Origin of the sequence: Grimontia sedimenti (assembly GCF_011045095.1) — a bacterium.
Taxonomy (GTDB): domain Bacteria; phylum Pseudomonadota; class Gammaproteobacteria; order Enterobacterales; family Vibrionaceae; genus Enterovibrio; species Enterovibrio sedimenti.
Map to the genome: position 1 here is coordinate 57,672 of NZ_JAALDL010000005.1, position 115,343 is coordinate 173,014.

A 115,343-nucleotide genomic window follows, 5' to 3' on the forward strand; every position below is an offset into this window, starting at 1 on the left:
AATTTGCTGCTGCACATCTGCGATGCGTTGAGGTAGGGAACGATCGTTCTTGTCTATCTCATGCATGGTTTTAAGGGCGTCGAGAATTTTCTGGTTCAAACAAACCAGCAGGGTTCCGCTATAAGGCAGGTTGTGTGCGTTACCGATCAGCTCTTCAGTGGCATCAATAACTGCAATATATTTAGCCATTTCTTGGCGCTTTGATGACTCTACGCGCTGGCGCTGTTGGGCCATGATGTTGTAGCCAACAATAAGACCAAGCAAAATGACGCAGAGGCCAACAATTAAGGCGATATTCATAAGTGAGCGTCGATAATCCCAGTTAAAACGATGACTGCCTAAGATACACGATCTGTAGATAGGGTCATAGTTTGTTAGTACTATTTTCGATCTTAGCTAAATTCTGACGTTGCGTAACCCTTTTCTCCAACTTACTGCGTTTGAACGCACGTTTATTCACAGCGCTATCATTAAGTTATTTCCCACATCCCATGTTTATAAAGCCTGAACGGGACAAGGTATTTTGGGCGCTGGATAAAGGTTACGTGCGATAAGGCTACGCCTCCGCTAATTTTAGCGCTATAACAGCATTAGTCCCATTTATTGCTTGCTGCAACATTATGAAATTACAACAACTAAAATATATCGTCGAAGTGGTTAACCACGACCTCAATGTTTCTTCTACCGCAGAAAGCCTCTATACCTCCCAGCCAGGCATCAGCAAGCAAATTCGTTCGCTAGAGGATGAACTGGGTGTGCAGATTTTTGGTCGCAGCGGGAAACACCTGACCAAATTGACGCCAGCAGGTAGCCAGATTGTCGAGATTGCGCGGGATATACTCTCCCGCGTCGACAGCATTAAATCTGTGGCGCAGGAATACACCAATCCAGAGCGTGGCCAACTGAATATTGCAACAACCCACACACAGGCACGATATGCCCTGCCTGACGTGATTTCACGATTCGTGAAGCGTTATCCGAAAGTGTCCCTACACATGCATCAAGCGCGCCGAGTCAAATTGCGGTTTTTGTTTTAAAAGGTGCTTCTGACTTTGCCATTGCGACGGAAGCATCACACCTTTATGAAGATCTATTGATGCTGCCTTGTTATCACTGGACGCGTTCATTGATTGTTCGAAAGGATCATCCACTGGCACAGCGTTCTTCCATCACCATTTACGATATTGCTCAGTACCCGCTGGTGACTTATGTGTTCGGTTTTACCGGTCGCTCCAGTCTGGATACTGCGTTTAATAAAGCCAAACTTAAGCCGAATATTGTGTTTACCGCCACCGATGCGGATGTGATTAAAACCTATGTGCGGTTGGGTGTCGGTATTGGTGTGATGGCGCGTATGGCCTATGACAATGAATTAGATAGGGATTTGGTGGCGATAGATGCCAGCCATATTTTTGATGCGAGCACGACACGTATTGGGTTTAGAAGGGGGACTGTCCTTCGCAGCTATATGTATGACTTTATCGAGAGTTTCGCACCACACCTGACACGGGAAACCATCGAAAAAGTGATGCAGATGAAAGACCCCAACGAGGTCGAGCGGTTCTTCGACCAGTTTGACCTCCCTGTGCGTTAGCCAGCTCTGCATCTTCAGTTTGTTTAGGTATATACTTCGCCTGTTTTTCCGGTGATCCCGCATGGCGGGTGGAGTACTTTCTTGTCGCTATCTCTCAATGTTCTCGCCGAACGTTTTACTCAGTTGGATGGTTTGCTCTCTTCGCATACCTCGTTTTGGCAAGGCGTACCATTTGACTGTCTCGATTTGCCATGGCGTGAGAGCCATCCAGAACTTTGCGAATGGTTAGATACACAATCTCTCGATGAATTGGAAAGCTGGAAAGCAGACCCCGCAGCGTTGTCCAAAGTGCTCAGCAAGTGGCTTCCAGATGCAGAAACCTTGGTTGGGTTATCGGCAGTAGCGACTCCGAAATCCAGTGATGCTCCCTGTGATGCCCATTGGTCGACTGGCGTTCCCGGTCGTAAATGGTCGCAAATCAGCACATTTACCTCGGCTGTAATTGGTGGAGAGGGGGAGCGTTGGCTGGAATGGTGCGCGGGGAAAGGATATCTCGGACGTATTCTCGCGGTGACGAAAAACGCCAGGGTTACCAGTCTGGAATGGCAACAGGCGCTTTGTGAAGATGGGCAGGCGTATGCCGACAAACATAAGTTGCTGATGCAGTTTGTTCAAGGCGACGCCTTTGCAAATGAAAGCCGACAATTGGTTGAAAGCTGTGATCATGCGGTGGCGTTGCACGCCTGCGGCGATTTACATGTGACACTGTTACGTCACGCAGTGGAAGCCAAACCGACTTCAGTGTCGGTTTCACCGTGTTGCTACCACCTGATCCAGAGCAAGCAGTATCAACCGTTGTCTTCGTTAGCAAAAGCATCCGAATTGTCGCTCACCAAACATGATTTAAAGCTTCCCTTGCAGGAAACCGTGACGGCTGGGCAAACCGTGAGGAACAAACGTTTTATCGAAGTCAGCTTTCGATTGGGCTTTGATGCCCTACAGAGGCGCCTATCTAAAACTGAGAAGTATCTTACGGTTCCTAATGTACAAAAGTCTTTGTTAAATGAGGGGTTTGAGGCATTCTGCTGTTGGGCATCTGAACAAAAAGGCATCACTTTGCCAAAAGATGTTCAGTTCGATGATTTCCTAAAAATCGGAGAAAGCCGGTTCCATACCGTAGAGAAAATGGAGACCGTTCGGACACTGTTCCGCCGTCCACTCGAAATTTGGCTGGTTCTCGACCGAGCCCTGTATCTGACGGAAAACGGCTACCACACTGACGTCTCGACATTTTGCTCTCGGGAACTGACACCGAGGAATTTGCTGATTCATGCCATAAGGAAAAAATAAATGGCACTGAGCATGGAAGAGCTCGTCTTAATAGTGCTGGCATTAAGTGCCGGCGCTTTTGTTCAGAGCCTGATTGGTTTCGGGCTTGCCATTGTTTCCGCCCCCATTCTTATGTTTATCGACCCCTCGTTGGTGCCAGCTGCCGTCACATTGGTGACCTTGGGGTTAGCGATAGTGAATACTTGGCAATATCGCAGCCAGCTATCACTCAAAGGGATTGGCTGGGCGTTCGTTGGGCGTATCCCCGGTACCTTTGTTGCTTCTGCTTTGCTTTTTTATCTCTCCGTGAATGCACTTGAGCTCCTGATGGGCATTGCAGTTCTCATTGCGGTTGTGGCTAGTATCTTCAAATTTGCGGTAGAACCGAACAATAGGAATATGTTCTGGGCGGGGTTTGCTGCAGCCATCATGGGAACGACAACTGGGATTGGCGGGCCACCCATGGCCTTGGTGCTTCAGAAGCTGGATGTCGTTAAACTCAGAGCAACGCTCGCGGGTTATTTCATTTTCAGCTGCGCGATTTCATTAGGCGCACAAGCGCTAGCGGGGTATTTCACCTTGTGGCATTTGAAAGTCAGCCTGATTTCACTGCCATTCGTTTTATTATCTTCGGTGTTGGCGCTCCGCCTTGCGCCTTTTGTCAGGGCTGAGTGGGTGAGATATGGGCTGCTGATCTTATGTGGCTTTGCCGGTATCGCACTTCTCAGCAAGGGGCTTGCTTAGCCGATTGAAACCAGCGGTGCTTTGTCAGTTTCACAGATGCAAAAAAGCCAGCGATAAGTCGCTGGCTTTTTGATGGCTCGAAGGCCTTTTAAAACTTCAGGCTGACCTGCATACCAATAAACTGGCTGTCATATGGAGCACCGGCATCTGCTGCGTAACGCGCTGCATCCTGGTTGTTAAACCAAGGGTCGTAGTTCATGCGCACTTCGGTGTCGCCCTGCCACAAGTTGGTCACCCAACCGTGAATATGACCCACAGGGTTTAGCAGGAACAGGCTGACGCCACCTAAGGTGTCTGAGCCCAGCACTTCACCACCGTCTGCGACGATGTTTTGCTCGGTCAGGTACATCCATTCACCCACTGCAGCACCGAACAGCGGTGTCACGATGATGTCCTGAATGGATGGCACTTCCGCGAAAGCTTCAACACCATACTCCCAGAAGAAGGTCGACATGGTGAACGAGTAGAGGAAAGACTCAAACTCAGTGAAACCAGAGTGACGGGCTGCGGTGTAGTAAACACCCCCAAAATAAGGGTGCATGACATAGTTCAGATAGTGGTCATCTTTGTCCCAAACAGGACCTTCTGACACGTTGTCCCACCACTTTTTACCGAGGTTAGAAAAGTCGCGGTCTTCCGGAGTCCAGTTGGTCACGCTCTCCGGCAGGAAAGTCATCAGGCCAACGGTAGCCACACTCAACCCTAAAATGGTGTAGGTCTGACCCATCAGATAATCCCAGTCTTTACCTGAAGAGGTTGACAGGTAACGAGGTAAGCCTTGTGAACGGTACTCATTGACATCGAAAGCGTAGCCAGTATCTACAGGCTGAGCATTGTCTAACGCGGGCAGCGAATAGGCGCTGGTCGTGTTGTAGTGATATGCCTGCTGTTCGAAGTTGATAGTGGACGCATCGAAAGCGGAAACAGAATGAGTTACAAATAAAGCGGCCGCGGCGATAGTAGAGCGAAAACGCACGTAGGATCTCCCACACAAACAAAATGCCAAACCTCATCACATCGTCAAGAGTGGGGGGCTTGGCATGAAAAAATGTCGAATTTAATGACGCTGAGTCATTCGGCACTATTCGGTACGTCCTTTAAGAAGAATGCCGAGACAATTGGTTACTACCCGATACCGTGTGCTAATTGTGAGGCAATCACGGAAAGGCCGCCAATCATAGCAATGGAAAGGGCTACTTTTCCACCGAAAACTTGATATTGGTCGCGATTTAAACCTAAACGGCGTACTTTTTGAGCCATCAAAACGGGGAGTACAACGGCCAGGATCACCAAAGCTATTGACGCAAAACCCAGCGCGGTAATGAATCCTTGCGGATAGAACAAAGCGACTAGCATGGGTGGAAGAAAAGTCACTAAACCTGTCTGAAAGCGGCCTCTTACCGAAGCCGGGCGCTTTAGCATGTCAGCGATGAAGTCGAAAAGCCCCAGACTGACACCAAGAAACGATGTTGCCAGTGCCAAATCCGCAAACAGTGAGATCGCATTGGCGATCCGAGTTGAATCTACCGCAACACTGATGGATTGAATAAACATCCCCAAGTTTGTGTTTTCAGCAAGCGTAGACGCACCCAACACGCCAAAACTTGCAGCTTGCCAGAGCACGTAAATAATCAGTGGCAGGGCGGAGCCAATCAACATCACTTTTCTTAGTGCGTGAATATTGAGCCCGGTGTAAGCCACCACTGACGGAATACTGCCGTGAAAGCCAAATGAGGTGAACATGACAGGAATCGCTGCAATCAATAGCCCTTCCTGCAGTGGCAAGGAAACCAGATTTTGGCTCTCTCCCAAGGGAAGAAGTAATGCCAGGGAAAGCCCAAGAAGCACGACTTTCAGCAGAAACAACCCTCGGTTAATCACATCAACTTTTTGAGTGCCCAACATCACCACGGTCGCCACCAGGCCGGTAAACAGAATGATACCTGCGCTTGGTGGTATCGACTCCGTCGCTGCAAATGCGGTCAGTTTATGGTGGAACTGGCCTCCGCCACCTGCAATGTAGGCAGCACAAAGCGCATACAACAGAAACAGAGTGGCAGCGCTCGCCACCCATTGGCCCTTTTTCCCGAGAAACTGTCTGGCGAGACTGTTTAAGGTTGCGTTAGCAGGTGCATGTTGGTGAACCTCAAGCATCAGTAAAGCGGTATAGCTCATGAGCATCCACATCGCGATCATCAGAATCAGCGAATGAGTAAATCCCAAGCCTGCAGATGCAAGGGGAAGGGCTAACATACCTGCACCAATCGTGGTGCCAGCGATGATCAAAGTGCTTCCTAAAAATTTATTGCGCATAATCGACTTCTTGTAATGATATGTTTACATTTTAAGTGTTGTATAGGGTGAATGCTGCTATAACCCTGCCAGAATATAGAATCCTGTTTTACTGTAAAGTCATATGTAAGAATTTAGGTACGATTGGTGTAATTTAATGTTTACGTCCGTGCTGGGGCATCTATTGCTGTGAAAGTGGGTTGAATTTGAATCGCATCTGGTGAGTATTTTTTGTGCTTGAACGGGCTTCCTGATAACGTTTGAGTATTAATACAGTCTGAACAAGGAGATATCGGTGGAACACAGCAAACTTCGAGTTGCAATGCTCAGCACGGGTGAGGAAGTGCTTCACGGAGACATCACCGATACCAATGCAGCTTGGCTGTCGAGACGTTGCTTTGAAGAAGGGTTCGCCATGCACCGTCGTGTGACGGTGGGGGATGCTCTGGATGACATCGCCATCGAACTCGTTAGGTGCAGTCAGGTGTCAGATGTGGTGATCGTCAATGGTGGTCTTGGGCCAACCACGGATGATTTGACCACAGAAGCCATGGCAATGGCGATGGATGTCGATCTGGAACTCAATAGCCATTGGTTGTCGGAGCTGAAAAGCCGTTTTGAAAAGAACGGTAAGACGATGCCCAAAAGTAACATCAAACAGGCGATGCTGCCGGAAGGCAGTGAGCTGGTGGACAACCCGGTTGGCAGCGCTTGTGGCTTTGCCGCCAAACTCAATGCCTGTTTGTTCTTCTTCACGCCAGGCGTGCCAAGTGAATTTAAGCAGATGTTCGATAATGAAATCCTGCCAAGGCTCCAAGAGCGCTTTCCGAACACTTACCGCCGGGAAATTAACCGTTTCTACACGTTTGGATTTTCAGAATCTCTTCTGAATGACAAATTTGAGTCTTTAGCGTTGCCAGAAGGTTTCGAGCTGGGATACCGCTCTTCCTTGCCTTTTATCGAGGTGAAAGTGTTCTCTCCTCGCCAACATTCTGAAATATCGCTGGTGGCAGACGGTATAAGGAACGTTCTTGGCGATTTGATGGTAGGGGATAACCTCCCCATGTTGGAGTCCGTCGGCGTATTGCTTGAAGAGTCGGGCCTCAAGCTTGCGGTTGCCGAGAAGTTTTCCGGTGGTTATCTCACGAATTGGCTGAACCAAGATGACGATACGCGCCAGGCACTTGTCCAGTCTTGGGTGTTGAGTGAATCTACACTGACTGCAGACGGGGATTACAATCCGCTGGCCGCTGTGCTCGCCATGGCAGCTGCTTCCCGCGAAAATGCAGGTGCCAATATTGGTCTTGCCTGCGGAAATCTCGAAGCAGGTAGAGTGGCGCTTGGTTTGTCGTCTCAGGAAGGTGATTGGGGAGTGATTGTGAAGCCGCGTCGCAACCAGACACCGGAGAACTTTCGGATTTACTGCAGTACCATGTTGCTCGACCTGTTGAGACGTTATCTAACCGGTCAAAACATGTTCCCAGAGATTGCCTCACTGGTGACGTTGGAGTCGCTTCATATTCCCGTCGAGGAAGCAGAAGACCCTGAGCAATGAAAAAATGGCCTGATAATCAGGCCATTTTTCTGCATACCTTTCAACGCTATCGGTAGATGTTTAGATTGAGTGCTTTCGCGAGTTCCGCAATCATCCTCTGCCCGCGCACACTGTTGCCGGATTCATCCAAGGGCGGAGAAAATGCGGCAATGCCACATTTCCCCGGCGCAACGGCAAGCAATCCGCCACCCACGCCACTTTTGCCGGGAAGGCCCACTTCAAACGCCCAGTCACCGGAGTAGTCATACAAACCTTCCATGGTCATCTCTGCGAGTAAAGGTGCCACATTGTCTCGAGACATAACCTGTTCGCCAGACACTGGGTTGACGCCTTTGTTCGCAAATGTGGCGGCTAGCACAGCCAGATCTTTACACGTGACGAGTGTGGAGCATTGTCTGGTGTATACCTCGCAAGCTTCCATCGGGTCGCAGAAACAGTTCCCTGCGGCGTAAAGCAGCCATGCAATGCCACGGTTATGGAAGTTTGTTGTCTGTTCTGACTGGTTGATTTCCTCTGACAGTGTGACGTTTCCCGCGGTGATTCGACGCTGCATGTCCAAAATGCGCTGCCACCTTTGTTCTGGATTGTCTGCTTTCAGCAGACTGACACTGGCCATTGCGCCCGCGTTGACCAACGGAGAGAGAGGCTTGTCTTGATGTTCACATAAAGCCAATACCGAATTGAATGGAAGGCCAGTAGGTTCCGCTCCAATCTTTTCACGAACCGTTTCGGTCCCGACATCTTCCATCAGCAAAGCCAGCGTCACCACTTTAGATATGGATTCAATGGCAAAGCCGAAGTCACTGTCGCCAGCTTGATAAACGTCACCATCAGCCGTGACCACGACTAATGCTGCCAATGCTGAAGGAACTGAAGCGAGACAAGGAATGTAACTGGCATTCTCACCACCTGGGAGATCGCGAAACTGATGGTAAGTATCGTTAACCAAAGCCTGAAGCTCGCTGGGAGAAGGGAGATGATTCATTGTGCGTCTCCTTTCCCTTCTCGATGCATTTCGGTGACAGATTCCGTGTGACGGTCAGAGTGGTTCTCCACACCAGGATGCACACCTTCTACCTGCCATGTAAATGGTGCAAAGTCAGAGTTTTCGCTCCGCCAGTGCGGTTTTCTCGCGGCATATATCAGAAAAGGAATAATGGCGAACACCAGACTGAGGCCAACAAGAATAGAGATAAAGGTTGTTGGGCTGCCTACGGCAATTTGACTGGGTGGGATAAAGCTAAAAGCAAAGGCAATCGCCGAGCTGGTAAAACCCACTCCGGCAAACACATACAAGCCTTTCTTTCCTCCCGGCACACGATATGGGCGTGGGCGATTGGGTTGACTGAAGCGGAGGTAAATCGCCGCTGAGAACATCAGCATATACAGAGTGAGGTAGATAACGGCAGCTAGCTGACTCAGGATTTGGTAAGCGGCTTCTACGGATGGTAACACCACGAAAGTAACGGCAAGGAAACTCACAATGATGCCTTGCACCAAGAGAATATGAGTTGCCATGCCGTTCTTGTTGGTGTGTTGCCAGAATCTGGGCATATAGCCCGCCTTGGCGACTTCAAGCAAACCAGTGGATGGGCCTGCTACCCAGGTGACGATACCAGCCAACACGCCGATGGCGAGGCAAATCGCCATAATCGGACCGAGGAAACCCAGTCCTGCCCATTTGAACATATCGAAGTAGGCCACCAACAGACTTTGGGTCAGGTTGATGTCTGCACTTGGGATCACAAAGGCGATGGCGAGAGTGCCAAGCACAAAGATTACCACAGTACCTAATGCCGCCATACCAATGGCAAGGGGATAAGAGCGGGTAGGGTTATCCAGATCTTTAACGTGGATGGCGTTCATCTCCATCCCGGCATAAAAAAGGAAAATACTGGCTGCCAGCACCACATTGTTGAAGTTGGAAAGGTCAGGTACTAAGTCTTTCCATGCCAGCTCAATCTGGATTTTTTCTCCGCTGAACAGAAAGGCAAAGCCAAGTAGTATCAGGATAATGGCGGGAATAATGGTACCGATGATACCACCCCATTTAGACAGCAAGGTAAAGGCCGCTACCCCGCGAAAAGCGACAAAGGTTGCGAACCAGTAAATCGCGAGCACGATAGCCAGTACGAAGAATTTGTTTTCTGATAGGGCGGCATCAAAGGTTTGATCTGGGCCGATAAAGGCCAGTGAAACCGCACCAAACGTCAATGCCGTGGGGAACCAAACGCAAACCTGAACGAAGAGCAAGAACATTGCCATAAAGGCGAGCTTTGGCCCAAAGGCTTCACCCACCCAGCGGAATATGCCGCCTTTTTCTGGCCAGCCAGTGGCAAGTTCAGCGGCGACCAATGAGACAGGCACCAGAAAGAATGCCGCAGCGAAGACATAGAAGAACACTGAGCTCAATCCATATTCGGCTTCGGCTGGCAGCCCTCTGAGACTGACTACGGCCACAATATTCATAATTGCGAAGGTAACGACGCTGATTTTTCCTACTTCTTTTGCGCCAACTGAAGATTCTTTTTTGTTATTCATTTGGATAGTCCTTTACCTGTCAGGCCGCCTCTGGCCTGACAGTGGGTGATGTAAAGCGCTGTGAGACAAAGATCAGCCGTGGTGGAAAGTAGAAGTCGCACCAGAGTGGACTTGTGGAAATTGCTTGAAGTATTCAACGCTGCGCTTCAGATCTTCCAGTAGCAAAGCAACCATGTCTTTGCTGACGCCATGTCGGATCATAATGCGTTGAATGACAGTGTCCTGACGATTGCCAGGAAGAGGATAAGAAGCAATTTGCCAGCCTCGCATTCGCATGCGATCAGAGAGGTCATAGAGGGTAAATCCCCAATCGCCTTCTTTTAGGCTGTAGCTTAGGGCTGGCAAACCTCCCCGTCCGTCGTAGAAAAGATCGAAGGGCCCAATCTTAGCGATTTCATCTGCGAGCCACTGAGCGGTATTCAGACACGTCGTCTGAATGCCCTTATAGCCATCAAAGCCAAGACGGAGGAAGTTGTAATATTGCGCCACGATTTGTCCACCAGGACGAGAGAAGTTAAGCGCGAAGGTCGGCATGTTCCCACCGAGGTAATCCACGTTGAACACCAAGTCTTCCGGAAGATGCTGTTTATCGCGCCATACTACCCAGCCAACGCCGAGGGGCGCGAGACCATATTTGTGACCAGAGCTGTTGATGGAAACCACGCGGGGCAACCTGAAATCCCATTTCAATTCAGGATTAACAAAAGGTGCAATAAATCCACCTGAAGCGCCGTCAACATGAATAGGAATGTCTAGACCGGTTTCCGCTTGGAGCTCATCCAGCTTTTTGGAAATGGTTTCTACTGGCTCGAATACACAGGTGTAGGTCACCCCAAGAGTCGGAACCACCCCGATGGTGTTTTCATCGACATATTCTGAAAGCTTGTCTGGGTTCATGCAGACTTCGTCACCATCAAGTGGAATTTCGCGCATTTCCACATCGAAGTAGCGGGCGAATTTGTGCCAACAAATTTGCACAGGTCCACAAACAATATTGGGTTTATCTGCGGGTTTTCCCTGAGCCTCGCGTTTCGCTCGCCAGTTCCATTTCATGGCGAGGCCGCCCAGCATGGCTGCTTCCGAAGAGCCAGTGGTTGAACAGCCGACCGTTGTGTCACTCTCCGGGCTGTTCCAAAGCTTGGCGAGGATATGAACACAGCGGGCTTCAATTTCTGCGGTTTGGGGATATTCATCTTTATCGATCATGTTTTTGTCGATACAGACATCCATCAAATCGTGAACACTGGGCTCCATCCAGGTCGAGCAGAACGTCGCCAAATTCTGGCGCGCGTTGCCATCCATCAACAACTCATCTTTCAACAGTTGGGCAATCAGCTCCGGTGATTGGCTTTTTGGGGAAGGGAATACTTGGGAAGCTGGGTTTGAGAGAGGGCCTCTTCGTAAATATCTTCTATTTCAGGGTATTGTTTGTTGGTGAAGTGCAATCCCATTGTCTGCTCCTTATAAGGGTTTTTATTGCAGTCCTGATTGAGTTTTCAACGGTATGGAAAATCGTAGTTGCGCCTTACACGTTGAGACCTGTTTCAGTATTGGATTGCATATTTCTATGAAGTGACTGAAATATGAGATAAGCCGGAGAGAAGTCCTGAAGGTGACATATCTGTGAGCAGAGAATAAAGTGCGCCTACTTTAAGGTAGCAAGGTTGTCTGATTTCACTAAGGTATATACCAACCAAGATTCGCTGCCTTCAGATATTGCTGTGTGTGATGTGAAATAGCATTCTGCGAGGCAGATATTCAGGTGGTTTGACTGTAAGAAGAAAAAGAAGGCCGCGACCGAGTCAGAGGTTCGCGGCTTTTTTTGCTACAAAAGAAACTTGGTAATCGAATTCCAATGAAACATCTTCACTGGGGGTAGAGCGGCATGTCAGGATTTCACCGGCGGCGAGGTATGCCATCGCGTCGTCCTGAGCAACATTGCCCTTGTCTAACTTGCAGCGACAGGCTCCACACACACCATTCCTGCATTGGAATTCTGGCTGCAGGCCTGCTTGCTCGAGTTGCTCAAGCAGAGGCTGGTGGGTATTGCCCACCAGCGTTTGTCCGTTCACTGTAATAGCGATTCGGCTCATAGTTCGAAATCACCCAGATCGTCGATATCAACGTCGTTGTCGATTTGGCCAACCAGGTAAGAACTGATTTCTGCTTCCTGTGGAGCAACCTGAACGTTGTCAGAAGACAGCCAAGCGTTGATCCAAGGAATAGGGTTTTGGCTCGCGCCTTGATAAGCTGGCTTAAGACCAACAGCCGCCATACGCAGATTGGTGATGTACTCCACGTACTGGCACAGAATGTCTTTGTTCAGGCCAATCATAGAACCGTCTTTGAATAGGTATTCCGCCCACTCTTTTTCTTGCTCAGCCGCATCTTTGAACAGGTCAAAACAAGTTTGCTCACATTCTTTAGCAATCTCGGCCATTTCTGGATCGTCGTCACCGGAACGCAGAATATTCAGCATATGCTGGGTACTGGTCAGGTGAAGCGCTTCATCGCGGGCAATCAGTTTAATGATCTTGGCGTTACCTTCCATCAGCTCACGCTCAGCAAACGCAAATGAACAGGCAAAGCTTACGTAGAAACGAATGGCTTCCAGTGCGTTAACAGACATCAGGCAAACATAGAGCTTTTTCTTCAGCTCGCGCAGAGACACAACAACGGTTTCACCGTTAACCGTGTGTTCACCCTCGCCTAAACGGTGGTAATCGCTGGTGGCTTTAATCAGGTCATCGTAGTAACCCGCGATGTCATTCGCTCGCTTGATGATGTGCTCGTTCACCACAATGTCATCAAACACCAGTGCCGGATTGGTTACGATGTTACGGATGATGTGGGTGTAAGAACGCGAGTGAATGGTCTCTGAGAAAGACCAGGTCTCAATCCAGGTTTCCAGTTCTGGAATAGAAACCAGCGGCAAAAGTGCCACATTCGGGCTGCGGCCTTGAATTGAATCCAGCAGCGTTTGGTATTTCAGGTTGCTGATGAAGATGTGTTTCTCATGCTCTGGCAGCTTGTTGTAGTCGATGCGGTCACTGGAGACATCGACTTCTTCGGGGCGCCAGAAGAAGGAAAGCTGCTTCTCAATCAGCTTCTCGAAAATTTCGTACTTTTGCTGGTCGTAGCGAGCAACGTTAACCGGCTGACCAAAGAACATTGGTTCTTTGAGTGCGTTATTGTTTTCTTTAGAAAAAGTGCTGTAAGCCATTGCCGTAAATTTACCAATCAGGTTGAAACTTCAAAGAGGGAGCTAATGCTCCCCCCAAATTCTTTACTTAGATTTTGCAAGCGCCGCCTGCGCAATCATCATCTTGTGCTGCGAGATCTTTCTGCGCATCGTCTGCACCGTCACGAGTGTTGTGATAGTACAGGGTTTTCACACCCAGCTTATAGGCAGAAAGCAAATCTTTGAGAAGCAGCTTCATTGGTACCTTGCCACCAGCCTGTTTGCTTGGGTCGTAGTTCGTGTTGGCAGAGATTGCCTGGTCTACGAACTTCTGCATCAGACCAACCAATTGCAGGTAACCGTCGTTTGATTCGATGTTCCAAAGCAGCTCGTAGTTGTCTTTGTACTTGTCGTACTCAGGAACCACCTGCTTGAGGATGCCATCTTTAGACGCCTTAATTGATACGAAGCCGCGTGGAGGTTCGATCCCGTTTGTGGCGTTAGAGATTTGCGAAGAAGTCTCTGAAGGCATCAGTGCAGAAAGCGTTGAGTTACGCAGACCATGCTCCATGATCTCTGAGCGAAGCGCATCCCAATCATAGTGCAATGGCTCATCGCAGATTGCATCTAGGTCGCGCTTGTAAGTATCGATTGGCAACAAGCCTTTCGCGTAGTTGGTTTCGTTAAATGAAGGACATGCGCCTTGCTCTTTCGCCAGACCAACAGACGCTTTCAACAGGTAGTACTGAATCGCTTCGAACGTGCGGTGAGTCAGGCCGTTTGCACTGCCGTCTGAGTAACGCACGCCATTTTTCGCCAGGTAGTAGGCAAAGTTGATCACGCCTACACCCAGTGTACGGCGGTTCATGGTCGCTTTACGCGCTGCTGGTAGCGGGTAATCCTGGTAATCCAGCAGGGAGTCCAGAGCACGGATAGTCAGGTCAGCCAACTCTTCCAGCTCGTCCAGCTCTTTAATCGCACCCAGGTTGAATGCAGACAGCGTACACAGTGCAATCTCGCCCTGATCGTCTTCAACGTTGGTCAGTGGTTTGGTTGGCAGCGCAATTTCCAGACACAGGTTAGACTGACGAATCGGTGCAACCTGAGGGTCAAACGGGCTGTGAGTATTACAGTGGTCCACGTTCTGAATGTAGATACGACCCGTTGAGGCACGCTCTTGCATCATCAGCGAGAACAGCTCTACCGCTTTACGGGTTTCACGCTTGATGGATGGGTCGTTCTCGTACTGAACGTACAGGCGCTCAAATTCTTCTTGGTCCGCAAAGAACGCGTCGTACAACCCCGGTACATCTGATGGTGAGAACAGAGAAATGCTCTCGCCCTTGATCAGGCGGGTGTACATCAGTTTGTTGATTTGAACACCGTAGTCCATGTGACGAACACGGTTCTCTTCAACGCCACGGTTATTCTTCAGAACCAGCAGGCTTTCTACTTCACGGTGCCACATTGGGTAGAACAGGGTCGCTGCACCACCACGCACACCACCTTGTGAACAACACTTCACCGCTGTCTGGAAGTATTTGTAGAAAGGAATACAACCAGTGTGGAAAGCCTCGCCACCGCGGATTGGGCTACCCAGTGCACGGATGCGACCAGCGTTGATGCCGATACCGGCACGCTGACTCACGTAGCGAACAATTGCACTCGCCGTTGCGTTGATAGAATCCAGGCTGTCATCACACTCAATCAGTACACAAGAGCTGAACTGACGGGTTGGTGTGCGCACACCAGACATAATGGGTGTTGGCAGAGAAATCTTGAACAGAGATACCGCGTCATAGAAGCGACGGATGTAGTCCAGACGGGTCTCTTTCGGGTGGTTAGCAAATAGACATGCTGCAACCATAATGTACAAAAACTGTGCACTTTCGTAGATTTCACCAGTAACACGGTTCTGTACCAAATATTTACCTTCCAACTGCTTCACTGCTGCGTATGAAAAATTCATATCTCGCCAGTGGTCAATGTAGGTATCAAGAATGTTCAATTCTTCAGCAGTATAGTCTTCAAGTAGATGCTTATCATACTTGCCCATATCAACCATTTTGTTGACGTGGTCGAAAAGCGTTGGTGGCTCAAATTGGCCGTAAGCCTTCTTGCGCAAGTGAAAAACGGCAAGGCGTGCAGCCAGATACTGATAATCCGGCGTCTCTTCAGAGATCAGATCGGCAGCCGCTTTGATGATAGTTTCGTGAATGTCTTCAGTTTTGATACCGTCGTAAAATTGAATGTGAGAACGGAGTTCGACTTGTGATACAGAGACATTGTCGAGGCCTTCAGCGGCCCAGGTGATGACGCGGTGGATTTTGTCGAGATCTATGTTTTCCTTAACACCACTGCGCTTTTGGACGGTAATTTGTTGGTTCATTTATCTTGTTCCCGGTATTTCCTTGCCTGAAGACCTGTTTTTGTAAAATTTCACAAATTGCAAGGATGATTTGTGATCAATATTAAACTTATGGCGTAGTCATCAAAACACTATATATAGGGTCTACGCTCGACTTGAGTAACAAGATAGTGGTGAGGCGGAGATAATGCAAGTTCCCCCTGAGACAGGTGTCTGTGGATATCTTGGGGATGGGAATTGTTATGTTAGTGCTTACTCACTGTTTTATCCCAAGTAAGGCAATGGTATAGAAAAAATCAACGATTTTTACGGTACGAAATGAAATAAAAAAAAATATTCTGCTTGCCTGATGACGCTTTCGGTGCATCCCGTTAAGCGTCTGAATAGTGGTTATTTTCTGTTCTGGACCAGTGTGATTGGGATCAGAATAATGACAGAATCTCTACAGGTTTATTAAAAATCTGATCGGCCTCCCATTCGGTTGGTCGATCGGTTTCACCGATATACCCCCATGACGCTACCGCAGACATCATGTTGGCCGCTTTGGCAGCCACAATGTCATTCTGTATATCCCCAACATATAGGCATTTTTCTGGTTCGATAGTCAGAATCGACGCACCGTGCAGTAACGGCGCGGGGTGGGGCTTCGCATGTGGTGTAGTGTCGGCACAGACAATGGTTCTGGCCTGTAAGAGCAAAGGGAAGTAGGGAAGGAGCATTCCAGTCAGAAACCCCGGCTTGTTGGTCACAATACCCCAGGGGATCTGTCTCTCGGTGAGTTGTTCCAGTAGTTCAACCACACCACTATATAGTGTGGTTGTAGTACAAATATTTTCTGCATAGTGCTCGAGAAAGGAAAGTCGCAGTTGGTCGAGGTCTTTTCCTTGCAGCGCATCGCCAAAGCCCGTGCGAAGTAGACCTCTGGCACCGTGACTGGTATTGGCCTGAATCTGGCTTTCAGAAAGAGGAGGGAGTCCGTGATCTTTCAAAACACAGTTTGCGGCGTTGGCCATATCGGGCGCGGTATCCAGTAAGGTGCCATCCAAATCAAACAGAACTGCTTCTACGTTTCCTTTCATTAATTTTCCTTGTTCAGGTTTTGGCGCTCAAAATAAAGCCCGGATTATTCCGGGCTTTGAGTATGTACGATGTAATTCACGTCCACATTACGCGGTGACAGCCAGTATCGATCCGTCAGCGGGTTGTAATGTAACCCTGTCATGTGCTGTTCCTGAAGTGGCGTATAGTCGATCATCTTCAGCAACTCAGAAGGGCGGATGAACTTGTTATGGTCATGCGTGCCTTTAGGCACAATCTTCATCACATGCTCTGCACCGACAATCGCAAACAACCAGGATTTAGTATTGCGGTTTAGAGTAGAGAAGAATACGTGACCGCCCGGTTTTACCATCTTCGCACAGGAAGCAATCACAGAAGCAGGATCGGGTACATGCTCTAGCATTTCCATACAGGTCACCACATCGTAATGGCCCTGATGTGCTTCAGCATGTTCTTCGGCGGTAGATTGTACGTAAGAGACTGTCGTACCTGTTTCCAGTGCATGCAAACGTGCCACCGTTAGCGGCTCTTTGCCCATATCCAGGCCAGTTACATCGGCACCTTCTCGTGCCATGCTTTCTGCCAGGATACCGCCACCACAACCCACATCGAGTACTTTCTTGCCAAAAATCCCTCCGCTTTTCTCAATCACATAGTTGAGGCGAAGGGGATTGATTCGGTGTAAAGGTTTGAACTCGCCTTCCAGATCCCACCAACGGGAAGCCATGTCTTCGAATTTTTGAATTTCCGCCGGATCGACGTTGAGTTGGGTTGTCATCTACATCTTATCCCTAAAAATTTTTTCCATTATACCCGTTTTGATTGCTATTGCAGGTGGAAGATTTGTTGCTAAACACAGCAAGGTTGAAGTCTTTATGCTTTGAATGTTACTACGGTTGATGGATAGATAGAGATTGAGCGAGGAGATCACAAAGCCGGAGGCAGACCCCCGGCGAGATTGGAAAAGTCGTGGTTATCGTGTTGGAGAAAAGTTAAGCGGCATTGGTTACTGCAACGGCAGCCAGAAGCCCTAACAAAGTGTATTTTCCAACAATGATGGCCATACCCACAGCATTGATAGCTTGATGTAACATAGCGCCCCCTGATTTTTCTTAGCGACACTTTTTTGTGTCATGGGCATTTTCCCCTACATAATTAGGGGATATTGAGACCAGGTTCCCATTGTACTTTTCCTTCCTTTATTACATCCGGATCCGTGAAGTGGGTAGTTTTCTCTTCTTACATGCGGTTTCACGACCTTTTGATATGAAAAAGACGCCTGAGCGTCTCTCAGGCTTTCTAGCAAAATTTGCTGGTTCCACCCTGTCATTGAGCGTTTTTTGGCCCTGTCGTGCGTTAGAGCGCCAAAATAAGAGTAATTCGTGATTTATCTCGGGTTTAGGCTGTGACTCTTTGCCCGCTTTTATGGTATTCTCACCTGTCTTGCACGTAGTCATTTTTGACATACTTACCTGAGGGATATTGGCTCCATGAGCGATCTTGCTAAAGAGATCACGCCCGTCAACATTGAAGAGGAGCTGAAAAGCTCATACCTCGACTACGCGATGTCAGTTATCGTGGGTCGTGCTCTTCCAGATGTGCGTGATGGTCTGAAGCCTGTACACCGCCGCGTTCTTTTCGCGATGAATGTACTTGGCAACGACTGGAACAAAGCATACAAAAAATCTGCGCGTGTTGTTGGCGATGTGATCGGTAAATACCACCCACACGGTGACAGCGCTGTTTACGACACCATTGTTCGTATGGCTCAGCCGTTCTCACTGCGTTACATGCTGGTCGATGGCCAGGGTAACTTCGGTTCGATCGACGGCGACTCAGCGGCAGCAATGCGTTATACCGAAGTTCGCATGGCGAAAATCGCCCACGAACTGCTGGCTGATCTGGATAAAGAAACTGTCGACTACGTTCCTAACTACGACGGTACTGAACAGATCCCAGAGGTAATGCCAACCCGAATTCCTAACCTGCTGGTGAACGGTTCTTCCGGTATCGCCGTAGGTATGGCGACCAATATTCCTCCGCACAACCTGACTGAAGTCGTTAACGGCTGTCTGGCGTACATCGAGAATGAAGACATCACTATCGAAGAGTTGATGACGCACATTCCGGGCCCAGACTTCCCAACAGCGGCAATGATCAATGGCCGTAAAGGCATTGAAGATGCGTACCGTACCGGTCGCGGTAAGATTTACCTGCGTTCGAAAGCCGATATCGAAGTCGATAAAAACGGCCGCGAGACCATCATCGTTTCTGAGATCCCTTATCAGGTCAACAAAGCACGTTTGATCGAGAAGATCGCCGAACTGGTGAAAGATAAGAAGATTGAAGGCATCAGTGCGCTGCGCGACGAGTCTGACAAAGACGGTATGCGCATCGTTATCGAATGTAAGCGTGACGCAGTGGGTGAGGTTATCCTCAACAACCTGTACGCACAGACGCAACTGCAAACCTCTTTCGGTATCAACATGGTGGCACTGGATAACAACCAGCCACGACTGTTCAACCTGAAAGACATGCTGAAGTGCTTCGTGAACCACCGCCGTGAAGTGGTGACACGTCGTACGATTTTCGAACTGCGCAAAGCACGTGACCGTGCACACATCCTTGAAGGCCTGGCGATTGCGCTGGCAAACATTGATGAAATCATTGAGCTGATCCGTAACGCTCAGACCCCAGCGATTGCACGCGAAGAGCTGCAAAACCGTGGCTGGGATCTGGGAACCGTTGCTGTGATGCTGGAAGCGACCGGTGTTGATGCGGCGCGTCCTGAGTGGCTGGAAGATGAGTTTGGCGTCCGTGACGGCAAATACTTCCTGACCGAGCAACAAGCGCAAGCAATTCTGGATCTGCGTCTGCACAAACTGACCGGTCTTGAGCACGAGAAGATCCTGGATGAATACAAAGAACTGCTGGCACTGATCGGCGAGCTGATGTTCATTCTGTCCAGCCCTGAGCGTCTGATGGAAGTGATCACCGAAGAGCTGACTGCTGTTCGTGATGGTTTCGGCGATGAGCGCCGCACTGAAATCACAGCTGCAAGTGCTGACATCGACATCGAAGACCTGATCAATCAGGAAGATGTTGTTGTGACCCTGTCGCACGAAGGTTACGTGAAGTATCAGCCTCTGACTGACTACGAAGCGCAGCGTCGTGGTGGTAAAGGTAAGTCAGCGACTCGCATGAAAGAAGAAGACTACATTGAGCGTCTTCTGGTGGCGAATACACACGATACTATTCTGTGTTTCTCAAGCCGCGGCCGTATGTACTGGCTGAAGGTTTACCAATTACCTCTGGCATCACGTACTGCTCGTGGTAAGCCGATTGTTAACCTATTGCCTCTGGAGCAGGACGAGCGCATTACTGCGATCCTTCCTGTTAAAGAGTACGAAGAAGACAAGTTCGTCTTCATGGCAACCGGTGACGGTACTGTGAAGAAGACGCCGCTGACTGATTTCAGCCGTCCTCGTAGCGCAGGTATCATCGCAGTGAATCTGCGTGAAAACGATTCTCTGATTGGTGTTGATATCACCACTGGTGATAACGACATCATGCTGTTCTCGAAGTCTGGTAAAGTTGTTCGCTTCAACGAAGGCCAGGTTCGTGGCATGGGCCGCACTGCGGCTGGTGTTCGTGGTATCAAACTGGCAGAGGGCGACAAAGTTGTTTCTCTGATTGTTCCTCACAACGACGGTGATGTTCTGACCGTAACTGAAAACGGTTACGGTAAGCGTACCGAGCTTGTTGAGTACCCAGCGAAGAGCCGTGCAACCCAAGGTGTGGTATCGATCAAGGTTTCTGAGCGTAACGGCTGTGTAGTCGGTGCCGTTCAGGTAGAAACCGGTGATGAGTTCATGATGATCACCAACGCAGGTACGCTGGTACGTACCCGTGTGGCAGAAGTCAGCCAGGTTGGCCGTAACACCCAGGGTGTGACGCTAATCCGTACCTCTGAAGACGAAAAAGTGGTTGGTCTTCAGCGCATCGATGAGCCTGATGAAGAGTTACTGCCATTGGATGAAGACGGTGACGTTGACGCAGAAGCGCAATCAACTGCCGACGCACCATCAGAAGACTCAACAGATGGAGAAGCGACCGAGGAGTAATTCCTGGCCTGCATTCATCAATCTGAAAAAAACGCAGCATTCGCTGCGTTTTTTTTTATTCCCTTTTTAATTGTGTCGTCATTAGATCAACACTTTCCGTTCCAATCGCCTGCGAAAGGTGATAAAACAAAACGAACAACAATTCATCACGGCTTCTCACTGCCCCCATTTGCGGGCGTTGTCGGGAATGAATTTCCTCAGTGACAAAATTAGAAAGCCATAAATAAGCGATTTAATGCAGGAGCATTCAAAAATCATGGAAAAGGTATATAACTTCTCTGCTGGCCCGGCGATGTTGCCGGAAGCGGTTCTGGAAAAAGTACAGGGTGAACTGACTAACTGGAACGGCTTGGGTACTTCCGTCATGGAGATTTCCCACCGCAGTAAGGAATTTCTGGCTGTTGTTGATGACGCCGAGAAAAACCTCCGTGAACTGCTGTCTATTCCTGATAACTACCATGTTCTATACGCACAAGGCGGTGCCCGTGCGCAGTTTGCTGCAGTGCCAATGAACCTTTTGGGCAGCAACACCATTGCTGACTATGTAGACGGCGGCTACTGGGCTGCAAGTGCAGTAAAAGAAGCCAAAAAATACTGCACACCTAACGTGGTAACAGTAAAAACGGAAATCGATGGCAAACGCGCGATCTTGCCTGCGAAAGACTGGAAGCTGAGCAACGATGCTGCGTTTGTTCACTTCTGTCCAAACGAAACCATCGATGGGATTGAAATCCGGGATTTGCCAGAAACAGACAAGCCAATCGTGGCAGATATGTCCTCAACGATTCTGTCTCGTCCTATCGATGTGTCTAAGTACGGTGTGATTTACGCGGGTGCGCAGAAAAATATCGGCCCTGCTGGTATTACGCTGGTGATTGTTCGCGACGATCTGCTGGGCAAAGCCAAAGATTTCCTGCCGAATGTATTGAACTACACCACGTTGGTAGATAAAGAGTCTATGTTCAATACGCCACCGACATTTGGTTGGTATTTGGCGGGTGAAGTATACAAATGGCTGAAAGAGCAGGGCGGTGTGGAAGCCATGCAGAAGAAGAATGAAGAGAAAGCTGCGTTGCTTTACGACTTCATTGATGGTTCTGACTTCTACGTGAACAACATCCATGCTGACAACCGTTCATTGATGAACGTGCCTTTCCAGTTGGTGAATCCTGAGCTTGACGCGAAATTCCTTGCTGAATCAGATGCGCTTGGTCTGAAAGCGCTGAAAGGCCACCGTGATGTGGGTGGTATGCGTGCATCTATCTACAATGCGATGTCTTTGGAAGGTGTTCAGGCATTGGTTGCCTTTATGAAAGACTTCGAAGCCAAAAACGCGTAATAAGCCAGGTTTGCGCTTACCACCGTGTTCTAGAAACCGCCGCTAATCGGCGGTTTTTTTACGCCGCTTTTTTGAAAATTGCACGCCTGACTTTCGCTTTCACCGAGCGCCAATGGGTGATCGGGCGGTTCGGTGAACGCGCTCTCAAATGAGCGATAACTTCTTCCGTCAATTCAATTTCACCGCCATGGGCAAGCCAGACGCCTCGAGGCTTTAGTTGTACGATTTTATCGACCGACGCTTTGTAGCGATTAGGGTAGAAGACGGGGAAAGGCGGAATGTAACGTCCTTTGACTGTGACCATTAAGTCGGCCACGTAAACGCGATGTGTCGGTGCATGGTAGAGAGACAAATCGCGATCGGTATGCCCTTGGGTAAAAAGTGCTTTCCACTCAGTAAAGCCGGGCAGTGGCTCTTCATCATTCAACATCACATCTGCTTTCAACTTTCTGTTGTACCAAATGTTTTTTGCTGGTTTGCCTTTCCGTTTGGCCACCCACTTTGCCAAAAGTAAGTCGCTCCAATGCATCAGCACACCATCCAGCCCTTGATACCAATCGCCTGGAACGTTGGCTGTTGCTATCTGACAGCCCGATAACTCTCGAAGTTTTACCGCACCACCTGCGTGGTCGGGGTGCATGTGAGTGACGACGATTAACTTCAGATCATTTAAAGAGCGGTTCAGCTCTTCGGTGATGAACTTGCAAACCTTATCAACGTCAGCCCTGCTGCACCCATCTAAGAGCAAGAGTCCATGATGATGCTCCGCAAGGTAAATGGATTGAATGTAGCCATCTAACTGGTGCAGTTTGATCAGTGTCGACACGTGGGACTCCTCTCTCATCAGACCAGTGAGAGTATACCCATTCGTATCAATTTTTCTGCACATTTGTAGTTGAAGTGTTAAATCAGAACAAAGCGTAAGCACTTGGCGCAAACGGTTTCCGCAACCGATTGCTTTTGGTTTTTTCCCGGATAGAATGGCGCGAAATTTCCTTCAGCCCAATCACTTAACTGATTGAATGCTCTGAGTAACAGCAATCACAGAGAGAAGCATTCCATCAACTGCTCTACCCATTCAGCGTATTGCAGCGAGTGAGTTTAAATAGGTATAACAATGAGCTCTCAGCGCCCATCAGAAAACGTTCGTCCATCGGAACTCGTCTATCGATTGGATGACAGACCACCCTTGCCACAAACACTATTCGCTGCTTTCCAACACCTTTTAGCTATGTTTGTCGCAGTCGTGACGCCCTCTTTAATCATCTGTCAGGCACTTGGGCTTCCTACGAGTGACACCAACACTATCGTGAGCATGTCACTGTTTGCGTCGGGTATTGCCTCGTTTATCCAAATCCGTACTTTTGGCCCATTAGGGTCAGGGTTGTTATCCATTCAAGGCACAAGCTTTAACTTTCTGGGGCCAATTATTGGCGCCGGTTTGGCGATGAAGGCAGGCGGTACGCCAACGGAAACCATGATGGCCGCGATCTTCGGTACCATTATGGTCGCTTCCCTAACAGAAGTTTTTCTTTCCCGCGTGCTGGAACATGCGCAGCGTATTATTACGCCGCTTGTATCCGGTATCGTCGTTACCCTGATTGGCTTGACGCTGATTCAGGTAGGATTAACCTCAATGGGTGGTGGTTATGCCGCGATAGAAAACGGCACCTTCGGTGATTTGAAAAACCTGTTGCTGGCGGGTTCAGTACTGGCTGTGATCGTCTTTTTGAATCGTATCGATAACCCTTATTTGCGTGTATCGTCGATTGTGATCGCAATGACAGTCGGCACAATCATCGCCTATGCCTTGGGTATGGTGAACAGCGCACCAACAGAAGATGTCGCCTTCTTTGCCATCCCAAAACCGATGCAGTACGGCATTTCATTCGACTTTGCGTTGCTAATTCCACTGATCATCGTCTTCTTGGTGACCTCGTTGGAGGCAATTGGTGACATTACAGCAACATCGGAAACATCCGAGCAGCCCGTGTCAGGGCCGATTTACATGAAACGAATTAAAGGCGGTGTATTGGCGGATGGCGTTAACTCGGCATTGGCAGCGGTATTGAATAGTTTCCCTAACTCTACGTTTAGCCAGAACAATGGCATTATCCAGTTAACAGGTGTTGCAAGCCGTTATATCGGTTACTTTGTAGCGGGTATGCTGGTGATTTTGGGCCTGTTACCGGGAGTAGCAACGCTGGTACAACTCATTCCAGAACCTGTCCTCGGCGGCGCAACCATTGTGATGTTCGGCACCATTGCGGCCTCGGGTATCCGTATCATTTCCCGATGTGAGCTTAACCGTCGCGCGATTCTCATCATGGCGCTTTCATTCTCAATGGGATTAGGTATCGCTCAGAAGCCAGAAATCCTTCAGTTTATGCCTGAGTGGATTAAAAACATTCTCTCGTCGGGCATGGCGGCAGGTGGTTTGACAGCGATTATCCTGAATTTGGTGTTGCCACCGGACAGCGAGCCTAAGGAAAGTTAACGCACTTTGCTATAAGGGTAGCGGTAGCAATACTTAACGCCGCTATCCTTCTCTAATCTCTAATCTCTAATCTCTAATCTCTGACCTCAGATCGTTTTCTTGTTTTTTCTGGCTTGTCTCTATACTGAGAAAGTGGAGGTGCAGTTATGTCGAATCGTTCTGAATCACTTGACCTGAAAGGTGCAGACATGGAGTCGCAGATAGAAGGTACGCAGGGAAGTGAAAAGGAAAGTCACGCCGGCCATACTACCGACAATCCAGAGCAAGAAGTCATGACATGCCAATATCAGGATCCTGATGGCGAGGCTCATTGCTGTCATGAGCCCGCAGGAGAATCGGGTTTTTGTTTCTGGCACGATGAAAATGCGCCGAAAGACCAGCCGGATGTGAAACAGAGGCTAGAAGAGTTCGCCAAGCAGGGTGGGCAGCTTAGAGGTATTGTGTGTAAACGTGCCAACCTCGTGGATGTGAATTTGGTCAAGCATGGTCCGGGTGGCGGTTATGACCTCAGCTACGCGAACTTTTATCGCTCGAATATGACTAACGCTCACCTGTTCAACGCCAAATTTGATAACGGCAGTTTGATGAAAGCAGACTTGCATGACGCTAATATTCACTGTGCCAGCTTTCTAAAGTGCAACTTGCTTGGTGTGAAACTCACTGACACCAAGATTGATAACATCAAGATTGGTGACACCTTACAGCAAGAAGTGGAAGGGCGGGTCGCAGAGAAAAAAGGCGATATGGAAAAAGCGCTCGATCTCTATGAGCAGTCTGAAGAAATTTACCGGGATTTGCGCAAAGCTTCAGAAGCTCAGGGGATCTTTACCATGGCGGGACATTTCCTGCAAAAAGAGCTGACGATGCGCCGTTATCAAATGCCGCTTTTTTCCACGCAGCGCGCCATGTCGAAAACTGTCGATCTGTTTTGTGGCTACGGGGAAAGCCCCATCCGGGTCGTGTTTTTCTCGCTCGCGCTAATTTTACTGTGTGCCATGATTTACTTCTTTACGGGAATCCAGTTCTCCGGAGAATATGTCGGCTTTCAGCAGTCTCAAACATTTGAAGGCAATCTGATAGCGTTTTTTGACTGTCTTTATTACAGCGTGGTGACCTTTACGACACTCGGCTATGGCGACTTTATACCGATTGGAATGTCGCGGTTGGTCGCTGCATCAGAAGCATTCACTGGAAGCTTTACGATCGCCTTGTTCGTTGTGGTTTTTGTGAAGAAAATGACCCGTTAGACTCCAAAAGACCAATTGATCTTTAAAAGCAGCAAAGGGTAGCCCCGGCGCTGCTTTTTCGTTACTCTCGAGGTACGAAAAATTAAGGATTTATTTTGTTCAGATGGAGCAGTTGACGTTACAACCCATTTCTAAAATTAACGGTGAAGTGAATCTTCCCGGTTCTAAAAGTGTTTCTAACCGTGCGCTTTTACTTGCCGCGCTGGCTAAAGGCACAACCCGCCTGACCAACCTGCTGGATAGTGATGATATTCGCCACATGCTCAATGCACTGAGCAAGCTGGGGGTGACTTATCGTCTTTCAGCCGATAAAACCGAATGTGAAGTTGAAGGTCTGGGCGGTGCATTTAAAACGTCTGAACCCCTCGAACTATTTCTAGGTAATGCAGGTACTGCGATGCGCCCGCTGGCGGCGGCGCTTTGTCTTGGCGAAGGTGAATATGTACTGACGGGCGAGCCGCGCATGAAGGAACGTCCTATCGGACACCTGATTGATGCGATGCGCACTGTTGGTGCAGACGTGACTTATCTGGAAAATGAAAACTATCCACCATTGAAAATCATCAGTCAGGATATCCAGGGTGGTGATGTAGAAATTGATGGGACGATTTCAAGCCAATTCCTAACAGCGCTTTTAATGACGGCTCCGCTTTTCAGTGGCGATACCAATATTCGTATCAAAGGCGATCTGGTTTCCAAGCCTTACATCGACATTACTCTGCACATAATGGCGCAGTTTGGTGTTGAGGTCGCAAATAGCGATTACCAGACTTTCCATGTGAAGGGTAACCAATCTTATACCGCGCCGGGTGATTTCCTGGTCGAGGGCGATGCTTCATCTGCTTCCTACTTCTTGGCTGCTGCGGCAATCAAAGGCGGTGAAGTTAAAGTTACGGGAATTGGTAAAAAGAGTGTTCAAGGTGATGTGAAGTTTGCTGATGCGCTAGCTGCCATGGGTGCTGACATTGAGTGGGGTGATGACTACGTGATTGCCCGCCGCGGTGAGTTGAAAGCAGTGGATTTGGATTTTAACCATATTCCGGATGCAGCGATGACGATTGCCACTGCAGCGCTGTTTGCGGAAGGGACGACCTCAATCCGCAACGTATATAACTGGCGCGTTAAAGAAACGGATCGCTTGTCTGCGATGGCGACTGAACTGCGAAAAGTCGGTGCAGAAGTGGAAGAAGGGGAAGATTATATCACCATCACCCCAACACCAAACCTGCAGCATGCCGCGATTGACACTTACGATGATCACCGTATGGCAATGTGTTTCTCTCTGGTGGCATTGAGTGATACGCCAGTGACCATTAATGATCCGAAATGTACCTCTAAAACCTTCCCTGACTACTTCGACAAGTTGGCATCATTGTCGGAAAGTTAAAGAAACAGGTTGGAATGAACAGACAACAGGTCAGCGATTCGCTGGCCTGTTTTTTTTGCCCAGACTTCCCTATAATACGCCACCGATTCTATGGAGTAACTCGCAGTGAGCTGATGAGTATTTATCAACTAAGTTGCTCTGTTTTAAAACGATCTGGAGAATTCTATGTCTACCCACGCCCCCGTAATTACTGTTGATGGCCCAAGCGGTGCCGGAAAAGGTACCCTTTGCATGCTGTTAGCGGAGAAGCTGGGCTGGCATTTGCTCGATTCAGGCGCAATTTATCGCGTACTTGCGCTGGCTGCGATTCATCATGGCGTTAACCCAGATTCGGAAGATGCTTTGGTTCCTTTGGCTGCCCATTTAGACGTACAGTTCAAGGCGGAAGGTGAGTTGGTAAAAGTGATCCTCGAAGGTGAGGACGTGTCCAGCGAACTGCGCAAAGAAGAAACGGGCATGGCGGCATCTAAAGTGGCGGCTTTACCGCGCGTTCGCGAAGCTTTGCTCCGTCGTCAACGTGCATTTGCCGAAGCCCCCGGATTGGTGGCTGATGGTCGTGATATGGGCACGGTTGTTTTCCCGAAAGCGGAAGTGAAAATCTTCTTGGACGCAAGCGCTGAAGAGCGCGCCCAGCGCCGCATGAATCAGTTGCAACTAAAGGGGTTAGATGTTAACTTTGACCGCCTTTTGAGCGAAATTCAGGAACGTGATGACCGTGACCGCAACCGAGCAGTCGCACCATTGCGTCCCGCGGACGATGCTTTAGTTTTGGATTCCACCTCTCTCAACATTGAGCAGGTGCTAGAGCAAGCATTGTCCTATATTGAAAGTAAACTTACCGTTGCTTCTTAAAAGCAGCGGCTTTAACCGTTGGTCGCAAGGATGATGACTGACATTACTATCAACCCCATGTGGTAGGACACCCGTGGTAGTTTAAATATTGAAGATTAAATTAATGACTGAATCTTTTGCTTCACTCTTTGAAGAATCTCTTAAAGAGCTAGAAACCCGCCCAGGTGCGATCGTTAAAGGTACTGTAGTTGCTATCGAGAACGGTTACGTTCTGGTTGACGCAGGCCTGAAATCTGAATCTTCTATCCCAGCTGAGCAATTCAAAAACGCTGCTGGCGAGCTGGAAATCGAAGTTGGTGCTGAAGTAGACGTAGCACTGGACGCGATTGAAGATGGTTTCGGTGAGACTCAACTGTCTCGCGAAAAAGCGAAGCGCCACGAAGCTTGGATCCAACTGGAGAAAGCTTACGAAGAAGCTGAAACTGTTATCGGTGTTATCAACGGTAAAGTTAAAGGCGGTTTCACTGTTGAGCTGAACGGCATCCGTGCGTTCCTGCCAGGTTCACTGGTTGACGTACGTCCAGTACGTGACACTGCTCACCTTGAAGGCAAAGAGCTGGAGTTCAAAGTTATCAAGCTGGACCAGAAGCGCAACAACGTTGTTGTTTCTCGTCGCGCAGTTATCGAATCTGAAAACAGCGTTGAGCGTGATGAACTGCTGGCTTCTCTGCAAGAAGGCATGGAAGTTAAAGGTATCGTTAAGAACCTGACCGACTACGGTGCATTCGTAGATCTGGGCGGTGTTGACGGCCTGCTGCACATCACTGACATGGCTTGGAAACGCGTTAAGCACCCATCAGAAATCGTTAACGTAGGTGACGAGATTCTGGTTAAAGTTCTGAAGTTCGACCGTGACCGCACTCGCGTATCACTGGGTCTGAAGCAACTGGGTGAAGATCCATGGGTAGCAATCGCTAACCGTTACCCAGAAGGTCACAAACTGACTGGTCGTGTAACCAACCTGACTGACTACGGCTGCTTCGTTGAAATCGAAGAAGGCGTTGAAGGTCTGGTACACGTTTCTGAAATGGACTGGACTAACAAGAACATTCACCCATCTAAAGTTGTTAACGTGGGTGACGAAGTTGAAGTTATGGTCCTGGACATCGACGAAGAGCGTCGTCGCATCAGCCTGGGTCTGAAGCAATGTAAAGCTAACCCATGGCAGTCGTTTGCAGAAATGCAAAACAAAGGCGATCGCGTAACTGGTAAGATCAAGTCAATCACTGACTTCGGTATCTTCATCGGTCTGGACGGCGGTATCGACGGTCTGGTTCACCTGTCTGACATTTCTTGGAATGTTGCTGGTGAAGAAGCAGTTCGCGACTTCAAGAAAGGCGACGAAATCTCTGCAGTTGTTCTGCAAGTAGATGCTGAGCGTGAGCGTATCTCTCTGGGCATCAAGCAGATGGAAGAAGACCCATTCAACAACTACCTTGCTGACAACAAGAAAGGTGCGATTGTTAAGGGTAAAGTAACTGCAGTTGACGCTAAAGGCGCAACCGTTGAGCTGATCGAAGGCGTTGAAGGTTACCTGCGTGCTTCTGAAGCATCACGTGACCGCGTTGAAGATGCAACTCTGGTTCTGGCTGTTGGCGACGAAGTTGAAGCGAAGTTCACCGGTGTTGACCGTAAGAACCGCGTAATCAACCTGTCTGTTCGCGCGAAAGACGAAGCTGAAGAGCAAGAAGCAATGGCAACTCTGAACAAAGCTGATGAAGCTTCGTTCGGTAATGCAATGGCTGACGCGTTCAAAGCTGCGAAAAGCGAATAATTAATGTGAAGTGAGGGGGAAAAATTCCCCCTCTACAGTTATACTGTTGAGAAACATACTAAAAGCGGGGTGATCATGACCAAGTCTGAGTTGATCGAAAGACTATGTAGTCAACAAACCCATCTTTCTGCCAAACAGGTAGAAGATGCCATCAAGGAAATCCTTGAACACATGGCCACTACACTCGAGGAAGGTGACCGAATCGAGATTCGTGGTTTTGGTAGTTTCTCTTTGCATTATCGCGCTCCTCGCGTTGGACGCAATCCAAAAACGGGTGACAAAGTTGAGCTCGACGGCAAGTACGTCCCTCACTTCAAACCGGGCAAGGAGCTTCGCGACCGAGTCAACATTAGCTGATTCGATTCCGAATAAAAAAACGGCATGCTATTCGTATGCCGTTTTTTTTATGTCTATTGCAATGGTCTGACAAGCCAAATTGCTGCATAATCACATATATACCCAAACAACTTGAAGATACGCGCATTCAGAGGTCATCAATGCGTTCAATTCAAGGCAAATTTGGCGAGGAATAGTGATTCTATTTCCGCCGAATTTAACGAAGAAGTGAGCGCATTGATGGCCTCCCTTCGGGCGAGTTGACTGACGTCGTGCTCTTTGTTGTTCCTTTTTGATGGAGGTGCCTACACCTACAAAGGAACGCCGCGATCACAACGCCAGTCAATCTCGCTGAATCCTGTATCTTCAGGTTATTTGGGTATATACCCAAGCCCCTTCTCCTGCAGTGTAAGAAAGGTGAGGTGGTTTAGGTATAAGATTCTGGTAAGTGTTTGATGCAACATGTTGAGCATCTTGAACCGGAGAGAATAATGAGGGAGTGACTGTGAAGATTATTGGTATCGTATTACTCGTCCTGTGTTTTCTTATCACACTCGCCCTTGGTGCACAGAATCAGGAAGTTGTGAACTTCAATTATCTGGTGGCACAGGGAGAGTTTCGATTATCTCTACTTTTGGGCGTAGTCTTTGGCACTGGTTTTGCGCTTGGCTGGTTGATCTGCGGCATGCTTTACCTAAAAGCACGTATGTCTGCAGCCATGCTGAAAAAGCAGGTAAACAAGCAGCGCCAGGAATTGGACAAACTGCGTACGGACCCTGTTAAGGAATAAGCGTAAATGCTAGAGCTGCTGTTTCTGTTGCTGCCAATTGCTGCCGGTTACGGTTGGTATATGGGCAATAGGAATGCTCGTCATCGTCGACAGGATCAGTCGCATCATCTATCAAGACAGTATGTCGCAGGTCTTAACCTACTTTTGTCAGACCAATCTGACAAAGCGGTGGACCTTTTTATAGAACTGCTCCAAGTCGATAACGAGACGATAGACACCCACCTTGCTCTCGGTAACCTTTTCCGCTCCCGCGGAGAGGTAGACCGTGCTATTCGCATTCACCAAAATCTGATTGCCCGTCCCAACCTCACGCTTGACCAGCGCAATCTTGCTCTTCAACAGCTTGCCAAAGATTACATGGTCGCGGGCTTTTTCGACCGCGCAGAAAAAATATTTCATCAGTTAGTCGATGAGCCAGACTACAAAGAGTTTGCGTTGCAGCAGCTTCTCGCTATTTACCAGCAAACCCGCGAATGGGAAAAGGCGATCGATATTGCCAGCAAGCTGGTTAAAGGCGGTAAGAGTAAACTCAAGCGCGATATCTCCCACTTTTACTGCGAGTTGGCAATGCAGTCGATGGGTGATAATGATGAGAAAGGAGCCCGTCAGCTTCTAAAGAAGGCTATGGCTACGGACAAAGCCTGTGTGCGAGCTTCGCTGATGCTGGCTCGCCTCGATATTGGCAATGAAGATTATAAAGATGCAGCCAAAGTGCTCGAGCAAGTGCTTGAGCAAGACCCAGACTTTGTCAGTGAAGCGTTGCCTTTACTAGAAAAATGCTACAGCGAAATGGGCAAAGAAATGTCCTTGGTTCGCTTCTTGAAAAGCTGCATTGAAAAAAATACCGGTGCTTCGGCAGAGCTGATGATGTCAGACATTATCACTGACCATGAAAATGCTGCCATGGCACAAAGCTTCCTCACCCGTCAGTTGACGAAAAATCCCACGATGAAAGGCTTCCACAAGCTGATGCAGTTGCATGTTGAACAAGCAGAGGAAGGCCGTGGAAAAACCAGCCTGAATACGCTGAAACATCTGGTTGAGGAGCAACTTAAAGTGAAGCCACACTATCGTTGTCGAAAGTGTGGCTTTTCGACCCACTCGCTTTACTGGCATTGTCCGTCCTGTAAGGGGTGGGGGTCGATAAAACCGATACGAGGCCTAGACGGAGAATAATTTGGAATGCAGGACCCTAAAGTAATTGTTGCATTGGATTACCCAAACATTGATCAGGCACTGGCGTTTGTTGACCGCATTGAGCCAGGTAGCTGCCACCTGAAAGTGGGTAAGGAAATGTTTACCCTGTATGGCCCTGACTACGTTCGTAAACTTCATGAGCGTGGACATACTGTCTTTCTGGACCTTAAGTTCCATGATATTCCAAACACCTGCGCGCGTGCAGTTGCCGCAGCGGCAGAACTCGGTGTTTGGATGGTGAATGTTCACGCCAGTGGTGGTGAGCGAATGATGGTGGCGGCGCGTGAAGCGCTTGAACCATACGGTAAAGATAAGCCAATGCTGATTGGTGTGACAGTCCTAACCAGCATGGAACAAAGCGACTTGGCGGGTATCGGCATTAGCCGTGAACCTCAGGATCACGTGATGTCACTGGCGACGTTGACTCGTAACAGCGGTTTGGACGGTGTGGTTTGCTCAGCGCATGAGTCTGCGATGCTAAAGAATACCCTTGGTCAAGAGTTCAAACTGGTCACGCCAGGCATTCGTCCTGTGGGCAGCGATGCTGGCGATCAACGCCGCATCATGACACCCGTTGAAGCCGTGACTGCAGGTTCTGATTATCTGGTGATTGGTCGCCCAATTACGCAGGCGGCAGACCCAATGGCTGTGCTGACGGAAATCAATGCCTCTTTGGCGTAGAACCTGCCGTTTAAGAACCGTAAGTAAAAAGCCCTGCAATGCAGGGCTTTATTGTTTCAGGCGGTATTGTAGCGGGAGTGCCTGTCGAGCGTGGGCGCAGTGAAATGGCTTTCAATCAGCCTTTGCGTTAAGGCATGCTCAGGTGCAGTAAATACCTGTTGTGTGGTCCCCGCTTCTACCACTTCTCCGTTTTGCATCACCATCACTTTATCAGCCATATGTTTTACCACGCCCATGTGCTGAGACACGTAAACATAGGAAAGCCCCATCAACTCCTGCAACTCCAGAAGGAGGTTGAGGATCTGCGAACGCATAGACATATCCAATCCGTTCAAAGCCTCATCAGCTACAATCACACATGGCTGAAGAATGAGTGCCCTGGCTAGCGATACACGTTGCTTTTGGCCGGTCGCCAGCATTTGGGGATAGAAATAAGCATGTTCTGGGAGCAAACCCACCTGACGTAGCGTATCGACAACACGTCTTTCACGTTCTTGTGGTGTCATGTTGGTGTTTCGCTTAAGCGGTGCTTCCAGGATTTGGCCTATCTGGTTTCTGGGATTCAATGAAGTATTGGGGTCCTGGAAAATCATTCGGATAAGCTTGCAGCGGGTTTTGTAATCATTCGCCTGCAGAACTTCGCCATTCACGCGAACTTCGCCACCTGATGGCGACACCACACCGGCAAGCATTTTGGCCAGTGTAGACTTGCCTGAACCGTTCTCGCCGATAAATGCCAGAGTTTCACCTGCTTCAAGAGAAAAAGACACCGGTTTTACCGCCTCTATCACCCGCTTGGTGAATAGACCTGTGCGGTATTGATAGTTTTTACACAAGCCATCGACTTCAAGCAGTGCGGTCATGCTTTTTGACTTCCATATTGAGTGGGAAATGACAGGCAAATTTGTGATTTTTCACTTTACGCGTCCGAGGGACCTCAACACATTTGCGTTGGGCGTAAGGACACCGAGGACCTAAACGACAGCCAATTGGCAAATGCTGCAAAGGCGGGATCGAGCCCGGTAAGGCCTCCAGTTTGCTCTTATGCGGAATATCCAGACTGAAGTCTGGCATCGCACGAAGCAGCGCGTCGGTATAGGGGTGATGAGGAGCCTGCAGGATTTGTTTTCGCCCTGCGGATTCTACGGATTGCCCGCAGTACATTACCGTAATGCGGTCAGCCCACTGGGTAACCGTTGTCAGGTCATGGCTGATCAGCAAAATCGTCGTATTCGCTAACTGGTTGGTACGACTGAGCAGACGAAAGATTTGCGCCTGTGTGATCGGATCCAGATCGTTGGTTGGTTCGTCTGCGATGAGAAGGCGAGGGCGGTTGGCAATCGCCATTGCAATCATCACCTTCTGACATTCACCATCGGTTAGCTCATACGGATAACTTTTCATGATGCGCTTGTGGTCTTTGATCCCCACTTTGTGCAGCAGCGCGATGGACTGTTGTTTGCGCCATGAAAGCCTTTGCCACCAACTTCCACTGAACGAGCCTGAAGGTATCGCTTCTTCCAACTGATAACCCACTTGCTCCGAAGGATCGAGGCAGGTTGATGGTTCCTGGAAAATCATAGCGATATCTTTGCCGACCACATGGCGCCGCTCTCTGGCTGGCAGAGCAAGCAGATCGATATCGCCAAGACGCAAACGGTCCGCGGTCACACGCCAGTTATCTTTGGTGACGCCACAGATGGCTTTAGCTACCAGACTCTTACCTGATCCGGATTCGCCCACCAAACCGCGGATTTCACCTTCACTGATGGTCAGGCTCATGCGGTCTACTGCTTTCACCAAGCCTTGAGGTGTTTCGATTTCTATCGTCAGGTGTCGAATATCTAACAACGGCATTACTCTGTCCCCGCGTTAATCGCCTGCGTGATGCCATCACCGACGAGGTTGACGACAAGTACACTTATCATGATAGCCAGTCCTGGCAGGGTCACTGTCCATGGTGCAGTGAACACCAGTTCGATTGAATCACCCAGCATCGCGCCCCACTCTGGAGACGGTGCCTGCGCACCAAGTCCCAGAAAACCAAGCGCGGCAATATCCAAAATCGCAACCGATATAGCACGGGTTAACTCCGTACTGAGCGTCACCAGAATGTTCGGTAATACAGAGTGGTAGAGCAGATAGAAACTGTTCGCACCATCCAGACGGGCTGCAAGGATATATTCCTTCTCCATTTCCGCATGCACAGCGGTATACACAGCACGTATAAAGCGCGGGATCAGTGCCAGCCACACAGCCAGTAAAATGCTCATCTCTCCGGGGCCTTGGAAAGCGACCACGATAATTGCCAGAAGTAGCGAAGGAATGGTGAGCACGGTATCCAGAAGGTGATTAAGGAAACTGGATTTCAGGCCAGAGGTCATCCCTGCAAGAATACCAATAAGCACGCCCAAGATACTTGCGGCCAGAGCGACAAGAATGGCATATCCAAAGGTCAGGCGAGAACCTTCAATCAGGCGGGAAAGCATGTCCCTTGTCAGGTCGTCGGTACCAAGGAAGTAGTCAACGGTACCTTTGGTATCCCAGGAGGGTGGCATGAGCAGCTCACCGGTTTGAAATTGTGCGCTGTAAGGGGCAATCCAAGGCGCAAGTATGGTCACCAGAACCAGAATACACAGACACCAGAAGCCGAACACTGCAAGTGTATTTTCCCTAAATGCTTTCCATGAGCGCTCAAGTTGCGTTGGGATGCGCTCTTCTAAATAAACACTATTTGAGGGCATACCATTCCTTCCTTGCCAGCGGGCTGATCGCTGCACCGGTCAGATCAGAGAAAATGTTCGCAATCAGTACCACACTGCCGACTGCAAGTACTCCGGCCTGCACTGCGACATAGTCCTGGAAGCTCAGTGCATCCAATAGCCAGGTACCAATGCCCGGCCAGTTGAAGACAGACTCGGTAATGATGGCAAAGGTCATCATGGTAGAAATCTGGATGCCGAACTTAGGAATGATGGGTGGCAAAGCGTTTTTCAGTACATGGCGCATGACGATTTCTGATTTAGACAACCCTTTGGTTGCGGCCGCTTTGATGTAGTTTTGGCTCATGACTTCCGCGACTGAATCGCGCAACAGCTTGATGATTTCAGTCGTCGGCGCTACCGCCAGCACCAGTGTAGGCATGATCAGGTGGCGGATAATATCTTCCAGTGCCTGACTGCGTTGGGGGTGGTTAGACAGCAGCACGTCAACGAAGGCAAAACCTGTTACGGTCGGGATCTCAAACAGCAGGTTGTAACGGCCAGAAACAGGCAACCAACCCAAGTACAGAGAGAACACCATGATCATCAGAATAGCCATCCAGAAGATTGGCATCGAGAATGTCACCAGCGTGAGCGATGAAATCACCATGTCTGCAGAAGAACCGCGACGAATTCCAGCCAAGGTACCAAATGGAATACCCAGAACCAACGCGAGGATGAAAGCAAAAAAGCACAGTTCTAAAGTGGCAGGAAATACACGTGATAAGGATTCTGTAACGGGCTGACCATTGGCTGCAATACCAAGATTGCCTTGCATGAGTTCGCGTAGGTAGTGGACCCAACCCGCCCAGAATTCGTATTGATTAAACACCGAAAGCGGATCGAGCTTCACGATGTTGTAGCCGATCATCGTCAGGATCAGCAGGGTAATAATGAAAAGATTGAGCCGGCGAATAGCATAGATCAACATAGATCAGCGGCTCCTGGATACGTTAGCAAAAGATTTGTCTCCAAACGGGCTTAACGTGATGCCCTGAAGTGACGCATTTCGCGCCTGGTAGTGAACACCGTGTGCCAATGGAATCACTGGCATACGGTCATTTAGAATGCGTTGCGCCTGTATATATAAGTCCCGACGCTCATTGCGCTGTTCAATCTCTATTGCGGTGTCGAGAAAGCGGTCAAAGTAGCGATTACACCAATTGGAAAGGTTCCAGCCAGTGAATTTGGCATTACAGGAGAGCAAAGGCCTCAGGAAATTATCCGGGTCGCCGTTATCTGCAATCCATCCGGTTAACACCATGCCCAATTCGTTAATATCGTCCCTCAGTAATTTTCTGTTGATGTCTTCCAGCGCAATGATATTCACTTTGATACCAATCGGCGAAAGATTCGCTTGAATCAACTCTGCCGTTTTCCGCGGGCTAGGGTTATAGGCTTTCGGCGTTAAAGGCACGATCAGGTCGACTTCAAAGCCATGTCGGTAGCCGGCTTTCGCCATCAGGCTGAGGGCGAGTTGCGGGTCGTAAACCACATTAGATTTTTCGTTATAGGCCCAAGACATAGGTGGCAACATGCCGTTAGCGGGTGTGCCAGTACCGTAATAAACCGATTGGATCAATGTGTCGCGGTTAATGGCCAGACTAATGGCTTGCCTAACTTCCAACTCAGAGAGCGCGGGGTGACGGGTATTGAGTGCGAGAAACGCCACATTCATGCCTGTCTGCGAGGCCAGTACAAAATCAGGATTGTTTTCAATAACGGAAAGTTGGCTGGCAATGGGCGATGAAAGCACATCGCACTCGCGGGTGATGAGTTTACTCAGAGAGCCTGTACCGCGGTTACTGATGTCGTAGGCGATTTGCTCCATCGGTGCTGCGCCATTCCAGTAACCCCAGTGCCTTTTTAGTCGAATGAAGCGGTGAGGTTCATACTCATCCAGATAAAACGCACCAGAACCCACAGGGTGTGAGTCAATCTCTCCCGGTGTGCCTTTAGTTAAAAGGTGTTCTGCATATTCTGCTGAGTGAATGACCGCATAGGTGGTCGAGAGGGTCGACAGGAATGACACATCAGGTCGAGATAAGACAAACTTTACCGTGTAATCATCGAGGGCGATAACATCGTCAACCAATCCTGCGAAATCCATGCTTTCAAACCACGGATAGTCGCCACCTGAGACATTGTGAAAGGGATGCTCTGGGTCAATCAACCGCTTAAAGCTGAAAACGACATCATTCGCTGTGACGCCACGGCGGGGAATAAACCAGTCAGTCACCTGAAAGCTGGCACTTTGGCGAAGGTTGAAAATATACTCTTTGCCGTCTGGACTCACTTCCCAGCTCTGCGCCAGCATGGGCACAGGTTTATAGGTTCGTGAATCAAGCTGAAGAAGCCGATCGTAGATTTGACTGGAGAGCGCATCAGCAGTGAGGCCGCCATCGGTCAGCTGTGGGTTAAAGGTGTTCGGTTGACCCGGGCCGCAATAGATGAAACCACGGTTACGCGCAGCGTTATCGGAGAACGGGTCTTCACATCCAGCCAAAAAGAGGATGGTTACGCTTGCCAGCAGCAAGCGGCCTAGAGCGCTCATAAGCCAATGATTAGGTGATAAAGTTAAGTGTTTTAATTTACCACTGAAGCAACGGAGTCACCAAGTGGCGGCGCAAATATCTGGGTAATTTCAGAACAATTGGCGAAAAACTTATGCCGAATCGGTGTTTTCCTCACCAACCAGATTGTATTTTCGCAGCAACCCTCTTATTTGATGGTAGCTTAAGCCAAGCAGCTCTGCGGCGCGTCGTTGATTAAAACGTGCCTGTTCCATCGCCTTTTCAACAATTTCCTTCTCCTGATCCTGCTGCCATTGACGTAAATCGAGTGGGAAGGTGATTTCTGATTTCGACTCCGCCTTCTCTGCAGGCTTTTCGTTTCGCCAGGGTGCTTTGAATGGGTCGAGTTGAATATCTTCGGCATCAATCTCGCTGCCTTCGTCTGCGTGACGGTATATAGCGCGTTCTACCACGTTTTTCAGCTCACGTACGTTACCCGGCCAGCGATAGGTGTTGAGAAGCTTCGCCGCTTCCGTCGAAAAGCCGGAAAAGTAACTGTAACCAAGCTCCCGACACATTTTAAGCGCGTAATACTCGGCAAGAAGCAGAATGTCTCCCTGACGTTCTCGCAATGGCGGAAGGTGGATAACATCAAAGGCAAGCCTATCCAAGAGATCAGCGCGGAACTCACCGTCATCTGCCATCTGGGGCAAGTTCTCGTTAGTCGCGCACACCAGCCTGACATCTGCGCTTAGCACGTCACTGCCACCGACTCGCTCATATTCACCGTATTCGATGACACGAAGGAGTTTTTCCTGCACGCCAAGTGGAGACGTTGCTAATTCGTCCAGAAACAAAGTCCCACCTTCCGCCCTTTCAAAACGGCCTTTGTGCTTTCCTTTCGCGCCACTGAAAGAGCCGGCTTCATGGCCAAACAGCTCAGAATCAATCAGGCCTTCACTCAGTGCAGCGCAGTTCAGGCTGACCAGTGGGCCGTCCCAACGGCGTGATAAATAATGCAGGCGCTTGGCGATGAGTTCTTTACCTGTACCCCGCTCCCCCAGAATCAGTACAGGGCGGTCGAGCGGCGCAAGGCGGGAGACATGATCGAGGACGGAAAGGAAGTGATCGGATTCGCCAATCAGGTTGTCAGGTTTCTGCATGGTGAAATTTGCCAACTGTTAGTTTATTTCATCATACCCTTATAAGGGAAAAATGCACGTAATGAGTTAACTTATTGTAATTTATAGGATATAAAAGTTGGCACGGGGCTTGATATATATCTGGCAAATGAGGTTTTCCCTCACCTGTAAGCGCACAGAGCGCATTCGGCAATAAGGAGCATCACAATGGGTATTTTCTCTCGCTTTGCAGATATTGTTAACGCTAACGTCAATTCACTGCTGGATAAAGCAGAAGATCCACAAAAAATGGTTCGCCTGATTATTCAGGAAATGGAAGACACACTGGTTGAAGTTCGCACTTCCTCAGCACGTGCGCTGGCAGACAAAAAAGAACTGGCGCGTAAAATCGAAGGCATTGAACGTCAACTGACCGATTGGCAGGAAAAAGCGACACTGGCCCTTCAGAAATCTCGTGAAGATCTGGCTCGTGCGGCACTGATTGAAAAGCAAAAAGTGCACGATGTCCTGCTGACCCTCAAAGAAGAGTACAATCTGGTCGAAGAGACTATCGGTAAACTGGGTAACGAAATTGCAGAGCTTGAAACCAAGCTGGCAGAAACCCGCGCCCGTCAGCAAGCACTGGTAATTCGCCGTGAAGCCGCTGGCAAACGCCGCGACGTGCGTCGCCAACTGGATACTGGCCGCACTGATGAAGCGCTGGCAAAGTTCGAGCAATATGAGCGCCGCATCGATGAGCTGGAAGCAGAAGCAGACAGCTACAGCATCGGCAAAGGAAAGCGTCTTGAAGACGAATTTGCAGACCTGCAAGCGCAAGACGAAATCGAAAAAGAACTTGAGCGCATGAAAGCGGAACTTAAGGACAAAGAATAAGCCCTCGCAAAGGTAAGGAGTAGGCATGTCAATGGCGTTTCTTTCAATTCCACTGGTGGTGTTTTTTGTATTCGTTGCACCACTGTGGTTGTGGCTCCACTATCGCAGTAAACGACAAGTCGGTCAGGGCTTGAGTGGTGATGAGTTTGAGCAATTGCAAGCCCTGGCAAACCGCGCGGAAGCATTGCAGGACCGCATTCATTCTCTGGAGCGCATTCTTGATGAGGAAGCGCCAAATTGGAGACATAGACAATGAGCAAAACGTTGTATCGTGATCCTATAAACGGGAAGATCGGTGGCGTTTGTGCAGGTGTCGCTGATTACTTCGGGATGGAAATCTGGCTGGTAAGGATCCTGACTGTGACGGCATTTCTGATAGGACTGGGCTTTTTCGTTGTCGTGGCATACATTGCTGCCATGCTCATCCTTGAAAAAATGCCGCCGGAAGAGGCAAAACGGACTTTCCATTACAAAGAACATCAAGTGAAACAAAAACCTTGGCAACAAGGTAAATCAGCAAGCCAATTACTGGCTGATATTGATAATGAAATGGGCGAGATGGAGCGGGACGTTGGCAAAATGGAAGCGTACGTGACATCAAAAGAGTATGAACTGAATCGACAGTTCAAAAAGCTCTAAACAAAGCAACAATAGTTATTGTGTCCTCATCCCCCGCTTTTATCGCGGGGGATTTACCTTTTGAGGGGTGCTGCTATTTATGAATTCAGTGAAGCGTCAGGTGAATAAATGGGTGAGCCGTAGTCTGGATAGGCACGTTCGTCTCGCCGTGACGGGGCTTTCCCGTGCAGGTAAAACCGCGTTTATCACCTCACTCATCAATCAACTTCTGCACAGTGCGACCAATCCGCGCATGCCTTTGTTTGCGCCCGTCCGCGAAGGACGTGTTCTCGGTGCGCGACGTGTTCAGCAGAGTCAGCTGCATATTCCCGCCTTTGACTACGATCTTGGCATTCAATCATTGCGCGCGCATCCGCCAACATGGCCTTCTCCAACGCGCGATGTCAGCGAGATCAGACTGGAAATTCGATACCGCCCTGAGAAAGGGGCGATGAAGTTATTGCAAGATACCGCAACGCTGTATCTCGACATCGTTGATTACCCAGGAGAATGGTTGCTTGATTTGCCACTGCTCTCCATGAGTTTTGATGAATGGTCGCGTAAACAAAGTGGCATTTTGACTGGAAAACGCAAAGAGCTGGCAGAGGCTTGGCTGGAAGCGGTCGACAGCTTCGACCCGTTGGCAGATGCGGATGAAAAACTGATCGGCGAGATAGCGTCGAAATTTACCGCTTACCTCCATGCCTGTAAGGAAGAAGGGGGGCTGCATTGGGTACAACCGGGCCGATTCGTGCTACCGGGTGAATATTCAGGCGCGCCCGTGCTTCAGTTTTTCCCATTGGTTGGCAACAAGTACGGTGAAAGCCAACTGGCGAGTGCGCCGAAAGGCAGCAACTACGCCATGCTGAAACAGAGATACGATTACTACTGCCAGCATATTGTGAAAGGCTTCTATCAAGAGCATTTCTCTAAAGTCGATCGACAGATTGTGCTGGTGGATACCTTGCAACCACTGAATGCGGGGCCAGCGTCGTTTAACGATATGCGAATGGCGTTGGAGCAGTTAATGCAAAGCTTCCGCTACGGAAAAAGCGGTTTGCTACGCCGGCTTTTTGCACCGCGCATCGACAAGATACTGTTTGCGGCGACCAAAGCTGATCATGTGACGCCAGACCAGCATCCGAATCTGGTGTCCCTTCTTCAACAACTGATCCACGAAGCTTGGCAAACAGCGGCATTTGAAGGCATTGATATGGAGTGTGTCAGCCTGGCGTCGATTCAAGCGACTGAGCCCGGCATGGTAAACCATCAGGGTGACACCATGTCTGCATTGCGCGGCACGTTGGAAAATGGCGAGCCGATGTTGATGTACCCGGGTGATGTGCCGTCGAGGTTACCGGGCGAGGCTTTCTGGCAGGATAACCAATTCGAGTTCCGTCAGTTCCGTCCGCAGCAAACCGATGTGGATGAGCCATTACCACACATTCGCGTGGACAAGGCGCTGCAATATTTACTGGGCGACAAACTGAGGTAGGAGGCGAGATGAACGATTATAAAAAAGCCGTCGTGTTTGATGAGCCTGAGAAACAGCAAGACGAGTCTCCCGAGCTGACATTACAACGCCAGTTCGAACAAGATAAGGTTTCGTTCGCACTGGCTGAAGTGGAAGAAGAAACCGATGCTGAGCAGGCACTCGAGGCAACGCTCACGTCACCGAAGAAAAAGCGTTGGGGATTGCGAGCGCTCGCCGTTGCAGGCATTGGTTTGGTTGGCTGGCAAACGGTTGATTCTGTTTGGACAGCAGTACAGGCTGGAGATTGGCTGACTGTCGGCTGGAGCGGTTTTGTTGCCGGTATCGCGGCGATGGGCTTAGGCGCATTGGGGCGCGAATTTCTGGCACTCCGTCGCCTGAAAGGCCGACAGGACGAACGCGAAGAAGTCACCGCCATTATGGCGGCTGAAGGCATTGGTAAAGCCAAAGGCGTTTGCGAGAAGCTTTCCAAACAGTCAGGCGTTGAACTTACTGCGGGCTATGACAAATGGCAGACATCGCTGGCGGCGACGCACAACGACCGGGAAGTGTTCGAACTCTACGACCAGATGGTAGTGACAGAACAAGATGCCCGTGCCAAGAAAATGGTGACCAAATACGCCTCAGAAGCTGCGGTCATGGTCGCCCTCAGCCCATTGGCTGTGGCTGACATGTTGTTGGTGGCGTGGCGAAACTTCAGGCTGTTGGAGCAAATCTCCAAAGTGTATGGCGTAAAGCTAGGCTACTGGTCGCGCATTCGATTACTCAAGTTAGTGCTGGCTAACATGGCGTTCGCCGGAGCCAGTGAAGCGATCACGGATATTGGCACGGATCTACTTTCGGTCGATATTGCGGGCAAGCTTTCCGCAAGAGCTGCGCAAGGGCTTGGTGTTGGGCTGTTGACGGCAAGACTCGGTTACAAAGCTATGTCGGTGATGCGCCCGCTGCCTTACATTGGTACAAACGCGCCGAAGCTGTCTGATATGCGTAGGCAGTTACTCACCAAGCTGACCCCAGGAAATTAGCAGCGCCAATGGCGCTGTTTTCCTTTTGCAGGGAGAGGATTAGCTCTCTCACGTTTTCATGGGCACCGCTTGACTCAATCGCTTGAGAGGCGCACACTCCTTTCACTGTCAACAATTCCTGACACTTTTTTATACAGTTAATTGAATATGTCACGCTCTCAGGGATTATGGCGACTTTTCAAATCAACGTGGCTGACACCGAAAGACAGGATGCCGTCAGCCCCACTGCATACAGGACACTACCGTGAGATTACAGGTCTTTTGCGAAGATCGACTTGGATTAACCCGTGAACTCCTCGACATTCTGGCGCGTCGCAATATTGACTTGCGTGGTATCGAAATCGACCAAGTTGGCATTATCTATCTCAACTGCCCCGAAATAGAATTCGAAGAGTTCAGGCAATTGATGTCCGAAATCCGTCTTATAAGCGGCGTGACTGATGTACGGAAAATTCAGTTCCTGCCCGCTGAGCGTGAACACCGCGAACTGCGGGCACTGCTGGAAACACTGAGCGATCCTGTTTTCTCCGTCAATCTCAGCGGGAAAGTCGACATGGCGAACAAGGCCGCATTGCGTCTGATGGGCAGTGAAGAGTCTGACCTGATTGGCGAAACGGCCAACAGTGTGTTTCCTGATTTCAACTTCACCCATTGGCTGGAGCGCGACAACGCCGGTCAAATCCACCGCCAGGTTGTGCTTTCTGGCATGGATTACTTGATGGAAGTGATGCCGGTTTATGTCACTGACAGTGAAGATAAAGATGTGCTGGCCAGTGCCGTAATTCAGCTTAAACAAGTTTCAATGAACCACTTGCCAACCACCTTGTACCGCACGCCGGGTGAGCATGGTTTTGAGCATTTGGTTGGTCAATCCAGCAAGTTCCGCACTTTGGTGAATCAGGCGAAGAAGTTCGCGACCTTGGATGCGCCGCTTCTGATTCAAGGGGAAACCGGCACGGGCAAAGAAATGCTGGCGAAAGCCTGCCACCAAAGATCTCACCGAGCTGAGCATCCGTTCCTGCTGGTGAATTGTGTATCCATGCCGGACGATGCCGCTGAAACTGAGCTTTTTGGCTGTGCGCCAATGGAAGGACGAGAAGGCAAGAAAGGTCAGCTCGAGCAGGCTGATGGCGGAACTGTGTTCCTCTATGAAGTAGGTGAAATGAGTCAGCACCTGCAGATCAAACTGCTTCGTTTTATGCAAGATGGCACTTTCCGCAGAGTGGGCGAAGAGAAAGAGATTAAGGTTGATGTGCGTGTGATTTGTTCAACGCAGAAGAATCTGTCTGAACGCGTCGCTGCAGGGCAATTCCGCGAAGATTTGTATTATCGACTGAATGTTCTCTCGCTGACGGTGCCACCACTTCGTGAGCGCCCCTCTGATGTTCAACCGCTGGCAGAGTTGTTCCTGAATCAGTTTGCTGCTGAGTTGGGGCAAGAAAGGCCCATGCTACAACAAGGCGTTCTGGAATTGCTGAACCAATACTCTTGGCCGGGTAACGTCAGACAGCTTCGGAATGTATTGTTCCGTGCGATGACGCAAATCGAAGAAGGGTGCCTGACCAAAGATGACATTCAGTTGCCAGAGACAGAACAAAGCGCGTTCCTAACGGAAGAAACGCTGGAAGGATCGCTGGACGACATCATGAAACGTTATGAGTCGGGGATCCTGTCGAACCTTTATCGCAGTTATCCTTCGACCCGCAAACTGGCGAAGCGTCTCAGCGTTTCCCATACCGCCGTCGCGAACAAACTTCGCGAGTACGGCATAGGCAAGAAATAGAAAAAATGGCGACTGTATCAGTCGCCATTTTTTCCATAGTCAGGAGCTTTTGCTTTATCTCCAGACCATAGCGATATCCAGTGAGCTCACCATCGCTGCCGATCACGCGGTGGCAGGGGATAACAAGAGGAATAGGATTCACATTGTTGGCCATCCCAACCGCTCGACAAGCTTTTGGATTGCCAATTTCCCTTGCAATGTCAGCGTAAGACCTCGTTTCCCCATAAGGAATGCCACGAAGAATTTGCCAGACTTTGTGCTGGAATTCCGTGCCGTCGGGGGCGAGAGGGATGTCGAATTGAGCACGTTCCCCGTTGAGGAATTCGAGAATTTGCTTCTTAAAAGGGGCGAGGTGCTTAGGGGAGTGCTTCCACTGTTTGCAGGATTCAACAGGATGATGAAGGCATAAGGTCAATTGTCTCAACCCTGACCCATCAGCCAGTAAGTGAATTTTCCCCAGCGGTGATTCAAAGCTATCGTAATACATAACAACGACACAGTTGGATAGGAGGCGAATTGTCAGTCGAAATTATAAACCCATTCCCGCAATTACGTATTGATAATCTTATCATTCGTGCGATCCAGAAGCCTGATATCCCACTTATCGTGAATTATTTTCAGGTTAATCGCCAATACTTAACACCTTGGGAGCCGTTGAGACCAGACAGCTTTTTCACTTATGAAGGTTGGGAACGGCGCATCATTCAACTAACCGAATTGCAACGTCATGGGTTGGCGTATTACTTCATGATTTTTGAAGAAGGAAGCGATGAAGTTTGCGGGGTGATCACTTACAACAACATCATGCAGTTCCCTTTTCACGCCTGTAATGTGGGCTATTCGCTGGCTGAGTCAGCGCAAGGGCGAGGCATTATGCGCCGGGCGCTCAAAGCGACCAACCAATGGTTGTTTGATAACCTCAACATGCACCGTGTGATGGCTTCTTACATGCCAAGGAACAAACGCAGTGAAGCCGTGCTTCAGGCCGCAGGATTCAAGAAAGAAGGTGAAGCCAAAGACTACCTCCTGATCAACGGGAATTGGGAAGACCATATCCTTACCTCTGTCATCAACACCAACTGGGTAGCGTCCACCAATGAATGAAACATCGGCATTTGAAAGGCTGGAAAAGCAACTGGCATTGATTGTCGAGATTGATCAACTCAAAGCCGTACTAAGACGTACTCGAATTAAAAGTGATAACGACCGTTTGGAGAATTCTGCTGAGCACAGTTGGCAGGTGGCTTTGATGGCACTGCTATTAGAAGAACACGCCAATGAACCAGTGGATGTCGCGAAAGTGGTTAAAATGCTGCTGCTCCACGATGTGGTGGAAATCGATGCGGGCGATACATTCGTTTACGATTTGGAAGCCGCTAAGCTTCAACCTGAGAAAGAGCTGAAAGCGGCGAAGCGTATTTTCGGTATGCTGCCAGACGATCAGCGAGATGCGTTGATGGCCCTATGGTTAGAGTTTGAAGCAGGTGAAACGCCTGAAGCGCGGTATGGTAAGGCGCTGGACCGCATGTTGCCCATGTTGCTCAACTATCACAGTGACGGACAAAGCTGGAAGGAGCATGGTGTGCGCTACGATCAGGCACTGAGCATAAACAGCAAGATTGAAAAAGGCTCTGAACTGCTGTGGGAAAAAGTACAAATGATGCTGAGTGAAGCTGTCGACAAAGGCTGGCTGAAAAAATAATCCCGGCACTCGCCGGGATTTCTCTGTTTGCAATGAACCAATTTCCCGTTAGGTCACCGTAATCATACGCATGGTGTTGGTTGCGCCTACATAGCCCATCACATCACCTTGAGTGAAAATCACTACGTCCCAAGGCTTGAGATAGCCTTTCTCTTTCAGCAGAGCGATAGCTTTATGCGCCACTTCTGCGCCAGCGCCAGTGTCACTTTCGAAATAGACCGGTGTCACGCCACGATAAAGCGCAGCACGCGATAGCGTGGATTCATGTTGGGAAAGGGCAAAAATGGGTTTGCCCGAACTGATACGAGACATCATGAGCGCTGTTTTGCCGGATTCTGTCAGTGAGACCATGGCTTTCACTTTCGGCATGTGGTTTGCCGCGTACATGGTTGCCATAGAAACTGTTTCTTCAATCAGTTCGAACTCTTTGTTTAAACGGTGGTTGGAGACGTTAATTGATGGCATCTTCTCTGCGCCAATACAGACTTCGGCCATGGATTTTACGGTTTCCAGTGGGTAATCGCCCGCTGCGGTTTCTGCAGACAGCATGACGGCGTCTGTCCCATCTAACACGGCATTTGCCACATCCATGACTTCCGCCCTCGTTGGCATGGGGGCTTTGATCATCGATTCCATCATTTGTGTCGCGGTAATCACACAGCGGTTCATCGAGCGGGCGCGGCGGATAAGTTTCTTCTGTACACCCACGAGTTCTGGGTCACCGATCTCCACACCCAGATCGCCACGGGCCACCATGACAGCATCAGACGCTTCGATGATGTCATCAATATTCTCATCTGTAGCGACGGTTTCCGCCCGCTCTACCTTGGCAACCAAACGGGTATCAAGGCCTGCATCGCGCGCTAACGAACGGGCCAGACGCATGTCATCGCCGTTACGCGGGAAAGAAATCGCCAGATAGTCCACATTGATTTTTGCAGCAGTGAGGATGTCCTGTTTGTCTTTATCGGTCAGAGCGGGTGCTGATAAACCGCCACCTTTCTTGTTGATGCCTTTGTTGTTGGAAAGGGGGCCACCTACAGTGACTTCCGTGTGGATACAAGTACCGTCTACCGAAATGACTTTCAGCTGAACGCGTCCGTCATCCAGCAGCAAGATGTCATCTGGAACGACATCATTCGGTAGGTTCTTGTAATCGATACCGACGCGTTCTTTGTCACCTTTTCCTGGTTCGAGTGCAGCATCCAACACAAAGCGATCACCGACCGCGAGCTGAATTTTGCCATCCGCGAAGGTGGATACACGAATTTTTGGCCCTTGTAGATCACCGAGAATACCGACATGACGTCCGAGCTTCGCAGCGATAGCGCGAACCTTATTAGCGCGGTCGATATGGTCTTCAGCGGTACCGTGAGAGAAGTTCATCCTCACCACGTTCGCGCCGGCAGCGATGATTTGTTCCAGCATACCTTCCTTATCGGTAGCCGGGCCCAATGTAGTCACGATTTTTGTTCGACGTAATATCTCAGACATGAAAGTCTCCTGAGTAAAAATGCATACGAAAGAGCAATGAGGAATTATTGATATTTGTATTTATATAAAGAGTGTAGATGAGTGGGCGTAAGAGAAAGAAAAAGGGCAGACTTTGCGTCTGCCCTTTAAAGTTTATGTCAGTGATTCTTTGTTGAATCGAGAGTCCTTAATGGCCTCTTTCACACGTTTGAGGTTTTCGCGGAACCCTGGACCACGGCGCAGTGTGAAGCCTGTTGCCAGAACGTCAATCACGGTCATCTGAACCACACGGCTTGCCATCGGCATATAGATGTCAGTGTCTTCCGGCACATCCAGCGTAATGGTCAGCGAACAGACTTTGTCCAGCGGAGAGCCTTTCTCGGTAATACCGATAACGGTCGCGCCGTTTTCTTTGGCCAAAGTCGCAACGTCTACCAGCGATTTGGTTCGGCCAGTGTGTGAAATGACGACCACAACATCACCGTCTGTGCAGTTAATGCAGCTCATGCGTTGCATAACAATGTCGTTGAAACAGACGATGGGGATGTTAAAGCGGAAGAATTTATTTTGTGCATCGTGGGCAACGGATGCTGAAGCGCCCAAGCCGAAGAAAGAAATTTTCTTAGCTTGAGTCAGCAAATCTACTGCCCGATTGATTTGGTGGGCGTCGATGCTGTTTTTCGCTACATCCAGGCATGCCATCGTCGATTCAAAGATCTTCGAGGTGTAAGCGTCGGCGCTGTCGTGCTCTTCAACGTTACGGTTCACGTAAGGTGTACCGTTTGCCAGGCTTTGTGCCAGATGAAGTTTAAAATCAGGGAAGCCTTTCGTGTCTAGCCTGCGGCAGAAACGGTTTACTGTAGGCTCGCTGACATCAGCCATTTTGGCGAGTGTCGCGATGCTGGAATGAATAGCAGTCTGAGGAGAAGCGATGATCACTTCAGCGACTTTCCTTTCCGACTTACTAAAGTTTTCAATATTTTTTTGTATTTTTTCTAGGGTGTTCATTCAGATTACCGCGTTGCTTCCGCTGTCTGTTTTGTCAGTCTTTCCTGCCTAAAATCACTGGCGGTAAGGTCTGACGCTATTGGGTGAAATATTTCGACGTCCAACGATGTTATAGTCGAGTCTAACGGTTGGAGTCGTTTAATAACATTTTAACCAAAAAATACCTTCAAAAAATTTGTATTCATTCACGCTTTTAGTTGCTTAATTACACAATACCGAAGCTTTTTTTCACCAAATGCGAAACGGGTTCGGTTTCTTGTGGCACGTCTCGAATGAATTAAGCGTAGAAATGAAAATGGCTTACAAGGAACTTTCGATGTCGAAACCATATAAAACAGTTTCAATAAGCGGATGTGGTTGGCTTGGTCTTCCTCTCGCGGAACATTTGCATCAAGTTGGATATTCGGTCACTGGTAGCAAACGTAGCGTTGTGTCTCTCAACGAATTGGAATTGAAGCACATCAATGGTGTGGTGTTCGATATATTTAGTGAGGAACACGACCCGTCATCACAACCTCTTTTTGAAAGCGATGTTTTTGTAGCCAACATTCCGCCCGGCAGACGAACAATCGATGGAAATGTCTTCGTTATTGCCATGAAGAGAATGGTGGATGCCGCAAAGTCTGGCGGCGTGAAACAATTCATCTTTATCAGTACCTCTTCGGTCTACGGCAGTGTCACAGGGTTAGTCACAGAAAAAACAGTCTGTGAGCCCAACACAGAGTCTGGGAAAGCCCATCGTGAGATTGAAGATTATGTATTCGCTGAGTTTGGTGATCGTGGCGTTGTGCTGAGATTATCGGGTTTGATTGGTGATCAGCGCCACCCTGGAAAACATCTCGCGGGCAGGGAAAATGTCAGTCGAGGGTTGGATCCGGTAAACCTTGTTCATCGTGAAGATTGTATTCAGGCGGTCAGTGCCATTATTGCTCTGCAAAGCGGTGGCGAAACTTTCCATCTCAGCGCCACCGATCATCCTACTCGTTCAGCATTTTACCGTTGGGCCGCTGCAGGACTGGGTTTGCAGGAACCGCAATTTATTGAAGACGGGGGTGAAGGGAAGGTGATAGTTGCTGATCACACGCTGCAAACGTTGGGTATGACGCTGAAGTATCCGTCGCCCTTTGACATGCCATTGCCGACGTTGGGGTAAATGGCAGCATAAAAAAAGCCCGCTTCATCTGAAGCGGGCAACATAAATGTTTTTTAAGCAGGAGTAAGAAAAAGCAGCAGCATCTAGCGATAAGTTGGAAGTCATGTGTGGCGGCCAGCTATACATTAAAAAGGCACTTATCCGCTATCTACATACATTCAGACTGGGCCATTTTCATTTAGTTCAAAAAAATTCGAAAAAAATTTTCTCTCTCCAAAATCCCCAATCTCTGACGCCAGACGAAAAAAAGCCCGTACTCAATATCAGTGTACGGGCTCCAGAAGAATAAAAACTTCTAAGAAAAAGCAGTGGCATTATATGTGACCTGATGAAGTCCAGATTGTTCCCCAAAGAATCGATTTTTTTCTCACATTTGAGTGTGACTGAGTGCCGTTTCAGCGAATGGCATTAATTTACAGACGCTTACATCCAACAGATTTTTTTCGTGGCAAGGACAACTTTTTTGATGATTGTTTAGGGGTTGTTATTAATGCTAACGGGATGTAAAGTTAAACAAGTGTTTAATACAGGTGAATGAAAATGGCTGGGAAAGGCGAAACCAAAGGAAAAATTCTTGATGCTGCGGAGCAGTTATTTGCTGAGCATGGTTTCAAAGAGACCTCTCTTCGCACCATCACGAGCAAGGCTGGGGTAAACCTGGCGTCGGTCAATTATCACTTTGGTGATAAGAAGTCGCTTGTGCGTGCTGTCCTCGCCCGTTATCTCGAACAGTTTATGCCACAACTGGAGCAAGAGTTGAGGCTGCTTTTAGTGAAAGATGACATTTCAATGGAAGAAGTGTTCGCGTGTACCAAGCGTCCACTATTAGGGTTAGACACTTTCCGCCGCCATGGTGCTTCCACGTTTATGCAGCTTATCGGCCGCGGTTATACCGATGTTCAGGGCCACCTTCGTTGGTTTATTACCACCCGCTACGATGCTGTTTTGAAGCTTTTTACAGAAGCGGTGATAAAAGCCAACCCATCACTGAAACCTGAACATGTGTTTTGGCGACTTCACTTTACGCTGGGCGCGGTGATTTTCACCATGGCGTCTAACGTTGCACTCAGTGAAATCGCAGAGAATGACTTTGGTTCCGATGTGACGACAGAAGACATTCTCGACCGATTGATCCCTTATCTGGCAGCAGGTGTGGACGCACCGACCAGTCAGGAATTGTCTCTTGTGCCAAGCGGCGTGCCGCAAAGTGCAGGATAAAGCTTAAAAATAATAAAAAATTAACGTGTTACAAATACAAGGATCTGAATCATGAGCTCTCAACCATCACTTAGAAGACGTTATTTAAGCGACCCTGCATTTAAGTTTTTCAAGAAGGTTCTTCCGCCGCTGTCTGAGACAGAACGTGAGGCGATGGAAGCTGGCAGTGTATGGTGGGATGGCGAACTGTTCGCCGGTAATCCCGACTGGCGTAAGTTGCTGCAGTATCCAAAACCACGTTTAACTGACGAAGAAAAAGCGTTCATGGAAAACCAGCTGGAAGAACTGCTGGGGATGCTGGATGACTTTGAAATCGTTCAGGAGCGCAAAGACTTACCGCCTGAAGTGTGGGAGTTCCTGAAGAAGGAAAAATTCTTCTCGCTGATCATTCCAAAAGAGTACGGCGGTCTCGAATTCTCTGCCTATGCGAACTCGACCATTGTTTCACGCATCGCCACGCGAAGCTTGAGTGCAGCGGTGACTGTGATGGTACCAAACTCTCTGGGCCCAGGTGAGCTATTGACTCACTATGGCACTGAGGAACAAAAGAACTACTGGTTGCCGCGTTTGGCAAACGGTCAGGATGTCCCATGTTTTGCGTTGACTGGCCCTGAAGCGGGCTCAGATGCGGGCTCTATCCCGGATAAAGGCATCGTATGTATGGGCGAGCACGAAGGTAAAGAAGTGCTGGGTATCCGCCTGACGTGGAACAAACGCTACATCACGCTAGCGCCAGTGGCCTCTGTGCTTGGTCTTGCCTTTAAATTGCATGACCCAGAAGGTCTGTTAGGCGACAAGGAACAACTCGGTATCACCTGTGCGTTGATCCCAGCGGATCACGAAGGTGTTGAGATTGGTGAGCGTCACAACCCGCTGGGTTTGTCGTTCATGAATGGCCCAACGCGTGGTCAGGATGTGTTCATTCCAATGGAGTGGGTCATCGGTGGTCAAGATTATGTCGGTCGCGGCTGGCGTATGCTGGTGGAATGTCTCTCAGCAGGTCGTGGTATCTCACTGCCTGCACTGGGCACCGCAGTTGGTCACCTGACGGCACGCACGACAGGTGCTTATGCTTATGTTCGCAAGCAGTTTGGTATGCACATCGGTAAATTCGAAGGTGTGGGCGAGGCGATGGGGCGCATTGGTGGTTACACCTATATGCTCGAGGCAGCGCGCACACTGACCACGACTTCTCTGGATATGCATGAGAAGCCGGGTATTGTGACTGCCATTGCCAAATACCACATGACTGAACTGGCGCGCACCATCCTGAATGATTCGATGGACATTCATGCCGGCCGTGCAATCCAGTTGGGGCCTTTGAATTATGTTGGTCACCACTACTTTGGTATGCCTGTGGCAATCACAGTAGAAGGGGCGAACATTCTGACCCGTAACCTGATGATCTTCGGACAGGGTGCGACACGTTGTCACCCATACGTGTTGAAAGAAATGGAAGCGGCGGCAGAGAAAGATGAAGCAAAAGGTGCAGAAGCGTTCGATTCACTGCTGATCAAACACATTGGCTTTGCCACTAAGAACGTGTTGATGTCTTTCACCAATGCATTTACTCGCTCAAGCTTTAACAAATCACCGGTATCGGGCGAAACGGCGGCATACTATCGTCAGCTGTCCCGCATGAGCCGCGCGCTGGCAGTTACAGCCGACGTTGCCATGTTGACGCTGGGTGGTGAACTGAAACGCCGTGAAATGCTGTCTGCCCGCTTGGGTGATGTACTGAGTCACCTTTACTTGGCTTCTGCAGTATTGAAGCGCTACGAAGATGAAGGTCGTCAGCAAGCTGACCTACCATTCGTTCACTACTCACTGCAGCACTGTTTGAACAAATGTGCGGAAGCGTTTGACGGTGCGTTCAACAACTTCCCGCAGAAAGGTGTTGGTTTCTCGCTGCGTACCATCCTGTTCCCTCTGGGTATGCACTACAAAGCGCCATCAGACAAACTGGCAACGCAAATTGCTGATCTTCTGATGACTCCGGGCGCACACCGCGAGCGTCTGACGCACCTTTGTTATGTCGGCGACAAAGCAACTGACCCGGTAGGTATCATGGAACGTGCTTTCGAAGCCATGGTGGCGGTTAAGCCGCTGGAGAAGAAAATGGCGGTTGCAGCAAAGGCGAAGAAAATCCCTGCGAAAGGTTTACTGTCCGAACGTTTGGATGCTGCCCTTGAGCAGAATATTCTGACCCAGGAAGAAGTCGACCAAATCAAACACGCTGATGCGCTGCGCTACGAAGCGATTCAGGTGGATAACTTTGACCCTTCATGGTTCAAGTCAGAATCTGAGTCTGCACCGGCTAGCCCGAAGAACGGTAAAGCTGCATAACAGCAGATTTGTTCTCAAAAACGCCGCAACTGCGGCGTTTTTTCTTGCTAACACCTCCAACCACTACCCGAAATCGGGGTTTTGCGACAAAAACAAGTGCCAAAACAAGATGAAGTATTTATCCTAAGCCCAACTTTGAAAGGAAGGTTGAATATGATCATCAAACCGAAAATTCGCGGATTTATCTGTACGACTACCCATCCAAAAGGATGTGAAGCTAACGTAAAAGAGCAAATCGAATACACCAAAGCCCAGGGCCCAATTACTAACGCACCAAAACGTGTACTGGTAGTAGGTTCATCTAGCGGCTATGGCCTGTCATCGCGCATTGCTGCTGCGTTTGGCGGCGGTGCAGCGACCATCGGTGTGTTCTTCGAAAAGCCAGGCACGGAGAAAAAGCCGGGCACAGCGGGTTGGTACAACTCTGCGGCATTCGACAAATTCGCCAAGGAAGAAGGTCTTTACTCAAAGAGCCTGAACGGCGATGCATTCTCTGATGAAGCGAAAAAGAAAGCGATCGAGCTGATTAAAGAAGATCTTGGTCAGGTTGATATGGTGGTTTACTCACTGGCTTCTCCAGTTCGTAAACTGCCAAAAACGGGCGAAGTGGTTCGTTCATCACTGAAGCCAATTGGTGATGTTTACACTTCTACAGCAGTAGACACCAACAAAGACCAAATCATCGAAGCCAGTGTTGAGCCTGCAACTGAGCAGGAAATCAAAGATACGGTTACCGTAATGGGTGGCGAAGATTGGGAACTGTGGATTCAAGCTCTGTCTGACGCAGGCGTGCTGGCTGACGGTTGTAAGACCGTAGCCTACAGCTACATCGGTACTGAGCTGACTTGGCCAATCTACTGGGACGGCGCATTGGGTCGTGCGAAGATGGACTTGGATCGCGCAGCAGCGGCACTGAACGACAAGCTTTCTGCCACTGGCGGTACTGCAAACGTAGCGGTACTGAAATCGGTTGTGACTCAAGCGAGCTCAGCGATTCCAGTGATGCCTTTGTACATCGCTATGGTGTTCAAGAAAATGCGCGCTGAAGGTGTTCACGAAGGCTGTATGGAGCAAATCTACCGCATGTTCAGCCAGCGCCTTTACAAGGCTGATGGTTCAGCAGCAGAAGTAGACGATAAAAACCGTCTGCGTTTGGATGACTGGGAACTGCGTGACGACATTCAGCAACACTGCCGTGACCTGTGGCCACAAATCACTTCAGAGAACCTGAAAGAGCTGACAGACTACGTGGAATACAAAGAAGAATTCCTGAAACTGTTCGGCTTTGGTGTTGAAGGTGTGGATTACGACGCTGACGTTAACCCAGAAGTGGATTTTGACGTTCAGGCTATCTAATCAGCCACCTGAATTTGAACAAAATGAAGCCAGCGATCATTCGCTGGCTTTTTCTTTTGAGCGTTTGCAAGCCGCGCTACATAAGGGCTGCGATGAAAAATGCCAGAGATTTTTGCTAAAAGTTTGATCAATGTGGCTGATATTTATCAGATTTGCTCGATAAAGAAGCAAACAAACCAAAACGCCGAAATTAGTGCGTGACAGCCCAAAAAACTTATGTAGAATGCCAACCCGTACCGCAGAAGAAGGCAACTTACTGAAGCGGGACAAACGAAGGCGCGTTGGCAGAGTGGCTATGCAGCGGATTGCAAATCCGTGGACCTCGGTTCGACTCCGGGACGCGCCTCCATGATGCGACACTAGCTCAGCTGGTAGAGCGCAACCTTGCCAAGGTTGAGGTCACGAGTTCGAACCTCGTGTGTCGCTCCAATCTCTTTTAAGGGATTGAGAAATGGGAATCGCTGTCATTGTGCGAGAACAATGAAATACGGACGCGGGATGGAGCAGCCTGGTAGCTCGTCGGGCTCATAACCCGAAGGTCGTCGGTTCAAATCCGGCTCCCGCAACCAATTGCGACACTAGCTCAGCTGGTAGAGCGCAACCTTGCCAAGGTTGAGGTCACGAGTTCGAACCTCGTGTGTCGCTCCAAATTATTTGCAGATGGTGCCTATCATCGCAATCACAGAATTGCGTGCCCTGGTGGTGGAATTGGTAGACACAAGGGATTTAAAATCCCTCGACGTTCGCGTTGTGCCGGTTCAAGTCCGGCCCGGGGCACCATTAAATTAAGGCCTACAAGCACAAGCTTGTAGGCCTTTTTCTTTTGGTCATTTCTCGGCGGAAAAGTGAAGGGGGCTGGCTCCGATTTTCTGTCGCAGTTGCCACCTACTTCCCCGTTACTAACTGCTGATGATCTCTCGCGTGTTAAGCTTCGCGAGTTGTTTGTCATGTATCTTGCCCAATAGAACCAGCGATGTGATCGCACCAATCATCGCCAGGAACATATCTGATTGCGTGTCCCAAACGTAGCCCTGAGTGCCAAGGAAAGCTTCAGCAGACTCTCCAGACATAACCGCAACCCACCACTCGATAAGCTCATAGAACGCACTGAAAGCCAAACAGAATGATACGATAAAGAAATTGCGCCAGCGTGGTGAAGGTATCACTGAGTTTCGAATCAATATTTCACGAGCCACCAAGGCAGGAATGAACCCTTGCGCAAAGTGACCCACTTTGTCGTAGTTATTGCGTGCGGTATTGGTTATCTCTTTGATGTAATCAAATAGCGGGACTTCCGCATATGTGTAGTGCCCACCTACCATCAAAATCACGCAGTGAACCAGAATAAAGAAGTAAGTGACTTGGGTGAGCGGAAAAGACTTTCGGGTCATCGCTAGAGCGACAAGTGCAATAAGCGCTGGCGCCACTTCAAGGAACCAGGTGAACTGATCTTTTGGGTTGATTGCAGACCAAATAAAAACAGCAAAGAAGATAGTAAGCCAGATTGTTGAGTTTGCTTTCTTCATTTAGATACCTAATGTTTTAATAACAGTCACTTATCTACACGTGTCAGCTAGCTTAGGCTATTCGCGTAGTGGGCGTAAAGTATTGGTAAGTCTGATGACTTTGACCTGAGATTGATGTAACCACCTGATATGTCACAAGAAGACTCTTGGCGTTGGGCTGAATGACACAAAAGCCAATACTTGGTTTACCTCTCCCAAAAGAATGGCATCCCCAAAAAGCGTTCAATTAGCGTCAGAATCGAAATTGCTTTCCCCCATGTTTTGCCAGTTGCCATGACAGTGGAGTTGAATAGCTTTCTAGACTACCTCGGTAAGGCGGAATAGCCACAATTGGTAACAGATGTAACCGAAATAATCGAAATTTAACTGAATGGAAAAAAACGCTTGAGTTCAAAAAAGCGACTATGTTACCTTGCGCGACAATCTCGAACGTAGAGCTTTTCGAGACACACGCGGCGCAATGTTGAAGAAGTTGTCGTCGCACCGTAGGTACTAGGAAATGGTTTCCTAGTAGAAGGGCATTAATAGAGCTGTCTGGCTTCAACGAAGTCGGGGCATATTGAGGAACCCAACAGTGATTATGTATTACCTCCACTTCAGCTTCGTTTTACCAAACTGCAGTATTATTACTGAGCCTTGATCCATCCGATCACAAGAGACGCTTTCCAAACGTTTTAAAGCTGTTCCCCCACGACTTGATCGTGATGCTTTGCCGTACTTGTTTTAGCGCGCTCGAACACACTATGGTTTCCGCCGATATCGCATGACGTGATTCTGCGGGTATTTCCCGAACTTTCGGGGGTGTGCTCCACGACTCATCTGCTGAATTCCTCTTAACACAAGATTTGTGCGAAGGGACTGCTACACGCAAATTCTGTAGAGCGAGGGTGGTGAACATGGAAGATCAACAACAATGATTAACTTTCCTAACGAAACACAGGACAAGCTGGCGACGAGCCCTGTCCCGGTTTTACAAGGCCTTCACGACCTGACACCAGACGAACTGCTGCTGAGTCAGGAGCATTACGAATCTGAGGTTCGTTCTTATCCTCGCCGCTTGCCGGTTGCCATTGCAAAAGCGAATGGTGCACTGGTCGAAGACAGCCGCGGTCAGGTTTATCTGGACTGCCTCGCAGGAGCGGGGACTCTGGCACTTGGCTACAACCATCCTGAAATCAATCAAGCTTTGATTGAACAGCTTCACGCTGGCATTCCTTATCAAACGCTGGATATTACGACGCCAGCGAAAGATGCATTCATCCGTGAGCTGATGGCTTTTCTTCCACAGGACTTTGCTGAAAACGCGAAGGTTCAGTTCTGTGGTCCTTCCGGTGCTGACGCCGTAGAAGCGGCAATCAAACTCGCCAAACAAACCACTGGCCGTAACACTATTGCCGCGTTCCATGGTGCTTACCATGGCATGACTAACGGTACCATGGCGCTAATGGGTAACCTTGGAACTAAAGCGCGCCGTCAGGGTTTGATGGCAGATGTTCATTTCCTGCCTTTCCCATACGATCTGCGCTGTCCTTATGGCCTGCATGGTGAACAAGGTGCGCGCCAGGGTTTGCGTTACATCGAGCGTATGCTGGCTGATGACGAAAGTGGTGTGCAAAAACCTGCTGCTATTATCGTTGAGCCAGTGCAAGGCGAAGGCGGTGTAATTCCTGCGCCAGCGTTTTGGTTGAAAGAGCTGCGCCGTATTACCCAAGAGCACGGCATTCTGCTGATTTTCGATGAAATCCAATGTGGTATCGGTAAAACAGGCTCCCACTTTGCGTTTGAAGATTCAGGCATCACCCCAGACATTCTTTGTCTTTCTAAAGCAGTTGGTGGCGGTTTGCCAATGTCGCTGTTGGTGTTCGATAAAGAAATCGACACCTGGCGTCCGGGTGAACACACTGGCACTTTCCGCGGTAACCAGCTTGCGATGGTCTCTGGTGCGAAGGCGATGGAAATCATCCGTCGTGACAACCTCGCAAACCAAGCGGCAGTGACGGGAGAATACTTGCGCCGTGGCCTGGAAAAGATTGCTGAGAAAACGACTTGTATCGCGGAAGTACGTGGCAAAGGCTTGATGTTGGGTGTTGAGATTTGCGACCCAGAAGGTACTAAGAACAAATTTGGTGAACCTCAGTCAGCGCCAGAGCTTACCGTTGCGATTCAGCGTGCGGCGCTTGAGCGCGGGTTAATCATTGAAAAAGGTGGACGCGACGGCTCAGTGCTGCGCTTCCTGCCGCCAATCATCATCACTTTTGAGCAAATCGACTTCGCGCTGAAAGCGCTGGAAGACGCAATTGACTCGCTGGTTGAACCAAAACCTGTTTCTCAGCCGATGGACAGCATCCAGCAAAGCTGGCGCGAGCACTTCATTCATGTCGGCAAAAACGGCGCTGACGGCTTTGAGTCTGCAATGAATCAAAGCACCTTGGCACTGAAGAAACTGTTCGAGTCCACTGAGTCACCATACAGCGGTCTCGACCCTATGGTGCTGCAATCGCAGATCCGCCGCGCGCAATTGGGCGAAAACCCTCAGTCCTTGAGCGACGTAATCGAAGAAACGACAGATCTGATCGGCAAAAATTCGATCATCGTCCAGCATCCTCATTGCATCGCGCACCTACATACGCCGCCAATGCTGCCTGCTGTGGCTGCAGAAGCCTTTATCACTGCGCTTAACCAATCTATGGATTCTTGGGATCAGGCAAGTGCGGCGACCTTTGTAGAGCAAGAAGTCACTGACTGGCTGTGCAAGCGTTTTGGCTTTGACGAGCAATCAGACGGTGTGTTCACCAGCGGTGGTACCCAAAGCAACCTGATGGGTCTGCTGATGGCACGTGACCACATCATCAAACAAACCAGCGGTCATGATGTGCAGAAAGATGGTTTGCCGGAATATGCCGATAAACTTCGCGTGATTTGCTCCAAGAACTCTCACTTCACCATGCAGAAATCAGCGTCATTGCTGGGTCTGGGTGAAAATGCAGTCGTCTGCGTTGACACTTACACTGATGGAACTATCAGCATCGAATCAGCAGAAGAAGCGGTGACATCGCTCAAAGCTGAAGGTTTGATTCCGTTTGTGATCACCGGAACCGCGGGCACCACGGATAACGGATCTATCGATGATCTGGATGATGTGGCGGATCTTGCTGAAAAACACGGTCTGTGGATGCACGTAGATGCGGCATATGGTGGTGCGTTGATCCTGAGTCGCCACCACGCACGTCTCGAAGGTATCGAACGTGCAGATTCCGTGACTGTCGACTTCCACAAAATGTTCTTCCAACCAATCAGCTGTGGCGCTGTGCTGTTGAAAGACAAAGCGCACTTTGGCTATATCCGTCACCACGCAGATTACCTGAACCGCGAAGAAGACGTGCTGCCGAATCTGGTGGACAAGTCTATCGCGACAACCCGCCGTTTTGATGCGCTGAAAGTATGGATGACGCTGCAAAACGTCGGTCCACAGGCGCTGGGTTCCATGGTCGATCATCTGCTCAACCAGACGCAACAGGTTGCTGATTTGGTGAATCAACGTCCAGACTTTGAACTCTTGGCTGTGCCTTGTCTGTCTACCGTTCTATTCCGCTACACCGGATCGAACAAAGGGATGGATTTGGACTCGCTCAACAAGCAAATCCGTTTGGATGCCTTGGTACAAGGACGCGCTGTTGTGGGCGAAACCGTAGTCGATGGTGACATTGCGCTGAAATTCACGCTGCTCAACCCTTGTCTGTCTTTGAACGACTTTGAGCAACTACTCAACGAACTTGAAACGCTGGGCGGCGAAATCGCCAAGCAATCTCTCTAATTTTTTGCTGGGGGATTTGCCCAGCTGTTTTTTTGAAAGGAATTTAACATGGCAGTTCTACAAATTGGTGCAGGTGGTGTTGGTTGGGTTGTTGCGCATAAAGCAGCGCAAAACAACGATGTGTTCGGCGACTACACCATTGCATCCCGCACAGTAGGGAAGTGTGAAGCGATCATTGAGTCAATCAAAGGCCGCAACAACCAGAAAGATACCAGCCACAAGCTGGAAGCCCGTGCGGTTGACGCCGATGATGTGGAAGCGTTGGTTGCGTTAATCAACGACGTGAAACCGGATCTGGTGATTAACGCCGGTCCTCCATGGGTCAACATGACCATTATGGAAGCATGCTACCAAACCAAAACGTCTTATCTCGACACGTCTGTCGCGGTTGACCTGTGTTCTGAAGGTCAGCAGGTACCACAAGCTTACGATTGGCAGTGGGGCTACCGCGAGAAATTCGAAGAAGCAGGCATCACAGGTATTCTGGGTGCGGGCTTCGATCCGGGCGTAGTGAGTGTTTTTGCAGCTTACGCATACAAGCACCTGTTCGACGAAATCGACACCATCGACGTGATGGATGTGAATGCCGGTGACCACGGCAAGAAATTCGCGACCAACTTTGACCCAGAAACCAACATGCTGGAAATCCAGGGCGACTCTTTCTACTGGGAAGACGGCGAATGGAAACAAGTGGGTTGTCATACCCGTATGATGGAATTTGATTTCCCGCTGGTTGGCAGTCACAAAGTTTACTCTATGGCGCATGATGAAGTGCGTTCACTGCAAGAGTTCATTCCTGCTAAACGCATCGAATTCTGGATGGGCTTTGGTGACCGTTACCTGAACTACTTCAACTGCATGCGCGACATTGGCCTGCTGAGCCCAGACCCAGTCACTCTGGGTGATGGCACTGTGGTTGAGCCGTTAAAAGTACTGAAAGCTCTATTGCCAGACCCAACATCTCTGGCGCCGGGTTACACAGGTAAAACCTGTATCGGTACCTGGGTTCAGGGTAAGAAGGATGGTAAGCAGCGCAGTGTATTTGTTTACAACAATGCTGACCACGAAGTGGCTTACAAAGATGTTGAGCATCAGGCGATTGCATACACTACGGGTGTTCCGGCGATTACTGCAGCCCTGCTTTACTTCAAAGGCGAGTGGAATGGCAAAGGCGTATTCAACATGGAACAACTGGATCCGGATCCATTCCTAGAGTTGATGCCATCAATTGGTCTGGATTGGGGCGTTGAAGAGCTGTCACCAAGCGAGCCAGTTATCAACATCCTGAAATAAGCCAGCGTTAACGAATGCCTGCACAACAGAATCTGTTGTGCAGGCTTTTCTGTAGAGAAAGACCATGAATCCGACAGAATTGAAAACCCCTTATTTTCTGATTGAAGAAGACAAGCTGATTGAAAACCTCGAGAAAGCGAAACGCCTGAAAGATCTCTCCGGTGTGAAGCTGGTGCTGGCACTGAAATGCTTCTCTACCTGGGGTGTTTTCGACATCATCAAGCCGTACCTAGATGGCACGACCAGCAGTGGTCCTTTTGAAGTGAAATTAGGCTACGAAACTTTTGGTGGCGAAACCCACGCCTATAGTGTTGGTTACTGCGAAGATGACGTGCGTGAAGTCGCGGATATATGCGACAAAATGATCTTCAATAGCCAATCCCAACTCACTGCCTACCGCCATTTGGTGGAAGGCAAAGCCTCAATTGGCCTTCGCCTTAATCCGGGGGTCAGCTACGCAGGTCAGGATCTGGCGAACCCAGCCCGTAAGTTCTCTCGCCTGGGTGTTCATTTCGATCAGATTGATCCTGAGATTTTTGCATCACTCAATGGCGTGATGTTCCATATGAACTGTGAAAACAAGGATGTGGATGCGTTTGTTGGCCTGCTTGACGCCATCTCAGAGAAATTCGGCAGCTACCTCGATAAGCTTGAGTGGGTAAGCCTCGGTGGTGGTGTTTTCTTTACCTGGCCGGGTTACGACATCGAAAAACTGGCAGCTGCACTGAAAGCGTTCGGTGAGCGCCATGGTGTGCAGCTTTACCTTGAGCCGGGCGAAGCCATTATTACCAAGACGACTGACCTGGTTGTTACCGTGGTGGATATCGTCGAAAACGAAATGAAAACCGCGATTGTGGACAGTGCAACCGAAGCGCACAGATTGGACACGCTGATCTACAACGAGCCTGCTTCCATAGGTGAAGCAAGCGAGAATGGCGAGCACACCTATGTGATTGGCAGCTGTTCTTGCTTGGCGGGCGATCAGTTCTGCGTGGCGAGTTTTGACGAACCACTGAAAGTCGGTCAACGTCTGCACATCCTAGACAGCGCAGGTTACACCATGGTGAAACTGAATTGGTTTAACGGCCTTCGTATGCCATCAGTTTATTGTCAGCGCAGTAGCGGCGAAATCCAGCTCTTAAACGAGTTTGACTATCAGGATTTCAAACGCACGCTGTCGCAATGGTCGGTGAAGTGATTTTGCAGTCACACATGTCAGGGAGCTTCGGCTCCCTTTTTTCATCTTTACTGCAGGGAGTTTTTCGAGCTTGGTCTGAGTGTGAGTGATAAGTGCTTGGCATTCACGAAAGAAGTGTTTGAAAATCGGATGATTGTTGGAACTAATCGGTACACTGTTTGAAAGAGCAGTGTGGGCTAAGGAGGAGCAAATATGGTTGAACCGTTTCTATCTATCGTTGTGATAGTAGCTATTGTCGTCACAGCGAGAACCATCAGAGGTTATATTGCCTACCGAGCTCAGATTCATGAGCTTCAGATAGCTCAGAATGAAAACAATTCGGATGTATTGTCGACTCACGTTAAACAGTTAGAGTCGCGAATTGAAGTACTTGAAAAGCTGGTGACTGATCAAGGGTACGAGTTGGACAAAAAAATCCGCGCGCTTTAATTACTTCATTGCCATGTAGTGTTGCCTTTCCTCCGCGGTCATTTTTTCAATGGCATAGCGCAGCATAGTTCTGGGCATAACAGAAGCATGCTTATCCAGAAACGTGCGTAGCAGGGGAAGGTCCCTTTTCCCTAATTCCCGCAACATCCATCCGCACATTTTGTGTATTAAATCCTCTTTATCGTCTAGCAGCGTTTCCGCCAGCTTGATGGTGTCGTCAAACTGATTCAGCCTAATAAAAGGGAAGGTCGCCATCATGGCGATGCGCCTTTCCCAAAGGCTGTTTGACTCTGCCAGTGAATAGAGAATGTCGCGCTTTTTATCAACCAGATAGCCCCCGACAATATGGTGAGCAGAGCTGTCTACTAGATCCCAGTTATTGATTAGGTGAGTACGGGACAGGTAGAAATCAAAAATGACTTTTTGGAATTCAGAATCCGCTTTTTTGAATTGTTCGGAAAGCATCACCAGCGCCAGCAGTCTGATTTCATGCCATTCACTTTCAAGCAATACAGAGATGGTTTTGAGCGAGGCAGCCATATGGCGTTTGGCTAATGCCCTGACAACCGGCACACGGATCCCGATGAACTTATCACCTTCTGCATATTCTCCTGGCCCGGATTTGAAAAATCGACCTGAGTGTTCAGCGACCTTTTCGTCACCGAGTTGTTTGGCTTCTTTAATGATTTGATGCGCGTCAGTCATGTCCTTCCCTCCAGCAAGGACATTATAATGCCCAATACGCTAGCCTACTGATAAATTGGATAATTTCGTCTAAAAAAGATGACATGGATTCAGTTTGTGATAGCCCTCACCGTACAGTGATTAACTTGCTTTACTTCAAAAAATAACCCTACAACGCACCATGAATTATCAAGATTTAGTCAGGTTGCATCCAGTCTGACATTTCTCTGCTGGATACTTGTCGAGTCTTATCATGCTTGATGCATATAGTTGATGTGGCAGAAAAATTCGCTTTCCGTAAGAGATCTTACGGAGCGAGAAAATCGCTAAATACCAAAGGTCAACAACCCCTAAGAAGTAGAAGCGAAATAAGCTGCCAACCAATTATTTTGATAAGGACTTTAGAAGATGAAACAGACCGCTTTTCTAAGCGCGATGATCGCTGCAACCGTTGCTCTGCCAAGTGCGATGGCAATGAACCCGCAGCCTGATCCGCAAAACCCCGACGGTTATGTTGTCACCCGGGCAGAAGTGCAAGCCGCAGAGGCCGCACAAACCCAAGATCCGATGTACACCATTTGGGCGCAGGCATTGCGCACACGCACCAATGATGTGGTGGAAGCGATTTTACCGGGGGCAGCCAGTAACCCTGAAAACGTCAAACGTGTCGAGCGTGTTTTCCCAGAATCTGATTGGGATTTCCTGACCCAAATGGCAGCACCTGAATATACCTATACCCGATTCCTGCGTGCGATTGGTAAGTTCCCTGCGTTCTGTGGTGAGTACACAGATGGCCGTGATTCTGATGCGATTTGTAAAAAATCCATCGTGACTGCCTTTGCGCACTTTGCTCAGGAAACCGGCGGCCACATTGCCAAAGACAATTACTGGGACAACCCACTTGGTCTCGAAGAGTGGCAACAGGCGCTGGTGCATGTGCGTGAAATGGGTTGGTCAGAAGGGCAGGCAGGCTACACAGCGGGCTGCGGACAGAATGACTGGCAAAATAAGCGTTGGCCATGTGCGGCGGGGCAAGGCTATTTCGGCCGTGGTGCGAAGCAGCTTTCCTATCACTTTAATTACGGCGCATTCTCTGAAGTGATGTACGGTGGCGACGCAACCAAGCTGCTTAAGGAGCCCGGTCTGGTGGCGGATTCCTGGCTGAACCTAGCTTCGGCAATTTGGTTCTTCCTCACGCCGCAAGCGCCGAAACCCGCGATGCTGCATGTGATTGACCGAACCTGGGTACCTTCGCAGCGAGAGTTAGATGCAGGTATTGGCTACGGCTTTGGTACCACGATTAACATCATCAACGGTGGTATTGAGTGTGGTGAACAGAACAAAGATAAAGGCCAGCCGGTTAACCGTATCCGTTACTGGGAAGGGCTGGCGAAACATTTCAATATTCCAATTGAAGCTGATGAAAGCAACACCTGTTGGCAACAACTACCTTACGGAAGCCTGAACCTGCAAGGCGCAACTGATGTGCTTTACACCAACTGGGATGGTAACTGGAAATACTATGCTAATCGCCCGGGCGGTTATTCGTTCGAGTGTGAGCTGGTGGGTTACCAAACGGCTTACTCGGCGTTGGTAGAAGGCGACTACGAGAAATGTGTCAGCAACTTCTATGAATCCCATGCGGGTTGGCCTGTGGTTCGTGTTGTTGAAACCATTGATACCAATCCGGGAGATGGTTCAAACCCAGGGGATGGATCAAATCCGGGTGATGGCGGTACTCCATCGGATAATACCTGGGATGATAAAGCTGTTTACCTAACCGGTGACCGCGTCACGATGAACGGCGTAACATACGAAGCCAAATACTGGAATCAGGGTGTAAACCCAGAAACAGCAGGTAAGTGGGGCGCTTGGAAGGTCGTTGCAGGCGATACGACTGGTGGTGGTACATCAACTAACCCAGACACGGGTACCAACCCAGATGCAGGGACTGGCTCTGGTACAGACACAGGTGGTGACACCGGAACGGGTGGTGATGCAGGCTCTGGTGGCGACACTGGCGGTTCAAATCCTGATACGGGCACCACGCCAGATCAGGGTGAAACCACTTGGAGCGCGAGCACGGTTTACTTTGGTGGGGATCAGGTGTTGGTTAACGGCGTCACTTACCAAGCGCGTTACTGGACACAGGGTGATGACCCAGCTTCCGGTGCGCAATGGGGACCTTGGAAAAAGATTTAAACGTACTTTTTAACCAAGCTGCGTCCAGCAGGGCGCAGCTTGTCGAGAAGAATTATCCTGTTTTAAATGACCTGCCTCGCAGAATAAACCTAATATTAACTGCCAAAAATTCAGTGCATTGTGTTGTATTTTCTTGTTGATACAAGGTTCGTGGTCAAAAAATCAATGCACAATAATGTAAGCGTCTCACTTTTCGTCGGCGCACCATTCATTCTGACATTCCTGCCCTCAATAGTTGTCGTCTTGTGTATTCATGCATGCATATAGTCGTATTGTCCGCGCTATCAATAAAAGACCTCTAAATCGCCACGGGTTACAGCGAATCGCTGAGAAAATCAGCGCTGAGCGGTAACGCACAAAGAGCAAAAAAGCGCGAAGCAGGCACGTCGTAAAGACGGTTGCAGAAAAAGTTTTGATAAGGAATTTAAGATGAAACGAACGGCTTTATTTACTGCCATGTTCGGCGCGAGCTTCTTCGCTCATAGCGCAGTGACCATGGACCCTGTGCAAGATCCAAATAACATGAACGGGTTTGTGGTTTCCCAGTCTGAAATCAAGGCAGCGGAAGATGCGTTAACGTTGGACCCAATGTACGACACCTGGTCACAGGCACTGCGTACTCAACCAAACTCTGTGGTTGATGCGATTTTACCTGGAGCAGCAACCAACCCAGAAAACGTGAAGCGTGTTGAGCGCGTTTTCCCAGAAACAGACTGGAACTTCCTGACCCAAATGGCCGCACCGGAATACACTTACACCCGCTTCTTAAAAGCGATTGGTAAGTTCCCGGCTTTCTGTGGTGACTACACCGACGGTCGTGATGCAGATGCTATCTGTAAGAAATCTATCATCACCGCATTTGCACACTTCGCGCAGGAAACTGGCGGCCATATTGCAAAAGACAACGTGTCTGACAACCCGCTGGCGCTTGAAGAATGGCAACAGGCTCTCGTGCATGTTCGCGAAATGGGCTGGGCAGAAGGGCAGGAAGGTTACACCACAGGTTGTGGTCAGGATGACTGGCAAAACCGTCGTTGGCCTTGCGCAACAGGTCAGGGATACTTTGGTCGTGGTGCAAAACAGCTTTCCTACCACTTTAATTACGGCATGTTCTCTGAAGTGATGTTTGACGGAGATGCCACACGCCTGCTGAATGACCCAGCACTAGTGGCAGATTCTTGGTTGAACCTGGCTTCGGCAATTTGGTTCTTCCTCACGCCGCAGGCACCGAAACCAGCAATGCTGCACGTTATCGACCGTACCTGGAAACCTTCGCAACGTGAAATTGATGCAGGTATCGGTTACGGCTTTGGTACCACAATCAACATCATCAATGGTGGTATCGAGTGTGGCGAGCAAAACAAAACCAAAGGCCAGCCAGTTAACCGTATCCGTTACTGGGAAGGCTTGGCAGCGCACTACCAAATCCCAATTGAAGCTGACGAGAAAAACACCTGTTGGCAGCAAACGCCATTCGGCAGCCTGAACCTGCAAGGCGCTGCCGATGTGCTTTACACCAACTGGGATGGTAACTGGAAATACTACCCGGATCGTCCAGGCGGTTTCTCGTTCGAGTGTGAGCTGGTGGGCTTCCAAACCGCATACTCTGCGCTGGTACCGGGTGACTACGAGAAGTGTGTAACTAACTTCTATGGTTCACACGCTAACTGGCCAACCGTACGTGTTGTCGCTGATGCAGACAAGCCTTCTACCGGTACTCCGGGTGGCGGCGGTGAGCCAGTAGACCCGAATGCATGGGATGCAGGTAAGGTTTACAACACAGGCGATCGCGTGGTCGTTGCTGGTGTGACTTATGAAGCGGTTTACTGGACACAAGGTGATGATCCACTGCTGAGTGAAGCGTGGGGACCGTGGAAAAAGGTACTTTAAGGACGAATAAGTCTTAAAAATCAGCCGCGTGTTTCGATAAGGAATGCGCGGTTTTTCTTTTTATATCAGTAGGATAGATTGAAAATCTGGCGTGATGATTAAGAGGGAAAAAGCAGTTTTTCGAGGTTGTAATCTGTCAAAAGGTATCACAAAAAATTATAAATATCAGACTTGCCTGAAAAATTTCTGTGCCTATAATGCTGAAAACCGGAGCGTCTGCCAACGCTCCGGTTTTTTTGTGCCTGCTTTCTGGTTACGTAATGAACAATCTGCCAATTGATTCATACGTGGGAAAGCAATCTGTCCGAAAGGGCACATTGTCTAAATGATGTAAGGAAAGACAAATGCGTATCGAACAAGACTTGAAGTTGGGTTTCAAAGATGTACTGTTTCGCCCGAAACGTTCTACCCTAAAAAGCCGTTCTCAAGTTGAATTAACCCGCGAGTTTACCTTCAAGCACAGTGGCCGTCAATGGTCTGGTGTTCCTGTTATCGCTGCAAACATGGACTCTGTAGGTTCATTTGATATGGCGAAAGCACTGGCTGAACACGGCTGTATGACAGCAGTTCACAAACATTACACGGTTGAAGACTGGGCAGCGTTTGTCGCTGGTGCAGATGCGAAAGTGCTGAACAATGTGATGGTATCTACCGGTACGTCTGAAGCTGATTTCGTAAAAACCCAGGAAATCATGGCTCTGTCAGATGAGCTGATCTTCATCTGTATCGATATCGCTAACGGCTACTCAGAGCACCTGGTTGAGTACGTTGAGAAAGTACGTGCTGAGTTCCCAGACAAAGTGATCAGCGCAGGTAACGTAGTGACCGGTGACATGGTTGAAGAGCTTATCCTGGCGGGTGCAGATATCGTGAAAGTAGGCATTGGCCCAGGTTCTGTTTGTACAACCCGCGTGAAAACCGGTGTGGGTTACCCACAACTGTCTGCCATCATTGAGTGTGCGGATGCAGCGCACGGTCTTGGCGGCCGTATTGTCGGTGACGGCGGTTGTGCCTGTGCTGGTGACGTTGCAAAAGCGTTCGGTGGCGGTGCAGATTTCGTCATGCTGGGCGGTATGCTGGCAGGCCACGAAGAAAGCGGCGGCGAAGTGATTGAACAAGACGGTAAGTCGTTCATGAAATTCTACGGCATGTCTTCACAATCAGCGATGGACAAGCACTCTGGCGGCGTGGCGAAATACCGTGCAGCAGAGGGTAAGACTGTTATGCTTCCTTTCCGCGGTTCAGTTCACAACAGCATTGCAGATATTCTGGGTGGTGTGCGTTCAACCTGTACTTACGTAGGTGCGGCGCAACTGAAAGAACTGACTAAGCGCACGACTTTCATCCGCGTACAGGAACAAGAAAACAACGTATTCGGTAAAGAGTAAGTTGTTCGCATAGCGAAACCGCTAAAACAAGCATAATTTGAAAACGCCTCTTTTTGAGCCACGCCTTCGAATGAAAGGCAAGCCAAAAGAGGCGTTTTTGTATTTTGGAGTTGATGCTGGTTTGGAATTGCCTCTTTTCGTGCTAGGCCGATCTGCTCTAGCACGTTCTTGCCCCTTTTTAAGCTAGTCTCATTTCTAGCACAGCATTAAGAAGCCTACGCTTACCATACTTTTCCTAATTCTGAATACATAATTCACCCATATAATATGGTCTCTATTTTATATTGATTAAAAGCGGAATCTATCTCAAAAGTAAGTAGTAGAAATAGTTTTCAAAATCCAAATGTTTTTAATTCTTGGAGAGTTGCTATGAAAAACCTCTTATTATTTGCAGTTGTACTATTCGCTTCACAATCTAGCTTTGCGGAATCTGAGCCGAAGATAACCTACTCAGTAAATGGGATTAAATCAGCAATTTCACTTGGACCAGTGGAGACAAAAACTCAAAGTATAAAAACGGGTGATCACCATTGTGAAAGTGATTGCAAAGGAGAACCTACAAGAACGGCTTATCGAATTGACTACAGTGTCGATCCGGCGAAATACATTATCGTTGGCGTAAAACTTAACTGTGATGGTGGTGCATCTTGTAGTTTCAATCAAGTAAGAAATGTTAATCATTCTGAAACCGCCGCATGGGGCACTTTTGATGTCTGGTCAAGACCGAGCACTTGGACGTTAACCGTCGATGTGAGAAAGAAAAATATAGTGGATGGTGATGTCATTCAAATTGACAGTGATGAACTAAAAGCTGGTAAGTCGTTTATAGTGACCCACGATAAAGACACGTACAAAGATATTGAATTGGAGGCAAACATGCCTTTTGGCGTTCTTTTGATGAACCCTAAAAAACCCAACGAAAGGTATTTTGAACTTCTTGGCGAGTCTAAACTAGGGAATTCAGTCAGATACACAATACTCTTCAAAGGCTTATAGGATAGGTTTAGGATGGGAACAGACAACAATGGTAGCTCCAACGAAGAAATAACCAAATTCGACCTTGATGCACACAGAGCAATTGTCATGTGGTTGTTTCTTGCTACTTCCGTTATTACTGTTTTGGTTGCGGGTGCCCTTATCTTTTCAGGAACAACTGGTCAAAAGTTATTATCAATTTTACCAGTGGTTGTTCTTGCTGGAGTGCTGGGCGCCTTTGTTAGTGCTTTAAACCGAATATATTCCTCATCTTCAGTATTCCCCCTCGGGCGGTATAAAGAGCTAATGAAAGACATAAATGGCTATCTAATTGCCTATTCGTCAATCCCACCGCTCGTAGGAGCAATTTCCGCTACTGTGCTTTATGTTTTGTTTGCGGGTCAAATCATCACTGGCCCATTCTTCCCAACATTTGCATGCGAGAATGACGCTGGATGCAATGAGTTCCAAACTTTTCTGCAAGATTGGAGCCCCGACAAAGCACAAGATTATGCTAAAGCGATTGTTTGGGGCTTCATAGCTGGATTCAGCGAAAGATTTGTCCCTGATATTCTCAATCGGGTTGTTAATAATGCTAATGAAAAGGTCTAGAAAGGTGCTTCACAGGTTGAGAAGTTTTCAATGTCTGTTGATGATATTTAATCTTGAATATACACGATCTAGCCGACCGTAATGAGTTAGATTATCCCTAACTCAACTTATCCGAATTCGGTGGTTATAAACACAGTCACCAACTCATTCTTGTCCAAAAACGCACTGGAACTAAAAGCCAAACCCCGCAGGTTCAAAGCCAAAAATTTGTCGAAGAGTCCAAAACCAAAAACGCCACTTCTGATGAAGTGGCGTTTTGCTTTGAAGTTGGCGTTAACCTTTCTTCTTTTTGCTGATCTTTTTGGCTTTTTTGATCGCAGATTTCTTAGAAGCCTGCTTTTGGGCAACTTCTAGCGATTGGGCGGCTTTTAACGCCTTTTTCGCCTCTTTCAGTTTTTTCCCTGTTCTGCTTTCACTTTTTTCCGCTGCGTGAAGTTTTTCTACCGCGTGTTTCACCGCGGCTTGTGCGGCAGAGGTCGATTCTGATGCCTGTTTGGCTTCTTCTGAGCGTTGCTGAACCTTGAGCTTTAATTTGGCGACACTGACTTTCTTACTCATCTTTATTCCTTTTCTTAAGGCGCTTTAACAATTTGTGAATCCAAACGATTCACGACATCCATATCTTTGCCGGGGTAATCGAGTTGGCTGAGGAAATGACGCATACAGTTGAGGCGTCCGCGTTTCTTGTCATCGGAAAGAACCACTGTCCATGGAGCGTCTTTGGTGTGGGTATGGAACATCATGGTGTCTTTGGCTTTGCTGTAGTCATCCCACTTGGAAAGCGAGGCCAAGTCTACCGGACTCAATTTCCATTGTTTAAGCGGGTCATTTTTACGTGATTTGAATCGGTGGAACTGTTCTTCCTGACTCACGGAGAACCAATACTTGAATAGCTTGATACCACTGTTGGTGAGCATGCGCTCTAGCTCCGGAGCCTGTCGTAGAAATTCGAGGTACTCGTTGTCGTCACAAAAACCCATCACCTTTTCAACGCCAGCGCGGTTATACCAGGAGCGGTCAAACAAGATGATTTCGCCCTTGGTTGGGAGGTGTTTAATGTAACGTTGGAAGTACCATTGGTTGCGTTCTCGGGCATTGGGTTTTTCCAATGCAATCACATGCGCCCCACGGGGGTTGAGGTGCTCCATAAAGCGTTTGATGGTGCCGCCTTTACCCGCTGCGTCGCGGCCTTCAAACACGATGACAATGCGCTGGTTGGTGTCTTTTACCCAGCCCTGCATTTTCAGCAGTTCGATCTGAAGTTCATGCTTATTTTTCTCATACTCCACCACGTTCATTTTTTTGCTGTAGGGGTATTTGCCGTCGGCATTCCATGCAAGGTTTTTCATTTTTTTATTCAGGTCGTATTGGAAAGAGTGGCTGTTATTCACTTCGATACCCGGGCTGGCATGTTGGGTTTGATGCATGTTTTGATGCTGCGTCATATTTTCCACTCCTTCTTGGGTTTGTTGCTGAAATAGCCAGCAACTCCTTTTGTCTATATATTGAGAAATATGTCAGTTAGGTTAATTATGCATGACGGCTTGGTGTAAATAAATGTTATTAATCTATGACTTTAATAACTAAAAATTATTGCCATGAACTTAACCCAACTGAAGCTTTTCAATGAATTAGCGCGGGAGTTGAGCTTTGTGAAAGTGGCTAAGCTGAACCACATCAGTCAGCCTGCCGTTAGTGTGCATATCAAGAAACTGGAGCATGCGCTTGGCCAGCAGTTGCTTTCACGTACCTCACAAACCACGCAGTTGACGCCGGAAGGCTTGCTGATTCTGGAAGACGTGAAAGAGATCCTGCGGCTGTGCGAGAACATCAAGGTTCGGTCTCATTACCATCAAGGTGTGATGGAAGGGCATGTTCGTGTGGCGGCAATACACAGTGTGGGCATGTACGAATTGGGGGATTTCCTCGCTTCATTTATGAAGACGTTTCCTAATATTCGGGTACACCTTGAATATCGTCACAGCGAAGAAATTTATGAGGATATTCAAAAAGAAAAAATCGATGTCGGCATTGTTGCCTATCCGCAAAATAGACCCACCATCGAGGCGATTCCTTTTTCTGAAGATCAATTGGTTTTAATTACCGGAAATAAACACCGGCTCTCCCATAAAAAGTCCATTTCTTTATCCCAACTTGAGCAAGAGCCTTTTATTGCCTTTGGGGAAGGGATCCGACCCGGGTGGCGATAGATGCGTTGTTAGGGAATCACAAGGTTAATGTGGATATCCGTATGACGCACAACAATATCTACACGCTGAAAAAAGCCGTTGAAGCAGAAGTCGGCGTGGCGATTGTGCCATCAGCAACTGTGGGTGAAGAAGTGGAAAGAGGCACATTGAAACGCATCAAGCTGAATGTGGAGGACACAAGGCGTCCGATCTCTGTGATCCGGTTGGCAGGAAGAAAGGGGAGTGCACCTGTTAACCTATTTGTTGAACGGCTTTTGGCCTTTTCGCGAGGATAAAAAAAGCCGCATGATGCGGCTTTTTGGGGCGTGTTAGACACAGTTAGATGGTGGTGAAATCGAACATGTCTACGGTGACATGATTCGCATCAAACTGCTTCAGTGTGATGACGGTGTTGTCGCCATCGAAGGTGATCACTGTGGATGCACCAACCTGTTCTGTATTGATTTGACTGAAGCGTGTGACCAGAGAACTGTCGATCTCAATGGTATCTTGGAAACGGTTAAAGTCTTGAATGGTGTCGTGACCGTCATTATTACGGAAGACGAAGACATCCTTGCCCAAACCACCAATCAGGTAGTCATCACCATTGTGACCCATGATACGGTCGTTACCATCTTGTCCAGCGAGTTTATCGTGACCAAGACCGCCCATTAGGATGTCATGCCCAGCACCCGCCCAGATGGTGTCGTTACCGTCATTGCCACCTAAATAGTCATTGCCGTTCTGACCGCGAATGATGTCGTCGCCAGTGCCGCCTTTAATGTTATCAGCACCTTCACCACCATCAATTTCGTCATTATCAGCGCCACCATCAATGATGTCGTTGCCAGTGCCACCGAAGATACGGTCATCGCCCAGGCTTCCGCGCAGGGTGTCGTTACCTTCACCGCCGATAATCCTGTCGTTACCGCGCGCGCCACCAAAGTTATCGTCACCGGCACCACCGTGGAAGTAGTCATCGCCCCAACCACCGTCGCCGTAGTCGTTACCATGACCACCTTGGATATAGTCATTGCCGTCGCCACCCCAGATACCATCGTCACCTAAGCCACCCTGGATTTGGTCGTCGCCGCCATCACCTTTAATGATGTCGTTGTCCGCACCGCCGTGAATGGTGTCATTACCCTCACCGCCGAGCAGCATGTCGTTTCCGCTGTCGCCGAAGATAACGTCGTTGCCGTTATCGCCATTGATGGTATCGTCGCCCGCATTACCATGAAGGTAGTCGTTATGATCGCCACCGCTGATGGTGTCATTACCTAAACCGCCATCGATGTAGTCGGTGCCGACTTCGCCATTGATGGTGTCGTTACCACCATTGCCGTAGATTTCGTCCGCGCCATAACCACCGTTGATCACATCATCACCGTCACAATCGCTGACATGATTAAGCACCACGTTGTCAATCAGCGCGCCGTAGCCATCAGCCTCGCCAATACCACCAAAGCTTACGGTGAGGCTAGTCGTGTCAGGTGAAACGGCAAACGTCGCATCGTGAGATTGGTAAATGCCATTTTGAATGCGATTTTGCAGGTAAATGTCATAGACAACTTCACCGTCTTGATCGGTGATAGTGACTTTGAATCCACTGGTTTGGTAATTGTCGCCTTTGATGCGGTTGCCGTAGTCAAAGGAGAAGGAGAATTCTGCGGCGCTTTCAACCGTGAGGTAGCTAACATTGACAGTCTGTTCGACCGTTTTACCTTGCGCCATGTCCAGTTCCATGACGGTATTGGTCTCTGAGTTCTTTGGTGCTCCAGCAAGCTGGCCTTGCTGCATTTCAACCGCGTTGCTGCCTACAGCTTGCCAGCCAACGAGTTCACTGTTGCTGACTCGCTCAAATTCGTTGCCGACGTTATCTCCCCAAGCTTCGAAGTTACCGTTCACCAACAGATTGATGGTGTCACCGTAAATTACGTCATGACCAGAACCACCATTAATGGTGTCGTCGTCGCAACCACCGGAAATCACATCATTGCCGTTGCCACCTTCGATGGTGTCGTTGTCATCACCTGCCCAAAGGTCATCGTCGCCATTACCGCCGATGAGAGTGTCATCGCCGGTGAAGCCTTCGAGTTTGTCGTTACCTTCACCGCCATGCATGTAGTCGTTACCAGCCTGACCGAACAACATGTCGTCGCCATCACCACCATACATAGCATCGTCGCCATCACCGCCAGCCAGCAAGTCGTTGCCTAAGCCTGCCCATTGGGTGTCGTTGCCGCTGTCGCCCCAGAGTTGGTCATCACCTTCTCCGCCGCGTTGAAGGTCGTGGCCGTCACCACCCCAAAGTACATCATTCCCCGTGCCACCGTTGAGCTCATCATCTCCAGCGTCACCGAACAGAATGTCGTTGTCTGCACCGCCATAAAGCACATCATTGCTATCACCACCGAACAGGCGGTCATCGCCATTTTCACCGTGCAAGATATCGCTGCCTTCTTGACCATAAAGGAAATCGTTCCCGTTACCGCCATACAGTACATCATCACCTTCGTTGCCTTCTAAACGGTCATTTCCTTCTTCACCGTAGAGAAAGTCGTTGGCGAAGCCACCGCGAACAATATCATCACCGTCACCACCATGTAGTTCGTCGTCATCCTTGCCACCCACGATGGTGTCGTTACCTGCGCCGCCATCTACATAGTCAGTACCATCATCAGCTCGAATAAAGTCATCGCCATCATGACCATAGATTTCTTCTGAGTCGTTAGTACCAATAATAATGTCGTCGCCATTTGTTCCATTGATAATGTTCGCCATTTACTTGCTCCTTTGTCCTTCAGGATGTTGCATCGGTATTTTTATGAGTTTTGATGCCATGTTTGTCGCCCAATATGACAGTTGGCGTGCGATTTTTCTCTCTGCTGGTTGGGCGGGCAGGAGTAAAATTAGCGAATGCTAATAAAGTGATGACAAAAAACTACTGATAAAAGTATGGGAAAGGAGGGATGCGCTAAATGCTTTGGTGAATTGGAGATGATGAAAACTTCGCCTGAATATAGTTATAACCATAGAGAAAGAGGGGGATTTCGGTTGGCGCTTTTCAAGGTTGCGCAGTTTCTTCTTTGTTCGGCAATAGAAGCGGTTCAGGCAAAAACAGTAAGGATTAAATTAGTATGAAAATTAGAGAATCTTAAAGTTGCATATGCTTATATACAGAAAACCTTCTCTTTTATGGGAATTTCTTTGCACCCCCAAGTGGACATGCGCTTGGCTTTTATCTTGAATGCGCTTAACGTTGTTGAGTTATCAAGGAGGAAACAATGTCAGAGTGTGATCAGGTCATTCAAGCGCTTAAAAAACAATTAAAATCACGGGGCGTGAACTACCAGGATGTCGCCAAAGCGCTCGGTCTGAGTGAAGGGTCAGTAAAACGGCTTTTTTCCAACGGCGGTAGCATGAGCCTTGAACGTTTGTCCGCGGTGTGCAATTTAATTGATTTAGAAATGACCGCGCTATTTAAGCTCGCTGAAGAGGAAAGCCAGAACCTTTCTTCGCTGACTTGGGAACAGGAAGAGCAGTTAGTGGCCGATAAAGCTCTGTTGCTGGTGGCAGTATGTATTACCAATGGTTACCGTTTCGAGCAGATCTTGAGCCAATATAACCTGAGTGAACCTCAGTTGATCCAAAAGCTGGCGCACCTTGACCGCATCAAGGTGATCGAGCTGATGCCGGGAAACCGCATCAAGCTTAAAATATCTCCCTCCTTCTCTTGGATTGCGGGCGGTCCGATTCAGCAGTTCTTCCAGCAACAGGTGATTAAAACCTTTTTCCGCACTCACTTTTCCAAAGACGATGAAAAGCTGGTGATGTCGACCGGGTTGATGTCTCTTCCAACCAATTACAAATTTCAGCAGCGCATTCAGCGTTTGGTGAAAGAGTTCTATGAGTCGTGCAACAGCGACAGTGATTTATCTATGCAGGAGCGCCACGGTACTTCCATGGTGATTGCGATGCGTCGATGGACATTTCCGCTATTTGATGAATTTGAAAACGAAGCCGGTTCAGAAAAAAGTCGCGCTGGGTAATACTCCTCGTACCACAATCTGCCACTTTGCCTGCCACGCTTGGTGGCACCGATGCCTTCATGCAACCTACTGAGCAACGGGAGAACGACTCTCCGATGACAGAAGGTAAAGGAGGCTATCATGCTGAACCGACCGAAACTAATTTCACGCATTGCCGTCTGGGGCATGTTTGTTGTCACTGCGCTCGTCGCAGCGTTTTCATCAAAGGTGTTGGCTGCAGGGCTACTTAAACCCGTTAACAGCCAATACCAAGATCTCCAAATTGAATCACACCATGTTGATGTCGCCATTCAGGATGGCTACGCCACCACCTCGATAGAACAGACGTTCTACAACCCAAACAATGTTGAGCTGGAAGCCCTGTATTCCTTCCCTGTCCCGCAAAAGGCGGTAGTCGGGGAGTTTATCTATTGGATTAACGGCTCGCCCGTGATTGCGGAAGCGGTCTCTAAAGAGAAAGCCCGCAAGATTTACGATGACCAAAAAGCGCAAGGCAATGCCACTGCGCTGACGGAAAAAGACGAGTACAGAACCTTCGATATGAGGGTGTACCCGGTGCAGCCTCAGCAGAGCGTAAAAGTGAAGCTGGTATATATGCAGGACGCTTTGCTGGATCACGGTATTGGGCGTTATGTTTATCCCTTGGAAGAAGGGGGGGTGGATGAAGCCAAAAGTAGCTTTTGGACGCGCAATGACAAAGTGGAGCAGGACTTTTCGTTCAATGTGACACTGCGTTCGTCATATCCTGTTGATGGTGTCCGGTTGCCAGCGCATCCGTCAGCGGTGATAACGCAAGAAGCGGATGGTGAACACACAACGTGGAAGGCAAATATCAGCAATCATATTGCCAATGCGGTGCAAGAAGGGGAGACACAGCAAGCGGTAAATACTTCAATGCGACTGGATCAGGATATGGTTTTCTACTGGCGCTTGCAGGATGGTTTACCCGGCCGTGTTGATATGGTGGCCTACCGCGACCCAGAAAACTCGAAACGCGGTACGGTGAAGCTGACATTCACGCCAGGTGACGACCTGACCCGCGTAACGCAAGGACGTGATTGGGTGTTCGTTCTGGATAAGTCAGGCTCCATGTCCGGCAAGTATTCCACACTGGTGGAAGGTGTCCGTCAGGGATTAGGGAAGTTGCCGTCTGAAGACAGATTCCGCGTCGTGATGTTTGACAGTAATACCTACGATCTCACTGGTGGCTTTGTGGCGGCTAACCCTGCGAATGTGAACAAAGCACTGCAGTCCGTTGAGCAGGTTGAACCCAATAACGGCACTAATCTCTATGAAGGCATGTCGGCTGCAATCCGCAAACTGGATGACGACCGTCCGACCGGGATTGTGTTGGTCACCGACGGGGTAGCAAACGTAGGTGTGACGGAAAAGCGCCGCTTCTTCGATTTGATGGAAAAGCACGATGTGCGACTGTTTACCTTCATCATGGGCAATAGTGCCAACACGCCGCTGCTAGTGCCGATGACCAAGTTGTCGAACGGCGTGGCAACGTCAGTATCTAACGCGGATGACATTATCGGCCACTTGATGAACATCACCAGTAAGTTAACGCATCAGGCGTATCGGAACGTCCAACTCGATATTGACGGTGTGAAAATTAAAGATCTGACGCCGGAGCAAATCAGCAGCCTGTATCGCGGGGAACAACTGACTGTATTCGGACATTACTTCAAAGGCGGTGAAGCTGATATCAAGCTCACTATGGATATTGCCGGTGAGTCACGTGAATACCGTACCAAAGTGATGTTGCCTGATTCTGCAACTGTGCATCCTGAGCTTGAGAGAATGTGGGCGTTTTCAGCGATTCGCGACTTACAGGAGCAAATGGATTATCTGGAGCAAAAAGACGGCGACAAAGAGCAGGCTATCGAAGACATCGCACTGGAATATGGTTTGCTGACTGATTACACCTCGCTGCTGGTTGTGGAAGAAGAGGTCTTCCAACAACTGGGCATAGAACGTAAGAACCAGACGCGAGTTCTCAAAGAGCAAAGTGCCCGTGAGGTGAAAAAGAATAAACCCGTCGAACCAACCCGAGCGGATAACAATCAGCCCATGTTTACCCAACCGGCACCGACCCATTCCGGCGGTGGCAGCAGTGGCGGTAGTATGAACATCTTGGTCTTGTTGAGCATGGTCCTGTTAGGTGTCGGCCGTTTGGTGATGGTAAGAAAAACGAGCCAATAAAAGCAGAGCTAATGAAACGAAAAGAGGCTGCAGATGCAGCCTCTTTGTTTTGTTCTTTGATGTTTAAGTCAGGCTCAATCCGCCGTCGATAACCAGAGTGTGTCCCACAATGTACTTCGCTTTGTCTGAACTCAGCCAGATAATCGCATCGGCAATTTCTTGAGGTTCGGCAAAGCGCTGGCACGGCACCTGACTTTCGACAGTCTCTTTTAAAGAGGTTCCCATTTCTTGCTGCTTTTGCTCCCAGCGAGGCGTCCAGGTGACGCCCGGCGCGACACTGTTGACGCGAATCCCTTTGCGGATTGCCTCCACCGCGACAGAACGTGTCATTCCTTCAAGGCCATGCTTGGTGCCGGAATACATAGCGGCATTTGGCGTGGGACGAATGCCGTTTACTGAACTGACATTGATGATGCAGGCACCTTCCCGCATCAAAGGAAGCTCGTAACGCAGGCAAAGCGCAGGCACCCAATAATCGCTGATCATAGTGCTGTAGAGTGAATCAATGGGCAGACTGGCGTAGTCTCCACGCGACTCAATCACTGGCGAGGCGTTGTTAACAGCGATATCAATATGTCCGTAGTTCTCGCGAATGTAGCCGAAGAACCGGTCAACTTGATGAACGTCTTTTAAATCTAAAGGCAGGTAATCTACCGCAGAGAGTTCCGGATACTTTGCCAGTGCCTGATTCCATTTTTCTTCGTTTCTGGAACAGGTAATAACCTTGTAGCCCGACTGATGGTAGGAAAGAACTGTTTGAAGACCAATACCGCTGCTGCCGCCAGTGACGAGGACTATTTTCATGCGCGCTCCGGTTCTGCGTGGGTGTTGCCTGGCTAGCGGTGCGTGAAAATATCGTCCACCATTATCCGCTGTGTGGTGCGAACATGTTTGTCCGCTTCATGTTCTTCATGGAACTGTTGTTCGCCAAGCATGATGAGAATGTCAAAGAAATACCGTACGCTACCTCTTTGATTATTCATTGTTTTAAGCATAGCATCGCTAAAAACATCTGGCGCAGTATGGGTCAAATCCGAGGCGATTTTTCCGATTTGTTGGCAACAATAAACCGTTCTTGTGCGGTCTGCCGTGTGCGCGTAACTGACGCACAATGACCACTCTTCACTGCGTAACGCATCCCAAATGCCATTGGCGACCTCAAGGCGGTCATTGATAGGGGTATTCGCTAGCGAACGTAGGTAAAACTGACGTTTCTTCCTCTTCATTTTCTTCATGACCCGTTCCGACGTGACATACGCCTTCGTCAGTACTGGCATTGAAATCATATAGATAAACAGGGTGCCAATCAGGGTTGCGATGAAGAATACGTCGGTGGTGAGACCGAAGTAGTAACAGGAAAGGGTCGTGATCACTGCAAACAGCATAAAAGCCGCAGAGATCATGAGTCTCGCGTACCATTTTGCGGTGGTGACATAACTTGGCGCTTGTTGATTAAGAGACTGAAACGACACCCCTTTGAAACCGAGTTTGGGATATTCAGGGATAGGGAATTGTTCTTGATCCATAACAACCCTCCATCATTCAGTTCAATAAGTTTCTATAGATTACTTTTTTCGGCAGGAAATTCGTTAGCTTTAGTCAAAAAGTGAGAGGGAAAACCATCAAAGAATCTGCGTGTTATTAGCAATTTAGTCGGATATTAAATATACCTATGCCAAAGGCTGTTGGGATTGTCCTGATGAATCATTAATGCTCGGTTTCTCCTTTGACCCAGCCTTGCTCAATAGCGTATTTGACCAGTCCGGCTGTGGAGGTTACGCCCAGCTTTTTCTTCACCCGTAGTCGATGGGTTTCCACCGTGCGCACGCTGATGTTTAATTCTCGGGCGATGGTTTTATTGCAAGCGCCATTGGCGATGAGCACCAACACATCTTTTTCCCGTGGGGTAGGGACGTTGTCTTCGTGTTCTCTGTTTTCCATTTGGCTCATGCTTTCCATGAGCGTTTCAGAAACGCCTGCACTGAAGTAAGATCCGCCGCCAGCAATGATGTCGAGCGCCTGCACCAGCTCTTGTGATGAGACGTCTTTCAGGACATAACCTTTCGCACCGCCACGCATGGCAGAGACAATGTACTCTTTGTTGTTGTGCATGCTGAGGATCACAACCTTGATTTCCGGGGCTTTCTCCCTCAGTTCACTCAATACCTCCAAACCGGTTTTTTTCGGCATGGAAATGTCGGTAAGCAGGATGTCAGGTCGTAAAGCCAGAGACTGTTCAATGGCAGATTCACCGTCACTTGCGGCACCAATAATGGTGAACTGAGGCTGCTTGGATAAGCGTTCCATCAGTCCGTCCTGCAGCAGGACATGATCGTCTGCAAGTAATAGCGTGGTCATGATTTCTCCTTATGACTCTTAAATCCTTTCTGCGTCTATATAGCAATGGGCACAATTGCCCGCACTTCCGTCCCCTGATCATGCAAGCTACTGATAGAGAAAGTGCCATCGAGGTTTTCGATGCGCTCCCGCATATTTTTTAAGCCCATCGACTGGCTGGTGTTCGACACTTTATGTTCTTCGAATCCGATGCCGTCATCAGCGACGGTGAGCACGATTTCACCTTCTTCTTCCTGCAAAATCATGTCTACCGCTTTCGCTCTAGCATGTTTTTCTGCGTTGTGAAGCGCTTCCTGAGCAACACGGAATAGGGTAATTTCAGCCGATTTAGACATATTTCTCATGTCCAGATGATGCTCAAACAACACTGTCATACCAGAGCGCTGCGAGACTTCTTTGGCGAGATCTTCCAATGCCACCAATAGCCCCAAGTCATCAAGCAATGCAGGACGTAGGTCTTTGGATATTCGACGAAGCTCGCGAACGGCTTCGTTGAGAGTCGATTGGCCTAATGCGATATTCTGTTCCCGTTCTTTGTCGGTTCTGGCTTCTTTGATGTTATCGAGGCGGTATTTCACTGACACCAGAATCTGGTTAATACCATCATGCAGTTCCCTGGCGACACGGGTGCGTTCTTCTTCCTGTGATTCAATCAACTGACGGTTAAGAGCTTGCAGCTTTTGGTCGGCCAGTTCCCGGGCATTGATGTGGATGCTGGTGGCAAGGCTTGCCATGATGCCAATGGTGATCACCAACGCAATCCCCAGACCGATAAAGGTTTTGCTGATGGTTTCGTCAATTTTGCTGTGAACAGATTCGACCTGAATCTCGATGTCATCGATATACACACCGGTTCCCACCATCCAGCCCCACTTATCGAGCCCAATGGCGTAGCTGAGCTTTTTAACTTGCTCTTTACGGGAAGGTTTGTGCCAGTAGTAATCCACAAAGCCGCCACCTTGTTGGGCGGTGTGGATCAGTGCCTGAAGGAGTTTAAAGCCTCGAGCGTCTTCTACTTCCCATATGTTTTGGCCGACGAGTTCCGGTTGATAGGGAAGCACAAGGTTAGTGCCATCGTAGGTGTATGCGAAGAAATAGCCATCCTCGCCGTATGTGAGGTTATTCAAAATATCGATGACTTGCTGTTTCGCATCTTCATCATTTTCGCCAGCGGCATCATAAACCGGAGAAATAGATGCGCGAGCGAGTTCTACGTATTTCAGCAATTCTTGTTTTTTGGACGCCAGCGTTTCCGAGCGGATGAGATTGGCCTGATTCTTAGACAGACTATCTGACTGAATGACCACCAGCCCGATAATCAGACCAAACATCAAGAGCAAAGGAAGCATTGCCAGCACCAGCAATTTCATCCTGAGCGGCATCATCATGCCTGATAACTTTGTCACTATCACTCCGTCAGCTTCGTAAAAAATCGCTTTGCTACGTATAACTACGTACAGCGATTACGCAATGCTATGGACGCTAAGTCCGTTTTCTACCTGATATTTTTTTATTTGTTGCAGGCATAGTCTAGATGGTAACAACTTTTTAACAGCGTCAATGTGCTCTAAACCTCAACCCTACATGCAGCATTTTTATACATCCTAAATAGTGAAGCTGCGCACCAAGGAGTGGACAATGAAAACGTCAATCTCGACCCCTATGAAGGCAATCGCTTTAGCAACACTTTGTTTCTCAGGCTCAGCGCTGGCTGACAAAGTATTGCTAAAAACGCCTATTGCTTTCGGCACTCATTTACCAGCGCTTGGCACCCCAATTAAGTGGGTCTCCGAACGCATTCAGCCTGTGTCGGGCAATACCATCAAAATGAAAGTGTACGAGCCGGGTAAGCTGGTGGCGCCACTGGAAATTCTTGATGCGGTATCCAGCGGTAAAGTGAATTCCGGGTACGCGACTGCAGGCTACTGGCAAGGGAAAATGCCGGCAGCGGCTTTGTTCTCCGCTGTGCCTTTTGGTCCTGAAGCACCGGAATATATGGCGTGGATGTTCTACGGCAACGGTCTGAAACTGTATCAAGGCATGTATGACGAGGCGGGGTACAACGTGAAAGTCTTGCCTTGTGCGATCATTTCACCTGAAACATCAGGTTGGTTCAAAAAACCTATCGAGAAGCCTGAAGACTTAAAAGGCCTGACGATGCGCTTCTTTGGCCTCGGTGGTCAGGTCATGGAGAAACTCGGTGTCGGCACGGTTCAACTTCCGGGTGGCGAGATCTTCGGTGCACTGGAAAAAGGTGCCATTGACGCGAGTGAGTTCTCCCAGCCAGCTATTGATCAGCGTTTGGGCTTCCACAAGATCGTTAAGTACAACTACTTCCCAGGCTGGCACCAGCAGGCCACCATGTTTGAACTCCTGATCAACAAAGACACCTGGAACAAGATGGATGAAGATCAGCAATCTGCTGTAGAAACACTATGCCTGGCTTCAATGACGAACTCGATTGCCGAAGGTGAAGCGATGCAGTTTGAAGCCATGCAAAAAGCGCAGGAGCAGGGTGTTGAGCTCCGCTACTGGAATGACGAAATGCTGAATTTGTTTGAATCTACCTGGCTGGAAGTGGTGGAAGAGCAGAAGAAAGACCCTTACTTCGCAAAAGTATGGGCTGACATGTCTGACTTCCGTAAGAACTACCAGATTTGGGAATCGAAAGGGTTCCTGCCGCGCGGTCAATAACAGGCTGTGTGGTTTTGGGCAGCAGGATGCTGCCCATTTTTCCTTTTTCTATGGGTGTAGGAGCTCGTTATGACCCAGCCTTCTCACTCACTCCCTGCTTCACCACTTGCAGACAGCATTGAGCATGTCGTCCGGGTTGTCGGACGCACACTGGCTTGGAGCTATTTGGTTCTGGTTCTGGTTATCATCACGCAGGTAGTGCTTCGAAAAGTTTTCAACAATGGCCAAATTGCGCTGGAAGAGTTGCAGTGGCACCTCTATGCCATCGGCGTTTTGTTTGGTTTGTCTTATGCCGAGATCACCGGAACGCACGTCCGGGTCGATATTTTCTATCACCGCTTTTCGCAGAAAACCAAATCCTGGATAGAAATCATCACTGTGCTGTTTTTCGTGTGGCCGTTTATGTACGTCATCTTTATTCACTCTCTCGATTTCGTGTATGAAGCCTGGCGGGTAAATGAGCGTTCCAATGCGCCGTCCGGTTTGCCTTGGCGATGGTTGATCAAATCCGCGATTCCATTCAGTGCAGCTTTGTTGGCTTTTGCCAGCCTTGCCCGATTGCTCCGTGCAGTGGCTTACCTGAGAAAAGGAGGTTCGCATGGAAGCGAATGAGATTCTTATTCTGGCGATGTTCGGCAGCTTTATTGTGCTGTTGTTTGTCGGTATTCCAGTCGCATGGGTACTAGGCGGTGTGGGCGTGGCGTTTGCCTTCATTGGTTATTACAGCGATATCTACCTCGACACTTGGACAGGGTTGGATTTCACCACCCTTGGGCTTGTGGTTAACCGCCTCTACAAAATCATGGATAACTGGATATTGGTGGCCTTGCCGATGTTCATTTTCATGGGGAACATGCTGGATAAATCCGGTGTGGCGGACCGATTGATGCATGCGATGCAGGCGTTGTTTGGCCGGGTACATGGAGGTTTGGCCATTACCGTGATGGCAATTGGTATCATCCTGGCAGCGTCGACAGGGATTATCGGTGCATCGGTGGTGTTACTGGCGACCATGTCTCTGCCTGCCATGATGAAGCAAGGTTATAACCTTCCATTAGCACTGGGTACCGTCGCCTCGGCAGGCACACTCGGGATCTTACTGCCGCCTTCTATCATGCTGGTGATCATGGCCGATCAGCTGGGGCTTTCCGTGGGTGACCTCTTTATGGGGGCCATGTTCCCGGGCTTGATGTTGGGCGCGATTTATATTGTGTACCTGTTGATCATGGGCGTGGTGAAGTCAGACTCCTTGCCGTTACCGGAAGATGCGAAAGGCGTTGATTGGGCAGTCATCAAAGATGTAGCCAAAGCGATTGTGCCAACCTTCATGCTGATCATTGTGGTGTTGGGTTCTATCTTCGCGGGGATAGCGACACCAACGGAAGCTTCAGGTGTGGGTGCATTCGGTGCGATTTTGCTGGCGGTTTACTACAAACGTTTTTCGCTCGCGGTGCTGAAAGAAGTGCTGCTCGATAGCTACAAAACTACCGCTTATATCTTCGCGATATTTATTGGTGCGACCTGTTTTGCACTGGTGTTGCGTGAACTTGGCGGCGACGAGTTTATCGAAAGTGCCTTTGAAGCCTTGCCATTTGGTCCTTACGGCATTGTGGCTTTCATTCTGTTGGTGATTTTCCTCCTGGGTTTCTTCCTCGACTGGATTGAAATTACCTTGATTGTGCTGCCGCTGTTAGCGCCTGTGGTATTAGGATTGGATTTAAGCATTGGCGACTATCCAGGGCTGGATAATCCAGAATTGGTTTGGTTTGTCATGCTGGTGGCCATGGCTTTGCAGACCAGCTTCTTAACGCCTCCCGTTGGGTTTGCGTTGTTCTATCTGAAAGGGGTATGTCCACCGGAAGTGAAATTGATGGATATCTATAAGGGTGTGATTCCTTTCATTATCCTTCAGCTGCTGGCATTGGTAGTGTTGGTGTTCTGGCCGAATCTGATACTCTGGTTACCGTCGATTGCTTATGGTTAGTCTGGGCTAGCCAATAAAGATAAACAGACCCTCACCACAAAGAAAAAGCCGACTTTTCAGTCGGCTTTTTACTCTTTCTAATGCGATTAGGCTTTTGAACTTTTCTTTCTGAGTGCATCCAGCTTTTCTGCGGCTTTATGCAGCACAGTATCAGTCTTGAATTTGCCTTTGCTATCTGGTTTTCCTGCTGGGATACCCGTGAACAGTTCGATAGCTTCACTGACATGATCGATGGCATAGATGTGGAATTTCCCTTTTTCTACAGCATGGATGATGTCTTTACGCAGCATCAGGTTATGTACGTTAGAGCGCGGGATAATCACCCCTTGCGTCGATTTCGGTCCTTTGATGGTACAAACATCGAAGAAGCCTTCGATTTTCTCGTTCACACCGCCAATGGGTTGCGCCTGACCAAACTGGTTCATTGAACCTGTAATAGACAGATCCTGACGCAACGGTACGCCGGAAATCGCAGACAGAATCGCACAGAATTCCGCCATAGAAGCGCTATCGCCATCTACACCGCCGTAAGATTGCTCAAACGTAATGCGTGTGGTCAGTGGGATTTTCGCTTGCTTACCGAGCAAAGATGACAGGTAAGCAGTCAGGATCATCACACCTTTAGAGTGAATACTGCCGCCCAGTTCAACACTGCGCTCGATATCCAGCACTGCACCATCACCAAACGAAGTTGTTGCAGTGATTCGATTAGGTGCACCAAAGCTGAAGTCGTTGGTTGCCAGCACAGACAATGCATTCACCTGACCGACGGCTTTGCCTTTGGTGTCAATCAACGTGGTGCCTGTGGTGAAGCCTTCCATCACGTGGTCACGCAAGCGGCTAACGCGCATGTCGCGGCTTGCCAATGCTTTCTCAACATGGGATGCACGGATGATATTGGCATTACTGACTTTGGCCTGATAGTTGGACTCGCGCAGCAGGTTGGCAATGTCAGCAGAGTGCAGGGAAAGCTTATCCTGATCACCGGACTGACGGCTGCTGTGCTCAATAATTCGGCCAATGGCACCGGGGTCGCAATGCAGTAGGTTGTTGTCGTGACAAATGCTGGAAATGAACATGGCGTACTTCATTTCGCTATCTTCATTGCGCGGCATATCGTCTTCGAAATCTGCAGTGACACGGAACAGCTCACTGAACTCTGCATCATAGTGTTGCAGCAGTTTGTAGGTGTGATAGTCACCAAACAGGATGATTTTCACATCCAGTGGAATTGGCTCTGGCTCGAGCGAGATTGTGCCGCTGAGTGTGACTTCGCGCTCGAGTGAACTCAGCGAAGCTTTACGCGAGCTCAGCGCACGCTTCAAGCCGTCCCAAACGTAAGGACGCTCAAGAACTTTCACCGCATCAATCAGCAGTACACCGCCGTTGGCACGATGGATACTGCCTGGGCGGATCAATGAGAAATCGGTGAACACCGTGCCTTTGTAGGTCGCGTTTTCTACGTAGCCGAAAATGTTGTGGTAGGTCGGGCTATCTTCCACGATCACCGGTGGCACTTCTTCTTCCTGCGCGACCAACACATTAACCTGATAGCGACGCGGCAATTTCTTATCCAGCGCGGCATAGGCGAGGGCGGCTTGTTCTTCGCTTTCCTGCAGGAAGATATCGAGATTTTCCAGCACATCGCCCTGCATTTCTTTCAGGTATTTCTTCACCTGAGGCAGGTCAGAATAGGACTCGATCAGCTTCACCATGTGATGGGAAATGGCTTCGGTAGCAATTTCTTCATCCAGCTTTTGCTGTTTCTCAGCGTAGGTTTCTTCCCATTCGGTCAGCTTACGCACCAATCCGCGGAGCTGGATTTCCAAATCGCGAATGGCCTGATCGAAATGCTCCTGTTCTTTCTGAGAAAGAGCGTCGAAGGTTTCTTCGGTATGCGGCTCTTCGCCATTCAGGGCAATGAACTGATAGTCACCGGAGGTGGTGATGGAAAGGCTCACGCTTTGCAGTTTGGCTTCCTGACTAAGCTCTCCCAAGGCACCTTCCTGCATCTCTGTCAGGCGGTTTTTGAGTGCATCAGCGCGGGAGTAATACATCTCGTTGTCAAAGGCGAGCTGCAGGGATTTCCCTAAACGTCCCATCATTTTCTCAAGATCTTTTTTCAGCTTGAGACCGCGGCCAGCTGGCATTTGCAGCACTTTCGGTACGCGGGAATCCTGGAAGTTGGCGACATAACACCAGTCATAAACCGGATGGGTATATTGCCAATGGCGGCTGAGATAGCGCATCACCATGGTGCGCTTGCCAAGACCGTTCTGGCCGACTGCGTAGATGTTGTAGCCTTTTTCCTTAATGGACATCGCAAACTCAACGGCCTGACGAGCACGATCCTGCCCCACAATCTCTTCGAGTGGTTCAAGATGCTTGGTAGATGAAACGTCGAGTTTGGTCAGCTGTGAAGTGCGATAGAGCATGTCACTGGTTAATGGCTGATGTGGCATAGCGCTCTCCTTTCACTGTGTTTCTCATAAAACTCAGTGTAGCGCCGTTAACTTACTGATTTTGAGATAAAGAATCGCGGATGTGTTGGCAATGTGGACTGGCGCACTTTATTCACCGGATTATAGTGAACAAGTGCGCAAAAAGTAGTCGATATGGTTCAGCTTTGGGAGCAAGGAATCAGTGTGCTGTCCAGCCACCGTCGATGGTGATTGCCTGTGCTGTGATATTTTTTGCCGCTGGGGAACATAGGAAAAGGGCGGTTTCGGCAAGCTCACTCAGATCGATGAAGGCTTTTTTCGGCATCGGTTTAAGCATAATAGTGTTGATCACTTCTTCTTCCGTAATGCCGTGATTCTGCGCCTGTGCCGTGATTTGGTTTTCTACCAAGGGGGTTTTCACGTAAGAAGGGCACAGTGTGTTGATGGTGACATCATGCTCTGCACTTTCCAGCGCGATGGTTTTGGAAAAGCCCAGCAAGCCATGTTTCGCAGACACGTAGGCGGACTTATACGGCGAGGCGACAAGGCTGTGAATGGAGCCAACATTGATGATTCGTCCAAAGTTGCGTTCGTACATGGAAGGGAGAAAGGCTTTGGTCAGCATGGCTGGGCCACACAGCAAAATGTCGATGATAAGACGCCATTTGTCCTCAGGGAATTGCTCCAGCGCGGAGACAAATTGGATGCCTGCATTGTTAACGAGAACATCGACGGGTTCATCGACACGTGAAGGAGCAGAAGCCAATTGTTCGGAGTTGGTGACATCCAGCTCTATACCCCGAACATCCACATCGAATTGGCTTTTCAATTTGCTGACGGCGTTATCCAGCGCTTCTTTATTGATATCTGAAAGGGTGATTTTATGGCCTGCTTGCGCAAAACCCTGCGCCATGCCAAAGCCAATTCCACTTGCACCACCGGTAATAAATACATGTTTTGCCGTCATTTCCGTTCTCCCTAACGTTGGCTGGTTTATCCAACGTTAAGGGTAGTTAAAAATTCAGGCAATCCGTAGTAGTACGCAATTGCGGTGTTTAATCTCAGGATTTAGGTGGTTTTAATTTGCTGGCAACACTGAAAAGTCCAACGATAATCAGCCCGGCAACCAATCCAATCAAACCATTGAGTAGAGTTGGTACCAGCGCAGAAATCACTGTGCCCACTGTCGGTATCAGTGCAGTCTCTTGTGCGGCGTCTGTAATGAGTTCAGACAGCACATGTACGCCGTGGGTGAGGATGCCACCGCCCACCAAAAACATGGCGATGGTGCCGACAATAGATAGCCCTTTCATCAGGTAGGGTGCAAAGGAGAGCAGGCCGCGGCCTACGGCTTGTTTGATACTGCCTGCTTTTTGGCTGAGATAAAGTCCGGCATCATCGATTTTGACAATCACCGCGACCAAGCCATAAACACCTATCGTCATCAAAAACGCGATGCCGAATAGGGTGACAACTTGGGTGAGGAAGGTGGCTTCTGACACGACACCTAGCGTGATGACAATGATTTCAGCAGAGAGGATAAAGTCAGTCCGGATCGCGCCTTTTATCTTTTGCGCTTCGTATTCTGCGGCATCCAGCGTAGCGGTATTGAAGTCCTGCGCTTTACCGACTGGGTGTTCTTCTTTTTTGTGAAAGAAGGTATGCAGTACTTTCTCAGCACCTTCGTAACAAAGGAAAAGACCGCCCAGCATAAGAAGAGGGGTGATCAGCCAAGGTGCAATAGCGCTGATTGCCAGGGCCGCTGGAACGAGTATGAGTTTGTTGAGGAAAGACCCTTTGGCAACGGCCCAGACGACGGGTAACTCCCTGTCGGCTTTGACTCCAGAAACTTGTTCGGCATTCAGGGCAAGATCATCTCCCAATACACCGGCAGTTTTCTTCGCGGCGATTTTACTCATGACGGAGACGTCATCCAGAATCGTGGCAATGTCATCAAGCAGTGTAAGAAGGCTGGCTCCTGCCATGGTCATTCCTCTTTTATCTATACAAAAAGAGGCGGAAAACCGCCTCTTTCTTCGTTAATTCAAAAACGCTTAGAGCTGTTTTTCTATGGCTGCGAGCAGCGTATCTATGTCAGATTTTGTCACGTCTTTGTGAGTCACAAATCGCATCGCCTTGTGAGAAGGCGAGAACAGAATCCCCTGTTCTTTCAACGCCGAAGCAATCGCGTGAATGTCGATATGCGTTGCAACGTCAGCGTAAACAATGTTGGTTTGAACCGGGTAGATGAAGGTATTGAATCCCGGAATCGCACCGAGATTTTCAGACAGATAACGGGCGTTGTCGTGATCATCTTTGAGACGTTCGACGTTTTCCGTCAGGGCAATCTTACCGGCTGCCGCCAAGATGCCAGCCTGACGCATGCCGCCACCGACCATTTTACGCAGTCGACGTGCACGCTGAATGTAGTCAGCATCGCCTAACAGCAAAGAGCCAATCGGCGCACCGAGACCTTTTGACAAACAAATGGTCATGGAATCGAAGTGCTGGCTGATTTGTTTGATGTCTACGCCCAATGCCACGGAGGCGTTGTAAACACGTGCGCCATCTAAATGAAGCTTTAGGTTGTGTTGATTCACGAACTCCCGGGCTTTCGCCAGATATTCCAAAGGCAGAACTTTCCCGCCGATAGTATTTTCTAAGCTGAGGAGCTTGGTGCGCGCAAAATGAGAGTCATCCGGTTTAACCGCTGCCGCGAGCTTTTCAAAGCACAGGGTTCCGTCTTTGTTGTTTTCGATGGGTTGAGGTTGTACTGAGCCCAGCACTGCTGCGCCGCCTGCCTCATACTTGTAATTGTGCGCTTGTTGACCGCACAAATATTCGTCACCACGGTCACAATGTGCCAGAATACCCAGCAAGTTTGCTTGGGTGCCTGATGAGGTAAATACCGCTGCCTCAAAACCGTGGCGCTCAGCAGCCCACTGCTCCAGTTCATTGACCGTTGGGTCGTCACCATATACATCATCACCCACGGGCGCATTAGCCATGGCTTCGCGCATTTTTTGATCCGGCTGTGTCACTGTGTCTGAGCGAAAATCAATCATTCTTATCTGTCCTGATTACAACTATGATCGAGTAAGCAGATTACTCCTGATTGAAGAAAAAGTAATTACAAAACATTGGAATCATCCCACTCGTCTATATCTTGAGCCACGGAATGGGCGACGGTAAAACAAGGAAATTATGCCCATGGAATGGTCTTGGCTTTTCATCTCTTTAGCTTGTCTGGTCACGGGTTTTTCCAAATTCTCCGTCGGTGGATTAGGGCTGGTTATTCTCCCGTTGATGATGCTCGCTTTCCCAGGGCCTGAGGCGTTAGGTGTCATTGTCCCGCTATACCTACTTACCGACTTCATCGCCGTCCTGACTTATCGTAAGAACATTAATTGGTCTGTTTTAGCAAGGCTAATCCCTTTTGGCGCGGTGGGTGTGGCACTGGGCACCGTTGTGCTTGGTAACATTGACGCGCGAACATTTATGACAGTACTGGGGCTGCTTATTTTTGCGCTGCTGGGGCTTTCGATTTGGCTGGACTATCGTCCGCTTCCTATTTTTACCAATCGTTACGCAGCAAGTGTAGCTGGGATGCTATGTGGTTTTGTTGGGGTGTTAGCGAATGCGGCTGGCCCGTTGATGGGATTGTTTCTTCTTGAACAGAAAATGGAGAAGTCTGCTTATGTGGCAACCCGTGTTTGGGCGTTCATGACGCTGAACATTTTGAAGCTGGTGGGCTTGGTGTACTTGGGCTTAGTCAATGCGGAGACGTTACAGGGGAGCGCAGTTGGCTTACCTGCTCTGTTCATTGGTATGTTCTTTGGCTATAAGTTCTTTGCCCGTATCTCGCCAGAACAACTGAAAATGATTGTCCGGGGAGCGATTTCGCTAAGTGCTGCGCATATGCTGTTTTTCAAATCGAATTGAACACAGTAACAAAGCAGAAAGCCGCGGCAATCACCGCGGCTTTCTTATTTCACGAAAAGCGAATTAGCTTTTTAGCAGTTGCCAGTAACGGTTGTAGATGCTGACCGCTTCGCCCACATCGTTAGTGAATTCGCCTTTTTCAACATCTTCGTCTGATGGGAAAATCACGTTGTTTTCGGTGTATTCCGCAGACAGTTTTTCTTTTGCACGCTTGCTTGGTGCTGGGTAACCCAGTTCTTCGACCATTGCCGCTTGGTTTTCAGGGCGGTACAGGAAATCGATGAATTTATGTGCCAGATCGACCTTCTCCGCGCCTTTCGGGATGATGAAGTTATCCATCCACAGGATTGAGCCTTCGTCTGGGTAAACAAACTCGATGTTTTCCATCTCAGCTTGTGCCAGGTAGGCGTTACCGTTCCACTGTTGACCGATACCGACTTCGCCCGTCACAAACGGTACGTGCGGTGCATCTGAGTTGTAAACCACGACATTTGGACGCAGATCTTTCAGCATTTCATAAGCTTCTTTGATCTCTGCTTCGTTGGTGGTGTTGATGCTGTAGCCTTTGGCTTTCAGAGCCATGCCGAAAACATCTCGCACATCGTCGAGCAACATGATTTGGCCTGCGAACTCGTCGTTCCACAGATCAGCCCATTTGGTCACATTGCTGCCATCAACGATGTCGCCGTTGTAACTGATAGCCGTCACGCCCCAGATGTAAGGCAGGGAGTAGTCATTGTTTTTGTCGAATGGTTGACCCATCAGACCAGGAATAATGTCCTTAACATGTGGGATTTTCGATTTATCGATTTTCGCCAACATGCCTTCGTCGCTCATGCGCTGGATAAAGTATGTCGATGCAAACGCAAGGTCATAGCCTTTTCCATCAAGCAACTTCAGCTTGGTATACATGGATTCATTGTTTTCAAACGTTGAATAGTTAACTGAAACATCGTACTCCTTTTCAAACGCCTTAATCACACCCATTGGCATGTACTCGGCCCAGTTGTAGATATTCAGCACTTCATTGTTTGCAGAAACGTTGAAAGAAACTGTTGCGGTAAGTGCGATGCTTGCCGCTTTCACCCCTTTAAGATATTGGTTCATTTGGTTTTATCCTTAAGTGGCATACCCAAACTACCTTAAGGCACAGGCAGACATCCTTCCTCTCGCCTACGTGCTTCACTTATAGTGCCGTGTGGAGTAGAACCATTTACTCCGGAACCACAGAACCCCTTGTGAAACCAGTCTTTTCGCTGAAAAAGCGCCTTGAGGTAGTTTGGGTAAATACCAAGCTGAAAAATGAACGCGCATCATCAAAACATTTGTCCCCTCTGTCAATGAGAATCCCTCTGAAAAGGTAACATTTTGTGCACCACGCACAGCATCAACGAACGCAGTTATTTTTGAGGCTCATGAAGGGGTAAGAATCCCTTGCTTGCCGTGTGGCTTAGTGCGAATATTCGCCGTCTTTTTAATTAACCCTTTTAGCAGGATTTAGTCGCGAAATGGCGAAAGAACACGGGTATATCGATAGCTACTATCAAGCAACGGCAAATGTTTTGCCTGAACAACCAGAGTTAACCAGTGATATTCAAGCGGACGTTTGTATTATCGGCGCGGGTTTAACAGGCACAAACGCAGCGATTGAACTTCGTAAGAAGGGCATGAGTGTGGTGGTGCTGGAAGGCCAACGCATCGCGTTTGGTGGCTCAGGTCGTAATGGTGGTCAGGCGCTGGTGGGTTACTGTCTGGGTCTTCGCGAAGTTGACGAAGAGTACGGCCCAGAATGGGGTAAGCAGCTTTGGGATTTGTCCGTTGAATCTATCGATATCATTCGTGAACGTATCAGCGAGTTCAACATCGATTGTGACTTCCAGGAAGGTTACATCGAGCTGGCGTTGAATAAAGGTCAGGAGAAAGAACTGAAATCCTGGCATGAACTGAAGCACGGCCGTTACAACTATCCGGTTGCCGAGTGGTGGGACACTGACAAGATTGAGCAGGTAGCGAACACCCGTCGTTACTTGGGCGGCTTATTCGACCCAAACAGCGGTCATGTTCACACCCTGAACTACACGCTAGGTTTGGCGCAAGCGGCTATTTCCGTTGGCGCGGAAATCTATGAAAACAGCCCAGTGATCAAACTGAAAAAAGGCGCAGGGTATAACACGGTAAAAACCGCAAAGGGCAGCGTGAAAGCAAAACAGGTTCTGCTGGCTTGTAACGCATACCTTGATGGCCTGCACCGCAAGGCGCAATCAAAAGTGCTGCCTGTGGCTTCTTACATTGCTGTGACTGAGCAGCTTGGCGATCGCCAGCCAATCTCTAACAAGATGGCGATGTCTGATCTGAATAACTGTCTGGATTATTTCCGCCCGACTGCTGACGGACGCATTCTGTTCGGCGGTGTGAACCATCCGTTCAATGGCGAGTATTCAGACAGTCAGGAGCGTCTGCGTCAACGTATGCTGAAAGTGTTCCCACAGCTGGGTGATGTGAAGATGGAATATCACTGGGGTGGTCTGTTTGCAGTGACCCGTAGCTACATGCCGGAAATCTCGCATTTGGGTAACGATATCTATACAGCCCATGGCTACACTGGTCATGGCGTTGGTTTGACCAATATTGCAGGCCGCGTTGTTGCTGAAGCAATGGCAGGGCAGGCGGGGCGCTTTGACGTGTTCTCACGTATCGATCATGGCTGGATCCCAACGCCGAAAGTGCTGCGTAAACCTGCGCTCGCGATGGCGATCTGGAAAGCCAAAATGGAAGACGCTCTGGCGAACTAATGGTACATCCATCTCACGATTAGATTTTTAAATCCTTTCCATAAAATCTGTGATTTGAAGCAGCACTAGCACAAGGGGTAGATTCGCTACCCCTTGTATTTAGAGGTGCAGACAATGAACACAGATAAGTTATTAGATGCACTTCATACCCAAGGTTGGTACGTGTGGGATGATTTCCTGAATGCAGAAGAAGTAGAACAACTTCGTGATGCCATTCCTGAAAGCATGAAACCTGCTGGCATCGGACGACACCTGCAGCACCATACCAACAAACAAATCCGTAGTGACAAGATTTCCTGGCTGGAACGCGGAAAGCATCCTGCCTCGGACGATTTTCTCTCTCGAATGGAAGCGATAAAGAACGACGTCAACCGCCACTTCTTTTTGGGTTTGTTCGAGTATGAAGCGCACTTCGCGCGTTACGACATCGGCGATTTCTATCAAAAACACCTCGATACTTTCGAAGGCCGTTCCAACCGCCGTTTAACCACGGTGATGTACCTCAATGATGAGTGGGCGGATGAAGATGGTGGCGAGATTGTGATTTATGATATCAACGATAATCATCTCAATACCCTCTGGCCGAAAGCTGGGCGTTTGCTGGTGTTCCTATCGGAGGAGTTTCCCCATGAGGTACTTCCGACCAACCGGGAGCGTTACAGCATTGCTGGCTGGTTCCGTGTGAACGGAATGCGTGGCAACCGCGTCGACCCATCTCGCTAATTTGTTATACCGTTTTATCTCGCTCGATTGTTAAGAGGTAAAACGGTATCTTCATCTCACACAAGCAATATTGGAGATGAGATGTTTCAGGGCGATCTTTTTCAGCAAACAGGATGGATAGACATTCCAGACGGGAAACTGTTCTGGGAACCTGAGTTCATTCCCACCAATATCGCTTCTGATATTTTCCAACACCTCTCTGAATCTCTTCCCTGGGAACAGTTACCCATCAAAATGTTTGGTCGCGAAGTGCTGCAACCTCGAATGCAGGCGTGGTTTGGTGACGCCTACTCATATTCAGGGCTTCACCTGAAGGCCGCACGTATGCCTGAATCATTACTTTCCTTGAAGTTGCAATGTGAGCAAACGTCTGGTGTGGCATACAATTCTGTGCTCGCGAACCTTTATCGTGATGGACAGGATTACATGGGGTGGCATCAGGACAATGAAACGGAGTTAGGTACCGAGCCGAGTATCGCTTCGCTTAGTTTTGGCGAAACTCGCCGCTTTGTTCTTCGTCATCTTCAAACTGGAGAAAAACGCGAATTTGAATTAGGTTCTGGTTCTCTGCTGATTATGGCGGGCAAAACCCAGACTTATTGGCAGCATGCAGTGCCGAAAACCGCAAAACTGAGGGGGCCGAGAATCAACCTCACTTTTCGGAATATTAACTTCTTAACGAAATCCTGACCAAAAAAGGCTCGATATGGTCGATTTATATCGACTTTGCCGTGAAATTGAGCGAACGAACTTTTTTTTCAAAATTAGTGTTGACTAGATCACGTGAATCCGTAGAATGCGCACCGTACCGCAGAGGAAGGCAACTTACTGAAGCGGAACAAACGAAGGCGCGTTGGCAGAGTGGCTATGCAGCGGATTGCAAATCCGTGGACCTCGGTTCGACTCCGGGACGCGCCTCCATGATGCGACACTAGCTCAGCTGGTAGAGCGCAACCTTGCCAAGGTTGAGGTCACGAGTTCGAACCTCGTGTGTCGCTCCAAATTCGAAGCTTTCGATTTATCGGAAGTTTGATACGCAAGGAACCTTGCCAAGGTTGAGGTCACGCCTAAGCCTTGAAGATCGGGAACCTCGTGTGTCGCTCAAATCTCTTTTAAGGGATTGAGAAATGGGAATCGCTGTCATTGTGCGAGAACAATGAGATACGGACGCGGGATGGAGCAGCCTGGTAGCTCGTCGGGCTCATAACCCGAAGGTCGTCGGTTCAAATCCGGCTCCCGCAACCAACTGCGACACTAGCTCAGCTGGTAGAGCGCAACCTTGCCAAGGTTGAGGTCACGAGTTCGAACCTCGTGTGTCGCTCCAATTAAGTTGTCATCGTACTTGAACGGTGAAATACGGACGCGGGATGGAGCAGCCTGGTAGCTCGTCGGGCTCATAACCCGAAGGTCGTCAGTTCAAATCTGGCTCCCGCAACCACATTCAGTTTATTCGGCTTAGCCGGGTAACATGCGACACTAGCTCAGCTGGTAGAGCGCAACCTTGCCAAGGTTGAGGTCACGAGTTCGAACCTCGTGTGTCGCTCCAAATTTAAAGCTTTCGATTCATCGGAAGTGTGATATGCAAGGAACCTTGCCAAGGTTGAGGTCACGCCTAAGCCTTGAAGATCGGGAACCTCGTGTGTCGCTCCACTTTCTCTTAGAAGAGGTGGGTAGTTGTCATCGTACTTGAACGGTGAAATACGGACGCGGGATGGAGCAGCCTGGTAGCTCGTCGGGCTCATAACCCGAAGGTCGTCGGTTCAAATCCGGCTCCCGCAACCACATTTAGTTTATTCGGCTTCGCCGGGTAACATGCGACACTAGCTCAGCTGGTAGAGCGCAACCTTGCCAAGGTTGAGGTCACGAGTTCGAACCTCGTGTGTCGCTCCAAATTTTGACTTTCGATTCATAGGAAGTTTGATATGCAAGGAACCTTGCCAAGGTTGAGCTCACGCCTAAGCCTTGAAGCTCGGGAACCTCGTGTGTCGCCCCACTTTCTCTTAGAAGAGGTGGGAGTTGCCATCGTACTTGAACGGTGAGATACGGACGCGGGATGGAGCAGCCTGGTAGCTCGTCGGGCTCATAACCCGAAGGTCGTCAGTTCAAATCTGGCTCCCGCAACCACATTCGAAAGCCCAGACCTAGGTCTGGGCTTTTTCATTTCCAAATTCTATGTTTCTCTCCGTTATTATCGCCTAATTGTATGACGAATATTAATTCGTAAATTATATATTTATATTCAAGACGCAAAAATATTCCCGATTAATAATTGAGCAAATCTAGATCTAAGTTTCAAGTGATGAGATCTTGAATAAAACCATGTTTAGTTTATCTGTTGATATAAAGATTGTTTAGTGGACTTATTCAGTGTTGCTCACTTTTTCTACGATTTTTCTTGATAATTTCTCCTGAAAGTAACCCTGCTTGTTAGTGTTCAGTCAGACAGTTGCACTGCTTCCATCAGAAATCATAGTTTTACAATCCGCAATTACTTTACAGTCCAGTCAGTCTATTTTTTCATTCATTACGCCTAATTAAGTTTACTTTCTTATTTTTTGCGTTTTATGAGATCGCCAGAAATATATTGAAACATTGTTTATTACAGATTTGTTAAATATGAGACATGCTTCGAATGGTGTCTATATGGCGCATGATCTCTAGCTATGAATTGATGTACTACTTCAAAAGTACAAAAGTGTGCATTGGTTCCACTTTGATGGTGCCTAATTACTTATATATAGAAGTCCAATAAATAAAAAATCAGCGTTTGATTGGTATTTAGACAATAAATTCGGATTGCATTACAGGGAAAATAGGTATGCAAAAATTGCAGCTAGGATGCGGCACTGCTTTGTTGTTGGTGGCTTCTATGCCCATGACGGCAATGGCTGAAACTGACGCTCCAAGCCCTTGGGGAGGATCAGCGAGCGTCTTTTACAGCCAGAACGGCTACGACAAAGATGATTATCGCTCGCTCCGTTCTCTTCACTGGAGCGCGACGGCAAATTACAAAATTAGCGATAACTATTCTGGCTACCTGAGCTCAGGTGGCTATCGTACTTATGAAGACAAAACAGGAGATTTTTTTACTGACAGTGTGATTGGTTTGTCTCGATCCTCTCTTTTTTCGTTCGGCGACACAGGTAAAGTCGGGGCATCTTTACAATTCACTATTCCGACTTCAGAAACTTCTAGAAAAGAAGATCTCAACACCGCGGCACGTCTGGGGTTCTCGGTTTCGGGTCAAGCAGTTGGCATCAACTTCTCGATTGCCCCTCGATACCGCAAAAACTTTCATCAATACAAAACAACGGTCAATGGAAAAGTGCTGACAGAGCATGTGGTTTCTGTTGTTTCCAGTGTTGGCTACGGCATAGGTGACGCCTACTTATCTGGTTCCATCATTGGTGGTACTTCGTGGACCTATTCCAGTGTTCGTCGCGACTGGACATATGTTGGTCAGCTGAGCGCTAGCTACAAGTTTACCGACGCATTGAAAGGCGCGTTGTCTGCGTCTAACTCGGGCGTTTACTTCGATGCAGAGCGAGGCACGCTCGGCAACATCGATTTGTTCAACGAGAAAGCGGCCACTTACACCGCCACTTTAACTTATTCATTCTAAAAGGACTTTGGCATGAAGTTTAATAGACTATTTTTGTCTGTTTCCATCACTGCTGCTATAGCAGGGTGTGGAGCAGATGACCAAGCCTACGACACTGTCGATAGGGATATATATCAAAGCTCATTTGCAGACATTACAGATAATGCACCCGTTAGAATCGGCGACTGTGCTGACTGTTACGAAATACCTCTTGATGGTGTTTGGGCTTTTCAGCAAACATTCGGTGACGTAACGCGTACATCAGATGTTCACCCATACATGTACGACTTCCTCAATGAAGAAAATCTGGTCACTCTCAAGCTTCGCAAAGATGGCTTGGTCGCAGAGAAGTTAGAGGGTGATATTACCTTTGAAGGTGAGGTGTCGCGCTTCCCGGGTGATCATAATGAACCAAGGTTGCTCACGCTTGCGGGCGACTATGAAGCCTATCAGTGTAAGGAAGACTCATACGGCGATTGTACGAATAAAGAAGAAAAAGTTACTGACCCATCAGTCCGCTGGTGGCAGAAAACGCATTTCACTCCAGAATACGACCAAATCACACTCCATGATGATCAACTGCTTTTCAACCACTACTTTGACAAGCAAATAAACAAAGTACTGACTCATGTCGAGTTCTTGCCGAAAGAAGGCGTGATCAATATTGAGTTTGAACACAACATTGTTGGAGATAATACTTTTTTAGAGCTTGGAGAGCCTGAGAAGAACACGGTATTTTACTCTCTGGTTAGGCTAGATACGGTCGCAACGCCTGGCTACCAGCCAGTACATTATGATCTTGCTGAGCATGACAAGTTTGGATTTTTCAAAACTTCCTACGAGAAGCTTGACCCTAACTTTGTAGAGAACCAACAAGGTTACGAGGGTTACTTCCTTAATCGATTCGATCCTAATCAGGACAAAATCGAGTATTACCTCAGTGATGAATTCTTCCGCAAAGATGATAAAGGAAACTTAATTAACAAGCTTTGGTTGGATGCCACCATTGAAGGCTTCCATTACATGAACAAGAGCTTGGAAGATAAGTTTTCCAAAAACGGTCGTGTTGTTCCCGAGCTAGTATTAGTCAATGCGAACGCCACAGAGCCAAGTGGTGTTAAAGTCGGTGATTTACGCAAGAATGTCGTTCACATTGTACCAGAGGCTAGCAATGGCGGCGGCGGTGGCTTAGGTCCAAGTTTCGCAAACCCACTGACAGGTGAAATACTCAGCGCATACACGATTATGTTCCCTGGAAACCTAATCCAATCGACAGCAAGGCATTGGGATGTTCTGGCAAATCATTACAACAATGATGAACTCACCGCTGATATCTCATCGGATGCCGGCTCTAAACCTCAACCGACGAGATCTTCGTCCAGCGCGATCTCGTTAAGCGATGATCTTAATGCGGCGGTAGCAGGAAGCTCTTCAAACGAAGCGCAGCTATCTTTTGAAAAATCAATCAATGACACATCTTACAATAGTGCTGAAGAAATTGATTTCGCCGAGTTGAAGGAGAAGCGTGACCTTAGACTGGAGAAGATGATTGAAAACAACATCTACCCAGTTGACCTGCACTCTATTTCAACAGCCATTGAAAAAACTAACATCACAAATCTGGATTTCGTGAAAGAAGGTTTTTATCAAGAGCAGACGGATCAACAGATAGCCGATGGTGAGCCTCGCAAGTTGAAACTGTGGGATCAGTTAACAGCTTCACAGCGCAAAGCCGTGACTGACGACATGGGTGCACATTACTACCGCCATGTTCTCGCTCACGAAATTGGTCATAACCTGGGCTTGCGCCACAACTTTGCCGGTAGTTACGATGGACACAATTTCTATTCGCAAGAAGAAGTACAGCGCATGGGGCTCAAAGGTGTCGCGTCTTCTTCGAGCGTGATGGACTATTTGCCGTCGAAGTTGAACATTCAGCCAGCATTCGGCCACTATGACCGCGCGGCACTTCGTTTTGCCTACCAGCGTAAAGTAGAGGTTCATGAGAACATCGACGAAGCCGTTTTGTCTGATGAAGAGGTTGTGTCAGCCATTCGCGATCTTCGTGAGAATGACAAAATTGAGCTTGTTGACCTTTCTCTGAAAGATGCCATCAAGAGTGTGGATCTCAGCCAGCCATCTGCTTTGGTTGCGTTAGAGAACTCCGATGAGCTTTGGGCGCAGAATAAAGAGCTGAAAAACTATCAATACTGTACCGACGGACGCGGACGTGTGGCGTTGGAGAGTGGTTGTTTAGTGTTTGATGAAGGGGCGAGTTTCGAACAAATCGCCGACTATCATGCACAACAATATGACGATTTCTTTGAGCTGCGTAACTCTCGCGATGGACGTGTAGAATTCAATGAGAACGATCGTTCATTAAGCAAGTACTTTAGACTTCTTTACCAGTTCAACAACATGAACATGGTGGTGGACGATTACTACCGAGAGTTCCGTGACTTCGAAATTGACTACTCGGAAGTGTGTCCGTCAGGCAGCTCTCTAACAGGTGAAGAGCAAAAACGCTGTGACGTAGCAACAGCCGCCTACAAGCAAGCTCACTTCTATCTGGACATTCTGAAGACGCCGGAGAAAACCTGTAACGTCACCATTGAACAACGTGTCTGGTCTGATGGTTCATTTGGCCCTGTTAGTGAGTTTCTTAACGAGAAATTCGGTTTGGCGACGATGAACTTCTTTGCAGGCTCTGCTGGTGGTAAGGCATATACAAGCCAACTTCATTTACCAACATCATGTTTTGATGAGAAAATGAACGATGCTTTGGCAAGTGGTACACACTACTTCACAGGATCTTCTGGTACAAAATATGCTTTGAACTTTAAGGTAACTGGTGAGTCTGTCCACGGCGAGTACCTGAATAAGGTAACCTTTGCTGATAGAGCAAGCACCGAAGATGCACCTAGCATTGGTTACGAAGTAGAACACCTTGGCATCTGGATGGACAAAGTACTTGCCCTCCAGCATCTTTTGATGCCATCTGGTTTACGAGGAGTTGACTTCGCACTAGTAGATCTTCCAGGAATTCGAGAAGAGCTTAACGCACTTATCGATCACTGGAATCTCAATACACCGCTGCCAGAAGCTTCCGCTTTGACGCAACGTTTCAGTACAATGCCAAACCCTTACGAGATGTATAGCGTTGACGGAAATGGTGTGGTCAGCAATGTCAATTGGGCGCCAAGTTGGAGCAATACAGAAATTTGGGCTGTTCCAAACAGACTTAGCTGGTGGTTCAATTCCCGATACGGGTTAAATCGCAGTGGTTCAACGCCTTTCGCGAAAGCAATGAACCAAGTACTGGTGCGTTACGACAGCTACCGCACTGACTTGTACAAACCAGAAGCGTTTGCCATGCGTTCTAAGGTTTCTGTCTATGACTACAATGGGCGAGTGCCGTTCGGACATGAACTTATCGATGTGCAGGGTCAACCTATCGCGGTAGATGTTCGAGAAGATTCTTTGGCGCTGGGTAAGGAAATGCTTGAATCTTATAAACAGAGTGAAGCGTACCTATTGTCAACCTATACAGCTAACCAACTGGTTTCGTTCCAATCAGCACGCACAGCAGCTAAAGACAATGCTCTGGCAGGACTTGCGAATGCTGAACAGCTTAAATCTAGCGATGACGTTAGTGCGTTGATTGAGTTTGGTCCGGGTGTCGAGAAGTTTGTAGCTGCCTTGAGTACTACGTTGACGGATGCGCAGCCATTCCTCACCGGTGGAGAGTTGATTGGTGCAATTAACCTGCTTTACTCAAATGGTGACATTGTGTTCCAAAATGGGTGTTATTTCCTTGCTGATGTAGGCTGTGTATTCACTGCAGCTGGGTTTACTCAATCAGCGATCGACATGGGGGTTGCGTACAAGAACATCTGGCTTGCTAGTATAGATGTTGCAAACGATACTTTGACGTACCTTACCGCTTACGTTGCTGAAGTTAACAACATGTCAGATGCTAATAAAGCGCTACTGGGCGTTTCTAATGAAGCCATCGATGAATACGTTCAGAATCCACTTAAGCGTGAAGCTAAGAAGCTTGAAGCATTGGATGAAACAGGCTTTAGGAACCTTGTTGTTCTTTGCGAAGACGACTGCATCTCTAGCTTCTAACGACTAACCGAAATATCTAATCAAACCCCAGCGAATTCGCTGGGGTTTTTACTTTACACTGTGTTTGTGCTTCACTGTTTTTATTCGATTTATCAGTAGATAGTACACCTCAAATGACCAATCCAAGCTCCACCCTCGACCGCACAGATATCGAAATCCTCCGCATTCTCCAATCCAATGGCCGCCTGCCGGTTGTTGAACTCGCTAAGCGGGTAAACCTTACCACCACCCCATGTTCTGAGCGGGTAAAACGTCTCGAAAGGGAAGGGTACATCTCTGGGTATCACGCAGATATCTCCGCAGAGAAACTGGGTTTAGACGTGGTTGTGTTTATTCATATGCGCCTCGACCAAACAAACCTGTCTATCTTTGATAAGTTCGCTAAATCCGCGATGTTGATTCCGGAAATTGAAGAGTGCTACTCACTTTCTGGCGATTTCGACGCCATGGTGAAAGTGCGTGTAAAGAACATCAAGGCTTATCAGAAGTTCATGTCGACCCGTATTATTCAACTTCCTGGTGTTATCCAAACTAGAAGTGAAATTGTGATTGCAGAATATAAGCGGAGCGCTGGAATCAACCCAGACCTCATTGCGATGTCTTAAGAGCGAAACGTTAAGACAAAGTAAAGGGCATTTTTTGTGCTGCATAGGTATATTACCTATGGGTTCTATCATTGATAGTTAATTTATTACACCAGTCGACATATTTTCTTCGTTTTCAGGTAACTTTCCTTTGTGACCATGGCTAAACTAATCCCTATAACAACAATGTTAATAAAATGTTGAGGTGTTTAGATGGTCGCACCCATTCCGAGAGATACGATCAACTCTCAGGCCACTGTCCACGCAGCAAACGCTGTGGTGATGGTGCCACCTATTGATTTCAAATTTAACGTGGAAACTAGCGCAGACAACGAGTTCCAGAAATCCCTGACTCTTTCTGATGCAGAAATCCGTACCAAAGCGCTAAATGAGTTCTATGGAATGGTAGAGCTATTGCGGTCACACGGAGTGAATGTGACAGTAATGGACTATTCCTCAGAGCAAGGCGAAACACCGGACGCCGTATTCCCCAACAATTGGTTTTCTACCTCTATTACTGGTGATATTTACCTCTTCCCAATGGCATGTGAAAACCGCCGTCGTGAAGTTCGATCGGATACCTTAGTCAAGGCATTGCGAGAGTCCGGATTCAAAGCTCCAAAAGTACATAGCCTTGGTGATTTAAATGCACCAAAAGCCTTTTTGGAAAGCACCGGAGTTATGATCATGGATCATGTTAACTCCACCGTTTACGCAGCTCTATCAGTGCGCTGTGATCGTGATTTACTCCAGCAGTATGTAAATCGCGCGGGATTCAAAGAGGTGATTTATTTCGATACCCGAATGTCTTCTGGCTCGCCTGTCTATCACACCAATGTGATGATGGCTGTGGGTGAGGGATTCGCAGTAATATGCGATGAAATCATTGAAGAATTCGAGCGTCGCAGAGTGTTGAATTCATTACAAAAGACGAAAGATGTCGTTTCAATTACTGAAGAGCAAATGGGTCAGTTTTGCGGCAACATCCTCCAACTTCAAAACGACAAAGGCGAGCGACTGATCGCGATGTCACTTTCAGCCTATAATGCGTTTACCTTGGAGCAAAAACGTGTGTTACGTAAACATGGCAAACTGGTTCCAATCGATGTTTCAATCATCGAAACCATTGGTGGCGGCAGCGTAAGGTGCATGTTGGGCGAGAATTTCTTGCCGACGCATTAAAAAAGAGCCTGACAAATGTCAGGCTCTTTTTTTATTGGGTGATGGTTTGTGACTCAAGGGCCTTTTCAGCTTTTTGAGCCATAAACTCTTTATACATCGCCGCTTTGTCATCTGGTGAAATTGGTGCGTCCGTCTGGTCTAAAATGCCATCGAACATTTCACTCATTGCTTTTGTTGGCATACTCATAAGTACACACATTTGCGGCTTGCCAGCAATGTCGACGATCGTAGTCTTTTCAGTCACTGCCATTTGAAGCTTACCATCAGCAATGGTTTTTGCGATTTGTTCGAATGAGCCGGCTGATTGGTTTCCAGCATCGCCTTTATTGATCTTCTGATAGCTTTTTTCCAGAACGCTCACTTTTGAATCAAGTGATTGCATCAGCTGAATTCGAGCCTGCATTTCAGCCTGATTACGGTCAATATTAAAGTTTTCTGAATACTCAACGCAGCTTGCTACGGCCAGTCCTTTTTCAGAGAAAGGATTAAATACCCAATCTGGGATGTTGGTTTGTGGTAATTGTGGTTCGCTTTCTTGCGCTGTTTGTGTTGAGCCACAACCAGCAAGAATGGCAGTGAATAGAATAGATACCAATGCTTTATATTTCATTTTTTTGCTCTCAGATTGATGAATAGGTTTCTAGTTTTTCGTATTCGCTAATTTTTTTGCGAACCTTACGGACGTACTTTCGCGTTTCGTCATAGGGAAGGTTTGCAACCAGAGTGTTGTATACTTCTTCCGAAGACATGCTATTGATACGTTTTACAGCTGCTCTGACACTTCTTTCTCCAAATGCCTTAGCGACATTTCCTGCCCCCGTGTTATACGCAGCGATGATTGCGTAATTGGCGCTGACTGGGTCGTTAATACCTTTCAGGTATCTGCGTTTCAAAATATCGAGATATGCCACGCCTGTTTCCACGTTAACACCAGGAACATAAAGTTCCTTTGCAGTCATCGGAGAGTTTTTTCCACGTTTGAGTTTATTCACATCATGGCCTGCAGTTGTTGGTACGATTTGCATCAAACCGTATGCAGGAACATGAGATTTAGCTTTCGGGTTAAAGTGTGACTCTGTGTGCATGATTGCCAAAATAAGTGACTGCTCAATATTTTGACGCTCACTTTCTCGTTGCACATAAGGCATGAAGGTTTGAGCCCGCTTCGATACAGAGTTTGAGGGCATGATCATGGAAAAATCGACCACTTTTCCTGATGTCTTCTGAAATTTAGCCTGAGATTCTTCAACGGCTTTTTCAGCAGCTGCAATGCGCTCTTGTTCTACTGCTCGCATCTTAGCTTTTTCCTTTTCAGCCATTACCTTGGCAGCATTTTCGTCAGGCGCGATGCTCTCAACCAGTTGATCCAACTGGCTCATTTGCCTTTCAGTCTGCTGATTGATTGTTTCTTTTAGCTCGGCGATGACGGCATCTTGGTCTTGCACAGGACGCGGCTTGATTTGTTCCTTAGTGACTTTCTCAGGGACGGATTGAAAGCCCATCTCTTTGAAAAGCTCTTCATTCTTCTTAACGACTTCTTTGATTACCTCTGTGCTTGATACCTTGGTGCTATCGATGTTGTGGCTAATCGTAACTTCGCCTTTTTCAAGATCAATAACTGTGCGGGCTGCAAGCTCAGGATCGTTTATCACGACGGTTGTTGCGCTATCAGTCTTGTGGCTATTCCAGGTTTTTATCGACTTGTCGGTTTCTTTATCCCACCGCTTCAAATACTCTGCTTGCCAGGCTGAGAATTCTGCCAGATGAGCTTGATACCACTCCGCAAACTCATCGTCGAAATTAGCATTCAAATCGCTGACTTCTTGATTAAGCTCTGCAAAGGGATCGTTCGCATTGGCAACTATAGAATAAATTGCAAGGTTAAATCCGACAGCAAGTATAAGAAGTTTTGTTTTCATAGCTATCCTGCTTTTTAGTTTAAATAAGCGCCTAGATCATCAACGCTATTTGCTTCAGTTTCCAACAGCTGAATACTGACATTTTCATAGATGTACTGGCATTCATCACTTTGGCACTTCTCGACCATGCGAAGGCTTTCGTGCAAATATCCCGATCTCCAAAGCCAACGGGCTAATAGTGACTTTGTCTCATTACGAGAAATGTTATTTGAGGCGACATACTCCTGGTAATAACTTCTCGATTGTTCAGGTTTTATCTCCGCTAGCATGACGGTTATCAAACCTGCCGTGTCATTAGAAAACTCTGGTAACTTGAGTAACTTTGGAGCGACAGCACGTAAGCTGTCCCAATCAGACGTTTCGGCAAAAAACTGAGCATAGAGAAAAGCTGTACGTTCTAGGTCTTTCTCCATGTTGGAAATTGATATGTCACCTTTACATGTCGCAGACGTCGCTGTGACATTGGAATACCTCAAGTTATCAATTTCGACACTAACATCCGCAAATGGCCAGTTTTGCCATCTCGGTTGAGTTATTACACCTGCTGCTATGATTTCTCTTTCGGTTTTAGCCCGCACGGGTAGTGTTAATGCGCTTCGGCATTCTGCCTTGATGATTGATTCATTTACTGTATTGTCTCGCGTTAAATTGACTTCAACGTTGTTGTCATTCCATTGAACGTCGTATGTTGTTCCCGCGAATTGCCACGCAGCTATAGAAGAGAAAGCTGGCAGCGAATAACTGCCAGCTAATACAACGAGAACTGCCGCCTTACAAATCCTGCGCATTGCTCACTTGTCCAGAAGGACCTTTGTTGGCGTTGTTGCTATCGGATAGTCCGCCATCAACATTGATTTTTGAGGATGAGCCTGAACTCTCTTTCACCCGCTTTTCATTCTGTTTGGCAGCTTTCGCAGCTGATGCTTCGAGTGATGGCGCATAAACGGCAACAGAAAGCATCCAATCACCATCTGTGCTCTTGAATGATTTAACAGACACCCCTTGAGGGAGCTTACCTGAAGCAAATGTACTGTAAGAATCAGTCATTTTGATATTGTTGATGAATGAGTTCTTTGTTTCGCCTAGTGCTTTGGCATCCGCTGGGTTCAAACTGTCTGGCGCATACTCAAATTGCTCATTGCTTTCCATTTGGTTTTCAGAAAAGCCACCCGCCCAATAAACCTGCTCACCTTGCATGGTCGCTAACAGCGCATTTCTTGCTTTGGTTTGCGATTGGTTTTTGGCGAGGGTAAGCATCTTTCGTTGAATCGCTTTGCTGCTATTTTCTCGAATGATGGATGAACCAAACCCCAAAACATAGGTTTCTTGGGTTTCTGGATGGGTAAGAACTTTAGCACCTACTGGAGGAAGAATGCCGGTTTTCAGGTCAGTAATAACTTGTTTGAAAATCTCGTTTGGATTCGTGGTTTCAGTCAATGCACCTGATTGTCTTTTCGTTTGCTCACGAGTCTTTGGTGTTGAAATGAGGCTTACACGAACAAAGCCTTCCTCTGGGTCATCGTAGACATCGAAAGTGACGTAGCCAGCCAGTGCTCCTTTTACAGATTCAGTACAAGTATCAGAAATAGATGAAAAGGTATTTGCGACGCTATCGTTACCTGTATCTATGACATCCATTGTTTCGTTAGATACGGTAGTACACGCACTGTTCATGCCTTCGAAGTTTTCCACCAATTGCTTTTTCGCAATTTGGAATGCTTTAGTGTACGCACCTCTTTTTGACAAAAGTGTTGCGTTACGGTTGTCGTAATTGTTGTAGTAACTGCTGCCCGTCGAAAGTATTCCAATACCCGAACCAACGGCGATCATTTTGACGCCATCTTCACCATCTTCGACCAAGCTTTGATGCGCTGAAAGTACGCCAGATTGCGCATTCTCAGCGAAGATTACATCATCCACCTCGCGTGTATTCGAGGTGTCGACAGTTGTAATTTCTGCAGATGCTGCCGTTGCCGGAACAAGATCTGACAAATCAAAGTCTTCAGCAAGAACAGGTGAAACATAGCCTGCGACAAGCAGGGCTAACAGCGTTTTTTTAATCATTTTATTTCCGGTTATAGCATTGATAATTGGTAATCATTGTGGATTGTCAGCTGAATAGCTTTCCCGTCTGTATGTACTTTCATGGCTGGGGATAAAAGGTGTGACAATTCACCTAGGCTGTTGATAGAGCGGAGTCTTACAAGGGTCGAATTTTTGCCTTTTGAGACTTTTACATCTGAAACATCAGCAAGGCTACTCAGTACAGCATGGAGTTTGGAATGATCGCCTGCGATATGGTTGGCAATGCTAATTTCTCTGATAGGTCCGCCAGCTTGAACCAGAGCGTGAGAAGCCTTTTGGATGGTTTGACGAATCTCTACTTGGTTGTTTTCTGATTGCAGATAAACCTCTGCCAATGTGCTTAACACGTCATCGTGGCTGGGTAGTGCAATTAACGATGGGTCATTTCGCCATTGACCATAGTTATTTCCTAATCTGTCCTTGATGCTTAGATCAAGCTGCAAGCGAGTCCCTGACTTCGAAGGTGAAGGTTTGGCATCTGCAACCAATAACAACGAGGCACTCTCTGGACTTGCGGTGACCGTCATTCCAGAAGAGGTGAGGGCTTGCGTCAAATGGTAGCGAACATTCGCATGCTCGGAGACGACAAAAATATTGGGATTGCCGATTCGTTGCATTGCTTCTTTGAGTTTTGCTTCCAGCCCGCTTTTTTCAACCTCGACATTCAAGGTGACCTCGATCATGCCACCAGGCAAAGACTTGCTGGATATTTCGCTCCAACTCTTGACTGTGCCATGGCTGCTCATTGAGAGAGATTGGCGAACCATTTCTGCTGATTTTAAAGACTCATTCGATTCCGTCAGGTACAACTCTGATGACGACGAAGAGGAGAGCGCGGACTTGATGACGACACCAAGAACTTGGCTGATAGCTCTTCTCAAAGCATCCTGCTCGGCAACTTGACGCGCGGTAAGTCCTGCCACCTTGTCATGTAAGCCTTCACCGCTCACGATAATGGACTTGGTGGTGTCTTCCTCCCAGTCGATATCATCCCCTTCAAAACTTTCCGGAGCATCAAGTGGAAGTCTGGCGGTCACACATGTATCGTCGCCTAAGATTTCAGGGTCAGAGAAGTCCAGCACCATGGTGCCATTGGCGAGTCCCGTTGCTATAGCTTCAATGTTTTTATCGCTGAATACTGAATCATCAAAGCTTTCAGAACGTTTGGCCGAAGACAACAGATTGGTAGATTGAAGCACGGAGCGAAGATTGTCCGCAGCTTGCGCTTGTGCTGACTCAACAGCGAGTTTCCCTCTTCCATAAGAACAGCCCTGTTCTGCTAAAACAGGGCTTCCAAATCCAGAAAGCTCAAGTTCAAAAGCTTGGGATTGGATGGAAAAAACAGCGGCATCAATGCCGCTACTTTGCTTAGCTTTGACCTGTCCATGTGCTTCTTTCCTTGAGGAAGTCTGCCGGAACACCAACGCTTACCGCAAAAATACGACGGTCGCGAGTTGGTCGGTAAATGCCTTTATCGGCAGTGTCTTGAATGTCATCAGCAATCGAAGAGTTTTTCCATCTAACGATCTTACCTTGAGCACTTTGTGCACTAGGGTTGACTGTGGCAACACCGATTGGCTCAACAAAGCCTGCACTGTATTCAAAAACCACCATGGTTTCATTTGGTAGAACGCCGGCATTCTGGCCGCGGTCTAATGAAATACGGTCGCCTTTAATACCCATGACTTGTGCAGTGGCTGGCATTTCTTTGAGAAGACGGGTAAGCATGATGTCGAAACTGCGTGAAGCCATCTCATTCAAAACAGCGCTAACGTCAGTATTGCTCGCGTAATTGAAACCACGATAGTAATCACCGTTGACGATCACAGAGGTGTATTCATCTTTATTGCGAACATCGAAGTTTGATACGCGGATTTTACCCACATTTGGGTAGCTGACTTTTTCGCGGGTGTAAGGGTCGATGACACCAGTACTGATTTCGATAGCAGACTGGAAAAGCGACTTCTTGGCACCATACATCATATCTGCAGTTTTCAGCACATCGACTTTAAACAGATAATCTGTTTCTAGCTTGTTGCCTTTAGACAGTTTTTTGGCAACTGTTCCAGCACCTTCTTCCTGCAGAATTTCTTCCAATCCTGCATTGATCATTTGACTGTCGCGGGTCAGGATACGGAATCGGTTAACGCCTGCAAATTGGTTTTCCAGTGTGTTTTCCAGTGCCTTAACGTCATAGCTATTCATGCTGGTGTTTATCTGTTTAAAAACAGTGTCTACACCACCATTGTTTTCTACTTTGTTTTGCACATCACCAAAGTACATTCGAATGGTTTTTTTTGCGAGTGGGCAACGTGAGTCAGCTTCGTTCGGCGTAAACTCACAAAACTGCAGTCCTTGAGTGTTGAAGTAAGCAGGTACTTCAATGTCTGAATCGTTAAAGTCCAGAGCGGATTTAGCGATAATAAGGGACGAGTTTCCGTTTGTGCTCTCTGCTGAGTATGTCTGGCTAGCGCTGTTGCTCTGGCACCCAGCCAGAGCAACAAGAGCTACCAGACTAGCAAGTCTGGTAGGTTTCATTAGCCTTCAACCTTTTCTTCGATGATCTCGTCAATAGTTGCAATGCGCTCGATAAGTGCTTGCTCTTCATTGATCAGATCTTGAGCTTCAAGTGCGAGGTCTGCACGATCTTCCATTTCAAAGTAAGCTTGAACGATTGGCAGATCGTCAGCGACTGATTCATCCTCAGCTTCTTCTGCTTCATCGTCGGAGCTCATTAGGTTGCCAAGGAAGCCTGTAGCATTCGTGGTTACCAGTTCTTGAGCGATAGCAGGGCCGTTATCTTTTGCAATGATTGCGATCTCAACGGCTAAGAGTCCCATTTCTGCCGCTAACTTAAGGTTTTCACTAAAAATGCTGTCTGTAGCTGCTTCATATTTAGCAATCAATGGACCGATTTTTTTGTTCTCAGCTTTGTCCGCATCATACTCGTCAATGGCAGCTTTCAACTCTTGGTCATTCAGGTCAGCATTTGCTTCCATGAAGCCAATAATCTCGGCATAGTTTGCTGACAGTGTTTGGTAGTCATCCAGAACTGCACATTGACGCTCAGTTACAGCCAAAACGGCTTGTGAGGTTTTGTCTACCGCATAACCTGCAGGTGTAAAGGTATCTGTCATCTCAGAGCAGCGTGTCTGCAACTCTTGCGACCAAGCTTTACGGTCGAGTTGTGCAGACTCTTCACCTGTCATTTGACAGCCAGCGAGAGCGGACATCATAAGGCCTGCGATTAGCGTTTTTTTGAACATGATATTTCCTTTGTCAGAATGTACCTGAGAGACCTGCATCCCTCAGTTTTTTTAATAATTCCTTCTCAGCCATTTCCAACGCATCATTTTTGTCCGTTGAAGAGAAGGCTGTTTTTGAAACTGTTTTCTTTAGCCCGCCTGAGTAGGGACTGTTTCCATCAATTAAATTGATCTCGGCAGATGCTTTCCCAGCATATTTTTGCCCACTTTTTCCGGATTTTGATTTGGTTCTAATGAAAATAGTTAATGAGCTAGAGGCATCAATGAAGCGATTATGGATAAGAGAAGTTGCAACCTGAGAGCTAAAAGGAAGGTTATCGCTTCTGACGTTAACTTTGCTGTAAGGGAGTTTTTTTCCCAGCAACTGAGCTGTATTTTCTATTTTAATACTCAGTTCTTTAGCTATTTCTGGTGATAAGTTAACCAATATTAGATGTTGTCTATACGCATCTTTCATATCTTCAACGGCAGAAGCTATCGTAAAGAAAGACGACCAACTGGCATGGTCTATCGCGTTAACGCTACTCGTGGAAACCAGAATTTCATTAATGTTTGACGCTAAAGTGCTTGCCCATAAATCTTTTGATAAAGAATAGGTTATGTTGCATCCTTGGCTTCCGCATTCTTTATCAATAACAGACAGTGAGGGCATTAATACGGGTTCTGCAATACTCGAAACGTCTTGAGTGAATGAATTACTGATAAGGCCATCTATTTTCTTCGTATATAGCCTAGTATCCGAGCTTACCTTACTAAGCATGGATTGAGATAATCTCTGTTTGGCATCAATTAATGCTTCGTCTTCACTTTTACCAAAGCCAGAAACTTTTAGAGTGTTTTCATCCACCGCAAAAACAAAGTTAGGCAAAGAAAAAAATGTGAGGACAAACAATATTGCGTATCGTTTCACAGTATTCATTGTAAAGAAAATAAAAAGGGATTCTATGTCCATATTGAATCACTTTGAAGCGTTCTATTATTTATTTCATGTGACTGCCATCACGCAAACTAAATAGTTTCAATGTAAGAAAATCTAGGTCCTAAAGTATATTATTCTGTATTCATTTTCTTTCATTGAAAATACAATTTATCTCGCAGTTTGTTTTCTGATTTTACAAATTTTTCAAGTGTGAAAAATTAATTGATTTCTCTATCAATAACTCCGATGATGGTTTTTAAGTCATCATCTACCGCTCAAATTACCTCTTAAGCGCCTCCCCAAGTTGCAGAACCGGGCATTCGTCTTATTCTTAAAGTATGTCGCAACATCTAGAACAAGAAACACATCGGGGGCTATCCCTCGCCTATGGGAGTGAAACAAATGCCGGAAAGACGATATCGTCTTATCACACGAAGTGACTTCGACGGATTGGTATGTGCGGTGCTGTTAAAGCACATCGATTTGATTGATGAGATCAAATTCGTACATCCAAAAGACATGCAGGACGGGGTCGTTGAGATCACCGAGTATGACATCACGACCAACTTACCTTACAACGCAAAAGCACACCTCTGTATCGACCACCATGCTTCTGAGATGATTCGTAACCAGGAGCTTAGCGCCAACCACATCATTGACCCAGATGCCCCTTCAGCAGCACGCGTAGTGTGGAAACATTTTGGTGGAGAAAACACATTCCCGGACGCTTGGGAAGAAATGATGGAGGAGGTTGATAAGGGGGACTCTGCGCAATATACAAAAGATGAAGTGCTCTATCCGGAGGGGTGGGGATTACTGAACTTCATCATGGACTCCCGAACAGGCCTTGGGCGTTTCAGAGAGTTTCGAATCTCTAACTACGAATTGATGATGGATTTGATTGATTACTGCAAAGACAAATCTATTGCAGAGATAATGGCACTTCCAGATGTCAAAGAGCGCGTTGACCT

General features: G+C 48.3%; 93 protein-coding genes, 14 tRNA genes and 2 pseudogenes (2 of these 109 cut by a window edge). 66 read left to right on the plus strand and 43 right to left on the minus strand.

The window, feature by feature from the left end; translation table 11 throughout:
• Positions 1 to 300 carry the beginning of a DNA repair protein gene (locus G5S52_RS08850; RefSeq protein WP_165012868.1) on the minus strand. 456 nt of this gene lie to the left of the window's left edge, so the window shows 300 of its 756 coding nt (coding positions 1-300); its start codon is at positions 298 to 300; its stop codon lies off the left edge, out of view.
• Between the two features lie 320 nt (positions 301 to 620).
• Between G5S52_RS08850 and cysB the strand changes: the two are divergent.
• The 3 genes and pseudogenes from cysB to G5S52_RS08865 all read left to right on the plus strand — a co-directional run bounded on the left by cysB (position 621) and on the right by G5S52_RS08865 (position 3,607).
• Positions 621 to 1,594 (plus strand): annotated as a pseudogene (gene cysB, locus G5S52_RS08855) (HTH-type transcriptional regulator CysB).
• Positions 1,595 to 1,675: 81 nt separating this feature from the next.
• Positions 1,676 to 2,884: a methyltransferase gene (locus G5S52_RS08860; RefSeq protein ID WP_165012870.1), complete on the plus strand. Its 1,209-nt coding sequence runs from the start codon at positions 1,676 to 1,678 to the stop codon at positions 2,882 to 2,884.
• A complete protein-coding gene (locus tag G5S52_RS08865) occupies positions 2,885 to 3,607 on the plus strand; it encodes a sulfite exporter TauE/SafE family protein (protein ID WP_165012872.1) in 723 nt (240 codons plus the stop codon).
• 88 nt (positions 3,608 to 3,695) lie between these two features.
• On the opposite strand, the gene G5S52_RS08870 is transcribed toward G5S52_RS08865, so the two are convergent.
• A complete protein-coding gene (locus G5S52_RS08870) occupies positions 3,696 to 4,583 on the minus strand; it encodes a DUF3943 domain-containing protein (RefSeq protein WP_165012874.1) in 888 nt (295 codons plus the stop codon).
• Between the two features lie 149 nt (positions 4,584 to 4,732).
• Positions 4,733 to 5,920 carry an aromatic amino acid transport family protein gene (locus G5S52_RS08875; RefSeq protein WP_165012876.1) on the minus strand — a complete coding sequence of 396 codons (1,188 nt, stop codon included), beginning with the start codon at positions 5,918 to 5,920 and terminating at the stop codon, positions 4,733 to 4,735.
• Between the two features lie 274 nt (positions 5,921 to 6,194).
• Between G5S52_RS08875 and G5S52_RS08880 the strand changes: the two genes are divergently transcribed.
• Positions 6,195 to 7,454, plus strand: coding sequence for a CinA family nicotinamide mononucleotide deamidase-related protein (locus G5S52_RS08880; protein WP_368737463.1), 1,260 nt, complete (start codon positions 6,195 to 6,197; stop codon positions 7,452 to 7,454).
• Positions 7,455 to 7,500: 46 nt separating this feature from the next.
• On the opposite strand, the gene glsA is transcribed toward G5S52_RS08880, so the two are convergent.
• The 8 genes and pseudogenes from glsA to ubiG form a co-directional block, all read right to left on the minus strand.
• Complete coding sequence (glsA, locus tag G5S52_RS08885; protein ID WP_165012878.1) at positions 7,501 to 8,439, minus strand: glutaminase A; 939 nt, start codon at positions 8,437 to 8,439, stop codon at positions 7,501 to 7,503.
• Positions 8,436 to 9,995 carry a glutamine/gamma-aminobutyrate antiporter GadC gene (gadC, locus tag G5S52_RS08890; protein ID WP_165012880.1) on the minus strand — a complete coding sequence of 520 codons (1,560 nt, stop codon included), beginning with the start codon at positions 9,993 to 9,995 and terminating at the stop codon, positions 8,436 to 8,438. Before gadC ends, glsA begins: the two co-directional genes overlap by 4 nt.
• Before the next feature lie 72 nt (positions 9,996 to 10,067).
• A pseudogene (gene gad, locus G5S52_RS08895) lies at positions 10,068 to 11,446 on the minus strand (glutamate decarboxylase).
• Positions 11,447 to 11,797: 351 nt separating this feature from the next.
• Positions 11,798 to 12,088, minus strand: coding sequence for a 2Fe-2S iron-sulfur cluster-binding protein (locus G5S52_RS08900; RefSeq protein WP_165012882.1), 291 nt, complete (start codon positions 12,086 to 12,088; stop codon positions 11,798 to 11,800).
• Complete coding sequence (nrdB, locus tag G5S52_RS08905) at positions 12,085 to 13,218, minus strand: class Ia ribonucleoside-diphosphate reductase subunit beta (protein ID WP_002539226.1); 1,134 nt, start codon at positions 13,216 to 13,218, stop codon at positions 12,085 to 12,087. Before nrdB ends, G5S52_RS08900 begins: the two co-directional genes overlap by 4 nt.
• Before the next feature lie 67 nt (positions 13,219 to 13,285).
• Positions 13,286 to 15,565, minus strand: a complete 2,280-nt coding sequence (nrdA, locus tag G5S52_RS08910) for a class 1a ribonucleoside-diphosphate reductase subunit alpha (RefSeq protein ID WP_165012884.1) — start codon at positions 15,563 to 15,565, stop codon at positions 13,286 to 13,288.
• Positions 15,566 to 15,966: 401 nt separating this feature from the next.
• Positions 15,967 to 16,623 carry an HAD family hydrolase gene (locus G5S52_RS08915; protein ID WP_165012886.1) on the minus strand — a complete coding sequence of 219 codons (657 nt, stop codon included), beginning with the start codon at positions 16,621 to 16,623 and terminating at the stop codon, positions 15,967 to 15,969.
• A gap of 44 nt (positions 16,624 to 16,667) precedes the next feature.
• Positions 16,668 to 17,381: a bifunctional 2-polyprenyl-6-hydroxyphenol methylase/3-demethylubiquinol 3-O-methyltransferase UbiG gene (ubiG, locus tag G5S52_RS08920; RefSeq protein WP_165012888.1), complete on the minus strand. Its 714-nt coding sequence runs from the start codon at positions 17,379 to 17,381 to the stop codon at positions 16,668 to 16,670.
• Positions 17,382 to 18,093: 712 nt separating this feature from the next.
• On the opposite strand from ubiG, the gene gyrA reads away from it, so the two are divergent.
• Positions 18,094 to 20,727: a DNA topoisomerase (ATP-hydrolyzing) subunit A gene (gyrA, locus tag G5S52_RS08925; RefSeq protein ID WP_165012890.1), complete on the plus strand. Its 2,634-nt coding sequence runs from the start codon at positions 18,094 to 18,096 to the stop codon at positions 20,725 to 20,727.
• A 256-nt stretch (positions 20,728 to 20,983) separates the two neighbouring features.
• Complete coding sequence (gene serC / locus G5S52_RS08930; RefSeq protein ID WP_002539235.1) at positions 20,984 to 22,066, plus strand: 3-phosphoserine/phosphohydroxythreonine transaminase; 1,083 nt, start codon at positions 20,984 to 20,986, stop codon at positions 22,064 to 22,066.
• Between the two features lie 58 nt (positions 22,067 to 22,124).
• Here serC and G5S52_RS08935 read toward each other — a convergent pair whose 3' ends face one another.
• The gene (locus G5S52_RS08935; protein ID WP_165013109.1) at positions 22,125 to 22,880 is read right to left on the minus strand and encodes an MBL fold metallo-hydrolase; all 756 of its coding nucleotides are present in this window, start codon (positions 22,878 to 22,880) and stop codon (positions 22,125 to 22,127) included.
• Positions 22,881 to 23,183: 303 nt separating this feature from the next.
• Here G5S52_RS08935 and G5S52_RS08940 point away from each other — a divergent pair, with 303 nt between their 5' ends.
• The 9 genes from G5S52_RS08940 to pyrF all read left to right on the plus strand — a co-directional run bounded on the left by G5S52_RS08940 (position 23,184) and on the right by pyrF (position 32,827).
• Positions 23,184 to 24,563: a uracil-xanthine permease family protein gene (locus G5S52_RS08940; protein ID WP_165012892.1), complete on the plus strand. Its 1,380-nt coding sequence runs from the start codon at positions 23,184 to 23,186 to the stop codon at positions 24,561 to 24,563.
• Between the two features lie 146 nt (positions 24,564 to 24,709).
• Positions 24,710 to 25,810 carry an ion channel gene (locus G5S52_RS08945; RefSeq protein ID WP_165012894.1) on the plus strand — a complete coding sequence of 367 codons (1,101 nt, stop codon included), beginning with the start codon at positions 24,710 to 24,712 and terminating at the stop codon, positions 25,808 to 25,810.
• Positions 25,811 to 25,913: 103 nt separating this feature from the next.
• A complete protein-coding gene (gene aroA / locus G5S52_RS08950) occupies positions 25,914 to 27,197 on the plus strand; it encodes a 3-phosphoshikimate 1-carboxyvinyltransferase (RefSeq protein ID WP_165012896.1) in 1,284 nt (427 codons plus the stop codon).
• A gap of 165 nt (positions 27,198 to 27,362) precedes the next feature.
• A complete protein-coding gene (gene cmk, locus G5S52_RS08955) occupies positions 27,363 to 28,049 on the plus strand; it encodes a (d)CMP kinase (protein WP_002539241.1) in 687 nt (228 codons plus the stop codon).
• Between the two features lie 103 nt (positions 28,050 to 28,152).
• Entirely contained in the window at positions 28,153 to 29,823 is a 1,671-nt protein-coding gene (rpsA, locus tag G5S52_RS08960; RefSeq protein WP_002539243.1) for a 30S ribosomal protein S1, read from the plus strand.
• Positions 29,824 to 29,898: 75 nt separating this feature from the next.
• The gene (ihfB, locus tag G5S52_RS08965) at positions 29,899 to 30,180 is read left to right on the plus strand and encodes an integration host factor subunit beta (RefSeq protein WP_002539244.1); all 282 of its coding nucleotides are present in this window, start codon (positions 29,899 to 29,901) and stop codon (positions 30,178 to 30,180) included.
• A gap of 484 nt (positions 30,181 to 30,664) precedes the next feature.
• Positions 30,665 to 30,949, plus strand: coding sequence for a LapA family protein (locus tag G5S52_RS08970; RefSeq protein WP_002539246.1), 285 nt, complete (start codon positions 30,665 to 30,667; stop codon positions 30,947 to 30,949).
• Positions 30,950 to 30,955: 6 nt separating this feature from the next.
• A complete protein-coding gene (gene lapB, locus G5S52_RS08975) occupies positions 30,956 to 32,125 on the plus strand; it encodes a lipopolysaccharide assembly protein LapB (protein WP_165012898.1) in 1,170 nt (389 codons plus the stop codon).
• 6 nt (positions 32,126 to 32,131) lie between these two features.
• Positions 32,132 to 32,827 (plus strand): orotidine-5'-phosphate decarboxylase, encoded by a 696-nt coding sequence (gene pyrF, locus G5S52_RS08980; protein ID WP_165012900.1) that lies wholly within the window; start codon positions 32,132 to 32,134, stop codon positions 32,825 to 32,827.
• Between the two features lie 56 nt (positions 32,828 to 32,883).
• On the opposite strand, the gene G5S52_RS08985 is transcribed toward pyrF, so the two are convergent.
• From G5S52_RS08985 to pspF, 6 genes are all read right to left on the minus strand, one after another.
• Entirely contained in the window at positions 32,884 to 33,690 is an 807-nt protein-coding gene (locus G5S52_RS08985) for a peptide ABC transporter ATP-binding protein (RefSeq protein ID WP_165012902.1), read from the minus strand.
• Positions 33,674 to 34,684: a peptide ABC transporter ATP-binding protein gene (locus tag G5S52_RS08990; RefSeq protein WP_002539252.1), complete on the minus strand. Its 1,011-nt coding sequence runs from the start codon at positions 34,682 to 34,684 to the stop codon at positions 33,674 to 33,676. The genes G5S52_RS08985 and G5S52_RS08990 overlap by 17 nt, the downstream gene beginning before the upstream one ends.
• Complete coding sequence (gene sapC / locus G5S52_RS08995; RefSeq protein WP_165012904.1) at positions 34,684 to 35,571, minus strand: putrescine export ABC transporter permease SapC; 888 nt, start codon at positions 35,569 to 35,571, stop codon at positions 34,684 to 34,686. The genes G5S52_RS08990 and sapC overlap by 1 nt, the downstream gene beginning before the upstream one ends.
• Entirely contained in the window at positions 35,558 to 36,520 is a 963-nt protein-coding gene (locus G5S52_RS09000) for an ABC transporter permease (RefSeq protein WP_165012906.1), read from the minus strand. The genes sapC and G5S52_RS09000 overlap by 14 nt, the downstream gene beginning before the upstream one ends.
• A gap of 3 nt (positions 36,521 to 36,523) precedes the next feature.
• The gene (gene sapA, locus G5S52_RS09005; RefSeq protein ID WP_165012908.1) at positions 36,524 to 38,143 is read right to left on the minus strand and encodes an ABC transporter substrate-binding protein SapA; all 1,620 of its coding nucleotides are present in this window, start codon (positions 38,141 to 38,143) and stop codon (positions 36,524 to 36,526) included.
• Between the two features lie 111 nt (positions 38,144 to 38,254).
• Positions 38,255 to 39,265: a phage shock protein operon transcriptional activator gene (gene pspF / locus G5S52_RS09010; protein ID WP_165012910.1), complete on the minus strand. Its 1,011-nt coding sequence runs from the start codon at positions 39,263 to 39,265 to the stop codon at positions 38,255 to 38,257.
• 186 nt (positions 39,266 to 39,451) lie between these two features.
• Between pspF and pspA the strand changes: the two genes are divergently transcribed.
• The 6 genes from pspA to tyrR all read left to right on the plus strand — a co-directional run bounded on the left by pspA (position 39,452) and on the right by tyrR (position 45,035).
• Positions 39,452 to 40,117: a phage shock protein PspA gene (gene pspA / locus G5S52_RS09015; RefSeq protein WP_002539260.1), complete on the plus strand. Its 666-nt coding sequence runs from the start codon at positions 39,452 to 39,454 to the stop codon at positions 40,115 to 40,117.
• A 25-nt stretch (positions 40,118 to 40,142) separates the two neighbouring features.
• Positions 40,143 to 40,373 carry an envelope stress response membrane protein PspB gene (gene pspB / locus G5S52_RS09020; protein WP_002539261.1) on the plus strand — a complete coding sequence of 77 codons (231 nt, stop codon included), beginning with the start codon at positions 40,143 to 40,145 and terminating at the stop codon, positions 40,371 to 40,373.
• Positions 40,370 to 40,756 carry an envelope stress response membrane protein PspC gene (pspC, locus tag G5S52_RS09025; protein WP_165012912.1) on the plus strand — a complete coding sequence of 129 codons (387 nt, stop codon included), beginning with the start codon at positions 40,370 to 40,372 and terminating at the stop codon, positions 40,754 to 40,756. The genes pspB and pspC overlap by 4 nt, the downstream gene beginning before the upstream one ends.
• A gap of 79 nt (positions 40,757 to 40,835) precedes the next feature.
• Complete coding sequence (locus G5S52_RS09030) at positions 40,836 to 42,230, plus strand: YcjX family GTP-binding protein (protein ID WP_165012914.1); 1,395 nt, start codon at positions 40,836 to 40,838, stop codon at positions 42,228 to 42,230.
• 8 nt (positions 42,231 to 42,238) lie between these two features.
• A complete protein-coding gene (locus G5S52_RS09035) occupies positions 42,239 to 43,252 on the plus strand; it encodes a YcjF family protein (protein WP_165012916.1) in 1,014 nt (337 codons plus the stop codon).
• 244 nt (positions 43,253 to 43,496) lie between these two features.
• Complete coding sequence (gene tyrR / locus G5S52_RS09040; RefSeq protein WP_002539268.1) at positions 43,497 to 45,035, plus strand: transcriptional regulator TyrR; 1,539 nt, start codon at positions 43,497 to 43,499, stop codon at positions 45,033 to 45,035.
• Here the strand turns inward: tyrR and G5S52_RS09045 are convergent.
• On the minus strand, positions 44,974 to 45,522 hold the full coding sequence (locus G5S52_RS09045; protein WP_165012918.1) for a methylated-DNA--[protein]-cysteine S-methyltransferase: 549 nt from the start codon (positions 45,520 to 45,522) through the stop codon (positions 44,974 to 44,976). The two genes, tyrR and G5S52_RS09045, sit on opposite strands and share 62 nt — an antisense overlap.
• Positions 45,523 to 45,551: 29 nt before the next feature.
• Here G5S52_RS09045 and rimJ point away from each other — a divergent pair, with 29 nt between their 5' ends.
• On the plus strand, positions 45,552 to 46,139 hold the full coding sequence (rimJ, locus tag G5S52_RS09050; protein ID WP_046306995.1) for a ribosomal protein S5-alanine N-acetyltransferase: 588 nt from the start codon (positions 45,552 to 45,554) through the stop codon (positions 46,137 to 46,139).
• Positions 46,132 to 46,737 carry an HD domain-containing protein gene (locus tag G5S52_RS09055; protein ID WP_165012920.1) on the plus strand — a complete coding sequence of 202 codons (606 nt, stop codon included), beginning with the start codon at positions 46,132 to 46,134 and terminating at the stop codon, positions 46,735 to 46,737. Before rimJ ends, G5S52_RS09055 begins: the two co-directional genes overlap by 8 nt.
• A gap of 48 nt (positions 46,738 to 46,785) precedes the next feature.
• On the opposite strand, the gene pyk is transcribed toward G5S52_RS09055, so the two are convergent.
• Both pyk and G5S52_RS09065 read right to left on the minus strand, forming a co-directional pair.
• Positions 46,786 to 48,231 (minus strand): pyruvate kinase, encoded by a 1,446-nt coding sequence (gene pyk, locus G5S52_RS09060; RefSeq protein WP_046306998.1) that lies wholly within the window; start codon positions 48,229 to 48,231, stop codon positions 46,786 to 46,788.
• 132 nt (positions 48,232 to 48,363) lie between these two features.
• Positions 48,364 to 49,218 (minus strand): MurR/RpiR family transcriptional regulator, encoded by an 855-nt coding sequence (locus G5S52_RS09065; protein WP_002539273.1) that lies wholly within the window; start codon positions 49,216 to 49,218, stop codon positions 48,364 to 48,366.
• A gap of 316 nt (positions 49,219 to 49,534) precedes the next feature.
• On the opposite strand from G5S52_RS09065, the gene G5S52_RS09070 reads away from it, so the two are divergent.
• From G5S52_RS09070 to G5S52_RS09110, 9 genes are all read left to right on the plus strand, one after another.
• Positions 49,535 to 50,371 carry an NAD-dependent epimerase/dehydratase family protein gene (locus G5S52_RS09070; RefSeq protein WP_165012922.1) on the plus strand — a complete coding sequence of 279 codons (837 nt, stop codon included), beginning with the start codon at positions 49,535 to 49,537 and terminating at the stop codon, positions 50,369 to 50,371.
• Between the two features lie 540 nt (positions 50,372 to 50,911).
• Positions 50,912 to 51,589: a TetR family transcriptional repressor PsrA gene (gene psrA, locus G5S52_RS09075; RefSeq protein ID WP_165012924.1), complete on the plus strand. Its 678-nt coding sequence runs from the start codon at positions 50,912 to 50,914 to the stop codon at positions 51,587 to 51,589.
• Positions 51,590 to 51,640: 51 nt separating this feature from the next.
• The gene (locus tag G5S52_RS09080; RefSeq protein WP_165012926.1) at positions 51,641 to 53,935 is read left to right on the plus strand and encodes an acyl-CoA dehydrogenase; all 2,295 of its coding nucleotides are present in this window, start codon (positions 51,641 to 51,643) and stop codon (positions 53,933 to 53,935) included.
• A 153-nt stretch (positions 53,936 to 54,088) separates the two neighbouring features.
• Complete coding sequence (gene fabV, locus G5S52_RS09085; RefSeq protein ID WP_165012928.1) at positions 54,089 to 55,291, plus strand: enoyl-ACP reductase FabV; 1,203 nt, start codon at positions 54,089 to 54,091, stop codon at positions 55,289 to 55,291.
• A gap of 275 nt (positions 55,292 to 55,566) precedes the next feature.
• Positions 55,567 to 55,640: transfer RNA gene (locus tag G5S52_RS09090), tRNA-Cys, on the plus strand.
• Between the two features lie 4 nt (positions 55,641 to 55,644).
• A tRNA-Gly gene (locus G5S52_RS09095) sits at positions 55,645 to 55,720 on the plus strand.
• A 63-nt stretch (positions 55,721 to 55,783) separates the two neighbouring features.
• A tRNA-Met gene (locus G5S52_RS09100) sits at positions 55,784 to 55,860 on the plus strand.
• 3 nt (positions 55,861 to 55,863) lie between these two features.
• Positions 55,864 to 55,939 (plus strand) — tRNA-Gly (locus G5S52_RS09105).
• A gap of 45 nt (positions 55,940 to 55,984) precedes the next feature.
• A tRNA-Leu gene (locus G5S52_RS09110) sits at positions 55,985 to 56,071 on the plus strand.
• Between the two features lie 119 nt (positions 56,072 to 56,190).
• On the opposite strand, the gene G5S52_RS09115 is transcribed toward G5S52_RS09110, so the two are convergent.
• Positions 56,191 to 56,817 (minus strand): DUF2238 domain-containing protein, encoded by a 627-nt coding sequence (locus G5S52_RS09115; RefSeq protein ID WP_165012930.1) that lies wholly within the window; start codon positions 56,815 to 56,817, stop codon positions 56,191 to 56,193.
• 913 nt (positions 56,818 to 57,730) lie between these two features.
• Here G5S52_RS09115 and G5S52_RS09120 point away from each other — a divergent pair.
• The 4 genes from G5S52_RS09120 (at position 57,731) to G5S52_RS09135 (ending at position 63,551) form a co-directional block, all read left to right on the plus strand.
• Positions 57,731 to 60,631, plus strand: coding sequence for a pyridoxal phosphate-dependent class III aminotransferase (locus G5S52_RS09120; protein WP_165012932.1), 2,901 nt, complete (start codon positions 57,731 to 57,733; stop codon positions 60,629 to 60,631).
• A gap of 48 nt (positions 60,632 to 60,679) precedes the next feature.
• A complete protein-coding gene (locus tag G5S52_RS09125; RefSeq protein ID WP_165012934.1) occupies positions 60,680 to 61,924 on the plus strand; it encodes a carboxynorspermidine synthase in 1,245 nt (414 codons plus the stop codon).
• 64 nt (positions 61,925 to 61,988) lie between these two features.
• Positions 61,989 to 63,122: a carboxynorspermidine decarboxylase gene (gene nspC / locus G5S52_RS09130; RefSeq protein WP_165012936.1), complete on the plus strand. Its 1,134-nt coding sequence runs from the start codon at positions 61,989 to 61,991 to the stop codon at positions 63,120 to 63,122.
• A gap of 192 nt (positions 63,123 to 63,314) precedes the next feature.
• On the plus strand, positions 63,315 to 63,551 hold the full coding sequence (locus G5S52_RS09135) for a hypothetical protein (protein WP_165012938.1): 237 nt from the start codon (positions 63,315 to 63,317) through the stop codon (positions 63,549 to 63,551).
• Here the strand turns inward: G5S52_RS09135 and G5S52_RS09140 are convergent, their stop codons facing one another.
• Complete coding sequence (locus G5S52_RS09140) at positions 63,552 to 64,256, minus strand: DNA alkylation repair protein (RefSeq protein ID WP_165012940.1); 705 nt, start codon at positions 64,254 to 64,256, stop codon at positions 63,552 to 63,554.
• A 387-nt stretch (positions 64,257 to 64,643) separates the two neighbouring features.
• Here G5S52_RS09140 and G5S52_RS09145 point away from each other — a divergent pair, with 387 nt between their 5' ends.
• The 5 genes from G5S52_RS09145 to G5S52_RS09165 all read left to right on the plus strand — a co-directional run bounded on the left by G5S52_RS09145 (position 64,644) and on the right by G5S52_RS09165 (position 71,302).
• Positions 64,644 to 66,437, plus strand: coding sequence for a chitinase (locus G5S52_RS09145; protein WP_165012942.1), 1,794 nt, complete (start codon positions 64,644 to 64,646; stop codon positions 66,435 to 66,437).
• Positions 66,438 to 66,866: 429 nt separating this feature from the next.
• Positions 66,867 to 68,327 carry a chitinase gene (locus tag G5S52_RS09150; protein WP_165012944.1) on the plus strand — a complete coding sequence of 487 codons (1,461 nt, stop codon included), beginning with the start codon at positions 66,867 to 66,869 and terminating at the stop codon, positions 68,325 to 68,327.
• Between the two features lie 344 nt (positions 68,328 to 68,671).
• Positions 68,672 to 69,715 (plus strand): GMP reductase, encoded by a 1,044-nt coding sequence (locus G5S52_RS09155; protein WP_165012946.1) that lies wholly within the window; start codon positions 68,672 to 68,674, stop codon positions 69,713 to 69,715.
• 369 nt (positions 69,716 to 70,084) lie between these two features.
• Positions 70,085 to 70,711: a hypothetical protein gene (locus G5S52_RS09160; protein WP_165012948.1), complete on the plus strand. Its 627-nt coding sequence runs from the start codon at positions 70,085 to 70,087 to the stop codon at positions 70,709 to 70,711.
• Positions 70,712 to 70,723: 12 nt separating this feature from the next.
• Complete coding sequence (locus G5S52_RS09165; protein WP_165012950.1) at positions 70,724 to 71,302, plus strand: hypothetical protein; 579 nt, start codon at positions 70,724 to 70,726, stop codon at positions 71,300 to 71,302.
• A gap of 273 nt (positions 71,303 to 71,575) precedes the next feature.
• Here the strand turns inward: G5S52_RS09165 and G5S52_RS09170 are convergent, their stop codons facing one another.
• Together G5S52_RS09170 and ppk2 are read right to left on the minus strand one after the other, a co-directional pair.
• The gene (locus G5S52_RS09170) at positions 71,576 to 71,860 is read right to left on the minus strand and encodes a hypothetical protein (protein ID WP_165012952.1); all 285 of its coding nucleotides are present in this window, start codon (positions 71,858 to 71,860) and stop codon (positions 71,576 to 71,578) included.
• A 14-nt stretch (positions 71,861 to 71,874) separates the two neighbouring features.
• On the minus strand, positions 71,875 to 72,747 hold the full coding sequence (gene ppk2 / locus G5S52_RS09175; protein WP_165012954.1) for a polyphosphate kinase 2: 873 nt from the start codon (positions 72,745 to 72,747) through the stop codon (positions 71,875 to 71,877).
• Positions 72,748 to 72,900: 153 nt separating this feature from the next.
• On the opposite strand from ppk2, the gene G5S52_RS09180 reads away from it, so the two are divergent.
• Positions 72,901 to 73,512, plus strand: coding sequence for a LysR family transcriptional regulator (locus G5S52_RS09180; protein WP_438590716.1), 612 nt, complete (start codon positions 72,901 to 72,903; stop codon positions 73,510 to 73,512).
• The gene (locus tag G5S52_RS24455; RefSeq protein WP_438590717.1) at positions 73,503 to 73,787 is read left to right on the plus strand and encodes a substrate-binding domain-containing protein; all 285 of its coding nucleotides are present in this window, start codon (positions 73,503 to 73,505) and stop codon (positions 73,785 to 73,787) included. Before G5S52_RS09180 ends, G5S52_RS24455 begins: the two co-directional genes overlap by 10 nt.
• 43 nt (positions 73,788 to 73,830) lie before the next feature.
• Here G5S52_RS24455 and G5S52_RS09185 read toward each other — a convergent pair whose 3' ends face one another.
• On the minus strand, positions 73,831 to 76,275 hold the full coding sequence (locus tag G5S52_RS09185) for a calcium-binding protein (protein WP_165012956.1): 2,445 nt from the start codon (positions 76,273 to 76,275) through the stop codon (positions 73,831 to 73,833).
• Positions 76,276 to 76,778: 503 nt separating this feature from the next.
• On the opposite strand from G5S52_RS09185, the gene G5S52_RS09190 reads away from it, so the two are divergent.
• Positions 76,779 to 77,543 (plus strand): helix-turn-helix domain-containing protein, encoded by a 765-nt coding sequence (locus G5S52_RS09190; protein ID WP_165012958.1) that lies wholly within the window; start codon positions 76,779 to 76,781, stop codon positions 77,541 to 77,543.
• 120 nt (positions 77,544 to 77,663) lie between these two features.
• Complete coding sequence (locus G5S52_RS09195) at positions 77,664 to 79,751, plus strand: VIT and vWA domain-containing protein (protein ID WP_165012960.1); 2,088 nt, start codon at positions 77,664 to 77,666, stop codon at positions 79,749 to 79,751.
• Positions 79,752 to 79,814: 63 nt separating this feature from the next.
• On the opposite strand, the gene G5S52_RS09200 is transcribed toward G5S52_RS09195, so the two are convergent.
• The 4 genes from G5S52_RS09200 to G5S52_RS09215 form a co-directional block, all read right to left on the minus strand.
• The gene (locus G5S52_RS09200) at positions 79,815 to 80,555 is read right to left on the minus strand and encodes an SDR family NAD(P)-dependent oxidoreductase (RefSeq protein ID WP_165012962.1); all 741 of its coding nucleotides are present in this window, start codon (positions 80,553 to 80,555) and stop codon (positions 79,815 to 79,817) included.
• Positions 80,556 to 80,587: 32 nt separating this feature from the next.
• Entirely contained in the window at positions 80,588 to 81,277 is a 690-nt protein-coding gene (locus tag G5S52_RS09205; protein ID WP_165012964.1) for a hypothetical protein, read from the minus strand.
• 181 nt (positions 81,278 to 81,458) lie between these two features.
• Positions 81,459 to 82,109: a response regulator gene (locus G5S52_RS09210; RefSeq protein ID WP_002539317.1), complete on the minus strand. Its 651-nt coding sequence runs from the start codon at positions 82,107 to 82,109 to the stop codon at positions 81,459 to 81,461.
• 35 nt (positions 82,110 to 82,144) lie between these two features.
• Positions 82,145 to 83,515 (minus strand): cache domain-containing protein, encoded by a 1,371-nt coding sequence (locus G5S52_RS09215; protein WP_368737464.1) that lies wholly within the window; start codon positions 83,513 to 83,515, stop codon positions 82,145 to 82,147.
• A gap of 232 nt (positions 83,516 to 83,747) precedes the next feature.
• Here G5S52_RS09215 and G5S52_RS09220 point away from each other — a divergent pair, with 232 nt between their 5' ends.
• From G5S52_RS09220 to G5S52_RS09230, 3 genes are all read left to right on the plus strand, one after another.
• Positions 83,748 to 84,803 carry a TRAP transporter substrate-binding protein gene (locus tag G5S52_RS09220; protein WP_165012966.1) on the plus strand — a complete coding sequence of 352 codons (1,056 nt, stop codon included), beginning with the start codon at positions 83,748 to 83,750 and terminating at the stop codon, positions 84,801 to 84,803.
• A gap of 69 nt (positions 84,804 to 84,872) precedes the next feature.
• The gene (locus G5S52_RS09225; protein ID WP_002539322.1) at positions 84,873 to 85,415 is read left to right on the plus strand and encodes a TRAP transporter small permease subunit; all 543 of its coding nucleotides are present in this window, start codon (positions 84,873 to 84,875) and stop codon (positions 85,413 to 85,415) included.
• Complete coding sequence (locus tag G5S52_RS09230; RefSeq protein WP_165012968.1) at positions 85,402 to 86,787, plus strand: TRAP transporter large permease; 1,386 nt, start codon at positions 85,402 to 85,404, stop codon at positions 86,785 to 86,787. Before G5S52_RS09225 ends, G5S52_RS09230 begins: the two co-directional genes overlap by 14 nt.
• 86 nt (positions 86,788 to 86,873) lie before the next feature.
• On the opposite strand, the gene G5S52_RS09235 is transcribed toward G5S52_RS09230, so the two are convergent.
• The 4 genes from G5S52_RS09235 to ltaE form a co-directional block, all read right to left on the minus strand.
• Entirely contained in the window at positions 86,874 to 89,249 is a 2,376-nt protein-coding gene (locus G5S52_RS09235) for a Lon protease family protein (RefSeq protein WP_165012970.1), read from the minus strand.
• Positions 89,250 to 89,427: 178 nt separating this feature from the next.
• Complete coding sequence (locus G5S52_RS09240) at positions 89,428 to 90,195, minus strand: 3-hydroxybutyrate dehydrogenase (RefSeq protein ID WP_046307999.1); 768 nt, start codon at positions 90,193 to 90,195, stop codon at positions 89,428 to 89,430.
• A gap of 94 nt (positions 90,196 to 90,289) precedes the next feature.
• Positions 90,290 to 91,213 carry a DUF808 domain-containing protein gene (locus G5S52_RS09245; RefSeq protein ID WP_165012972.1) on the minus strand — a complete coding sequence of 308 codons (924 nt, stop codon included), beginning with the start codon at positions 91,211 to 91,213 and terminating at the stop codon, positions 90,290 to 90,292.
• A gap of 69 nt (positions 91,214 to 91,282) precedes the next feature.
• Positions 91,283 to 92,293: a low-specificity L-threonine aldolase gene (gene ltaE, locus G5S52_RS09250; RefSeq protein WP_165012974.1), complete on the minus strand. Its 1,011-nt coding sequence runs from the start codon at positions 92,291 to 92,293 to the stop codon at positions 91,283 to 91,285.
• A 145-nt stretch (positions 92,294 to 92,438) separates the two neighbouring features.
• Here ltaE and G5S52_RS09255 point away from each other — a divergent pair, with 145 nt between their 5' ends.
• Complete coding sequence (locus G5S52_RS09255) at positions 92,439 to 93,170, plus strand: sulfite exporter TauE/SafE family protein (protein WP_165012976.1); 732 nt, start codon at positions 92,439 to 92,441, stop codon at positions 93,168 to 93,170.
• Between the two features lie 63 nt (positions 93,171 to 93,233).
• Here the strand turns inward: G5S52_RS09255 and G5S52_RS09260 are convergent, their stop codons facing one another.
• Positions 93,234 to 94,277 carry an ABC transporter substrate-binding protein gene (locus tag G5S52_RS09260; protein WP_062660949.1) on the minus strand — a complete coding sequence of 348 codons (1,044 nt, stop codon included), beginning with the start codon at positions 94,275 to 94,277 and terminating at the stop codon, positions 93,234 to 93,236.
• Between the two features lie 401 nt (positions 94,278 to 94,678).
• Between G5S52_RS09260 and G5S52_RS09265 the strand changes: the two genes are divergently transcribed.
• The 16 genes from G5S52_RS09265 to G5S52_RS09340 all read left to right on the plus strand — a co-directional run bounded on the left by G5S52_RS09265 (position 94,679) and on the right by G5S52_RS09340 (position 106,183).
• The gene (locus tag G5S52_RS09265; RefSeq protein ID WP_165012978.1) at positions 94,679 to 95,962 is read left to right on the plus strand and encodes an NAD(P)/FAD-dependent oxidoreductase; all 1,284 of its coding nucleotides are present in this window, start codon (positions 94,679 to 94,681) and stop codon (positions 95,960 to 95,962) included.
• A gap of 114 nt (positions 95,963 to 96,076) precedes the next feature.
• A complete protein-coding gene (locus G5S52_RS09270) occupies positions 96,077 to 96,685 on the plus strand; it encodes a 2OG-Fe(II) oxygenase (RefSeq protein ID WP_046307993.1) in 609 nt (202 codons plus the stop codon).
• An 81-nt stretch (positions 96,686 to 96,766) separates the two neighbouring features.
• Positions 96,767 to 97,375 carry an alpha-ketoglutarate-dependent dioxygenase AlkB family protein gene (locus G5S52_RS09275; protein WP_165012980.1) on the plus strand — a complete coding sequence of 203 codons (609 nt, stop codon included), beginning with the start codon at positions 96,767 to 96,769 and terminating at the stop codon, positions 97,373 to 97,375.
• Positions 97,376 to 97,532: 157 nt separating this feature from the next.
• A tRNA-Cys gene (locus tag G5S52_RS09280) sits at positions 97,533 to 97,606 on the plus strand.
• A gap of 4 nt (positions 97,607 to 97,610) precedes the next feature.
• A tRNA-Gly gene (locus G5S52_RS09285) sits at positions 97,611 to 97,686 on the plus strand.
• Positions 97,687 to 97,853: 167 nt separating this feature from the next.
• A tRNA-Met gene (locus tag G5S52_RS09290) sits at positions 97,854 to 97,930 on the plus strand.
• Positions 97,931 to 97,933: 3 nt separating this feature from the next.
• Positions 97,934 to 98,009: transfer RNA gene (locus tag G5S52_RS09295), tRNA-Gly, on the plus strand.
• A 37-nt stretch (positions 98,010 to 98,046) separates the two neighbouring features.
• A tRNA-Met gene (locus tag G5S52_RS09300) sits at positions 98,047 to 98,123 on the plus strand.
• A 32-nt stretch (positions 98,124 to 98,155) separates the two neighbouring features.
• Positions 98,156 to 98,231, plus strand: a tRNA-Gly gene (locus tag G5S52_RS09305).
• Between the two features lie 159 nt (positions 98,232 to 98,390).
• Positions 98,391 to 98,467: transfer RNA gene (locus tag G5S52_RS09310), tRNA-Met, on the plus strand.
• Between the two features lie 32 nt (positions 98,468 to 98,499).
• Positions 98,500 to 98,575, plus strand: a tRNA-Gly gene (locus G5S52_RS09315).
• A gap of 157 nt (positions 98,576 to 98,732) precedes the next feature.
• Positions 98,733 to 98,809: transfer RNA gene (locus tag G5S52_RS09320), tRNA-Met, on the plus strand.
• Positions 98,810 to 99,503: 694 nt separating this feature from the next.
• Positions 99,504 to 100,307, plus strand: coding sequence for a hypothetical protein (locus G5S52_RS09325; protein WP_165012982.1), 804 nt, complete (start codon positions 99,504 to 99,506; stop codon positions 100,305 to 100,307).
• 12 nt (positions 100,308 to 100,319) lie between these two features.
• A complete protein-coding gene (locus G5S52_RS09330) occupies positions 100,320 to 104,417 on the plus strand; it encodes a zinc-dependent metalloprotease (protein ID WP_165012984.1) in 4,098 nt (1,365 codons plus the stop codon).
• Positions 104,418 to 104,530: 113 nt separating this feature from the next.
• Positions 104,531 to 105,022: an Lrp/AsnC family transcriptional regulator gene (locus G5S52_RS09335; protein WP_165012986.1), complete on the plus strand. Its 492-nt coding sequence runs from the start codon at positions 104,531 to 104,533 to the stop codon at positions 105,020 to 105,022.
• Between the two features lie 192 nt (positions 105,023 to 105,214).
• Positions 105,215 to 106,183 carry an arginine deiminase-related protein gene (locus G5S52_RS09340; RefSeq protein ID WP_165012988.1) on the plus strand — a complete coding sequence of 323 codons (969 nt, stop codon included), beginning with the start codon at positions 105,215 to 105,217 and terminating at the stop codon, positions 106,181 to 106,183.
• A 31-nt stretch (positions 106,184 to 106,214) separates the two neighbouring features.
• Here G5S52_RS09340 and G5S52_RS09345 read toward each other — a convergent pair whose 3' ends face one another.
• From G5S52_RS09345 to G5S52_RS09380, 8 genes are read right to left on the minus strand one after another with little or no spacing between them, the layout of a single operon-like run.
• A complete protein-coding gene (locus G5S52_RS09345; protein WP_165012990.1) occupies positions 106,215 to 106,793 on the minus strand; it encodes a hypothetical protein in 579 nt (192 codons plus the stop codon).
• 10 nt (positions 106,794 to 106,803) lie between these two features.
• Complete coding sequence (locus tag G5S52_RS09350) at positions 106,804 to 108,102, minus strand: transglycosylase SLT domain-containing protein (RefSeq protein ID WP_165012992.1); 1,299 nt, start codon at positions 108,100 to 108,102, stop codon at positions 106,804 to 106,806.
• 14 nt (positions 108,103 to 108,116) lie between these two features.
• On the minus strand, positions 108,117 to 108,890 hold the full coding sequence (locus G5S52_RS09355) for a hypothetical protein (RefSeq protein ID WP_165012994.1): 774 nt from the start codon (positions 108,888 to 108,890) through the stop codon (positions 108,117 to 108,119).
• Positions 108,874 to 110,166 (minus strand): hypothetical protein, encoded by a 1,293-nt coding sequence (locus tag G5S52_RS09360; protein WP_165012996.1) that lies wholly within the window; start codon positions 110,164 to 110,166, stop codon positions 108,874 to 108,876. The genes G5S52_RS09355 and G5S52_RS09360 overlap by 17 nt, the downstream gene beginning before the upstream one ends.
• 11 nt (positions 110,167 to 110,177) lie before the next feature.
• Positions 110,178 to 111,608: a hypothetical protein gene (locus G5S52_RS09365; protein ID WP_165012998.1), complete on the minus strand. Its 1,431-nt coding sequence runs from the start codon at positions 111,606 to 111,608 to the stop codon at positions 110,178 to 110,180.
• Positions 111,556 to 112,725, minus strand: coding sequence for a hypothetical protein (locus G5S52_RS09370; RefSeq protein WP_165013000.1), 1,170 nt, complete (start codon positions 112,723 to 112,725; stop codon positions 111,556 to 111,558). The genes G5S52_RS09365 and G5S52_RS09370 overlap by 53 nt, the downstream gene beginning before the upstream one ends.
• The gene (locus G5S52_RS09375; RefSeq protein ID WP_165013002.1) at positions 112,725 to 113,453 is read right to left on the minus strand and encodes a hypothetical protein; all 729 of its coding nucleotides are present in this window, start codon (positions 113,451 to 113,453) and stop codon (positions 112,725 to 112,727) included. Before G5S52_RS09375 ends, G5S52_RS09370 begins: the two co-directional genes overlap by 1 nt.
• A 13-nt stretch (positions 113,454 to 113,466) precedes the next feature.
• Positions 113,467 to 114,405, minus strand: coding sequence for a hypothetical protein (locus G5S52_RS09380; RefSeq protein ID WP_165013004.1), 939 nt, complete (start codon positions 114,403 to 114,405; stop codon positions 113,467 to 113,469).
• Positions 114,406 to 114,774: 369 nt separating this feature from the next.
• Here G5S52_RS09380 and G5S52_RS09385 point away from each other — a divergent pair, with 369 nt between their 5' ends.
• Positions 114,775 to 115,343: the 5' portion of a DHH family phosphoesterase gene (locus G5S52_RS09385; protein ID WP_165013006.1), read on the plus strand. Its footprint extends 364 nt past the window's final position; 569 of the gene's 933 nt are visible here — the first part of the coding sequence; the start codon lies at positions 114,775 to 114,777; its stop codon lies beyond the right edge, outside the window.

Bases quoted from the DNA above. Each gene is read 5' to 3' on its own strand.
- lapB (WP_165012898.1), top strand. From the start codon at position 30,956: ATGCTAGAGCTGCTGTTTCTGTTGCTGCCAATTGCTGCCGGTTACGGT.
- fabV (WP_165012928.1), top strand. From the start codon at position 54,089: ATGATCATCAAACCGAAAATTCGCGGATTTATCTGTACGACTACCCAT.
- G5S52_RS08865 (WP_165012872.1), top strand. From the start codon at position 2,885: ATGGCACTGAGCATGGAAGAGCTCGTCTTAATAGTGCTGGCATTAAGT.
- G5S52_RS08875 (WP_165012876.1), bottom strand. From the start codon at position 5,920: ATGCGCAATAAATTTTTAGGAAGCACTTTGATCATCGCTGGCACCACG.
- G5S52_RS09145 (WP_165012942.1), top strand. From the start codon at position 64,644: ATGAAACAGACCGCTTTTCTAAGCGCGATGATCGCTGCAACCGTTGCT.
- G5S52_RS09355 (WP_165012994.1), bottom strand. From the start codon at position 108,890: ATGCGCAGGATTTGTAAGGCGGCAGTTCTCGTTGTATTAGCTGGCAGT.
- G5S52_RS09070 (WP_165012922.1), top strand. From the start codon at position 49,535: ATGTCGAAACCATATAAAACAGTTTCAATAAGCGGATGTGGTTGGCTT.
- G5S52_RS09000 (WP_165012906.1), bottom strand. From the start codon at position 36,520: ATGTTGATCTATGCTATTCGCCGGCTCAATCTTTTCATTATTACCCTG.
- G5S52_RS08915 (WP_165012886.1), bottom strand. From the start codon at position 16,623: ATGAAAGGAAACGTAGAAGCAGTTCTGTTTGATTTGGATGGCACCTTA.
- G5S52_RS08990 (WP_002539252.1), bottom strand. From the start codon at position 34,684: ATGCCGTTGTTAGATATTCGACACCTGACGATAGAAATCGAAACACCT.
- cmk (WP_002539241.1), top strand. From the start codon at position 27,363: ATGTCTACCCACGCCCCCGTAATTACTGTTGATGGCCCAAGCGGTGCC.
- G5S52_RS09190 (WP_165012958.1), top strand. From the start codon at position 76,779: ATGTCAGAGTGTGATCAGGTCATTCAAGCGCTTAAAAAACAATTAAAA.
- G5S52_RS09340 (WP_165012988.1), top strand. From the start codon at position 105,215: ATGGTCGCACCCATTCCGAGAGATACGATCAACTCTCAGGCCACTGTC.
- G5S52_RS09230 (WP_165012968.1), top strand. From the start codon at position 85,402: ATGGAAGCGAATGAGATTCTTATTCTGGCGATGTTCGGCAGCTTTATT.
- ppk2 (WP_165012954.1), bottom strand. From the start codon at position 72,747: ATGACGCAGCATCAAAACATGCATCAAACCCAACATGCCAGCCCGGGT.
- G5S52_RS08900 (WP_165012882.1), bottom strand. From the start codon at position 12,088: ATGAGCCGAATCGCTATTACAGTGAACGGACAAACGCTGGTGGGCAAT.
- G5S52_RS09205 (WP_165012964.1), bottom strand. From the start codon at position 81,277: ATGGATCAAGAACAATTCCCTATCCCTGAATATCCCAAACTCGGTTTC.
- G5S52_RS08985 (WP_165012902.1), bottom strand. From the start codon at position 33,690: ATGACCGCACTGCTTGAAGTCGATGGCTTGTGTAAAAACTATCAATAC.
- pspB (WP_002539261.1), top strand. From the start codon at position 40,143: ATGTCAATGGCGTTTCTTTCAATTCCACTGGTGGTGTTTTTTGTATTC.
- G5S52_RS09380 (WP_165013004.1), bottom strand. From the start codon at position 114,405: ATGGACATAGAATCCCTTTTTATTTTCTTTACAATGAATACTGTGAAA.
- sapC (WP_165012904.1), bottom strand. From the start codon at position 35,571: ATGCCCTCAAATAGTGTTTATTTAGAAGAGCGCATCCCAACGCAACTT.
- G5S52_RS09225 (WP_002539322.1), top strand. From the start codon at position 84,873: ATGACCCAGCCTTCTCACTCACTCCCTGCTTCACCACTTGCAGACAGC.
- nrdA (WP_165012884.1), bottom strand. From the start codon at position 15,565: ATGAACCAACAAATTACCGTCCAAAAGCGCAGTGGTGTTAAGGAAAAC.
- G5S52_RS09160 (WP_165012948.1), top strand. From the start codon at position 70,085: ATGAAAAACCTCTTATTATTTGCAGTTGTACTATTCGCTTCACAATCT.
- sapA (WP_165012908.1), bottom strand. From the start codon at position 38,143: ATGAGCGCTCTAGGCCGCTTGCTGCTGGCAAGCGTAACCATCCTCTTT.
- G5S52_RS09330 (WP_165012984.1), top strand. From the start codon at position 100,320: ATGAAGTTTAATAGACTATTTTTGTCTGTTTCCATCACTGCTGCTATA.
- G5S52_RS09200 (WP_165012962.1), bottom strand. From the start codon at position 80,555: ATGAAAATAGTCCTCGTCACTGGCGGCAGCAGCGGTATTGGTCTTCAA.
- G5S52_RS09150 (WP_165012944.1), top strand. From the start codon at position 66,867: ATGAAACGAACGGCTTTATTTACTGCCATGTTCGGCGCGAGCTTCTTC.
- G5S52_RS09260 (WP_062660949.1), bottom strand. From the start codon at position 94,277: ATGAACCAATATCTTAAAGGGGTGAAAGCGGCAAGCATCGCACTTACC.
- G5S52_RS09035 (WP_165012916.1), top strand. From the start codon at position 42,239: ATGAACGATTATAAAAAAGCCGTCGTGTTTGATGAGCCTGAGAAACAG.
- G5S52_RS09120 (WP_165012932.1), top strand. From the start codon at position 57,731: ATGATTAACTTTCCTAACGAAACACAGGACAAGCTGGCGACGAGCCCT.
- G5S52_RS09080 (WP_165012926.1), top strand. From the start codon at position 51,641: ATGAGCTCTCAACCATCACTTAGAAGACGTTATTTAAGCGACCCTGCA.
- G5S52_RS09350 (WP_165012992.1), bottom strand. From the start codon at position 108,102: ATGAAAACAAAACTTCTTATACTTGCTGTCGGATTTAACCTTGCAATT.
- G5S52_RS09245 (WP_165012972.1), bottom strand. From the start codon at position 91,213: ATGGCAGGAGCCAGCCTTCTTACACTGCTTGATGACATTGCCACGATT.
- G5S52_RS09185 (WP_165012956.1), bottom strand. From the start codon at position 76,275: ATGGCGAACATTATCAATGGAACAAATGGCGACGACATTATTATTGGT.
- serC (WP_002539235.1), top strand. From the start codon at position 20,984: ATGGAAAAGGTATATAACTTCTCTGCTGGCCCGGCGATGTTGCCGGAA.
- G5S52_RS09195 (WP_165012960.1), top strand. From the start codon at position 77,664: ATGCTGAACCGACCGAAACTAATTTCACGCATTGCCGTCTGGGGCATG.
- ubiG (WP_165012888.1), bottom strand. From the start codon at position 17,381: ATGACAACCCAACTCAACGTCGATCCGGCGGAAATTCAAAAATTCGAA.
- G5S52_RS09180 (WP_438590716.1), top strand. From the start codon at position 72,901: ATGAACTTAACCCAACTGAAGCTTTTCAATGAATTAGCGCGGGAGTTG.
- G5S52_RS09030 (WP_165012914.1), top strand. From the start codon at position 40,836: ATGAATTCAGTGAAGCGTCAGGTGAATAAATGGGTGAGCCGTAGTCTG.
- G5S52_RS09255 (WP_165012976.1), top strand. From the start codon at position 92,439: ATGGAATGGTCTTGGCTTTTCATCTCTTTAGCTTGTCTGGTCACGGGT.
- G5S52_RS09270 (WP_046307993.1), top strand. From the start codon at position 96,077: ATGAACACAGATAAGTTATTAGATGCACTTCATACCCAAGGTTGGTAC.
- pspC (WP_165012912.1), top strand. From the start codon at position 40,370: ATGAGCAAAACGTTGTATCGTGATCCTATAAACGGGAAGATCGGTGGC.
- pspF (WP_165012910.1), bottom strand. From the start codon at position 39,265: ATGCAGAAACCTGACAACCTGATTGGCGAATCCGATCACTTCCTTTCC.
- G5S52_RS08945 (WP_165012894.1), top strand. From the start codon at position 24,710: ATGTCGAATCGTTCTGAATCACTTGACCTGAAAGGTGCAGACATGGAG.
- G5S52_RS09135 (WP_165012938.1), top strand. From the start codon at position 63,315: ATGGTTGAACCGTTTCTATCTATCGTTGTGATAGTAGCTATTGTCGTC.
- G5S52_RS09115 (WP_165012930.1), bottom strand. From the start codon at position 56,817: ATGAAGAAAGCAAACTCAACAATCTGGCTTACTATCTTCTTTGCTGTT.
- G5S52_RS09210 (WP_002539317.1), bottom strand. From the start codon at position 82,109: ATGACCACGCTATTACTTGCAGACGATCATGTCCTGCTGCAGGACGGA.
- gyrA (WP_165012890.1), top strand. From the start codon at position 18,094: ATGAGCGATCTTGCTAAAGAGATCACGCCCGTCAACATTGAAGAGGAG.
- ltaE (WP_165012974.1), bottom strand. From the start codon at position 92,293: ATGATTGATTTTCGCTCAGACACAGTGACACAGCCGGATCAAAAAATG.
- aroA (WP_165012896.1), top strand. From the start codon at position 25,914: ATGGAGCAGTTGACGTTACAACCCATTTCTAAAATTAACGGTGAAGTG.
- G5S52_RS09140 (WP_165012940.1), bottom strand. From the start codon at position 64,256: ATGACTGACGCGCATCAAATCATTAAAGAAGCCAAACAACTCGGTGAC.
- G5S52_RS09360 (WP_165012996.1), bottom strand. From the start codon at position 110,166: ATGATTAAAAAAACGCTGTTAGCCCTGCTTGTCGCAGGCTATGTTTCA.
- G5S52_RS09370 (WP_165013000.1), bottom strand. From the start codon at position 112,725: ATGAAACCTACCAGACTTGCTAGTCTGGTAGCTCTTGTTGCTCTGGCT.
- G5S52_RS09055 (WP_165012920.1), top strand. From the start codon at position 46,132: ATGAATGAAACATCGGCATTTGAAAGGCTGGAAAAGCAACTGGCATTG.
- G5S52_RS09155 (WP_165012946.1), top strand. From the start codon at position 68,672: ATGCGTATCGAACAAGACTTGAAGTTGGGTTTCAAAGATGTACTGTTT.
- G5S52_RS08940 (WP_165012892.1), top strand. From the start codon at position 23,184: ATGAGCTCTCAGCGCCCATCAGAAAACGTTCGTCCATCGGAACTCGTC.
- pyk (WP_046306998.1), bottom strand. From the start codon at position 48,231: ATGTCTGAGATATTACGTCGAACAAAAATCGTGACTACATTGGGCCCG.
- G5S52_RS09165 (WP_165012950.1), top strand. From the start codon at position 70,724: ATGGGAACAGACAACAATGGTAGCTCCAACGAAGAAATAACCAAATTC.
- G5S52_RS09220 (WP_165012966.1), top strand. From the start codon at position 83,748: ATGAAAACGTCAATCTCGACCCCTATGAAGGCAATCGCTTTAGCAACA.
- G5S52_RS09240 (WP_046307999.1), bottom strand. From the start codon at position 90,195: ATGACGGCAAAACATGTATTTATTACCGGTGGTGCAAGTGGAATTGGC.
- G5S52_RS09275 (WP_165012980.1), top strand. From the start codon at position 96,767: ATGTTTCAGGGCGATCTTTTTCAGCAAACAGGATGGATAGACATTCCA.
- G5S52_RS09235 (WP_165012970.1), bottom strand. From the start codon at position 89,249: ATGCCACATCAGCCATTAACCAGTGACATGCTCTATCGCACTTCACAG.
- nspC (WP_165012936.1), top strand. From the start codon at position 61,989: ATGAATCCGACAGAATTGAAAACCCCTTATTTTCTGATTGAAGAAGAC.
- G5S52_RS09065 (WP_002539273.1), bottom strand. From the start codon at position 49,218: ATGAACACCCTAGAAAAAATACAAAAAAATATTGAAAACTTTAGTAAG.
- nrdB (WP_002539226.1), bottom strand. From the start codon at position 13,218: ATGGCTTACAGCACTTTTTCTAAAGAAAACAATAACGCACTCAAAGAA.
- G5S52_RS09170 (WP_165012952.1), bottom strand. From the start codon at position 71,860: ATGAGTAAGAAAGTCAGTGTCGCCAAATTAAAGCTCAAGGTTCAGCAA.
- G5S52_RS09335 (WP_165012986.1), top strand. From the start codon at position 104,531: ATGACCAATCCAAGCTCCACCCTCGACCGCACAGATATCGAAATCCTC.
- G5S52_RS09375 (WP_165013002.1), bottom strand. From the start codon at position 113,453: ATGTTCAAAAAAACGCTAATCGCAGGCCTTATGATGTCCGCTCTCGCT.
- ihfB (WP_002539244.1), top strand. From the start codon at position 29,899: ATGACCAAGTCTGAGTTGATCGAAAGACTATGTAGTCAACAAACCCAT.
- G5S52_RS09265 (WP_165012978.1), top strand. From the start codon at position 94,679: ATGGCGAAAGAACACGGGTATATCGATAGCTACTATCAAGCAACGGCA.
- G5S52_RS09345 (WP_165012990.1), bottom strand. From the start codon at position 106,793: ATGAAATATAAAGCATTGGTATCTATTCTATTCACTGCCATTCTTGCT.
- G5S52_RS09125 (WP_165012934.1), top strand. From the start codon at position 60,680: ATGGCAGTTCTACAAATTGGTGCAGGTGGTGTTGGTTGGGTTGTTGCG.
- G5S52_RS09325 (WP_165012982.1), top strand. From the start codon at position 99,504: ATGCAAAAATTGCAGCTAGGATGCGGCACTGCTTTGTTGTTGGTGGCT.
- G5S52_RS09045 (WP_165012918.1), bottom strand. From the start codon at position 45,522: ATGTATTACGATAGCTTTGAATCACCGCTGGGGAAAATTCACTTACTG.
- pyrF (WP_165012900.1), top strand. From the start codon at position 32,132: ATGCAGGACCCTAAAGTAATTGTTGCATTGGATTACCCAAACATTGAT.
- rpsA (WP_002539243.1), top strand. From the start codon at position 28,153: ATGACTGAATCTTTTGCTTCACTCTTTGAAGAATCTCTTAAAGAGCTA.
- gadC (WP_165012880.1), bottom strand. From the start codon at position 9,995: ATGAATAACAAAAAAGAATCTTCAGTTGGCGCAAAAGAAGTAGGAAAA.
- pspA (WP_002539260.1), top strand. From the start codon at position 39,452: ATGGGTATTTTCTCTCGCTTTGCAGATATTGTTAACGCTAACGTCAAT.
- glsA (WP_165012878.1), bottom strand. From the start codon at position 8,439: ATGAATCATCTCCCTTCTCCCAGCGAGCTTCAGGCTTTGGTTAACGAT.
- psrA (WP_165012924.1), top strand. From the start codon at position 50,912: ATGGCTGGGAAAGGCGAAACCAAAGGAAAAATTCTTGATGCTGCGGAG.